Genomic DNA, 83415 nt, shown 5'->3' with positions numbered 1-83415 from the left:
GACCGCGGTGCCGTACGCGACCGCCGACTACTTCGCCGACGCCCGCTTCCGCCACAAGGACGACATCGACGAGGCCGTGCACGAGGAGGGCCTGGTCGCGATCCTCGGCGTGCCGCTGCGGCTCGGTCAGCGGGTGATCGGCGTGCTGATGGCGGCCAACCGCAGCGCGCGGCCGTTCCACCAGGAGGAGGTGTCGCTGCTGGCCAGTCTGGCCGCGCACGCCGCCGTCGCGATCGACAACGCCCGCCTGCTGCAGGAGACCAGGAACGCCCTGGAGGAGCTCTCCCACGCGCACAGGACGGTCAGGGAGCACGGCGAGGCGGTCGAGCGGGCCGCGATGGCCCACGACCGGATGACCTCGCTGGTGCTGCGCGGCGGCGGCATCGAGGACGTCGCCGCCGTGGTGACCGACGTGCTCGGCGGGTCGCTGGCCGTGCTCGACGACCTCGGCCGGGCGATCAGCGGCGACGTGGGCGAGCTCGACGCCGGGGTGTTCGAGGCGGCGCAGGCGTCACGGGCGCTGGGCCGCACGGTGCGCCGTGGCGACCTGCTGATCGCGTCCGTGGACGTCGGCGGCGAGCCGCTGTGCACGCTCATCCTGCGCAGCGACGACGCGGACGAGCGCATCCTGGAGCGGGCGGCGCTGGTGTGCGCGCTGCTGCTGCTGTTCCGCAGGAGCGTGGCCGAGGCGGAGGGCCGCGTCAGGGGCGAGCTGCTGGACGACCTGATCAGCCGGCCCGGCTCCCCCGGCCTGGCCGACCGCGCCCGCAGGTTAGGCGTCGACCTGGGCGCGCCGCACGTCGTGGTGGTGCTCAAGCACGGCGGCCAGCGGGAGCGGGCCGCGTTCTGGGCGTCGTCGCAGGCCACGATGCGGCACGGGCTGGCCGCGGGCCGGGGCGACGAGGTGGTGCTGCTGCTGCCGGGCCGGAACGCGGGCGCGGCCGCGCAGCGGGCCGCGGCCGAGCTGAGCGCGTCCCTGCACACTCCCGCCACGGCGGGCGCGTGCGACGTGCGCGGCCAGGAGGTCGCGGCGGCCTACCAGGAGGCACGGCGGTGCGCCGAGGCGCTGATCGCGCTCGGCCGGGCCGGCGACGGCGCGAGCGCGGCCGAGCTGGGCTTCCTCGGGCTGCTCGTCGGCGACGGGCGCGACGTGCGCGGTTTCGTCCGCCGGGTGCTGGGCGCGGTGGTCGACTACGACGCCCGCCGGGGCACCGCGCTGGTCGCCACGCTGGCCGCGTACTTCGGCTCGGGCGGCTCTCCCTCCCGTACGGCCGAGGCCATGCACATCCACGTCAACACCGTCACCCAGCGGCTCGACCGGATCGGCAAGCTGCTCGGCGACGGCTGGCTGGAGCCCGAGCGAGCCTTGGAAATCCAGCTCGCGCTCCGCCTGCACCGGCTCGGCCACACATCGACCACCGAGACTGTGGGTCCCGACCCCATATGAGTGACGCCGGTCACTCCTTACCGTGACCGGCATGGCCACTTCCATCAAGAAGATCGTCGCCGCGAGCCTGATCGGCACCACCATCGAGTGGTACGACTTCTTCCTGTACGGCTCGGCAGCCGCCCTCGTGTTCAACAAGCTGTTCTTCCCCGAGTCCGACCCGCTGACCGGCACGCTGCTGGCGTTCCTCACGTACGCGGTCGGCTTCGTCGCCCGCCCGCTCGGCGGCCTGATCTTCGGCCACTTCGGCGACAAGATCGGCCGCAAGACCCTCTTGGTCGTCAGCCTGCTGTTGATGGGCGCCGCCACGTTCCTGATCGGCTGCCTGCCGACGTACGAGACGCTGGGCCCGGCCGCGGCGCTGCTGCTGACGGCGCTCAGGCTCGTGCAGGGCTTCGCGCTCGGCGGCGAGTGGGGCGGCGCGGTGCTGATCGTCTCCGAGCACGGCGACAACGCGCGGCGCGGCTTCTGGGCCTCCTGGCCGCAGGCCGGCGCCCCCGGCGGCAACCTGCTGGCGACCGGCGTGCTGGCGGCGCTGGCCGCCTGGCAGTCGGAGGAGGCGTTCCTGTCGTGGGGCTGGCGGGTGCCGTTCCTGCTGTCGGGCGTGCTGGTGCTGATCGGGCTCTGGATCCGGCTGACGATCAACGAGTCGCCGGTGTTCCAGCAGGCCCCGCCCGAGGAGAGGGCCCCGATCGTCGGGGTGCTGCGGTACCACAGCAAGGACGTCGTCATCGCGATCGGCGCCCGCCTGGCGGAGAACATCTCGTTCTACCTGCTGACCGTCTTCGTCATCACGTACGCCACCACCAACGACATCCCGAACTCGACCGTGCTGAACGCGGTGCTGATCGCCTCGGCCATCCACTTCGCGACGATCCCGATGTGGGGCGCGCTGTCGGACCGGATCGGCCGCCGCCCGATCTACCTGGCGGGCGCCGCCGGCATCGGGGTGTGGATCTTCGCCTTCTTCCCGCTCGTGGACACCGGCAACTTCCTGGCCATCACCCTGGCCGTCACCGTCGGCCTGCTCTTCCACGGCATGATGTACGGCCCCCAGGCGGCCTTCTTCTCCGAGTTGTTCGGCACGAGGATGCGTTACACCGGCGTCTCCATCGGCGCCCAGCTGTCGGCGATCGTGGCGGGGGCGCTGGCCCCGGTCATCGCGGTCGCCCTCCTGCGGAGCTACGGGAGCAGCGTGCCCATCTCCATCTACCTCGGGCTGGCGGCGGTGCTCACCCTGGCCGCGGTCTACGCCGCCCGCGAGACGCAGGGCCGCGACCTCGCGGAAAGGACGCCCGCGCGATGAACGTCACCACGCCGAGACTCGTCCAGCACGTCCTTACCGTGGAAGGGCGGATGAGCGGCGAGCCGGTGCTGTTCGTGCACGGCAACGTCTCCTCCGGCGCGTTCTGGCGCGACACCATGGCGGCGCTGCCCGCCGGTTACCGGCCGCTCGCGGTGGACCTGCGCGGGTTCGGCGCGAGCGACCCCGCGCCGGTGGACGCCACGCGCGGGCTGCGCGACTACTCCGACGACGTGCTGGAGCTGCTCGACGCCCTCGGCCTGGACGGCGTCCACCTGGTCGGCTGGAGCATGGGCGGCGGGGTCGTGCTGCAGGCGCTGCGCGACCGGCCGGCCGCCGTCAGGAGCGTCACCCTGGTCAACCCCATCTCGCCGTACGGGTTCGGCGGCACCGAAGGCCCCGGCGGCCGGCTCACGCACCCCGACGGCACGGGCGCCGGCGCAGGAGCCGCCAACCCGGACTTCGTGGCGCGCCTCAAGGCAGGCGACATGTCGGACGAATCCCCCACGTCCCCGCGCAACGTCCTCCGCTCCGCCTACGTCAAGAACCCCGCCGTCCTCACCGACGAGGACTTCTACGTACGGTCGATGCTCACCACCCGCGTGGGCGACGCCCACTACCCGGGCGACGCGGCCTCCTCCGACGCCTGGCCCGGCGTCGCCCCCGGCAAGCACGGTGTGCTCAACGCCATCGCGCCCACCCACTTCCGCCTCGACGACCTGCACGAGATCGGCCCCCGGCCGCCCATCCTGTGGATCAGGGGCGCCGACGACGCGATCGTCTCGGACGCCTCGCTCTTCGACCTCGCCCACCTGGGCGCGCTCGGCGTCGTGCCCGGCTCCCCCGGCACCCCGGCCCAGCCGATGGTCACCCAGACCAGGACGGTGCTGGAGCGCTACGGCCGCTACCGCGAGGTCGTGTTCGCCGACTGCGGCCACAGCCCGCACCTCGAACATCCCGCCGAGTTCCAGCGCGTGCTGGCCGACCACCTGAAGGACGCCTAGATGTTCGTCGCACTCTCCCTGGTCGCGAGCCTGCTGACCCCCGTGCAGCCCCTCACGGTGCCGGGCGCGGAGCACCAGGTCGTCACCGCGCTGGACGACCTGACGACCGCCGGCACGGCCGAGACCGGCCACACCGACCCCGCCGACTGGGCCGGGCTGCACTCGGCCGCCACCGTCAACCCCACCGGCGTGCCGGGCGTCCAGATCGACGGCTACTTCCCCGACACCTCCACCGGCAACACCACGCACGGCTGGAACCACGACGCCCAGTTCGTCATCCGGCTCCCCGAGAAGTGGAACGGCGGCCTGGTCGTCAGCGGCACCCCGGGCAACCGCGAGCAGTACGCCAACGACTACACGATCTCCGACTGGGTGCTGGCCAAGGGCTACGCGTTCGCCGCCACCGACAAGGGCAACGTCGGCACGACGTTCCACGAGGACGGCCGCCGCCCGGGCGACGCCATCGCGGAGTGGAACGAGCGCGTCACCCAGCTCACCGTCGCCGCCAAGGCCGTGGTGCGGCAGCACTACGGCCGCAAGGCCAGCAGGACGTTCGCCGCCGGCATCTCCAACGGCGGCTACCTGGTCAGGTGGCAGCTGGAGAACCGCGGCCACCTGTACGACGGCGGCCTCGACTGGGAGGGCACCCTCTGGCGGCTCAAGGGCGACAACCTGCTGAACTACCTGCCGCAGGTGCTGAAGGCGTATCCGGACCCCGACGGGGTGCGAGCCGCCGGGTTCGCGCCCGGCTCGGAGTTCCTCTGGCCGTTCCACCGCGACTACTACTGGGAGCTGACGCAGGAGATCTACCAGAAGGAGCTCGACCCGTCGTACGCGGGCGCGCCGGAGGACTACGACTACGACGAGCGCCGGCCGTACGCGGCGATGGCGAAGATCGCGCTGACCGGCCGGATCACCAAGCCGCTGATCACCCTGCACGGCACGCTCGACACGCTGCTGCCGATCTCGCGCTCCTCCGACGTCTACGCCGAGATGGTCGGCCCGCACCGTCCGTTCCGCTACCACCGCGTCGAGGGCGGCAACCACCTCGACAGCCTCGTGGACGTCCACCCCGGCCGCCTGCAGCCGATGCTCCCGCTCTTCCGCACCGCCTTCACGGAACTGGAGAACTGGACGCTTCACTCCTTGAGGTAGCGGTGCCTGCCGGCGCGCGCCCAGCGGACGAGGTGGCGTGCGCCGGGCAGTCGCCGGCCGAGCCGGTGCAGCGCGGTGTCGCGGCCCAGCGGCGAGCGCTGCCGGAGTGCGGCGCTCGCGGGGCGCACCTCGACCCGGCCCCGGCGCACCTCCAGGGCGAAGCGCAGCCCGACCTCCTCGTCCGGGGAGCGCAACGAGCACGTCCAGCCGCCGGGGCCGAGGTCGTCGGCACCCGCGACGAGCCGCTTGACCGGCACCTTGGCGACCAGCTGGCCGGCGATCCTGCCCGGCACCCCGGCCTCGACCAGGGCGGGCGCGCTCGCCTCGCGCTCGCGCCGCCCGATCCCACGCAGCACCAGCTCCAGCGGCGGCCCGCCACTCGGCGGCACGTACGGCACCGGCAGCACGACGTACAGGTTGCCGTCGAGCTGCTTGACCGACACGCCCGGCGACACCAGCGCGATCGACTGGGTGAACGAGCGCGGCTCGATGGCCAGGCTCAGCTCGCCGCGATCGCTCCAGCACGGCACCACCAGCCGCATCCGGGGCCGCTGGGCGAGCACGCCCAGGCAGTTGAGCGGGCCCTCGGAGCTCCTGACGCGGCTTCTGGCCTGGTTGGCGCCGCTGTACATGCGCACGTGCACTTCCCACTGGCCGGGCTTGAGCGGCTCGCCCAGCGCTGCGCTGGTCACGTCGAGCCGGGCCTCGCCCCTGACGCGCACCCGGATGCGGCGGCGGCCGTCCTGGATCCGCTCGACCTGCTGGGTCAGCGGCAGGAAGTGCACGACGCCGGTCTCGACGTGGCGGACGTACAGCTCGATGCGGGCTCGCTCGACGGCGTCGGTGATGTCGGTGACCTCCTCCGCCAGGCTCCTGGTGTCCAGGGCGCGCGGCGGCACCCAGTGCACGCGCTCGCCGTCCACCCGGTAGCGGTCTGGTGTGCCGTCGCCGTCCACGACCTCCACGCTCAACCCCAGCACGAGGACGTGGGCGTCCCAGCGCGCCTCGGTCAGGTCGGCGCGCAGGCCGGCCCGCCTGACGCAGTTCGCCATGAGCACGATCTGGTCCAGGCGGCCCGCGCGCACGTACGCGGCCACCAGGCGCAGCTGCACGGGCAGATAGCGGTCGAGCTGCTCGGGGAAGCGGCGGGCGGTGAGCTCCTGCACGACCCGGAAGTGCACCCCCCGGTCCACGGACGACTCGGCGAACCTCTCGGTCAGCAACGGGCGCAGGGCGGCGTAGCGGAACCAGTGGGCGTACATGCGGTCACGCTGGCGGCCCTCGCCCACGTACGTGTCGATGTCGTCGAGCAGCGCGTGCAGCTCGCCGGCGATCGCGCGCGGCTCCTCCTCGGCGCGGGGACGCTCCCCGAGGTGGCAGCAGACGTGCTCGGCCAGCACGGCGATCACCTTGGCGTGCAGGTACGCCCGCATCACGAACGCCTGCTCGCCCATCCGGCTGCCGCTGGCCGGGAAGCCGAGCTCGTGCTCCTCCAGGAAGGCGCGGCGGTAGAGCTGTTGCGGGATGAGCAGGGTGAGCAGCCGGTCGCGCAGGACGTCCGCGCGGGCCGTGCTGCGTTCGAAGGCGGTCATCGGCGGGCCGTAGTCGCGGACCAGACGGCCGATCAGCACGTCGGCGTCGGTCTCCACGGCGCGGTCGTGCATGCGCTCCAGGGCGTCGCGCTCCAGGCGGTCGTGCTGGCCGAGGAAGTAGACGTAGTCGCCGGCGGCCGCGGCGAGGCCGACGTTGCGGCCGCGCATCGGCGAGCCGGTGTGCGGGAGGTGCAGGGCACGCACGTTCGCGCGGGTGGCGGCGATGCTGTCCAGGCGCTCGGCGATCCCGTCCGTGGACCCGTCGTCCACGAAGATCACTTCGTACGTGTCCGCGGGCATGGTCTGCTCCAGGGCGGAGCGGATGCACGCGTCGGCGGTGTCACCCGGATTGTGGACATTGACGATCACACTGACCTTCACACCCATGCGGCCAGCGTGCGCCGACATATCCGGCCGGGCTCGGCGGCTTGCCGATTAGAGGCGCAAAGTTGACCCGTTAATACCAGCCCACGGACTGTGAATGACCCCAGGCGGCACAGGGCGTGCCGTAACGGCCCTTGATGTAACCGAGTCCCCACTTGATCTGGGTGGCGGCGTTGGTCTGCCAGTCGGAGCCGGCGCTGGCCATCTTGCTGCCGGGCAGCGACTGCGGGATGCCGTACGCGCCGGAGTAGCGGTTCATCGCCCGCTCGTTCCAGCCGCTCTCCTTCGTCCAGAGCGACTCCAGGCAGCCCCACTGGTCGGCGCCGAACCCGAACGAGGCGAGCATGGACTTGGCGGTGGCCTTGTTGCTGCCCGGCGAGGGGTCGCTGCCGGGCGGGAAGTTCATCGCGGGGAAGCCGCCGCCGGAGGGCGCCTGCTTGGGCACGACCCACTTGAGGCCCTTGCCGGTGCCGCCGCGGTCCTCCTCCAGCCGCTCGGCCCGGAATGCCTGCTCGGCCGCGGCCTTGAGCGCGTCCGTCTCGGGGTCGGGCGCGGCGAGGTCACCCGCGGCGAGCTTGCCCAGCTCGTTGAGGGTGAACTGCTCCGAGGGCGGCTCGTTGGCGTTCTGGACGGCGCGGTAGGCGGTGAAGCCACCGCCGCCGAGGACGACCGCGAGCGACAGGACGGTGACGATGACGCGCTTGGGGGTGAAGGCGGAAGGCCGGCGCGCCGAGGGGAGGTCTTCCTTCGGGGGGCGCTCTCTCAGCTGCGGACGCGGGCTCACGAACCATGAGCTTGCCCTGTCATGGGGGGTGGTCCGCAACCGAAACGCGGGAATTCCTTGCCGCGAACTTTGCTAAGTGCCCTTTTAGCACGATTTTTGGCAAAATATGTGACTTCAGTCACATAGAGAACTGGCTCCCCTTCGGGCACCCGTACCGAAGGGGAGCCGCCTTCAGAGTGACGGCTCCACGTCGGCGTCTCTTCCACACCACGTCACAGTTTGGTGACTTAGTTCGGGCATTCGGAACATTCATTAATAATGTGCGCGTGGCTGGCATCCTCCTCGTCGAAGACGACCCCTCGGTCCGCACGGCCCTGGAGCTCGCGCTGACCCGTCAGGGACACTCCGTCACGTCGTACGCCACCGGCGAGGAGGCACTCGACCACATCAGGGCCCGCCGCCCGGAGATCGCCATCCTCGACGTCATGCTCCCCGGCATCGACGGGGTCGAGGTCTGCCGCCGCGTACGCAAGCTCGACCAGCTCCCCGTCATCCTCCTCACGGCCCGCGGCGACGACCTGGACGTGGTGGTCGGGCTGGAGGCGGGCGCCGACGACTACGTGGTCAAGCCGGTCGAGCCCCGCGTCCTCGACGCCCGCATCCGCGCCGTCCTGCGCCGGGCCGAGTCGGCCACCTCCGACCGGATCACCTTCGGCGACCTCGTGATCGACCGCGGCGCGCTCAAGGTCGCGCTGGCCGGCAAGGAGATCCACCTGACCCCGACCGAGCTGCGGCTGCTGCTGGAGCTCGTCCGCCACCCCGGCCAGGTGCTCAACCGCCGCTACCTGCTGCGCGTCGTCTGGGACCACACCCACATCGCCGACTCCCGGCTGGTGGACGCCTGCGTCCAGCGCATCCGCGCCAAGATCGAGCCCAGACCCGCCGAGCCCGTCTTCATCCACACCGTGCGCGGCTTCGGCTACCGGTTCAGCCCTCCGTGATCCGTAAACCGACGGGGTTGCGCGCCCGACTGGTCATCACGTTCACGCTCGTCGCCGTCACCGCCACGCTGGCCGTCGCCACGATCGGGTACGAGCTGGCCAAGTCCGCGCTGGTCACCAGGACCGAGACCACCGCGCTCGACCTGGTGACCCGGGAGCTGAGCAGCATCACGTTCCCGATCGGCACGCTGCGGCCCGGCGAGGCCGCGCCGACGCACAGGGAGCTGGAGGTCCTGGCCCACGCGCTCAGCGGGCCTGGCCGTACCGTGCTGGTCGAATACCGCGGCACGGTCGCCTCCGAGGGCCCGCTGACGCTGACCGACGTGCCCAACGAGCTGTACGGCCGGGCCAACCAGAGCCTGGTCACCCAGCGGGTGATCGTTCACGACGAGCTCTACCTGCTCGTCGGCGCCGAGGTCTACCGCGACGAGGAGGGCGTGTCCGAGGCCACGGGCCTGCGGGCGTTCGCCTTCTTCCCGCTGCGGGACGACGAGGCCCAGCTCGCCACGCTCAGGACCACGCTGGCCAGGACGGGCGTGGTCATCGTGCTCATCGCCCTGGGGGTGGCGCTGCTGTCGGCCCGGCAGGTGCTGCTGCCGGTCAGACGGCTGAGCGCGGCGGCCCAGGCGCTCGGCCAGGGGCGGCTGGACACCCGGCTGCCCGTGCACGGCAAGGACGAGCTGGCCGAGCTCACTTCGCAGTTCAACGACGCGGCGGCGGCGCTGGAGCTGAGCGTGGCGGAGCTGCGCTCGCTGGAGGCGATGTCCCGCAGGTTCGTCGCCGACGTCTCCCACGAGCTGCGCACGCCACTCACGTCCATGACGGCGGTGGCCGACATGCTCTCGGAGGAGGCGAGCCGGCTGCCGCAGGCGCCAGCGGAGGCCGTCCGGCTGGTGCTCAAGGAGATCGAACGGCTACGCGAGCTGGTCGAGCACCTCATCGAGGTCAGCCGCTTCGACGCGGGCACCGCCACGCTGAACCTGGAGCCGGTGACCGTGGCCGACGCCATCGAGGACTGCCTCAAGACGCGCGGCTGGACCGACCAGGTGACGGTGCAGGCGTCGCAGGGCCTGACGGAGAACCTCGACCCCCGCAGGTTCGACGTCATCGTGGCCAACCTGGTCGGCAACGCGCTCAAGCACGGTGCTCCCCCGATCGTGGTCAGCGCCCGGGCCACGGAGAACGGACTGGAGGTGAAAGTGCGCGACCACGGTGAGGGCATCGCGCCCGAGGCATTGCCCCACGTCTTCGACCGCTTCTACAAGGCCGGCGCCGGACGGACCCGCAGCCAGGGCAGCGGCCTCGGCCTCGCCATCGCCAAGGCCAACGTCCAGCTGCACGGCGGCACGATCTCCGTACGCCGGCAGGAACCCGGCGCCCTCTTCACGGTCTGGCTGCCGCACGCATGAGGACATTCCGCGCCGCGCTGCTGCTCGCCTGCGTCATCGCGCTGCCGGCCTGCGGCATCACACCCACCGACGTGCAGGACCAGGGCCACGCGCCCACCGTCAGGATCCCGCCGCCGTCCAAGACGATCTACCTGCTCAGGGACGGCGAGCTCGCCCTGGAGCCGGCCGACGTCGCGGACGACACCGTCAACAGCCTGCTCGGGGCCCTCTTCCGCGCCTCCACGCAGCCGCTCGGCGACCGGGACACCGCGCTGCGCGGCTTCACGTACCTGCGGACCAAGAACTCGGTCAACCCGGTCCACCGCGACGAGGTGCAGCTTCCGCGCACCTCCACGCTGACCGTCTACATCAGCGGCGAGGGCACGCTGACCAGGCTCGGCAAGGCGCAGATCGTCTGCACCGCCCAGCAGGACGCGGCGTACGAGATCGTCAGGATCGTGCGGGAGAACGGGAACCGCCCCCCCGAGTCGGAGGGGCGGTACACCTGCGGCGAGCTGAAGTGATCACATGGTGACGTCTTCGAGCATCTCGGTCACCAGCGCGGCGATCGGCGAGCGCTCCGACCTGGTCAGCGTGACGTGGGCGAAGAGCGGGTGGCCCTTGAGCTTCTCCACCACCGCGACGACGCCGTCGTGCCGGCCGACGCGCAGGTTGTCACGCTGCGCCACGTCGTGGGTGAGCACGACGCGGGAGTTGGCGCCGATCCGGCTGAGCACCGTCAGGAGCACCCCGCGCTCCAGCGACTGGGCCTCGTCCACGATCACGAACGCGTCGTGCAGCGACCGGCCGCGGATGTGGGTGAGCGGCAGCACCTCCAGCATGCCCCGGTCGAGCACCTCCTCGATCACCTCGGGCGAGGTGATCGCGCCGAGCGTGTCGTAGACCGCCTGCGCCCACGGGCCCATCTTCTCGCCCTCGGTGCCGGGCAGGTAGCCCAGCTCCTGGCCGCCCACGGCGTAGATGGGGCGGAAGACGACGACCTTGCGGTGCTGGCGGCGCTCCAGGACCGCCTCCAGGCCCGCGCAGAGCGCGAGCGCCGACTTCCCCGTGCCGGCCCGGCCGCCGAGCGAGATGATGCCGATCTCGGGGTCCATGAGCAGTTCGAGCGCGACGCGCTGCTCGGCCGAGCGGCCGTGCAGGCCGAAGACCTCGCGGTCACCGCGCACGAGACGTACGGACTTGTCGGGCTGCACCCGGCCCAGTGCCGAGCCCTTGGCCGACAGCAGCCGCAGGCCGGTGTGCGTGGGCAGGTCTCTGGCCTCGTCGAGGTCGGCGGTGCCCTGCTCGAAGAGCGTCTCCACGTCTTCGGCGGTCACCTGGATCTCGGCCATCCCCGTCCAGCCGGACTCGTGGACCAGCTCGGCGCGGTACTCCTCCGCCGCCAGGCCGATCGAGGCCGCCTTGACCCGCAGCGGCAGGTCCTTGGAGACGAGGACCACGTCGCGCCCCTCGGCGGCCAGCGAACGCGCGACCGTCAGGATGCGCGTGTCGTTGTCGCCCAGACGGAATCCGACGGGCAGAATGGACGGGTCGCTGTGGTTGAGCTCAACCCTGATCGTGCCGTCCCCCGTGGGCATCGGCTCGTCCAGCCGGCCGTACTTGATCCGCAGATCGTCGAGGTAACGCAGCGCCTTCCTGGCGAAGTAACCGAGCTCGGGGTGATGTCGCTTTCCCTCCAGCTCGGTGATGACCACGATCGGAAGGACGACGTCATGCTCGGCGAAGCGGGTCATCGCGGCGGGGTCGGCTAGCAGAACCGACGTGTCCAGGACGTACGTGCGCTTGGCCGGCTGGTGAGTAGGGTTGCTCGAGGACACTGCCACACGTTCTCCCCCGGGCGCCCATCTGGTGCGGGCACCCTGCAGACGAGGTGGGAATCGGACCGGTCCCGCGTCCCCGACCGCGAACTGCCGTCGGCGCCGGAGGCCGGCCCCCTTGGCAGTTCATGGCGCAAAGGCGGGCCCTCTCCGAAATGTCCGACCTGTGACCGGACACTTCCAACGTTACGTCCTGGATACCCGAATGTCGCGTCAGGAACCGTAACGTCGGTGTCTCGCAGCGTAGTCGCGCAGCGCCCGCAGGAAATCGACCCTGCGGAAGTCAGGCCAGTACGCTTCGTGGAAGTAGAACTCAGAATGAGCGCTCTGCCAGAGCATGAAGCCCGACAGCCGCTGCTCGCCCGAGGTCCGGATGAGGAGGTCCGGATCGGGCTGGCCGCGAGTGTAGAGATGCTTCGCGATGTGCTCGACATCGAGCACCTCGACGAGGTCCTCGATGCTCGCCCCCTTGCTCGCGTGCTCCTGGAGCAGTGAGCGCACCGCATCGGCAATCTCACGTCTTCCTCCATACCCAACTGCAACGTTCACAATCAGGCCTGGACGGTTTGATGACGCTTCTTTTGCATTTTTCAGGACATTGGCCGTGCTATCCGGAAGCAGATCGAGCGCACCCACCGGGATGATCCGCCAACCCTCGTCGACGAGTTCCTGCGTCACGTCCTCGATGATGCGCAGCAGCGGCTCCAGCTCCTCGCTCGGCCGGTTGAGGTTGTCGTTGGACAACATCCACACCGTGACGACCTCGACACCGGTCTCACGGCACCAGTGGAGCAGCTCGGAGATCTTGTCCGCGCCCTTGCGGTGGCCCGTGGACACGTCGCTCATGCCCATGGCACGCGCCCATCGGCGATTGCCGTCGATGACGACTCCGACATGTCGCGGGATGCTGTCCTTGGACAGCTCGGCCTCCAGCCGTCGTTCGTACAGCCGGTAGACCAGGTTGCGCAGGCCCACGGAGTGCCTCCCCAGCGCTGCTGTGATTAGTTGCTTCAACACGCAATTATCACCGCGAATCGCCCATGCCCGCGCCTTGTCCGGGATTCCTCGCCAGATCTCTACCTTCCAGACACCCTTCGGCCTCCCGCACGAGCTGCCCGATGAACAGCGACAACTGCGAGGACGTCAGCACCGCGCGCATGCCCGCGCCCGTGGCGCCCCAGGCCTCCACGTACGCCCGCCGCGTCAGGCGCCACTCGCCGCGCGCGGGCTGCCACACGGGGATCGTCCTGAGCTGGCAGCGCAACTCGCCGCCGCCGACCAGGCCGGCCCGGGTGCGGTAGCGGAAGGAGAACAGCTCGCTGTCGGGCTCCTCGTCGGGAAAGCGGTCGTCGGGGTCGACCCAGCGCCTGGCCGCTCCTCTGCCCCGGCGAGCCTCGTCGACGCCGCGCGCCAGGCGGGTCAGCAGCCAGCCGCAGCGCTCGCCCACGCTGCCGTACGGCGTGCCGTCGCGGTGCAGCTCCAGCGTGACCTCGTACGGCGTGCCGACGCTGTCGGTGCACGCGACCGGCGTGACGCTCAGGTACGAGCCGTCGACGCAGCGCAGTCCTCCCATGCGCCTGACCGTTTCCGGGCGAAAGTCCGCTAAACGCGGCTGCCCGGGTCCCAGACGTGCTCGCGCCAGTCCGGCGGCTGGTGCCACTCCGTCCAGCCCCATCCGGTACGCCCGTCCTCGGCCGTGAAGCGGCACATCGCCCGGGGGAATTCCGCCACCCTTCCGTCCGGGCCTGTGAGGGTGACGGGGGCGAAGGCGACCGGCCGGACCGTGGTGGCGCAACCGGGAAAGCGCAGCACGCTCTCGGACGGACGGTCGCCGTCGAACGCCGTCGCCGCCGAGAAGCCGGCCACGTGCGCCAGCTTGCCGCCGTCCGGCACCTGGAACGCCGGCCAGTCCAGCTCGACGCCGACGTTGGGACGCATGCCGTGCAGGAAGGCGCCGTCCTCCATGCGGCCGCTGCTCCACAGCCAGGAGATCGACCACCAGTCGCGCACGCCCCAGCTGTGGTCGCGCTCGCCGTACCCGTGGAACGGGGCGCCGTTGACGGTACCGGTGACCACGCAGGGGACCTCGTAGCGGGGGATGATGGCGTAGCCGTAGACGCCGCCCGCCGTACGCCATTCGAGGTCGAGCGAGAGCTCCTCGGACGCCAGCCGGACCCGTACCGAGGTGAAGGGTTCGGTGGTGCCGTGGGAGGCCGTGTAGCCGTCGCCGGCCACGGCCAGGTCCTCGGAGCCGGGCAGCGGCGCCTCGTGGTCGATCACCGCCACCAGTCCGCCGTCGCGATCGACGACGCAGGCCCAGTACCAGGCGCGCCCCCAGGTGGGATAGAGCCCGAGCCGGACGTAGCCGCCCAGGCCGCCGTCCTCGGAGACGAAGTCGTAGTACCAGGACTCGTTCCACAGCGGCTCGCCGCCGGGCTCGTGCCGCCGTTCGTCCTCGGTGTCCAGGGGCCACTCGCCCATGTTGACGATCCGCATGTCGCCTCCCAAGCGCTTGCTGTGATCATCGTAGGCGGCGAACCCCCGGCGGTCACGGGCCCGATGACAGCAGGCGGGACCACCAGCGGCGTTTGGCCGGCTCCTCGTCCGGCATCCGGCCGCGTTCGCGCAGCCAGGCGGCGAAGTCGTCGGCGTCGGCGCGGTAGCCGGGCGGCGGGGTGGCGCGGGCCCGCGCGTACGCGGCGAACTCCGCCACCAGGTCGGGCCCCGCCGCGGCGGCGGCGTCGGGACGGATCCTCGCCACGATGTCCCGCCGCTTGGCCACCAGGCTCGCCGACTGCACCCGCATCCGCTCCGGGTCGAACCCCTCGGGCACCTCGCCCCCGGCGACCAGCGCCGCCACCACCCGCCCCTGCGCCTCGGCCAGCCGCCGCCGCGCCTCACTCATCGAAGGGCACCGGCCATCGCGGCCCGGATCCTCGTCAGCTCGCCGGCCAGGACGGCGTCCGACGGGTAGGCGCCGTCCCACTCCAGCAGCACGCCCGGCGGGGTGGCGCGGGCGCACAGCTCGGCGAGCAGGTCGAGCACGGCCTGCGGGGCGACGGCCGTGTGGGTGTCGTGCCAGAGCCCGCCGTGCTCCTGCCCGCCGGCCACGTGCACGTACGCGAGGTGCTCCAGCGGCAGCGTGTCGAGCGCCGCCACCGCCGGCAGGCCCAGGTTGACCTGGTTGGTGTGGAGGTTGGCCACGTCGACCAGCAGCCCCACGCCGGTGCGCTCGACCAGTTCGGCCAGGAACTGCGCCTCGGTCAGCTCGTCGTCCGGCCAGCCGAAGAGGGCGGCGACGTTCTCCAGGACCAGCGGGACGGGCAGGGCGTCCTGGGCGCGGCGCACGTTCTCGGCGACCACCCGCAGCGACTCCCTGGTACGCGGCACCGGCAGCAGGTGCCCGGCCTCGACGCCGCCCCCGCGGACGAAGGCCAGGTGCTCGCTCACCAGCGGCGCGTCCAGGGCCTGCGCGCAGGCCGCAAGGTGGGCCAGCCGGGCCGGGGAGGGCCGCTCGGCGCCCCCGACACCGAGCGACACCCCGTGCGGGATCATCGGCAGGCCGCGTGCGCGCAGCACCTGCAGCGACTCGGGCAGCCGGCCGGGATGGACGTTCTCGGCGACCACCTCCAGGAACTCCACCCCTGCCATGCGCTCGATCGTCAGGTCGAGCTCCGTCCGCCAGCCGATGCCCACGCCCAGCCCCGCCATGTCAGCAACCTCCTCCGCCGCAACCGCCGCCGCCCCCGCAACTGCCGCCGCCGCCGGACGAGCCGCTCGAACAGCTCGATACGTACGACGCGCAGCTCCCGCCACCGCCGCCGCCCGAGCCTCCGGACGACGCGCCGCTCCTCCTGCCGCGGGGCCGGGCAGGCGAGGAGGGAACAGGTTTGGCAGGGTCGAACGCCCCGTACAGATCAGAGGTGCGGCTCAGCCGCCCCGGGCCGTGGAGCGCGACGGAGAGGTGGAGCTCCGCGCCGCCCCGTGGGAGCTCCCTCCTGGCATCTTCGAGCGCCCTGCGTCCCGCCTGGGCCGGCACGGGCGCGGCGAGCGTCCGCCTGGGCGCGCTTTTCGGCGTCAGCGTGGCGGCCGGCCGGTGGCTCGCGGCGCGGGCGCGCACGCTCAGCAGCGTCCCCGCGTAGACCATCAGGGCGATCGTGGCCAGGAAGAGCGCCGGGGCCGCCACCCTCATCGGGGTCGTGCCGGCGAACAGCAGGAGCAGGCCCGACAGTACGGCTCCGGTGAACGCCAGGGCGGTGGTCATCCGCAGCCGCACGCTCAGCCGGTCGACGTCGCAGAACAGGTCGTCCGGGCGGATCAGGCCGCGCTCCGTGAGGCGCTGCCCGAGCCGCTCCATGGCCCGGCTGCGGGCGATCTGCTCCCTGAGCGAGAGCACCGAGGCCCCGGAGGGCAGGACGGCCGACAGGACCACCTCGTCGATGGGGTCGTCCGATCGGGGGCCGCCGGCGACGGGGTACACGTTCCCGCCACGCGACGCTCGCAGGGCTCCCACCTCGGTCAGCAGCACGATGGCGGTCTCCGCCACCCGCCGGGGGCCTCCCGCGAGGTACGCCAGCTCGTAGTGGCCGAGGTCGGGAGATCTGTCACTCGTCCTGATCGCGCGCAGGGCCGTGAGTGCGCGCCGGATCGAGTGGGTGATGTGGCCGGCGACCGCCGCCAGGGCCACGGCAAGGATCAGCAGAGCCAGATCCATGGACGGCCTCCCCTCTGCGGGCCTTCCAGCCCGGCTGTCGGAAGTGACGCGTATTCCGACAGTAGGATCGGCCCCCGGTCCACCAGGGGTTTAGCGCCATTTGCTCACGGTTTCCTCTCCCGCTCATGAACGGCGAAGACTTCCTCTCCCGCTCATGAACGGCGAAGACTTCCTCTCCCGCTCATGAACGGCGAAGGCGCCGGCCGTCGCGAAGACGGCCGGCGCCGGTGAAGAGAGCCGCGGCGGTCGGCGGGGACCGCCGTCAGCCGCCTCAGCCGAGGCGGTCGAGCAGAGCGTTGTACTCGTCCCACAGCTCCTTGGGCAGGTGGGAGCCGAACTTCTCGAAGTGGCCCGGGATCAGCGCCGCCTCCTCCCGCCAGACCTCGCGGTCGACGGTCAGCAGCGCGCGCAGGTCATCCTCGGACAGGTCGAGCCCCTCGGTGTCGAGCTCGGCCGGCAGCAGGCCGATCGGCGAAGGAACGGCCTCGGCCTCGCCGTTGAGCCGCTCGACGATCCACTTGAGCACCCGGCTGTTCTCGCCGAAGCCGGGCCAGATGAACTTCCCGTCGGCGTTCTTGCGGAACCAGTTGACGTAGTAGATGCGCGGCAGCTTCGCGCCCTCGCGGCGGCCGATCTCCAGCCAGTGGCCGAAGTAGTCGCCCATGTTGTAGCCGCAGAACGGCAGCATCGCGAACGGGTCGTGGCGCAGCTCGCCGACCTTGCCCTCGGCGGCGGCGGTCTTCTCGGAGGCGACGTTGGCTCCGAGGAAGACGCCGTGCTGCCAGCTCAGCGACTCCGTCACCAGAGGAACGGCGGTGGCGCGGCGGCCGCCGAACAGGATCGCCGAGATGGGCACGCCCTTGGGGTCCTGCCACTCCGGTGCGATGGTCGGGCACTGGGCAGCCGGGACGGTGAAGCGGGCATTGGGGTGAGCGGCGGGCTCGTCGCTGTCGGGCGTCCAGGAGCGGCCCTTCCAGTCGGTCAGGTGCGCCGGGGGCTCGTCGGTGAGGCCCTCCCACCACACGTCGCCGTCGTCGGTGAGCGCGACGTTGGTGAAGATGCTGTTGCCCCAGAGCGTCCTGATCGCGTTGGCGTTGGTGACCTGTCCGGTGCCTGGGGCCACGCCGAAGAAGCCCGCCTCCGGGTTGATCGCGTACAGGCGGCCGTCGTCGCCGAAGCGCATCCAGGCAATGTCGTCGCCGATCGTCTCGACCTTCCAGCCCGGGATGGTGGGCTGCAACATCGCGAGGTTGGTCTTGCCGCAGGCGCTCGGGAAGGCGGCGGCGACGTACCGTGGCTCGCCGTCCGGCGGCGTCAGCTTGAGGATGAGCATGTGCTCGGCCATCCAGCCCTCGTCGCGGGCCATGACGCTGGCGATGCGCAGGGCGTAGCACTTCTTGCCGAGCAGCGCGTTGCCGCCGTAGCCGGAGCCGTACGACCAGATCTCGCGGGTCTCGGGGAAGTGGCTGATGTACTTGGTCGAGCTGCACGGCCAGGGCACGTCCTCCTGCCCGGGCGCCAGGGGCGCTCCGACGGAGTGGACGGCCTTGACGAAGTCTTGGCGCTCCTCGATGAGCCGCAGCGCCCGCTCACCCATCCGCGTCATGATGCGCATGGAGACGGCGACGTACGCCGAGTCGGTGATCTCGACGCCGAGCTGCGAGATCTCCCCGCCCAGCGGGCCCATGCAGAACGGGACGACGTACATGGTGCGGCCCCGCATGCAGCCCTTGAAGAGCTTGCCGAACGTGTCGCGCATCTCGCCGGGCGCGATCCAGTTGTTCGTCGGGCCCGCGTCCTCCTCGCGCTCGGAGCAGATGAAGGTGCGGTCCTCCACCCGCGCCACGTCGCTCGGGTCGGACTTGGCGTAGAAGCTGTTGGGACGGGCGGCCAGACGCGTGAGCGTGCCCTGCTCGACGAGCAGGTTGGTCAGGCGCGTCCACTCCGCCTCCGACCCGTCGCACCATTCCACGCGGTCGGGCTGGGTCAGGGCTGCGATCTCGTTCACCCACGCGACCAATTCGGCATTGCTGGTGGGTGCGGTTACTTCCACGGAAACGGACACGACTATGACTCCTCCACTCTCCCAGGGCCCAGTCATCATTAACGACGAACCGGCGAGAAAGCCAATTGGCATAGACCTGTTGGCGAGGCCGTCGCCGCAGGCAGCGGCCCTGACGATTGGGGGACCCTACCCAGCGGAAGCGGATTTAAAAGAAGAAATTCGGAGCACTGGTCCAGTCCAATCCCGATGGTCTAAACCAATTGCCCAAGTGGTTTAGTCCATTCCCCGGAAGCGGCCTCATGAATTGACGTCGGGCCCCGCGGAGCGCACCCGGTCGACATGCTGCAGCGCCTCGCGCAGATCCACCAGCCACGTGTCGGCGTTCCTCCCGACCAGGCGTACGCACCAGGCGAGGGCGTCGCTGCGGCTGCGCGCCACACCGGCGGCCACCAGCGTGTCGAGCACTTGGCGCTCCGACTGGCGCAGCCGCGTCATGACCGGCACGGAGAGTGTGGTGAACATCACAGCCTCGCCCCCGCAGACGACGCCCCACGACACCTTCTGCCGGAACCTGCGCTCGGCCTCCTTGGCGATGTCGATCCGCCGCTCCCGCGTCTCCTCCCTGAACCTCCTCACCATCCCCTCGATCAGGGCGGCGCGCTCGGCCTCGGGGACGTCGGCGGGCGGGTCGGGCAGCGGGCCGAGCACCGCGATCTCCTCGCGGTCGCGGATGATCGTCGGAGCGCCGGTGAACCACTCCTCGGGCAGCCGCCCGGTGAACCAGCCGCGGACCTCGTCCTCTGTAGTCATGTAATCATCATTACCGAGTTGCGGCAGGAACGCACGTGAGGCAACAGGACACTGTGCGCGGAGGAAAGCCTCAGCGGACCTTGGCCGCCTGCACGGGGCTGACTCTGACCACTCCGGCCAGGTTGCGGGTGGTCACCGGCACGATCTTGACCACGTCACCGGTGCGGGGCGCGTGCAACATCTTCCCCTCGCCCCAGTAGATGGCCACGTGCGAGATGTAGGCCGGGTTCGTCGGGTCGTTGCGCCAGAAGAGCAGGTCGCCCGGCTGCGCCTGCGCGTACGGCACCTGCGGCCCCGTCAGCCACTGCTGGTGCGTCACGCGCGGCATCCGCACCCCCGCCTGCGCGTAGGCCCACTGGACCAGGCCGGAGCAGTCGAACGTCTCCGGGCCCTCGGCGCCCCACACATAAGGGCGGCCCAGCTTGGAGACGGCCGCCCGCAGCGCCGCCGTGAGCTGGTCGCCCGTCATGAACGACCCGGCCGGCCACTCGCGCGGCGTCACCTGCTGCCGCTCCGGAGGGATCACCGGGTTGACCAGCGCCACCTGGGTGCCCTTGGGCAGCACCCGCAGGATGGCCGCGCGCAGGTCGTCGGAGGCGGCCTTGGGGGCGCTGACGATGAGCGCGTTGTCGTGGGGCAGGCCGAGCCTGCGGCCGACGTCCTTGGAGACCACGGCGTCCACGGCGCCGAAGCCGGTGGTGGCGTACGCGCCGATGCGCAGCTGCCCGGCCGGCCCCTGCACCCGCCGGTGCAGCGTGAGCCCGCCGTCGTTGCCCAGCACGAACGACACCGCCACGTCGCCGGCCGCCACGTTCTGCCAGAGCGCATCGGACGAAGCGGTCACCTTCGGCGTGTACGCCCGGAACGTGGACGGATCCACCCCGAGTGTCTGCACCCGCTTGTCGTCGAGCACGATCGAGGCCGCGTCCGCCAGCTCCAGCGCCCGCACACCGGGCAGCGCGGCCACCTTCCGCAGCAGCTCGTCCGTGAACGGCTTGCGGGTGAGCACGAACAGGTTGGGCTTGTGCAGCTTCTGCAGCGGCGCGACCGGCGTGACGGCCGGCGGCGACTGCTGCGACTGTTCCTGGGGCTGTTGCTGCGCCAGCAGCGTCTGCTCGGGCCGGACGTCGCGCGGGGCTTCGGATAACCCGGCGCGCTCCTGCGGCGGGTGCACGAGCAGCAGCACGTCGGCGGTCAGCACCGCCACCAGCGCCACCACGATGAACGGCACAAGCCTGTACGTGTTGCGCCGTTTACGGGATTTGACGAGAAAACTCAGGTCTTGCCGAATTCCCGAGCCATGCCCTGGGTCATGTCCCGGGACATGACCCAGAACATGGCCGGGAACATGGCCCGGGACATGCAAAAATTCCGCCGGGCCAACGGGGGCCCGGCGGTCGTCGTGCGGGGGGGTCAGTTGCCGACGTACGGCACGGCCTCCAGGATCTCGACGGTGTTCTGCCGTCCGTTGGGCAGGGCGTAGGTCGCCTTCTCACCGATCTTCTTGCCGTTGATCGCCGCACCCAGCGGGGACTTGGGCGAGTAGACGTCGATCGGCGCTCCGCTCTCCTCGCGGGAGGCGAGCAGGAAGGTGACCTCGTCGTCGTCGCCGACGAACCTGATGGTCACGGTCATGCCGGGGCCGACCACGCCCTCGGTCTTCGGGGCCTCTCCCACCTGGGCGTTGTCGAGGATCTGCCGCAGATGGAAGATCCTGGCCTCCATCTTGCCCTGCTCGTCCTTGGCGGCGTGGTAGCCGCCGTTCTCACGCAGGTCGCCCTCTTCACGGGCGGCTTCGATCTTCTTGGCGATGTCGACGCGCCCGGGGCCAGAGAGATACTCGTACTCCGCCTTCAGGCGGTCGTACGCCTCCTGCGTCAGCCATGTGACGTTCTCATCGCGAGAGTCGGCCACGGGTTCTCCTTGCTTGCCTAGGGGGCCCTGAGATCACTTCGAGGTTGCGTACGGTTGAATTGCGAAAGGGTAACAAGACAACGGCGAGAACGCTTCCCCAAATGTCTCACTATACGAGATTGCAGTACTGGATGTGGACGGAAGTGGCCTGACCACTGGTGTCCAGGCTTTCCTTGATCTGCTTACTACCCGCACCGGCCGGGATTCTTACTTCCTTGCTGCCGACTTCCGCGTGGTCGACGTCCAGCGCGCGGATGCGGCACACCGCGACCCGGTCGTCCGGCTTGTAGACCTCGAACGTGATCTCGGCCCGGCTCGGGCTCTCCACCTCGAACGTGACCACCTGTGACGGCGCCTCCGAGCCGCCCGCGGTCATCGACCACATGACGTAACCCCAGCCGCCGGCGATGATGGCCACCAGCACGCCGATCACCACGTGGACGACGAGCCTGCCCCTTCGCTCGGGACGATCGGGGAAGTCGTCGGGGGTGCCGAGAACGGGCCCGTCCTCGACATCTCTGGTGACCATGGCGGAATCTCCCTGCACTCCCTCGGCGTTATCCGAGACAATTGTCGCCCGCGAGGGGTGTGCCCTCGCGACCGCCCAGCAGAAACTAACCTCTCTGGGTGACTGCCCGGTCCTGACTGAGGAGACATCGAGCCCGTGAGTGCACCGCTGAGGCTGATGGCCGTCCACGCCCACCCCGACGACGAGTCGAGCAAGGGTGCCGCCACCATGGCGCGTTACGTGCGCGAAGGCGTGGGAGTGCTGGTCTGTACGCTCACCGGCGGCGAACGCGGATCGGTGCTCAACCCCAAGATGGACCGCCCCGAGATCGTGGCCAACATCGCCGAGGTCCGCAAGGCCGAGATGGACCGCGCGCGCGAGATCCTCGGCGTCGAGCAGCGTTTCATGGGTTTCGTCGACTCCGGCCTGCCGGAGGACGAGAACGAGCCGCTGCCCGAGGGCTGCTTCGCGCTGCAGAAGCTGGAGGACGCCGCCAGGCCCCTGGTGGCCGCCGTCCGCGAGTTCCGGCCGCACGTCATCATCACGTACGACGACGACGGCGGTTACCCGCACCCTGACCACATCATGACCAACCGGGTCTCGGTCGAGGCGTTCGAGGCGGCCGGCGACCCCGACCGCTACCCCGGCACCGGAGACCCCTGGCAGCCGCTGAAGCTCTACTACCACATGGGCTTCACCAAGGAGAGGTTCGAGGCGCTGCACGAGGCGATGGTCGCGCGCGACCTCGGGTCCCCCTACTCCGACTGGATCGCGCGCTGGGAGGACCGCCCCACCAAGTGGGGGGCCACCACGCGCGTGCCGTGCGGCGAGTACTTCAAGGTCCGCGACGAGGCGCTGCTGGCCCACGCCACCCAGATCGACCCGGACGGCTTCTGGTTCGTCTGCCCGCGCGAGGTGCAGGAGGAGATCTGGCCGACGGAGGACTACCACCTGGCGCGCTCGCTGGTCGACACCGAGCCGCCGGAGGACGACCTGTTCGCGGGCATCCACGCCGACGACGTCTCACCCGCCTGCCACTGAGGGGACCACGGCCTTCAGGTGGCAGACTGGAAGGGTGAGTGTTCTAGCAGCGGGTGATGTGAGTCCGGGTTTGCTCGGCTTCGTCGTCGTGGCCCTCATCGGGTTCGCCCTCTTTCTTCTGATCAAGTCGATGAACAAGCAGATGTCGAAGATCGAAGTGCCGCACGAGGGTGACGTGCACGACGAGAAGGTCAAAGACGACGAGAAGGCCAGGTAAATGCCGACAGAAGTGGTCGACAACCCGACGGAGAAGCGATTCGAGATCCACGTGGACGGCAAGCTCGCCGGGTTCGCCGACTACCGGCTGCTGCCCACGAAGATCATTTTCACCCACACCGAGGTCCTGCCCGAGTACGAAGGGCAGGGCCTGGCGGGCAAGCTCGTCGGCCACGCGCTTCAGGTGAGCGCCGACACCGGCCTGCGCGTCGTGCCGACCTGCCCGTACGTCGCGAAATACATCGAGCGCCACCCGGAGTTCAAGGAGCTCGTCGACTCCGCCTGAGGGATCACTCGGCCGGGGGCGACCAGGCGCGTTCCAGCGCCTTGGGCAGCCCCCACCAGCCCAGCGGGGTCAGCACGTCGTCCTCGTCCACGATGCCGAGGTAGCCCCACAGCGTCACGACCGAGGCGAAGAGGCTCTCGGTCGTGTCGAGGTCGTCGCCGGCATGCTCGTCGACGTCGACGTCCTCCGACTCGGCGATGAGGCGCGCCATCCGCTCCGGCGAGGCCAGCACCCCCGGCCCCATCCTGGCCAGCGCGGCCACCCCGGCCAGCCAGTCGGCGTGCTGGATCGCGCACAGGTTGGCCAGCACGGTGTCCTCCTGGCTCAGCTCGCCCTCCACGTCGACGAACTCCTCCAGCACGTCGCCGCCCTCCGACAGGTCGGAGATGGGCCCGGCGATGCCGGCCGCCACCGACAACCACAGCTCGGTGTCGTCGTCGGGCAGCGGCCTGTCCTCGAACCCGGCGCAGGCCCGCAGCACGTTGGACGGGTAGCCGGGCAGGGCGAGCAGCACGCGCAGCCGCGCCGCGGCGACCTCCAGCTCCTCCGCGGGCACCTCGGGCTGCTTGGGCAGCTCCGCCATGATGCGCTGCAGCTCCGACAGCGCGAACGCCTCCTCCTCGTCCCAGGCGTTGAAGAGCTCCTCGTCCTGCTCGTCGCTGACGGCGAAGCCGGGCACCCGCCCGTCGGGCAGCGGCGTGCCGAGCCACTGCTCCTGCAACTCCTCGTACGCCCTGCGGGCCTCCTGGTCGCCGGTCACCAGCGCGTCGGGGTCGATCTCCCCGGCCGCCACGCGCTCCTCCAGGTGGGCCACCAGGCGGTCGTACATCTCCGTGGCCACGGGGCCGCGTTCGTCCTCCTCGGGCCAGACGAAGTAGCTGGGCGTCATGAGGATCGGCTCGGTGCCGGTCGATTCCAGCCACCGCTGCACGTCGCCCACCGTGGCCTGGCCCGCCTCGATCGAGCTGAGAACGGCCTTGGCCGACTCCCAGAACGCCCGGGAGAGCGGGTTTCCGGCCGAGAGCATCTCCCGCCGCAGGTCGGGCAGCGCCACGAGCGCCACCCCCGACGGTACGGCGAGCAGCGCGCGTGCCACGTCCCTGCGGGTGAGCGCCGGGGCCGGGCGACCGGCGTGAGCGCAGACGAAGTCCATATCCACGCCCGTAACCTACGCCGTCACCGCCTTCCGAGTCAGCCGCAGCGCGCCGGGGCGTGACCTGGCCCACAACCGGCCGCCGGACGACGCATAGGGTGAATCGAGGAGGTCATGATGAACCGGTTGAAAGACGCCACGAGCCCTTATCTGCTGCAGCACGCGGACAACCCCGTGGACTGGCACCCATGGGGTGAGGAGGCGTTCGAGGAGGCGAGGCGCCGCGACGTGCCCCTGCTCATCAGCGTGGGTTATTCGGCCTGCCACTGGTGCCACGTCATGGCCCACGAGAGCTTCGAGGACGCCGAGACCGCGGCGCTGATGAACGAGCACTTCGTCAACATCAAGGTCGACCGCGAGGAGCGGCCCGACGTCGACGCCGTCTACATGACCGCCACCCAGGCGATGACCCAGCAGGGCGGCTGGCCGATGACGGTGTTCGCGACGCCCGACGGTCATCCGTTCTACGCCGGCACCTACTTCCCGCGGCCCCACTTCCGCCGGCTGCTCACCGAGGTGCGCAACGTGTGGACCGGCGACCGGCAGTCGGTGCTGCAGCAGGGCGCGAAGGTGGTCGAGGTGCTCAACTCGAACGCCGCGCTGCCCAACGGCCCCCTGCCGGGCGAGGAGACGCTGCAGAAGGCTCTGGCCAACCTGCGCGAGTCGTTCGACGACGTCCACGGCGGCTTCGGCGGGGCGCCGAAGTTCCCGCCGTCCATGGTGCTGGAGTTCCTGCTGCGCTCGGGCGAGCGCGAGATGAGCGGCCGCACTCTTGAGGCGATGGCCCGCGGCGGCATCTACGACCAGCTCGGTGGCGGCTTCGCCCGCTACAGCGTGGACGCCCGCTGGATCGTGCCGCACTTCGAGAAGATGCTTTACGACAACGCCCTGCTGCTGCGCGTCTACACGCACTGGTGGAAGGCGGGCGGCGGCGAGCTCGCCCGCCGCGTGGCGCTGGAGACGGCCGACTGGCTGCTGCACGAGATGCGCACGCCCGAAGGCGGGTTCGCCTCGGCGCTCGACGCCGACAGCGAGGGCGTGGAGGGCAAGTTCTACGTCTGGACGCCCGAGGAGCTGGTGGAGGTCCTCGGCGACGACGACGGCCGCCGGGCCGCGGAGCTCTTCGAGGTCACGGGGACGTTCGAGCACGGCACGTCCGTGCTGCAGCTGCTGCGCGACCCCGACGACCCGGCCCGCTACGCGGACGTGCGGGCGCGGCTGCTGGCCGCGCGGGAGCGCCGGGTGCGTCCTGGGCGCGACGACAAGGTCGTGGCCTCCTGGACGGGCCTGGCTATCGCGGCCCTGGCCGAGACGGGCGCCGTCTTCGAACGGCCGGACCTCGTGGCGGCGGCCACGGCGGCGGCGGAGCTGCTCGCCGGCACCCACATGGTCGACGGCCGGCTGCTGCGCACGTCGCGCGACGGCCGGGCGGGGGCCAACGCCGGGGTGCTGGAGGACTACGCCAACGTGGCGGAGGGCCTCATCGCCCTGTACGGCGTCACCGGCGAGGCCCGGTGGCTGCGGCTGGCGGGCTCGCTGCTCGACACCGTGCTCGACCGGTTCGCCGACGGGTCGGGCGGCTTCTACGACACCGCCGACGACGCCGAGCGGCTGTTCCAGCGCCCGCAGGACGCCACCGACAACGCCACCCCCTCCGGCCGGTACGCCGCCGCCGGTGCATTGCTGTCGTACGGCGCGCTGACCGGCTCCACACGGCACCGGGAGGCCGCCGAGGCGGCGCTCGGCACGGTGTCGGTGCTGGCGGCCGGGCACGCCCGCTTCGCGGGCTGGGGGCTGGCCGTGGCGCGTGCGGCGCTGTCGGGCCCGGTGGAGGTGGCCGTGGTGGGGCCGGCCGACGACCCGCGTACGGCGGCACTGCACCGCGAGGCGCTGCTCGCCGACGTCCCGGGGATCGTGGTGGCTCTGGGGCGGGGTGACGGTGCCGACCGCGGCACCGGCGACCCGTTGACGCCGCGCGAGGCCTTCCCCGCGCTCCTGGAGGGCCGGGGCCTCGTCGACGAGGCCCCGGCGGCGTACGTCTGCCGGGGGTTCACCTGCCGCATGCCCGTCACCACGGTGGACGCCCTCCGCAGCGAACTGCGTACCTGACCGTCCGGCAAGGGGCCCACCATCGCCGAAGCCCCGCGCTCCTCCTCAGGACCGTCCTCTGAGGGTGAGGGTGTGTGAAGCACACACCCACCCTCGCGAGGCCTCAATGGTGAGCCCCACCTGCGACCGTCCGTCTGGGGGTTGGGTGGGTGAACCACACCCCACCGCCACGAGATCTCGGTGGCGAGCCACACGGCACCCCGCAGCGGGCCTCGTAAGCCCCATCCCACTGCCGACCTCATCCGCCGAGCCACGTTCACCACCCAGCCGACCTCAGCCACGCAGGCGGCCGGTCCTCGGCCGTGAACCCAATCCCGCTACCCGGCCGGCCTCGCCCGCCGAGCCACGTCCACCACCCAGCCGACCTCGGCCACGCGGTCGCCGGTCAGCGGTCTTGGGGTTCGCGGAGGCGGGGCTCATCGGGGTTGGTGCGGTCGTCCTGGACCCAGGGGTTGTCGGGCAGGTCGAGGGACGGCGGGTCCGTCTGCTCCGGCTCCACGTCCTGGCGTGCGCGGTCGCCTGGGTTGTCCTGATCGGGCTCGTCGGTGAAGGACGGGCCGCCGTCGGGCTCGGGGACGTCCCATTCGTCCGAGTCGGTCGGAGGCGTGTAGTCGGGGTCGGGGACGTCGCTGTCGTAGTCGGGCGTCTCGTAACCCGAGGAGTAGCCGTAGTCGGACGGCTCGGGGAACTCCTCGACGGGCTTGCCCTCCATGGCCTCGGTCATGAACGCCCGCCAGATCTGCGCCGGCAGCGAACCGCCGAACTGCGTGCCGTATCCCGGGATCGTGACGGTGGCGTTGTCGTCGCGGAACATGTTGACCGCCACCGCGAGCTGCGGTGTGTAGCCGTTGAACCAGACCGACTTCGAGTCGTCGGTGGTGCCCGTCTTGCCGGCCACCGGGCGGTCGTAGAGCCGGGCGCCGGTGCCGGTGCCGTATTTGACGACCTGCTCCATCGCGTACGTGGTGTCGGCGGCGGCCTGCTCGCCCACCACCTTCGTGGCGGCCGGCTCGACGACCTGCTTGCGGCCCTGGGCGTCGGTGACCGACCGCACCACGTGGGCCTCCATGTGCACGCCCTTGTTGGCGAACGTGGCGAACCCGGAGGCGTTCTGCACGGCGCTGACCGAGGCGACGCCGAGCGGGAACGAGGCGGCCGCCTGGTGGGGCTTCAGCTGGGCGGCGGGGATGCCGGCCAGCTCGGCGGTCTTGGCCACCTTGTCGAGCCCCACCTTCTGGCCGAGGTCGACGAACGCGGTGTTGACGGAGTTCTGGGTGGCGCTGACCAGGTTGATGAGCCCGTACGAGCGGTCGCTGTCGTTGGGGATGGGCTTGGAGGCCGAGGCCACCCGCAGCGGCGAGTTGCCGTCGACGCGGGTGGACAGGTCGAACCCGTTGTCGAGGGCCGCGGCCAGGGTGTACGGCTTGAACGTCGAGCCGGCCATCACCTTGGCCGAGAACGCGTTGTCGAAGTGTTCCACCTGCGCGGGACGCCCGCCGTAGAAGGCGACGACCTCGCCGGTGGCGGGATCGACGGCGGCCAGGCCCGTACGGACCTGCTTCGGGCTGGAGTCGGGCAGCAGGTCCTCCACCGCGCGCTCGGCGGCCTGCATGAGCTTCTTGTCGAACGTGGTGACGACCTTCAGGCCGCTGCTGTTGATGTCCTCGTTGGTGTAGCCGCGGCGGTTGAGCTCGGCGGTGACCTGCTCCAGCATGTGCTGGGCCTGGCCCTTGAGCTCGAACGGCTTCTTCGGCGGCGCGAGCTCGGGGAACCGCTCGGCGGCGGCCTGCTCGGGCGTCAGCGCGCCGGTCTGCGTCATCGCGTCGATCACCGACTGCCAGCGCGCCTTGACCGCGTCCAGGTCGGCGCCCTGGGGGTCGGCGAAGCGGCTGGGCTGCTGGATGACCGCCGCGAGGTAGGCGCCCTCGGCCACGGTCAGGTCGCCGACGTCCTTGGCGAAGTAGGCGCGGGCGGCCGACTGCACGCCGTTGGCGCCGCGGCCGAAGTAGATCGTGTTGAGGTACTGCTCCAGCACCCAGTCCTTCGGCTTGGACTGGTCGACCTTCATCGCGATGAGGATCTCTTTGAACTTGCGGGTGACCGAGCGCTCCTGGCTCAGCCCGCTGTAGTAGTTGCGGACGAGCTGCTGGGTGATGGTGGAGCCGCCCTGGAGCTGCTGCCCGGTGAACGTGGACCAGACGGCGCGGGCGGTGCCCTTGATCGAGACGCCGGCGTCGTCGTAGAAGGACCGGTTCTCGGCGGCGATGACCGCGTCGCGCACGTGCTGGGGCACCTGCGCGATATCGACCCTTCTGCGGTCGACGCCCTGCCGCGCGAGCACGGTTTTACCGTCGCGGTAATAGATCACCGAACCCTGCGCGGTCGCCTGTTTCTGCGTTGTGTCCGGAATCGGAGTCATCGCCCAGGCAATGGCGAAAAGACCGGCCAGCACGAGGATTCCGGCACCGAATGAAATCAGTACAAGCCGGAGAAGCCGCCGTTTTCGCATCCCGTTTCCACCACCACTCCGCACCCCTGACTCCCCTCCGTCAAGCGTCGCCCCATCCCCGCAGCCTGGGCGAATGCCAAGGGTAAACGATCGATAATGGTGCCTCGTCCCCCGCTGATACTACGACGGCCGGCGCCCTTCCTGACGCGGAACATCGGCGACCAATGGCAACACTCGGTAGGGAACCGGAGTGTCAAGGGCGATGATCGAATTAGTCCTGAGTACGCCTTGAACATCAACGATCACATCGATAACCCGCTGCAAATCCGAGTTCGTCCGCGCCACCACCCGGCAGAGCAGATCGCTGCCGCCGGTGATGGTGTGCACCTCCAGCACCTCGGGAATGCGGGCCAGCCGGTGGGCCACCGGGTCGTGCCCGGCCACCTGCCGGATCTCCAGGCTGACGAACGCGGTGACGTGGTAGCCGAGCGCGGCGGGCGAGACGTCGGGCCCGAAGCCCGTGATGACACCCCGGTCGATGAGCCGGTCGAGGCGGGCCTGCACCGTGCCGCGGGCCACGCCGAGCCGGCGCGAACACTCCAGCATGCCCAGCCGGGGCTCCTCGGTCAGCAGGGTGATCAGGCGGGCGTCAAGCTCGTCGATTGTCATGCTGTACAGATTTACCGGAGAAATCCGCGATCAACTAGGCAGATTGTCCACTCGTAGAGGTAACTGTTGCGCAACTCGTCCAGGAAATTCGACAGTTGTGACCATGAGTGATGTCTTTCCGGTTAACGGCATGGACGCCGTGGTGTTCGCCGTGGGCAACGCCAGGCAGGCGGCCCACTACTACTCGACCGCGTTCGGCATGAAGCTGGTGGCCTACCGCGGGCCGGAGAACGGCAGCAAGGACGCGGCCGCGTACGTGCTGACCTCGGGCAGCGCCACGTTCGAGTTCCGGGCCTCGATCCGCCCGGGCACCGAACTGGCGCGCCACGTCGCCGAGCACGGCGACGGGGTGATCGACCTGGCCATCCAGGTGCCCGACGTGGAGGCCGGCTACGCCCACGCCGTGGCCAACGGGGCCAAAGGGCTGGTGGAGCCGTACACGCTGGAGGACGAGCACGGCAAGGTGACGATCGCGGCCGTCGCCGCGTACGGCGAGACCCGGCACACGCTGGTCGACAGGTCCGACTACCACGGACCCCACCTGCCGGGCTACGTGGCGGCGGAGCCCCTCGTGGCCCCGCCCGCGACCAGGACGGGGCGGCTGTTCCAGGCGATCGACCACTGCGTCGGCAACGTCGAGCTGGGCAGGATGGACGAGTGGGTGGAGTTCTACCGCAAGGTCATGGGCTTCACGAACATGGCCGAATTCATCGGCGACGACATCGCCACCGAGTACTCCGCGCTCATGTCGAAGGTCGTGGCCGACGGCACCCGCAAGGTCAAGTTCCCGCTCAACGAGCCGGCGGTCAGCCGCAAGAAGTCGCAGATCGACGAGTACCTCGAGTTCTACGGCGGGCCGGGCGTGCAGCACATCGCGCTGGCCACCAACGACATCCTGACCACGGTCGACCACATGCGGGCGGCGGGCGTGCGGTTCCTGGACACTCCCGACTCCTATTACGAGGACCCCGAGCTGCGCGAGCGCATCGGCGAGGTGCGCGTCCCGATCGAGGAGCTGAAGAAGCGCCGCATCCTGGTCGACCGCGACGAGGACGGCTACCTGCTGCAGATCTTCACCCAGCCCGTGCAGGACCGGCCCACGGTCTTCTTCGAGCTCATCGAGCGGCACGGCTCGCTCGGGTTCGGCAAGGGGAACTTCAAGGCGCTCTTCGAGGCGATCGAGCGCGAGCAGGAGCGGCGGGGCAACCTGTAGGGGGCCTGCCGGGGCGATGCGGTGACGAGTCGTCGGCAGTCCGTGACCCAGCGTAAGATTCTGGTCACGATCTGAAGGGGGCTCGTCACCTATGCGTTTCCACAGGAGCGGAGTGGTCGCGCTCGTCGTGCTCGGCAGCGTGGTCGGCTGCTCGCTCACCGACGAGCCGACACCGCCCGCGGTACACCACACCGAAGCGGCGTACCGCCCGGGCGCGCCCGGCATCGGCGACCCCGACTTCCCCGACGACGGCAACGGCGGCTACGACGTCGCCCACTACGACCTCGACGTCGACTACACGCCCGCCACCAGACGGCTCGAGGGAGTGGCCACCATCCGGGCCGCCGCCACGCAGGGCCTGTCCAGCTTCAATCTCGACCTGGCCGGGCTCGACGTGCGCAAGGTGAGCCTCGACGGCAAATCCGCGACGTTCAGCCGGCGGGGCGACGAGCTGACCGTGCGGCCCGAGCGGCCCATCGACGCCAATGACGAGTTCACCGTCGAGGTCACCTACGACGGTGTCCCCAACCCGGCGAAAGACACCGGCAACCTCGGCACCTTCGGGTTCATGCCGACCTCCGACGGCGCGTTCGTGGCCTCCGAGCCAGACGGCTCCAAGACCTGGTTCCCGAGCAACGACCACCCGGCCGACAAGGCGACCTACGCCTTCGAGATCACCGTGCCCGCCGGGCTGACGGCGCTGGCCAACGGCGAGCAGGTCGGGCAGCCCAAGACCGCCGGCGGCAAGACCACCTTCCGCTGGCGGGAGCGCCACCCGATGGCGACATACCTCGCGACGGCCACGCTCGGCAAGTTCGAGCTGCGCCAGGGCAAGACGGCCTCGGGCATCCCCACGCTGGCCGCCACCGACCCGGCCTTCAAGAGCGGGCTCGACCGGCTCTACACGTCCACCGCCGAGATCACCGACCACTGGGCCAAGGTCTTCGGCCCCTACCCGTTCTCCTCGACGGGTGGCGTGATCGACAACTACACCGCGGGCTACGCGCTGGAGAACCAGACCAAGCCCCTCTACGGCGGCTTCGACCCCGACGAGGTGATCGTCGCCCACGAGCTCGCCCACCAGTGGTTCGGCAACAGCCTGACCATCTGGCGGTGGAAGGACCTCTGGCTCAACGAGGGCTTCGCCACGTACGCCGAGTGGATGTGGTCCGAGCACAAGGGCAGGAAGACCGTGGAGGAGTTCTTCACGGAGTTCAACAACCGCCCCGACAGCGACCCGATGTGGTCCTATCCGCCCGGGCGGGCCAAGCCCGACGACCTGTTCAACCAGTCGGTCTACACCCGTGGCGGGATGGCCCTGCACGCGCTGCGCAAGGCCATCGGCGACGAGACCTTCTTCAAGCTGCTCCGCACGTGGGCCGCCGAGCACCGCTACGGTCACGTCACGACGGAGAAGTTCATCGACCTGGCCGAGCGCATGTCCGGCAAAGACCTCAACCCGCTCTTCGACGCCTGGCTCTTCCAGCCCCGCAAACCCGCCGCCTGACCCGCCGCGAACCCGCTCCGCCGGACAGTGAGCGCAGGTGCCCGGTGGCGGGATCCCGTGGCTGTACGGCCTCGCACGGCACGGTCCACGCCCAAGGCGTCTTCCGCAGGATCCGGGTTCTGGAGGGGCTGGGGCGGCGCACGGGGATCTGGAGGGGCAGCACAGGATCCGAACGGCCAGCACGGGGTCACGACGGCCAGCACGGCCAGCACGAAGGCCGGGCGGACCGTACGAGGGTTACGAGGGCCAATAGGTGTCGCCGGCGAGGAGAAGGGCGGCGGCGCCGACCAGGCCGGCCTCCTGGCCGAGTGCGGCGGGCACGACCTTGACGCGACGGGCGAACCCCATCCGGGCGTGCTCGCGTAGCGCCTCCTCCAGCGGGCCGAACAACGGCTGCCCCGCTTGGGAGAGCCCGCCGCCGATGGTCACCAGGTCGAGGTCGCACAGGTGCGTGGCGGAGGCGATCGCGATGCCGATCGCCCGACCGGCCCGGCACATCGCCCGGGACGCGATCTCGTCCCCGGCCCTCGCGTCCGCCGCCAGCTGCCGCGCCGTCACCACCCGATCCTCGCGGTACGCCTCGTCCTGTTCGTACGGCCGCGCCCCGTGGTCGTGGGTGGTGGCCGAGGTGAGGCGTGGCGCGGGGACGCCTGTGGGTGCGGTTCGGCCGGAGTGCGCCCCACCGGGGACGGTCACGGGCGCGGCCGCCGGACTCTCGGTCCTGCCGGCCCGCGTACCGGTCCCGTTGTCGGTGCGAGACGATGGGACGCGGTCGGCGCCGGTTCCCCGTGGCGTGTCGAAGGCGGAGTCGGGCGCTGAGGCCTGGGTGGGGATGGCCGCGCTGGGCACCCAGCCTTGGGCCAGGGCCCAGGTGGCGAGGGCGGGGCCGCGGGCCATGGCTTCCAGGCAGCCGTGGCCGCCGCAGCCGCAGCGGGGCCCGCCGTCCGGTTCCACCACCACGTGGCCGATGTGGCCGGCGTTGCCCGTACGGCCGTGCACCAGCCGGCCGCCCAGGATGAGCCCACCGCCCACGCCCGTCGACACCACCATGCCGAGCATGTCCTGGGTGCCCTGGCCGGCGCCCTTCCAGTGTTCGGCGACGGCCAGGCAGACGGCGTCGTTGTGCACGCGTACCGGAAGGCCGGGGAAAAGGGCCGTGAGGCGGGCGCGCAGGGGGAAGCGGCGCCAGCCGGGGATGTTCAGGGGGGAGACCTCGCCCTCGGGCCAGGTCATGGGGCCTCCGCAGCCCACGCCCACCCCTTCGACGTCGTCGGAGAGCGGGGCGATGAGGTCGGTGAGGGTGTGCCACAGGGTTTCGGCGTCGGCGCTCCGGGGGGTGGTGACGCGTCTGGAGGTGACCACGGTGCCGTCGCGGGCCACCAGCCCGGTGGCCATCTTGGTGCCGCCTATGTCGATCGCGAGGATCACGGGCGGCCCGCCGTACCGGACGGGATCATGGCTCGTCCGCAGCGCTGCAGAACACGAGCAGGGACGCGGTGAAGCCGTGCACGTGGTTGTGCCCGGCGACCGGGCCGACCTCGCCGGCGGCGAAGAAGCCGGCCACGCCGACGGGCCCCAGCGTGTCGCGCACCGCGATCGCGTCGTGGTCGGGTGTGCCGAACATGGCCGAGCCCCGCCCGTTGCAGGAGAACAGCAGCGCCCCGTCCACCTTGCCGATCTCCTCGCGGTGGGCGTCGAGCAGGTCGTACAGGTCCTCGTCGGCGGTGGCGGCGTCCCTGACCTGGAAGCGTACGGTCCTGCCGACCTCGACGATGTCGCCGATGGCCACGGCCTCGCGTTCGGGGTCGATGCCGATGACGCCCCGGATGAGGAAGTCGCCGCGTTCGTGGCGTTCGGCGTATTCGTCCATCGCCAGGCCGATCTGCAGGCCGGCGGCGACGAGGTCGCGGTCGTCCTCGTCCAGCTCGGTGACGATGTCCTCCAGGCGGGCCAGGGCCGGCTGGCCGGCCAGTTCGAGCAGCAGGTTGTCCTCCGACGCGGTGACGACCATGCTCGGCCCGATCGGGCGGCAGCCCTGGCTGACCACGGTGCTGATCTTCACCGGGCCGCTGATCAGCACGCCGATCGCGCCCTCGGTGTAGACCTCGCCGTCGGCGAACAACCGTACGGAACCGCGTCCCTGCAACCCGTTGGCGAGCCCCCCGACCAGCGGCAGGTCGCCCAGGACGTCGACCGAGCGCTCGACGAAGGCGTCGGTCGGAAAGCTGTACGGATCGGTCAGCAGAATCGCCACGTGGTCGTCCTGGCCGCGTTCCGGCAGCCCGACCACCACGAACCTGTCCTCGGCCGTCAGCGTCTCCAGCGCGAACGTCGTCAACCGGGCCCCGTCCAAGGTCGCGGCCCAGGCACTGACAGCGGGCGTCAGCTCGACCCCCTGCCCGTCGCCGATCACTCCCGTGGCGCTGCATCCGATCACGTTCGCCTCGGGCGCGAGTTTCATCGCGGCCTCTCCGGCCCGGGCGACGTCATCGGGATCGTCGCCGCAGATGAAGAAGCAGACCAAGTCGGCAGGGCCGCTGAGCCTCGACAGTGCCTGACCGACGGCGTTCTCCGCGGCCTCCACCAGGTCAGAACCCACGGCGAGGCCGTCGGCGAAGCGGCTTGTCATCAAGGCCACGCGTCTCGCCTCCTCGTCATGTCCAAGTTCCCTAGGCCCGATTCTCCCCACAAAGGGGACAAGCACGCGCACGAACCGTCACCTAATAGTCAAGATCCGAAATCTCCGCCAGGTGCGAAACTCCCTGCCACATTCTTCGTGGGGGACGTAGTCTCGGTTCCGTGCATCAGCCACGAATTCTCCGCGAGTTGCGAGAGAGCGGCCACGTTCATCGCACCGTCAAAGCCGAGGTCCGGGAAAACCTGCTGGCCAAGCTGCGGGCCGGTGAGCCACGCTTTCCCGGCATCGTGGGCTTCGACGACACCGTCCTGCCACACCTGGAGCGGGCACTGCTCGCCGGGCACGACCTCGTGCTCCTCGGCGAGCGCGGTCAGGGCAAGACCCGGCTCATCCGCACCGTGACGGGCCTGCTCGATGAATGGACGCCGATCGTCGAAGGCTGCGAGATCAACGACCACCCGTACGCACCGGTCTGCACCCGCTGCCAGGCACTCACGCGGGAGCTGGGCGACGAGCTGCCGATCGCGTGGAAGCACCGCGACGAGCGCTACGGCGAGAAGCTCGCCACGCCCGACACCTCCGTGGGCGACCTGATCGGCGACGTCGACCCGATCAAGATCGCCGAAGGGCGCACGCTCGGCGACCCTGAAACGGTCCACTACGGCCTCGTCCCGCGCACCAACCGCGGCGTCTTCTCCGTCAACGAGCTGCCCGACCTGGCCGAACGCATCCAGGTCTCGCTGCTCAACGTGCTGGAGGAGCGCGACATCCAGGTGCGCGGCTACAACCTGCGGCTGCCTCTCGACATCCTGCTCATCGCCAGCGCCAACCCCGAGGACTACACCAACCGGGGCCGGATCATCACGCCGCTGAAAGACCGGTTCGGCGCCGAGATCCGCACCCATTACCCGATGACCGTCGAGGACGAGCTGCGGCTCATCCGCCAGGAGTCCATGCCGGACATCGGAGCCGACATCCCCGAGCACCTGGTCGAGGTGATCGCCCGGTTCACCCGGCTGGTCCGCGAGTCGACGGCCGTCGACGCCCGTTCCGGCGTGTCGGCCCGCTTCTCGATCGCCGCCGCCGAGACCGCGGCCGCCTCCGCGGTGCGCCGGGCGGCCATCGCCCGCGAGGAGCAGGCCGTCGCGCGGGTGGTCGACCTCGCCTGCGTCGTCCACAGCCTGCGGGGCAAGGTGGAGTTCGAGGTCAGCGAGGAGGGCAGGGAGACCGAGATCCTGGCCCACCTGCTGCGCCGGGCCACGGCCGAGACGTTCAGGAACCGGCTGGGCGGCATGGACCTGTCGGCGGTGATCGACAAGTTCTCCGAGGGCAACCAGGTGGAGTCGGGTGAGCTCGTCCCGGCCGCCGAGCTGCTGCACCGCATGGGCCCGGTCACCGGGCTGGCCAAGGTCATGTCGCGGCTCGGCATGGGCGCGGGCGAGGAGTCGCCCGGTCACGCCGCCGCCGCCCTGGAGTTCGCGCTCGAAGGGCTCTACCTCATGCGGCGCCTGTCGAAGGAGGACGTCGACGGGGTGAGCGTTTACCGCACCTGAAAACATATGGGCGGTCTCCCGCGTCAAAAGGGATGACTGATCAGCAATTTCGGGGGAGACCGTCCATGCGTTCGTTCGTCTGCGCCGCGGCTGCCGCCGCGCTGGCCGTGAGCGGCTGCGCCGCGCCCGTCATGTCCGCGCCCACCACTGCGGAGGCTTCCGCCTCCACCCAGGTCGTGTACGGCTACGCCTGGGCCGACGGCGAGGGCCGCCTGCGGGTCGTGCCCAAGTCGGAGACCTTCGAGAAGCATGAGGGCGGCTTCTCCGGCTACCGGCTCTCGCCGGTCGCGGAGGCGAAGGAGCTGCGGCTCGACTACGGCGCGGCCACGTACGGGCGGGTCACGGTGGCGTGCGACCTGAAGGAGACCGAGGGGCAGGTCGCGCTCGACGACAAGGGCCTGGGCCGCACGGCGTGCAAGCCGTCCGATCTGGCCACCGAACTGGAGCGCGGCCCGGTGGCGCTGCGGGCCGAACACCGCGACGGCAGGGCGACCCGGATCAACGAGATCCTCGTCCCCGACTGGCCCGACCTGAAGACGGCGCAGGGCACGATCCAGCGGGTGGACGACAGCACCGTGCTGTTCTCGTCCGGGGGCAAGCAGGTCAAGCTGGGCTACACGTACGCGACGGTCTTCTTCCGCACCACGGCGAAGTGCGGCGACGGCTGGCTCACCGGCCGGCCCGTGAACGCGAACCAGGACGGCCTCGGCACGAAGCAGTGCGCCGCCGACGACCTCACCGAGGCGCTGTCGAAGCTGCGCCACCCGGTGCTGGTCAAGGTCGACTACACCCCGGAAGTCGACTCCCTGGAGCAGGTCTGGGAGGTCTTCGGGGACGCATGACCGGGCTCCGGGGGGCACATGGGAGCGTTTCTCGGGTTAGCGTGGGTTTCGTGATGGCCTTCCGCTATGGCGAGTTCCACGACGGCCCTGACCCCCTGGCCCCTCCCTACGACGTACGCGCGGCGCTCGACGAGATGGGCGACGCCATCCTGTCGGGCTCGACGCCGGTCCACGCCCTGCGCGACCTGCTCAAGCGCGGCCTGCCCGGCGTCCAGGAGCGCCGCGGCCTCGACGACATGCTCAGGGAGGTCCGGCGGCGCCGGCGCGACCTGCGCGAGAGCGGGCGGCTCGACGGCACGCTGGAGCGCGCCAGGGCGCTGCTCGACAAGGCGATCGGCCAGGAGCGGGCGGAGCTGTTCCCCGACCCGTCCGACGACGCCCGCATGCGGGAGGCGGGGCTCGACGCGCTGCCGGACGACACCGCCAGCGCCATCCAGGAGCTGAGCACGTACGACTGGCGGTCGGCCGCGGCCCGGCAGACGTTCCAGGAGCTGCGCGACCTGCTGCGCCGCGAGGTGCTCGACAGCCAGTTCAGGGGCCTGCGCGACGCCCTGGCCAACCCGGACCCCGAGGCCATGGAACGCGTCCGGCAGATGATGGCGGACCTGAACGACATGCTTGCCAAGGACGCCCAGGGCGAACACACCCAAGAAGACTTCGACGCCTTCATGGGGAAATATGGTGACCTGTTCCCCGAGAAGCCGCGCAACCTCGACGAACTCGTCGACATCCTGGCCCGCCGCGCCGCCGCCACGCAGCGCATGCTGGCCTCGATGACCCCGCGCCAGCGCGAGGAGCTGGCCGGCCTCATCAACCAGACCTTGGAGCAGACGGGTCTGTCCGACGAGATGCGCCGCCTCGGCGAGGCCCTCTACGCCCGCCGTCCCGACCTGGCCTGGAACGCGCCCGAGCGCATGACCGGCGACGAGCCGCTGTCCATGGGCGACGCGGTGACGGCGTTGGAGGAGCTGGCCGACCTCTCACAGCTGGAGTCCGCCCTGCGCCAGGACTACCCGGGCGCGCGGCTCGACGACATCGACGAGGCCGCCGTACGCCGTGCGCTCGGCCGCTCGGCGGTCGACGACCTTGAGGGGCTCAAGCGCATCGAACGCGAGCTGGAGGAGCAGGGTTACCTGCTGCGCCGCCGCGGCAAGCTGGAGCTCACCCCGAAGGCGGTGCGCCGACTGGGCGAGACGGCGCTGCGCCGGGTGTTCTCCTCGCTCGACGCCGGCCGCCGCGGCGACCACGACCAGCACGACGCGGGCTCGGCCGGCGAGCTCACGGGCTCCTCACGGCCATGGCGCTTCGGCGACGAGCAGCCCATCGACGTGGTGCGCACGCTCGTGAACGGCGTCCGCAGCGGCGGCGTCACCACCGGCGAACGCGTCGGCGTGCGGCTGTCCGTGGACGACTTCGAGGTGGCCGAGACCGAGCGCCGCAGCGCCGCGGCGGTCTGCCTGCTGGTGGACCTGTCGTACTCGATGGCGCTGCGCGGCACGTGGGCGGCGGCCAAGCAGACGGCGCTCGCCCTGCAGGCGCTGGTAGCCTCGAAGTTCCCGCAGGACGCCGTGCAGATCATCGGCTTCTCCAACTACGCCAGGGTGCTGCAGCCCGACGAGCTGGCGGGGCTCGACTGGGACATGGTGCAGGGCACCAACCTGCACCACGCGCTGCTGATCGCCGGCCGCCATCTCGACCGCCATCCCGACTTCGAACCGGTGGTGCTGGTGGTGACCGACGGCGAGCCGACCGCCCACCTCATGCGCAACGGCAGGTCGGCGTTCGAGTGGCCGCCGTCGCGGGAGACGCTGGAGCTGACGCTGGCCGAGGTCGACAAGATGTCCCGGCGGCGGGCCACCATCAACGTCTTCATGCTGGCGGCCGACGAGCGGCTGAAGGAGTTCGTGGACGAGGTGGCCCGCAGGAACGGCGGCCGCGTCTTCTCCCCCAGCGCCGAACGGCTGGGCGAGTACGTCGTCAGCGACTTCCTGCGCCTGCGCCGCGCCCGCTGACCCGAACTGTCGGTGCCGGCTGCCAGACTCGCCTGCCATGGAGGACATCGGGCTGCGTGACGTGGTGGAGGCCGACCTGGAGGTGTTCCTGGCGCAGGAGCACGACCCGGAGGCGGTGCGGCGGTCGAAGTTCCCGCCACGGGAGCGGGAGGCGTTCATCAGTCACTGGAAGGCGCGGGTCCTGGGCGACCCGACCGTGCTGGTGCAGGCCGTCCTGGTGGGCGGCGAGCTGGCGGGCAACGTCGTGGCCTGGTGGGAGGGCGAGCGGCGGTTCATCGGCTACTGGCTCGGCAGGGAGTTCTGGGGCCGCGGGGTGGGCACGCGGGCGCTGGAGCTCTTCCTGCGCAAGGAAGCCAACCGGCCGTTGCACGCCGATCCGTTCGAGGGCAACATCGCTTCGGTGCGGCTGCTGGAGCGCCACGGGTTCCGCCGCGCGGGCGTCACCGACGACGGGCACGTCCTGCTGGTGCTGGGCGGGGAGGATCAGGCGTCGACGAGGCGGGAGTAGAAGTCGAGGGCGACGTCGAAGCCGTCGCGGCAGTTGCGGTGGGAGCGGTAGCAGGGCCGCCAGGCCGAGCTCGCGCCGACGCCCGCCCGCGCGTCCTGCAGCGCCTGAGGCACGCGCTCGGGCCTGGGCAGCAGGCCGTGACCGAGGTAGCGCACCCCCGACAGCTCGGTGTGCTGCCCGGGGCCGCCGGAGACGAAGGTGCCGAGGCGCCAGCCGCTCTCTTCGTCCCACACCAGCGCGGTGCCGTCGGTGAGTTTCACGGTGGCGTCACGCGGCTCAGAAGGGCCTTCCCACCAGTCCGCGACCTCTGACCCGAGCAGGCCGATGACCCGCCGCACGTAGCAGATCGGCTGGTGCAGCCACTCATCGGTGTACGGCTCGACGTGCTTGATGGCCACGGACGGCACCCCCCTGCGCCCAAAAACGGTCGCCCAAATAGTGAGGAAACTGCGACGGGACCCAACCATACCCGCGCCTGAACTCAACCGGTCACAGAGCGTCTAGTCATAATGGACGATATTTGCGGCTGAATCGGGGAAGCAGTAGTTCCCATGATTGCCACAGTTCTCCTCATCATGTTCATGCTCTTCGCGGTGGTGAGCACGGAGCTGTGCATGCGTAGCTCCGCGGAGAGCAAAGAGAGTGTCGAGTCTCCGAAGGAGATCGTCGGCGACTAGTCTCAGCGGCATGGACCTGCTTCTCTGGCTGCACATCGGGTTCGCGATCTTCACGATCGGCCCGATCACCGCCGCGACGATGGCCGCGCCGCGCGTCATCCGCAACAAGAACGTCCCCGCGCTCCAGTTCATCCAGCGGACGACCCGGATCTACAGCATCGGCGCCCTGGGGGTCTTCGTCTTCGGCCTGGTGCTCGGCATCGTGATGGGTGGCGGGATCCTCGGCCGGTGGTACATGTCGGCCTCGATGACGCTGTTCATCGTGGCGGCCGTGCTGCTCGTCATCATCGACCGCGACCTGCGCGCCGCCGTACGCGCCCTCACGAGCGAGAGCGCCGAGGACGACGCGCAGGTGCAGAACGGCCGGATCGCCGCGATCAGCGGGCTGGTGTCGGTGATCTGGCTGGTGATCCTCTTCCTGATGGTGGTGCCGGAGTAGGCGCCTAGCCCAGCGCGCGGGTGAGGTCGGCGAGCAGGTCGTCGACAGTCTCGATGCCGACCGACAGGCGTACGAGGTCGGCGGGCACCTCCAGCGGCGACCCCGCGGCCGAGGCGTGCGTCATGCGGCCGGGGTGCTCGATCAGCGACTCCACGCCGCCGAGCGACTCGCCCAGCGTGAACAGCTCCGCCCGGTTGCACATCTCCACGGCTTCCGCCTCGCCTCCGGCGACGCGGAACGACACCATGCCCCCGAACCTCTTCATCTGCTTGGCCGCCACCTCGTGGCCAGGGTGCTCGGCGAGCCCCGGGTAGAGCACCTCCGTCACACGCGGGTGGGCCAGCAGCAGGTCGACGACGCGTTCTGCGTTGTCGCAGTGGCGGTCCATGCGGACGCCGAGGGTCTTCAGGCCGCGCAGCGTGAGCCAGGCGTCGAACGGCCCGGCCACCGCACCCATCGCGTTCTGGTGGTAGGCGAGCTGCTCGCCGAGGCCGCTGTCGGCGGCCACGAGCGCGCCGCCGACCACGTCGGAGTGGCCGCCGACGTACTTCGTGGTCGAGTGGACGACCACGTCGGCGCCCAGCGCGATGGGCTGCTGCAGGTACGGCGAGGCGAAGGTGTTGTCGACGACCAGCAGCGACCCGTTGTCGTGGGCGAGCTGCGCCAGGGCGGCGATGTCGGCGATGCCGAGCAGCGGGTTGGTGGGCGTCTCGACCCAGACGACCTTGGTCTTCTGCGTCATGGCCGCGGCCACGGCGTCGAGGTCGTGCAGCGGCACGGGGTCGTAGTGCAGGCCCCAGGCCTCGTGCACCTTGGCGAACAGGCGGTACGTGCCACCGTACGCGTCGTTGGGGATGATCACGTGGTCCTGCGGCTTGCACACCGCGCGCAGGAGGGTGTCCTCGGCGGCGAGCCCAGAGGCGAACGCCAGCCCCCTCGCCCCGCCCTCCACGGCGGCCAGCGCGGCTTCGAGCGCGGTCCTGGTGGGGTTCGCCGAACGGCTGTACTCATATCCGGAACGCAGGCCGCCCACGCCGTCCTGCTTGTACGTGGACGTGGCGTAGATCGGCGGCACGACCGCGCCGGTCAGCGGGTCGGGCTCCTGACCTGCGTGAATGGCCAAGGTCTCAAAACCGTTGCTCATACACCACACGTTAGTGGAAGCCGGCCCGCGCCTCGGTCCCCACCGAGTCGCGGGCCGCTTCAGGGCCGCCGTCCCCCGACGGCCCACCTGGGGCCCGCGCGCCCTGCGCACGCGAGCCCAAGGTCGTCAGGCGTCCGTACGGGAGAGCAGCACGGGGTCGGCCAGCGCCAGCAGCACTCCGACGACCAGCAGCACGATTCCGATGGCCAGCATGTCCATCTCCTTCCGACCTCTCCAGCATCCGCGACGCGCCCAGGCCGCCGCCTCCGCTGAAGGACGGGTTCGCGGCCGTGCTGTTCGGCCGAACGGTGGATACGAGCGGTACGACTCGCGGCCTAGGCTCGACACCGTGGCCGACTCCAAGCGCATCGTGTACTGGGTCCGGCGGCTGGGCGAGATCGCCATGCTCGGCTGCCTGGCCATGATGCTGCTGATGGACGTCCTGCTCGGCGTCGTCGTCGGGACGCTCCAGTGGGTGGTGCCGGTGTGCGGCGCGGTCGGCATGGTCGCCGTGATCCTGCGGCGCAGGTGGCGGCTGGGCGGGTTCGCCGTGATGCTGGCGCTGTCGCTCGCCACGTCGCTGCTGGTCGGCTTCACCGGTTTCAGGGGCATACCGGGGGCCGCGGAGACGGGGGCGCTGCTCATCCTGCTCATCGGGGTCCTGCGGCACGTGGAGCCGGTACGCCAGGCGGTCGTCCTGTCGATCGTGGCGCTGGTCGTGCTGATGACCGAGGCGAGCGCGCGCGACTACAACGGCTCGGGCCTGGCGTTCTCCTTCCTGCTGTTCGTGGGCTGGTCGACGGCCGCCGGGATCGGCGGCTACCTCCGCTTCCAGCAGGAACGCCGGGTGGAGGCGGTGCACGCGGTGCGCAGGGCCGAACGCCTGGAGATCGCCAGGGAGCTGCACGACCTGGTCGCCCACCACATCACCGGCATCGTGGTGCAGGCCCAGGCCGCGCGTACGGTCGCCGCGACCAAGCCCGAGGCCGTCTCGCCCGCGCTCGACGCGATCGCCACGGCCGGGTCGGAGGCGCTGACCTCGATGCGGCGCATGGTCACGGTGCTCCGCACGGAGGACGACGCGGCCCGCACGCCGGGCGTCACCATGGCCGACCTGCGGATGATGACCGACCGGTTCTCCGCCGACGGGCCGAAGGTGGCCTTCGAGATCGGCTCCGGCTTCGACGACCGCACGCTGCAGCCGGAGGTCATGACGACCGTGCACCGGGTGCTCCAGGAGGCGCTGACGAACGTGCGCAAGCACGCGCCGCGGGCCGCCTGGGTCGAGGCGTCCCTGCGCCGCCACGAGGGCAGCGCGGTGCTGCGGGTGCGGAACTTCGGGTTCGGCTCAGACCCGCGGCTGGCCGGCCTGGGCGGCGGGTTCGGTCTGGTCGGGATGGCCGAGCGGGTGGAGGCGCTGGGCGGCCGGTTGTACGCCGGGCCCTCGCCGGAGGGGGCCTGGGAGGTGTTCGCCGAGTTCCCGCTGTCCTGACGCGACGACCCGCTCGAACACCTCCTCGCCCAGCCGGTCCCGCAGCCGCGCGACGATCCGTTCCGCATCGAGCCGCTCAGCCGCGGGCAACGGCACGCCCACCTCCTGCCGGATCGCCCCCGCCACCCCGACCAGCTCAGCCGCCCTGATGACCCAGGCGTCGGACGACGTTTCCACGCCCGACAGTGACAGGGCGCCGGCCAGGCCCTCCAGGGCCAGGGCGACGGCGCGGGGGTCGGCGGTGGCGCGGGCCGCCTCGTGGCCCTCGCGGTGGCGGGCCAGCGCGAGCCGTGCGTCGCCGCGCTGCTCGGCGGCGAACCCCAGCTCGGCCATGATGAACGCGATCCCGGACGTCCCGCGCACCTGCCGCAGCCAGCCGAGCACGGGCAGCAGGTACGCCTCGGCCTCGTCGTACCGGCCCTGCCTGCGGGCGCTCATGGCCAGGCCGAGCAGCGCGTTCTCCTCGGCCGACTTGTACGACTGCGCCACCGCCAGCCGCCTGGCCCGCTCGTGCAGGTCGTCGGCGGCCGCGTAGTCGCGCTTCAGCAGCGCGATCCGCCCCAGCCCGGCCAGCTTGTACGACACCTCGAACCCGAGCGCCTCCGCCAGCCGCAGCCCTTCCCTCCGCAGCCGGGCGGCCTTCGGGTAGTCGCCGCGGATCTCGGCCGCCCGGTCCAGCACGTCCATGGCCTCGATCTGTCCCCAGCCGTCACCCAGCTCCCGGAACCGCGCGAGGCCCCGCTCCCCGTCGCGTTCCATCGCGGCCAGGTCGCCGCGGCCGACGGCGAGCTTGGCCCGCAGGCACAGCGCCGCCGCGATCCCCCACCGATCTCCCAGCGCCTCGTACGCCGCCAGCGCCCGCCCGGCCGCCGCCTCATGCGCGGCGTGATCGCCGTACGCCCAACGGACATGCGTCAGCAGCCAATCGGCCAGCGCCTCCCCCGCCAGGTCGAGCTCCTCCCGCCGTACGGACACGGCGGTCTCCCCGATCAGCGACTCCACCCCAGCCAGCCAAACCGCCGCCCGCCCCGCGTCACCACCCGCGCCGGTGACCCGTGTGGTCGCCTCGGGGGCGTTGATGGCGGTGGTCAGGGAGCGGCGGGCTTCGCGGAGGCGGCCGCGCAGGATCCAGTACCAGGCCAGCGCGTTGACCAGGCGCAGCGGGTAGGGCCCCGCGAGCGCGCGGCGGAGGTTGGCGGTTTCCGCGTCGAGCCGTTCCAGCCACTCCCGCTGCCCCGGCCCCCGGAGGTCGGCGCGCTCGGCCAGCGCCGTGTAGTAGCGCGCGTGCCGCTCCCTGACCAGGTCGTCCTCCCCCGCCTCGCGCAGCCGCTCCACGCAGTACGCGGCCACGGACTCCAGCAGGCGGAACCGTGGCCCGGGGACGCGGACGACCAGCGACCGGCCCACCAGGCGGGCCAGAGTGTCCAGCACGTCCACCCCTGGTTCCGCGGACACCTCCTCGGCGGCCTCCAGCGTGCACCCGTCGGCGTGCACGGCCAGCCGCCGCAGCACCACCCGCTCGGCCTCGCCCAGCAGCTCCCAGCTCCAGTCGATGACCGCCCGGAGCGTACGCTGCCGGGCGGGGGCGTCGCGCGTCCCGGCGCTGAGCAGCCGGAACCGGTCGTCCAGCCGGTCGGCGAGCTCGTGAACGCCCAGCGCGCGCACGCGGGTGGCGGCCAGTTCCAGGGCCAGCGGGAGGCCGTCGAGCCGCCGGCAGACGGTGGCCACGGTCTCGTCCGGCTCGACACCGGCCCGTGCCGTGAACAGGCGTACGGCCTCGGGCTCCGGAAGCGGCGGCACGACCCGTACACGCTCGCCGGTCACCCCGAGCGGCTCCCGGCTGGTCGCCAGCACCCGCAGCCCGGGAACGGCCCGCAACAGCTCCGCCACGAGCCCGGGGACCGTGCTGCCACCAGCACCATCGTGCGTGGCCCCGCTGCCGTGCGGCGGGTTCGCCTCGGCCCCGCCTCCCCTCGCGCGGGTGGCCGGGTCCAGGAGGTGTTCGCAGTTGTCGAGGATCAGGAGAACGTCTTTGCCGGTCAGTGCGCCGGCCAGGCGGGAGGCCAGCGGGAGCGTGTCGTCGTCGCGTACCCCCAGCACCGCCGCCACCGCCTCGGACGGGTCCACCGCTCCGGCGAGCTCCACCAGCCACACCCCGTCGGGCGCGGTCACACCGCGAGCGGCCTCCAGCGCGAGGCTGGTCTTCCCGACGCCGCCCGGCCCCGTGAGCGTCACCAGCCGGGCGGCGGCCAGCAGCCCGCGCACGTCGGCCACGTCGGCGTCCCGTCCGATCAGCTCCGTCAGGGGCGCGGGCAGGTTCGTCGGTCCACTCCTGACCGCCGAAGCCACCGGGCGGTGCAGGGCGGTGTCCTGGCGGAGGACGGCCTGGTGGAGCGCGGTCAGCTCGGGCGACGGGTCCACCCCCAGCTCCTCGGCCAGCCGCCCCCGCAGCTCCGCGTACGCCGCCAGCGCCTCACCCTGCCGCCCGCCCCGGTACAGCGCCCGCATGTGCGCCGCCACCAGCCGCTCCCGCAGCGGATGCCGGGCGACCAGCGAGCCGAGGTCCACGGGCTCCCCCAGGTCGAGATGGAGCTCAGCCTGCTCCTCCAGCGCCGCGAGCCGCGCCTCCTCCAGACCGGCCGCCTCGGCGCGCACGAACTCCGCGTCGGCGAACTCCGCGTACGCGGGCCCGCGCCACAACGCCAGGGCTTGCCCCAGCTCCCCCGCCCGCACCCGCGGGTCACGCGAACGACGCCCGACGAGCGCCCGGAACCGCCCGGCATCACAGTCACAGCCCGCCAGCCGATACCCCCCAGGACCGTGCAGAACGGCGCCACGGTCGCCGAGCGCACGGCGCAGCTCCGAGACACGAGCCTGAAGGGTGCCGCGCGGGTTACGACCGGCCCGCTCCCCCCACAGGTCCTCGATCAGCCGGTCCGCCGAAAGCGGCCCGCCCCCGTGGACGAGCAGGTCGGCCAGGAGCGCCCGCACCTTGGGCTCGGCCACCTCGACAGGACGGCCGTCCTCCGTACGGACCCGCAACGGCCCGAGCACTCCGAAACGCAACACACCCAACCCAACCCGTGGCGGGCCCGAAGGATTTCCGTAGCGGCCGGCCGGATGGTCGAGGGCATGAGCGAAGTGACAGTGGTGGGACTCGGCCCGATGGGGTCGGCGATGGCCGTGGCGTTCCTGGCCGCGGGCCACGAGGTGGCGGTCTGGAACCGCACGGCGAGCAAGGCGGACGCGCTGGTGGACAAGGGCGCCAGGCGGGCGGGGTCGGCGGCCGACGGCGACCTGCTGGTGGTCAGCCAGACCGACTACCCGGCGATGTACGACAGCTTCGGCGAGGCGAGGCTCGACGGGAAGGTGGTGGTCAACCTCAGCTCCGGCACCCCCGAGGAGCTGCGCGCGGCGGCCGGCTGGGTCGCCGGGCGCGGCGGCACGCTGGTCACCGGGGGCGTCATGGTGCCGCCGCCGGCGATCGGGCAGCCGGGGGCGTACACGTTCTACAGCGGCCCCGAGGACGTGCTCGACCGGCACGCCGCGACCCTGAAGGCCCTCGGCCAGGTCACCTACGTGGGGGCCGACCAGGGGCTGGCGATGACGTACTATCAGGCGCAGCTGCTGATGTTCTGGTCGAGCCTGACCAGCTTCATGCACGCCCTCGCCCTCATGCGCAGGTCGGGCGTGCCGGCGAGGGACTTCCTGCCGTTCGCGGGGGAGCTGTTCACCTCGATGGGCGGCGACGGCCCCATGGGGTACGCGAAGATTCTCGCCGAGGAGGCGGAGGCCGGCGTCTACCCGGGCGAGCTCAACTCCCTGCACATGCAGGCCGTGGGCCTCGGCCACGCCGTGGACGCGCTGGCCGAGGCCGGTCTGGAGACCACGGTGCCGCAGGCGCTGCGGCGGCTCTTCGAGCGCGCGGACGCCGAAGGCCGCGGCGATGAGGGCCTCGGCACCGTGATCGAGTCGATCATGAAGCCCTAGCGGTTGGCGAGGAAGGCGAGCAGGTCCTGCCGGGTGATCAGCCCGGCGGGCTTGCCGTCGTCCAGCACGACCGCCGCATCCGCCTTTTCCAGCGCTTCCACCGCACGAGCCACGGGTTCACCACTGCCGATCGTGGGTAGCGGGGCCGACATATGTTCGGAGATCGGGTCGTCGGACGAAAGCTTTCCGCGGTAGAGAGCGTCGAGGAGGTCGCGCTCGACGATCGAGCCGACCACCTCGGCCGCCATGACCGGCGGCTCCTCCTTCATCACGGGCAGCTGCGAGACGGAGTACTCGCGCATGATCGAGATGGCCGTGCCGACCGACTCGTGCGGGTGGGCGTGCACGAACTCCGGCAGCCCCGGACCCTTGCGCGCCAGCACGTCGCCGACCAGCCCCTCCTCCGACGACTCGGTCAGGAAGCCGTAGTCGGCCATCCAGTCGTCGTTGAAGATCTTGGACAGGTAACCTCGGCCGCCGTCGGGCAGCAGCACGACCACCATGTCGTCGGGCGAGGCCGCGGCCGCCACCCGCAGCGCCGCCACCACGGCCATGCCGCAGGAGCCGCCGACCAGCAGCCCCTCCTCGCGGGCGAGCCTGCGGGTCATGGTGAAGGAGTCCTTGTCGGACACCGCGATGATCTCGTCGCAGATGGTCGTGTCGTAGGTGGCCGGCCAGATGTCCTCGCCGACGCCCTCCACGAGGTACGGACGGCCGCTGCCGCCGGAGTAGACCGAGCCCTCCGGGTCGGCCCCGATGATCTTCACGCGACCGCCGGAGACCTCCTTGAGGTAGCGGCCGGTGCCGCTGATCGTGCCGCCGGTGCCGATGCCGGCCACGAAGTGCGTGACCCGGCCCTCGGTCTGCTCCCAGATCTCCGGCCCCGTCGAGTGGTAGTGGGAGTCGGGATTGTTGACGTTGGAGTACTGGTCGGGCTTCCAGGCGTTCGGGATCTCGCGGGCCAGCCGGTCGGAGACCGAGTAGTAGGACTCGGGGTGGTCGGGCGCGACGGCGGTCGGGCAGACGACGACCTCGGCGCCGTACGCCCGCAGGACGGAGATCTTGTCCTGGGCCACCTTGTCGGGCACGACGAACAGGCACCGGTAGCCCTTCTGCTGCGCCACGATGGCCAGCCCGACGCCGGTGTTGCCCGAGGTGGGCTCCACGATGACGCCGCCAGGGCGCAGCTCGCCGGACTTCTCCGCGGCTTCGATCATGCGCACCGCGATCCGGTCCTTGACGGAGCCGCCCGGGTTGAAGTACTCGACTTTGGCGAGCACCTGCGCAGGCACCCCCGCATTGACTTTGTGCAGCCTGACGAGTGGGGTGTTCCCCATCAGCTCGACCAGGGAATCGTAAACGCGCACCGAGGTGTTCACCTTCTTTGCCGAAGCTTGATCAGCTTGTCGTCGGCCGAGGTCCCCTGGGGGTGACAGGGCCTCGGTTACTTTCAAGCAAACGCTACCGCCGAGTTCGACCGGGGAGGGCACGTACGTGGTGTGGCCAGCAGGGATGGCGCGGGCGGCACGCAAGATCGCTACCGCGGCTGCGCTCGGAGGGGGCGGGCTCACCGCCCTCGGAGCCACGGCGTACGGCCTGCTGATCGCTGAAGGACTGCTCGCACGCAGGGTCATCGGCCAGCCGCACGGCCTGGACGGCCCGGTCTCCGACGGCGTGTACGGCGACTTCCCCGGCGAGCCGATCAGGATGGCCATGCTGGGCGACTCGACGGCCGTGGGCCTCGGCATGACCGACCCGGCCAAGACCCCGGGCGTGCTGCTGGCCAACGGCCTGGCCTCGGTGGCCGAGCGCCCGGTGCGCCTCGTCGTCGCCGCCAAGTCCGGCACGCCGTCGGCCGAGCTGGTCGAACAGGTGGACGTCGCCCTCGCCATGGAGGCCGACCTCGCGGTGATCTTCGTGGGGGCCAACGACATCATCACGCAGACGCCGCCCGCGACGGCCGTACGGCATCTGACCAAGGCGGTGCGGCGGCTGCGCGACGCGGGGGCCGAGGTGGTCGTGGGCACCTGCCCCGATCTCGGCACGGTGCGGCCGATCGCCCAGCCGCTGCGCTGGGTGACGCGGCGCTGGAGCCGCCAGCTGGCCGCGGCGCAGACGGTCGCCGTGGTCGACGCCGGAGGGCGTACGGTGGCGTTCGCCGACGTCCTAGGGCCCGAATTCGACGCAAATCCGGCAGAAATGTTCGGACCGGATCGTTTCCATCCATCTGACCGAGGTTACGCGCAGGCCGCTTACGCGGTGCTACCGTCGGTGTGCGCAGCGTTGGGGCTTTGGCCTGAACCGCACCCCCGGCGCGGCGAAGCACTGCAACCGATATACCTCGCGGCGGCGACGGCCGCGGAGGAGCCCGGCACCGAGGTCACCGCGACCCGGGTCGACGGGCGGGCGACGGGCCTGCACGGTAAGTGGGTGACGTTGTTCCGCCGGCGGCTCGGCGAGCCGCTCAACGACGCCTGACGGCTCAGCGAGACCGCGCCCGGTCACCCTCCGGGCCGGAGCCGCCACTCCCCGTTCTCATTGGAGTGGATTGCCTGTGCTCCGGTCCCTTTGGAAACCGTCCCTCGCCCTCGCCGGAACCCTCGCCGCGACGGCCTGCTCCGGCAGCGACGCGGCCACCACCGAATCCACGACCTGGCACAACACCCACGTCAACGCCGTCAGCCGGATGGCCGTGGCGGCCGGGGTCGTGGCCGCCACCTCCATGAAGCCCGACGGCACGCTCGAGACGGTCGCCCTCGGCCTGCGCGACGGCAGGCGGCTGTGGGCCCAGCCGGCCACGATGGCGGGCCGCCTGCCCGGCATGGGCGTCTCCACGCCGGCGGTCGTCGAGACGTCCCCGGGCAAGGCCGTGGTCGTCGCGCTCGACCCGGTCAAGAAGGGCCGCTGGAACGCCACCCTCACCGCCCGCGACGCACATTCGGGCGCGCGCAAGTGGAGCAGGCCGGTGCACTCGACGTTCGGGCCGCAGCGATGCGGGCCCTACGTCTGCCTGTCGGAGCACACCGCCCTGGCCAAGGCGCGCATGGTCGTGCTCGAACCGTCGACCGGCAAGGTGCTGTGGCGGCTGCCCGGCATCTCCGAGGTCGAGTGGTACGACCGCTCCCGCGTCCTGCTGCTGCGGCTGTCCGCCAGCCCCTCGGTCGAGTCGTACGAGCTCAAGACCGGCAAGCTGCAGTGGCAGCAGCCGATCGAACAGGCGCTCGGGCCGGGCATCGACGTGTCGGGCGGGTGGGCGTTCGGCGCGGCGGGCGACGACCTGGTCGGCTACGTCGCCCCCTACACCCACCCGCAGACGCGGAAGGTCTCCACGTTCGGGCTGTTCTCCGTCAGGATCTCCGACGGGACGATCAACTGGATGCGCCCCTCCGTCGTACGCGTCTATCCGAGCGGCAACCCCGGCCACGCCCCCGTCGTCCGCCCGGTCGACCCGCAGGGCTCCTACGGCGGGTTCGCCCGGCTCGACCCCCAGAGCGGGCGGGTGGTCGGCCAGATCCCGGCCGCCGACGTGCCGGGCTCCGGCTGGTGGCTGGCCTTCCCCGAGCGCATGGACAAACTGGGCTTCCTCACCCACAACGCCAAGGGCACGGCGTTCGACCTGGCCTCCGGCGGCCCCATCTCGGTGGAGGAGCAGCGCGGCTGGTCGTTCTGCGTCACCGACCCCAAGCCGCTGCCCCTGCGCGGCCAGCCGCCGGGCTTCTACTCCACGGCCGCCATCTGCGAGTACGACCTGGCCACGGGCAAGCGCGTCTCGCCGGCGGCGGCTCCGCCGCTGTGGTTCACCGGCAGCCAGGAGGGCTGGCGGCTGTGGCGCGACGAGAAGGGCGCCGTCCACGCGGTGCACGACCACACGGGGACGACGCCGGGTATGTACGGATAACGCCCGGGGCCGGCGCGGGCCCCGAGCGAAGAACTGGAATATAGTTCTACTATTAGCGCCGACAAAGGAGGGGCCATGCCCGAGGCAGTCATCGTCGCAACCGCGCGTTCCCCGATCGGGCGAGCCTTCAAGGGCTCGCTGAAGGACATCCGGCCCGACGACCTGACCGTGCAGATGATCCAGGCCGCGCTGGCGAAAGTGCCCCAGCTCGACCCGTCGTCGATCGACGACATCATGCTCGGCTGCGGCCTGCCCGGCGGCGAGCAGGGCTTCAACATGGCCCGCGTGGTGGCGGTGCTGCTCGGGCTCGACAACGTGCCCGGCACCACCGTGACGCGTTACTGCTCCTCGTCGCTGCAGACCACGCGGATGGCCTTCCACGCCATCAAGGCGGGCGAGGGCGACGTGTTCGTCTCGGCCGGCGTCGAGACCGTGTCGCGCTTCACCAAGGGCAACTCCGACTCGCTGCCCGACACGCACAACCCGGCCTTCCTGAGCGCGCTGGGCCGTACGAAGGAGTTCGGCAAGGGCGGCAAGACCTGGCACGACCCGCGTGAGGACGGCGAGGTCCCCGACGTCTACATGGCGATGGGCCAGACCGCCGAGAACGTCGCCCAGATCAAGGGCATCTCCCGCCAGGAGCAGGACGAGTTCGGCGTGCGCTCGCAGAACCTCGCCGAGAAGGCGCTGGCCGACGGGTTCTGGGAGAAGGACATCACGCCGGTGACCCTGCCCGACGGCACCGTGGTCAGCAAGGACGACGGCCCGCGGCCCGGCACCACGTACGAGAAGGTCTCCTCGCTGCAGCCCGTCTTCCGCCCCGACGGCACGGTCACGGCCGGCAACTGCTGCCCGCTGAACGACGGCGCCGCCGCGGTGGTCGTGATGAGCGACGTCAAGGCCGCCGAGCTGGGCATCACGCCGCTGGCCCGGATCGTCTCCACCGGCGTCTCCGGCCTGTCGCCCGAGATCATGGGCCTCGGGCCGGTCGAGGCGACGAAGCAGGCGCTGGCCAGGGCCGGCATGGCGATCGACGACATCGACCTGGCCGAGATCAACGAGGCGTTCGCGGCCCAGGTGATCCCGTCGTACCGCGAGCTGGGCATCGAGCTCGACCGGCTCAACGTCAACGGCGGCGCGATCGCGGTCGGGCACCCGTTCGGCATGACCGGCGCGCGGATCACCTCCACGCTGATCAACGGCCTCCAGCACCACGACAAGAGCATCGGACTGGAGACGATGTGCGTGGGCGGCGGCCAGGGCATGGCCATGATCGTCGAGCGCCTCGGCTGATCGACGCACCGCGTTCGCCCGGCGCCCGGCCTCACGGCCGGGCGCTTCGCGTGTGCCCTTCCGGTCAGCCGTGGTGGTCGGGGCCGGCGTGGGCCGGGGTGATGCTCATGATGACGCGGTGTTCGCGCTCCATCGCGGCGCGGTAGTCGTCCCAGTCGGGGTGTTCGCCGGAGATGCCGCGGTAGTAGGCGATCAGGTGCTCCATGGCGTCCGGCAGAGCGATGATCTCCGTCGTGCCGTCGAGCTGGATCCAGTCGCCGTAGAAGCGGTCGGTGAAGACGCACAGCGAGACCTGCGGGTCGCGGCGGGCGTTCTTCACCTTGATCGCGGTTTCCCTGGAGCTGATGACCACGCGGCCGTTCTCGACCCCGGCGACGACCGGGGACATCTGCGGGCGCCCGTCGCGATGCCTGGTGAGCAGGACCGCGTGGTGGTTGGCGCGAAGGAAGTCAAGTGCCTTGTCGAGATCCATTCCCTCATGATGACGCGCCCGCGCTGGCAGCGCGGGCGCGGGGGGACGGTGTGGGGTCTAGATGAAGCCCCGACGGTTACGGCGGTGCCGCTCGTGTTCGCGCACGATGGCGGCGGCATAGCCGTGAGTGAGCCCGTGCTCGTCGGCGAGCCAGTTGGCCCGCTCGTCACACCGTAGGAAAGCCGGGCCGTTGTCGATGGCTTGGAACCACTCGGGGAGTTCGCGTCCCGTTATCGATGGGACCCTTGCGATGAGCTTCGTCTGCGTCTCCGGTGAGTGGTTCAAGATCATGGGCACCTCCGCGGTTAACGCTTCTTTGCTTGACACTGCAACACAGATGTACAGATGGCAACCCCCCGTAAGGGCATCATTCCGTGACGGTCGGTAGATCTTCGATCGCACAACGAAAAGGGCCCCGCCGGATCGGCGAGGCCCTCATCACGTCGCGGACGGTCAGTCGCTGCTGTTGAAGTAGTAGACCAGCCGCAGCACCTCGAGGTAGATCCACACGAGGCTGAGCGTCAGGCCGAACGCGCACTGCCAGGCGAACTTCTCCGGAGCGCCCTGGCGGACGCCCTGCTCGATCGAGTCGAAGTCGAGCAGCAGGAAGAAGCAGCCGAGCAGGATCATCGCGGCGCTGAAGATCCAGCCGAGCGGGGAGTCGGTGCGCAGCCCCAGGCCGCCGTCGACGAAGAAGCCGGCGACCAGGTTGACCAGCACCAGGGCGAGGGCCGCGAGGCCGGCGGCGATGGTGAACTTCACCAGCTTGGGTGTGACGCGCACGATGCGCAGCGAGTAGACGGTCAGCACCGCGCCGAAGGCGAACGCCGTGCCGAGCACCGCCTGCAGCACGATGCCGCTGACCATGCCCTCGAAGAGGGAGCTGATCGTGCCGAGGAAGACGCCCTCGAACACCGCGTACGCGAGGATGAGCGCCGGGTTGGTGCTCATGGTGAACGAGGCGATCAGCCCCAGCACCAGGGCCACGACGGCGGCGCCGATGGCGATCATCGGCGGGACCTGGAGGTACCAGGCCGCGGCGGCGGCCACGACGAGCGCCCCGAGGGTCAGGAACCCTCGAACCACGACGTCGTCGAGCGTCATGGTGCGGAACGCCGGCCGGGACGGGGTGTACGACGGCGTGTCGTACATGTTCTGCAACTGGTCGGGGGACGGGGTGGGGCCGGCCCAGCCCGTCGCGGCCTGCTGCCGCGACCTGCTGAATACGGGGTTCTTGCTCTGCATCGCTGCCTCCTGTGTCGCCGACCTGCGGGGCCGGCGGCACCTTGGTCAACTGTGACGCTCAGTCAGATGTTCCTACGAAACCTACGGCTGCGTTCACAACGAACATGCCCGCCGTGGAGTTCCCATGGTCATCCCGAGACGGAGAAATCTTCGTCATGGGAGCCCCTCGGGTGACGCCCGCCGGGGGCGGCGGGCCGGACCGGGCAGGCGACTATAGGCGCCGACCGGGTTTTCACCGTCGAAAAGTCTCGCCGTGAAGCGTAGTCAACCTTTCACGGAAAGAAACGACGGGGCTCTCCCCAGAGATTGCAGATGACCGGCGCGAAGTCAATATCGAGAGGAACACGATAAGTTTTCAGCCGCGCAAACATGGACTGCCTGTCCGGCCCCGAGAGGGAGACTCCTGACCGCGTGCTCAGCCCCTACGCCACCGGGGCTGAAGCACGTCGCGCCGCCCCTACTGAGTAACAACTCGATATCGGCTGCGCGAGTCCGTCCGTCGATCGCGGTAAACCTCCAGGTCAGTGACCTAAAGGGAAGGTAAAGAGGCAGTGCCCCCGGCGGGATTCGAACCCGCACGTCAACCCTTTTAAGGGGTTTGCCTCTGCCATTGGGCTACGGGGGCGCCGCAATCATACGAAACGGACCATGCTTCCGAGGAGCACAACTTCGCATCAAGCGTCACAACTGTGAAGACTAGTGTGAAGTGATAGGACTCCGGGCACTCTGTCCAAGAAGAGTAGACCGTCCAGATGGTCCAGTTGGTGCTGAATGCAGCGGGCTTCGAAGGCATCCGCTTCGATGGTGACGGCCTCCCCCGTACCTGGCAAATGCCCATGTACGGTGATACGCGTCGCGCGGGGGACGTCCGCGCTCAGCCCCGCGACGGAGGCGCAGCCCTCGCGCCCCTCGTTCCAGTGGGCGGCGCCGGCGAGCCGTGGATTGGCCACCACGAGCTCTCCGGCCCTTGACCGGGCCTTGGGGTGGCGACCGGCGTCGAAGGCGATGAGGCGCCAGCTCAGGCCGATCTGGGGGGCCGCGAGGCCCGCCGTGGCGGGCTCGTTGCGCAGGGTCGCGAGAAGGTCGGCCGCCGCGGCCACGACTTCGGGCGCGGTCGGGTCCACCGGTTCTGCCATGGCCGACAGCACCGGGTGGGGCGCCCCGAGCACCTGCCGCGGGGTTCCCTTCACAGCAGGTCCGGTTCGACGGGGCGGAAGGTGATCTGCGAGTCGAGGCTCGCGCCGACGGCCGCGAGCCTGCGCATGAGCGCCGCCACGTCCACGTCCTTGGGCAGGTCGACGTCGGCGATCAGCACGTAGAGGCGGCCGGTCAGCCGGGTGCTCATGCCGGTGATGTTGCCGCCGTCGGCGGCGAGCACGGCGCTGATGGCGGAGATGATGCCCGGCCGGTCGGGGCCGTGGACGGTCAGCACGTAGCCGACTCCTTCGGGGCCGCCGCCGTCGTCGCAGAAGTGACGGCGCGCGTCGATGGCGGAGGCGGTCACGACCAGGTCGGGCGCGCCCAGGCGTTTCCTCAGCTCGGCGGGGTCGAGGTCGCCCGACACCAGCAGCATCATCGCCACGTGCCCGCCGAGCAACGTCATGGTCGAGTCCTGGATGTTCGCTCCGCACTCGGCCAGCGAACCGGTGACCGCGGCGATCACGCCGGGCCGGTCGACGCCGAGCACGGTCACCGCTGAGAGCCCCACCCCTTGTGCCCCTTCCCTTGCGACCAGGGGCGCCGAGACGCCCCGGCGGTGACCGCCGGGGCGTTGCCGTTCCCGGGCTAGCGGCGAGTCGTCGCCACGGCGGCCCTGAATCCCTCGCGTGGATGTTCCATCTCACCCAGCGAGATGGTCTCGCGCTTGAAGAACAGGGCCAGGGTCCAGTCGACGACGACGCGGACCTTGCGATTCAGCGTCGGCACCCGCGACAGATGGTAGGTGCGGTGCATGAACCACGCAGGGAATCCGCGAAGCTTGACGCCGTAGACGTTGGCGACGCCCTGGTGCAGGCCGAGACCTGCGACCGATCCGACGTACTTGTGGCGGTATTGCAGCAATTCCTGACCGCGCAGGTGGCGGACGATGTTGTCGGCCAGCACCTTGGCCTGGCGGACGGCGTGCTGGGCGTTGGGTGCGCAGAACTGGCCCGGGTTGGTCACGTCGGGCACCCCGGCGGCGTCGCCGGCCGCGAACGCGTCGCGCGTGCCCGCCACGGTGAGCAGGGCGGTGGTCTTGATCCGGCCGCGCTCGTCGAGCGGCAGGTCGCTGTCGTTGACGACCGGGCTCGGCTTGACGCCGGCGGTCCACACGAGGGTGTCGGCGTCGAACTCCGTGCCGTCCGAGAGCACCACGCGGCCGTCCGTGCACGACTCCAGGCGGGTCTCCAGCCGGACGTCGATGCCGCGCTCGCGCAGCTGCTCGAGGGTCCACCTGCCCATCTCGGGCCCGACCTCGGGCAGCACCCGGGTGGTGGCCTCCACCAGCACCCAGCGGATGTCGGACGGCTTGATGTTGCGGTAGTAACGGGTGGAATCCTTGGCCATGTCCTCCAGCTCGGCCAGCGCCTCGACGCCCGCGAAACCGGCGCCGACCACGACGAACGTCAGCGCCCTGCGCCGCACCTCGGGGTCGTCGGTCGACTCGGCCACGTCGAGCAGGTGGAGCACGCGGTTGCGCAGCGCGATGGCCTCACCCACGGTCTTGAAGCCGATGCCGATGTCGGTGAGACCGGGGATGGGCAGCGTACGCGAGATGGAGCCGGCCGCCATCACGAGCACGTCGTAGGAGAGCTGGCGGGCCTCGCCCTCGGCCGGTTGGAACGTGACGGTGCGCCCGGCGTGGTTCACCTTCGTCACCGTCCCGTTGAGGATGTGGGCCTTCGGCAGGATCCGCCGCAGCGGGGCCACCATGTGGCGCGGCGAGAGGTTACCCGCCGCCGCCTCCGGCAAGAAGGGCTGGTAGGTCATGTAGGACTGGGGGTCGATGATCGTGATGCGGGCTTCGCCACCGCGCAGCTCACGGTGGAGCTTGCGCTGCAGCCGCAGCGCCGTGTACAGGCCGACGTATCCGCCGCCGACGATCAAGATGTGCTTGTTCATCCTGAGGCCCCATCCCTCGTCGAATGCTTGTGAAAGCATTCACAAGCTTACGTCAAGCGCTCTCGACGAAGCCAATCCGGACGTGGTGGGACGCGTCACACAGCCAGTGACCTGGCCCTGGTGAAGACGTCATCCAGCATTTGGGCGGTGACGCGGCCGGTGAAGGTGTTCTGCTGGCTGGGGTGGTAGCAGCCGAGCAGGGTCACGGGGGCGCCGGCGTGTCGGAGCTCGACCTCGGCGCCGTGACCGAACGGCGGGCGCAGGCGCGGCAGCTCGTACCCGGCCTCCTTCAGCACCGGCCACACGGCCTGCCAGGCGTAGCCGCCGAGCGCCACGATCACCCGCACGTCCCGCGCCACGAGCGCCAGCTCCCGCGACATCCACGGCTGGCAGGCGGCCTTCTCGGCGGGCGTCGGCTTGTTCGCGGGCGGGGCGCAGCGCACCGGCGCCATCACCCTGGCGCCCAGCAGCCTCTGCCCGTCGCCCGCGTGTGTGCTGGTGGCCTGTGCGGCCAGCCCGCAGCGGTGGAGCGAGGCGAACAGCCAGTCGCCGCTGCGGTCGCCGGTGAAGATGCGCCCGGTCCTGTTGCCCCCGTGGGCGGCCGGGGCCAGGCCTACCACCAGGATCCGGGGATGCTCGTCGCCCCACCCCGGGACGGGCCGGCCCCAGTACGTCTCCTCCGCGAACGCGCGCCGCTTCACCCGGGCGACCTCCTCGCGCCATTCCACCAGGCGCGGGCAGGCACGGCAGACCGACTGCCTGGCCGTGAGCTCTGCGAGGGTGTCGCTGGCGGCGGCGAGGCGGCGCACGTCGGCGGGGTCGAGGGCGACGGGCGTGTCGGCCGTCGCCGGATCGTCGGGCCAGCCGGTGCCCGGGGGTACGAAGCTCATGACACCGATCTCATCACCTCGACCGGGCCGGCGAGGGCGCCGGGGTGTCGCTGGGCACAGGGCGTACGGTGACGGCCGGGTCAGGGGTGGCGGCCGGCGTCGCGGCAGGCCCGGGCGCCGGGCACACCGACGGGGCCGGGCTGGGCATGCCCCGGTGATCGCGCGGGACGGCTCGCTCGTCGATCAGGGGCAGCGGGTAGCGGTTGAGTATCGGCTCGCCGCACGAGCGGTCGACCGTGTGGCCGTAGCGCTCCGGGTGGGTGATGAGGGGGTTGCCGTCCTGGTCGTAGAGGTAGACGTCGGTCAGCGGGGTGCCGTCCTTGGCGTACGGCTTGATGTTGTAGACGCCGTCGGACGACGCGTTGCGCACCCACACCTCGGGACGGGCGACGGCCACCTGTGTCCTGTCGCCGGCCGAGGCCGCGAGGTCGAGGCCCGCCATCAGGGCGATCACGGCCAGCGCGTTGGCCGTGATCTCCACCACGCGACCGGCACGCCGTCCGCGACCGCTGCGCCGGCCGAACCACACCGAGGCCCAGACCGCGACCGCGACCACCACCCAGCCCACGACGTCACCGGGGACGAGCCCGCCGTTGTCGGTGACCATCAGCAGCACCATGGCCAGCAGGTAGCCGCGCAGCACCCACCATCCCGGCCGCAGCTCCGGCAGGAAGCCCGCGAACGAGCGGTAGGGCGCCTGGGCCATCAGCCGGGTGTGCGCCCCCACGGCCCACCCGCGCGGGTCCACCCGGCGCCGGCGGACCCGCTGGGGGCGCTCGCCGTACGCGGCCGCCAGCTCCTCGGCGTAGGCCTCCGGCGGGCCGAGCCTGGACTCCAGCGGCTGGTCGGTCTCGGCGGCGATCTCGGCGAGGTGCTCGTCGAGGTCCTCCAGCAGCTCGTCCCGCTCCGGGTGGTCGGCCAGGGCGGCGCGTACGGCCTGCGCGTACTGGTCGGGGGTCATTCTGCCTCCTTGAGCAGGGATGCCATGGTGGCCGAGAATTCGGCCCACGTCCGGGCCGAGGAGGCGTACATGCCGCGGCCGACGTCGTTGAGCCCGTAGTACTTGCGGTGCGGCCCCTCGTCGGAGGCCACCACGTAGGAGGTCAGCGCGCCCGCCTTGAACAGGCGGCGCAGCGTGCCGTAGACGGAGGCGTCGCCGACCCCGTCGAGCCCGGCCTCCCGCAGCCTGCGCACCACGTCGTAGCCGTAGCCGTCGCGCTCCTTGAGCACGGCCAGCACGGCGAGGTCGAGCACTCCTTTGAGCAGCTGACTGCTATCCACGCGAAGCACACTACTGCGCTTTGCGTAGTAGTGGCAACAAAAGAGAACCGGGCGGCGCCCGAAGGCACCACCCGGTTCACGTGATCAGCGTCGCGCCGTTCAGGCGGCCGGAGTGGAAGCCGAAGGCGTCGGAGTCGCCTCCACCTTCAGCGTCTCGGCCGGCTTCTCAGCCTGCGTCGTGACCCCGCAGGACCGGTAGCTCTCGCTGTCGGAGCTGCTGTTGTTCGGGCCGGTCACCGACAGGGTGACGGTGCCGCCCTTGACGGCCTCGCCGCTCACCGTGGTGGCGACCCCGGGGATGCTCTTCGTGCCGCCACCGCGGCCGAAGTAGACCTCACCGCCGCCGAGCGAGCTGCCGTTCACCCGCCAGGTGTACGACACCTTGCCCGCGCCGGTCGCCGAGACGAAGCCGCTCGCCTTGACGGCGCAGCTGTCGTCCACGCTCACCGAGGCCGAGGCGGACACCTTGGTGCCGTGACCCTCGGGCTTGTGCGGGGTGTAGTCCTTGCACCAGACCTTGTAGCCGGCCCGGTTCGAGTACGAGCCGTCAGGGCTCAGGATCTGCAACTGCGCCCAGCCACGCTGGCTGTGCCGCGGCGAGAAGGCGAAGCCCACCTTGCGGGCGTCGTGGACCTTGACCTTGCCGTAGTCGACCGCGTCACCGTTGAGCAGCCAGCGGTAACGCACCCACGTCGGGCGGTCGGCCTCGATCAGGCCGACGAAGCCGATCTTGTTGCCGGGGGTGCAGCGGCCGGCGTACGAGCTCGGGGTGGCCCAGGCACGGGCCGTGACCGACACGTCGAGGTGCGTACGGACCTCCTTCAGCGGCTCCTGGCAGGAGACGGAGAAGTAGCCCTTCTTGGACGTGACCTTCTTCGGGCCGAGGATCTGGATGGCCTCCCAGCCCTTGACGTCTTCCTCGAAGGTGACGGACTGCTTGACCGTCACCGACTTGACGCCCTTGCCCTTGAGCTTGACCGTGTAGACCTTGCTCTTGGACCCGTCACCGTGGAGCCAGCGGTAGGCCAGCTCCGTCTTGCCCTTGACCGGGACGTTGATCTTGGCCGAGAAGTCGACCTTGGCCGGACAGGACCCTTCGAACTTCCCTGGCGTGGCCTTCGGCGCGGACACCGAGACCTTCGGCGCCTTGCCGGCGGTCGCCGCCTGCGCGGGACCGGCGACCAGGCCCGCGGACAGGGTGGCGAGCACCGCGGCCGACGCGCCGAATGCGGCGGCCTTACGAGCTAACCCAACAGAAACCATGTGAGAGTGCTCCATTCCGTGAGGGAAAAGACGCGCTCGGGAACGGTCGCCACGCCGGCACCTTCCGCGCACAGCGATATGGCAAAGCCCCCGTAATGCACCTTTACCTAATCACAATACTGATTGCACACTCAACACGATCGAGACAGGAGAAATGTCCGGATTTTTCGTCATCTATCGGGCAATAGACCAGGCGATTCCGTCCAGAATGTCGTGTTCACTAACCACGACCTGGGAAAACCCGAAACGGCGTACGATGCGGTCCAAAATGAGCGACCCCACTCCGATCACGTCCACGCGTCCCGGATGCATCACGGGCAGGTCGGCGCGCTCACGGTGGGTCATCGCCAGCAGCCGCCGCGTCACGTCGTGCACCTGCTCGGCCGAGATCCGCGAGTGGTGGATGCGCGCCGGGTCGTAGGACGGCAGGTCGAGCGCGATGCCCGCGACCGTCGTGACCGAGCCCGCCAGGCCCACGAGCGTGTGCGCCCGGCGTACCGGCACCTCGGCCTCGACGCGGTCGAGCGCGGCCTCGATGTCGGCCACCACCGCCTCCAGGGCGGGCGCGGACGGCGGGTCGCCGGCCTCGCGCAGGTGACGCTCGGTCAGGCGGACGCACCCGATGTCCACCGACAGCGCCGCCTCCGCGTGCTGGGAGCCGATCACGAACTCCGTGGACCCGCCGCCGATGTCCACCACCAGGAACGGCGGCAGCGGCCCCTGCGGCACCTCCGTCTCCGGCGACAGCCGGACCAGGCCCTTGGTGGCGCCGGTGAACGACAGCTCGGCCTCCTCGGCCCCCGTCACGACCTCCGGCTCCACCCCGAAGATCTCGCGTACGCCGGCGGCGAACTCCTCGCGGTTGGCCGCGTCCCGCGTCGCGCTCGTCGCCACCACCCTGGTCGCCGTCGCGCCGTGCCGGTCGATCAGCTCCCGGTAGGAACGCATCGCCTTGAACGTGCGCTCCAGCGCGTCGGGCGCAAGCCTGCCGGTACGGTCGACGCCCTGGCCCAGGCGGACGATCTCCATCCGCCGGTCGACGTCGACGATCTCGTCATCGCGCACGTCGGCGATGAGCAGGCGTACGGAATTGGTGCCGCAGTCGATGGCGGCTACACGCATGGTCCGTCACTCCACCAGTCGGGGAGGGCGTCGAGCGCCTCCCTGCCGAACGGGTTGGCCCCGGGCGCCGCGAGCTCGTGCGCCACGAGCGCGTGCAGGCACTTGACCCGCTCCGGCATGCCCCCCGTGCTCTGCATGTCGCGCGGCAGCGGCTCCAGGCCCTGCTCCTCGGCGGCCCTGTCGCGCCGGGCGACGTAGTCGTCGTGCGCGGCCCGGTAGGCGGCCGCCAGATCGGGCTCGGTGGCCAGCCGGGCCTGCATCTCCCGCATCAGGCCCGAGCCCTCCAGCGTGCCGATGGCCGAGGCCGCCTTGGGGCACGTCAGGTAGTAGAGCGTCGGGAACGGCGAGCCGTCAGGCAGCCGCGGCGCGGTCTCCACCACGTCGGGGTTGCCGCACGGGCAGCGGTGGGCCACCCCGCGCAGCCCTCGGGGCGGACGCCCGAGCTGCTCCTGCACGATCTCGACGTCCTTAGCGTCCAACGCTCTCCTTCCCGGTGACCGCCCTGCGCCCGGTGCCCTTGTCGGCTGCCTCCACGGACTCCCAGAGCGTCTGGTACCACGGCGGCACCGCCGCCGGCTGTCTCGCGGCCGTCTGTTCCTTGCCCTGGTGGGGCTCCATCACCACGTAGCACTTCTCGCCGGGACCGCAGTAGTGGAGCCGTTCCTTGGCTGTCTTCTTGATCCAGTTGGGGTCGTCGCTCTGCCGGTCGCGGGCCAGCAGCTCCTGCCGCTCGGCCTCCACCCTGGCCTTCTCCGCCCGCAGCTCGGCGATGCTGCGGCGCAGGCTGATGTACTCGCGCACCGGATAGGCCAGGCTCATCGCGATCGCGCAGACCACGATCGCCAGGATGGCGGCCCGCCCAGTGAGCTGCGGCCTTTTCGTGCCCATCGCCCCCCTTACTTATTGGCCTCGCTCCGCGAGGCCGGCTCGGTGGCCCCCAATGCCGCCGCGTGCCCATTGGCCTCGCTCCGCGAGGCCGGCTCGGTCGCCCCCAATGCCGCCGCGTGCCCATTGGCCTCGCTCCGCGAGGCCGGCTCGATCGCCCCCAATGCCGCCGCCTTCCTCCGCTCCGGTCGCTGCGCTCCCTCCGCTCCCCCAGGCGACGGCAGCTCCCTCGCGTGCCGTCGCCCTTTTCGGGGCCTTCTTTGAAACTAGCGGCGGAAACGGGGGAACGCGGCGCGGCCCGCGTAACGGGCGGCGTCGTCGAGAAGCTCCTCGATGCGCAGCAACTGGTTGTACTTCGCCACCCGGTCGGAACGGGCAGGCGCGCCGGTCTTGATCTGGCCGCAGTTGACCGCCACCGCGAGGTCGGCGATCGTCGTGTCCTCGGTCTCGCCGGAACGGTGGCTCATCATGCACCGGTAGCCGCTGCGGTGGGCCAGGTCGACGGCGTCGAGCGTCTCCGACAGCGTGCCGATCTGGTTGACCTTGACCAGCAGCGCGTTGGCGGCGCCGTCCTTGATGCCGCGCTCCAGCCGCTCGGGGTTGGTGACGAACAGGTCGTCGCCGACGAGCTGCACCTTGGCGCCCAGCGAGGCGGTGATGGCCTTCCAGCCCTCCCAGTCCTCCTCGTCGAGCGGGTCCTCGATGGAGACCAGCGGGTAGTTGGCGACCAGGTCTTCGTAGAAGGCGATGAGCTCCTGGGCCGACAGGCCCTTGCCGTCGATGGTGTAGACGCCGTCCTGGTGGAACTCGGAGGCGGCCACGTCGAGGGCCAGCGCGACGTCCTCGCCCGGCACGTAGCCGGCCCGCTCGACGGCGACCAGGATGAGGTCGAGCGCGTCGCGGTTGGACGGCAGGTTGGGCGCGAAGCCGCCCTCGTCGCCCAGGCCCGTGGCGTACCCCTTCTCCTTGAGCACGCTCTTGAGCGCGTGGTAGACCTCGGTGCCCATGCGCACGGCCTCGCGGAACGTCTCCGCCCCGATCGGCGCGATCATGAACTCCTGGATGTCGACGTTGGTGTCGGCGTGGGCGCCGCCGTTGAGGATGTTCATCATCGGCACGGGCAGTACGTGGGCGTTGGGCCCGCCGAGGTAGCGGAAGAGGGGCAGGTCGGCGCTGTCGGCGGCGGCCTTGGCCACGGCCAGCGAGACGCCGAGGATGGCGTTGGCGCCGAGCTTCGACTTGTTGGGCGTGCGGTCGAGGTCGATCATGATCTGGTCGATGATGCGCTGGTCCTCGGCCTCGATGCCGTTGATCTCCTCGAAGATCTCGTCGGTCACGGCGAGGACGGCCTTCTCCACGCCCTTGCCGCCGTAACGCTTGCCGCCGTCACGCAGCTCGACGGCCTCGAACTGGCCGGTGGACGCACCGCTCGGCACGGCCGCCCGGCCACTGCTGCCGTCGTCGAGCACGACCTCGACCTCCACCGTGGGGTTGCCCCGGGAGTCGAGGATCTCGCGAGCGTATACGACCTCGATGGTAGCCACGGGATGCGCTCCTAATTCGATCAGGCGATATGCCCTCAGAGCCTATCGGTAGGCCCGCTCGCGGGTGCGGCGCGCCTCACCCGGCCGACGACTCCCAGGTGCGGACGCGATCCCGGTAAGCCCGCGCCGCCGCCCGCAGCTCCGCCTCGGCGTCGACCCCGGCCTCGGCGGCCCGGCGTACGAGGTCGAACAGCTCGCGTGCGACGCCCTGCCCGACGGCGGCCGCCAGCGACTCCGGCGCACCGGCCCGCTCGGCCCTGCGCAGCAGCTGGGCCGCCAGCGACAGCGCCGGTTGACCCATCGGCACGCCCTCCAGCACCGACTCGCGGCCCTTGGACGCACGCTCGGCGGCCTTGATGGCCTCCCAGTTGTCGTTGACCTCGTCGGCGCTCTCGGCCCGCACCGAGCCGAACACGTGGGGATGGCGGCGTACGAGCTTGTCGACGATGCCCGCCGCCACGTCGTCGATGTCGAAGCCCTCGGCCACCCGCGCGTGGAAGACCACCTGCAGCAGCAGGTCCCCGAGTTCTTCGCGCAGCGCCTCGTGGTCGCCCTGCTCGATCGTCTCGAGCACCTCGTACGCCTCTTCCAGCAGATACGGGACCAGCGACTCGTGGGTCTGCTTGCGATCCCACGGGCACTCGGTGCGCAGCCGGTCCATCACCGCCACGAGGCCGAGCACCCGCCCGCCCGGCAGGTCGTACGAACCCGGCACGACCTCGATCACCGGCGGCTCGTCGAGCGCGAGCGCGGCGTGCCCCACCGCCCGCATGAACGCCTCGTCGCCGGCCTCGGACTCCGACGCCAGCCACACCACGGTCTCGGCGACCGCGCGCGCGACCAGCCCTCGCGGGTCGGGCTCGACCACCTCGGCCTCGATCCCGGCCTCGGCCAGGTAGGGCAGCTGCCGCTGCGCGGCGGAGGCGGTGAGGACCGGCCCCGAGCGCAGGGCCTGCCAGGCCTGGTGGCTCAGCAGGCCCGGCGCGACCGTGGGCGAGGTGGTGACGACGATCAGCGGCACGGTCAGCCCTGCGCCTGCGCCTGCTGGGTGAGCTTGCCGAACCTGCCGGTGTCGACGAACAGCGCGGGGTTCTCCTGCGTGCGCTGCGGGTTGAGGGCGCCGTAGCGGGGGCTGAAGACCGGCTTGATCGAGATGAACTCCTGGGTCAGGCGCTGCTGCCCCGCCTGGCCGCCGAACTGCTGCTGCAGCTTCGACAGGCCGACGATCGCCCGGCCGTAGTCGCGGGCGTCGGTCGGCGTGACGCCGTTGGCCAGCAGGTTGATCTCGGGCGACTCGAACTGGCCCGGATCGCGCAGCGCGGCGTCGACCTCCGACTCGCTCACCTGCACCTTGTAGCGCGCCGCGAGCTGCCGGGACACGCTCACGTTGACCAGCCGCTGCAGCACGATCTGGCTCGCCGGGACGCCGCCGAGCGCCGACTCGTCCAGGTTGGCCCGCTTCAGCGCGGCGAGATAGGCCTGCGTGTCCTCGTTGAGCTCACTCGTCGAGATGCGTTCCTTCCCGACCACGGCCGCGGCCCCGGCCTGCATGGGAGAGGAGCAGGCGGTCAGTGCCATGGCCACCGCGGCGGCGGCCACGGCCACTCGTATCGACTTCACGTAAGTCCCTTTCCGACCCGAAAACCGCCGCTAGCTTACCCGGGCGGGCTCGAGGAACATCGCCTCGACCAGGTCGCCGCACCATTTGAGCAACTCGAGATCGCGCAGGGGCTGACCGCCCAGCGGCTTGGTCTTGGGCACCGGCACCAGCAGCGTCTCCGCCGCCTGCTTGTATATCGCCTTCTTGTACAGCCGGTCGAGCCGGACCTGCTGCGACTCCTTCAGCCTGGCCGGGCCGAACTTGATGTTCTGCCCCTGCAGCGTGACGTCGGTGAGCCCGCCGGCGCGCGCCTTGATGCGGAACCGCGCGACCTCCAGGAGGTTCTCCACCTCCGCCGGCGGCCTGCCGTAGCGGTCGGTCAGCTCGTCGCGCACCTCGTCGATGTCGGCCGTCGTGGCGATGGCCGCGATCCGCTTGTACGCCTCCAGCCGCAGCCGCTCGGAGGTGACGTAGTCGTGCGGGATGTGCGCGTTGATCGGCAGCTCCACCTTGACGTCGGGCTGCTCCTCGCGCACCTCCTCGCCGGACAGCTTGGTCCGCTGCTCCTGCACGGCCTCGGACATCAGCCGGACGTACAGGTCGAAGCCGACGCCCGCGATGAAACCGGACTGCTCGGCGCCCAGCACGTTGCCCGCGCCGCGGATCTCGAGGTCCTTCATCGCGACGTACATGCCGGCGCCCATCTCGGTGTGCTGCGAGATGGTGGCCAGCCGTTCGTGCGCGGTCTCGGTCAGCGGCTTCTCCGGCGGATACAGGAAGTACGCGTACCCGCGTTCCCTGCCTCGCCCGACCCGGCCGCGCAGCTGGTGGAGCTGCGACAGGCCGTAGTTGTCGGCGCGGTCGACGATCAGCGTGTTGGCGTTGGGCACGTCGAGACCCGACTCGACGATCGTGGTGGAGACGAGCAGGTCGTACTCGCGTTCCCAGAAGCCGACCATGATCTTTTCGAGCTGGTGCTCGTTCATCTGGCCGTGGGCCACCGCGATGCGCGCCTCGGGCACCAGCTCGCGCAGCCGCGCGGCGACCCGGTTGATCGAGGCCACCCGGTTGTGCACGAAGAAGATCTGGCCGTCGCGCATCAGCTCGCGCCGGACCGCCGCCGCGATCTGCTTCTCCTCGTACGGCCCCACGAACGTCAGGATCGGGTGGCGCTCCTCCGGAGGCGTGAGGATCGTGGACATCTCGCGGATGCCCGTCAGGCCCATCTCCAGCGTGCGCGGGATCGGCGTGGCGGACATGGCGAGCACGTCGACCTGCGTGCGCAGGTGCTTCATCGCCTCCTTGTGCTCGACGCCGAACCGCTGCTCCTCGTCGACGATGATCAGCCCGAGGTCCTTGAACCTGACTTCGGGGCTGAGCAGCCGGTGGGTGCCGATCACCACGTCGACCGCGCCCGACCTGAGCCCCTCGATGGTGCCCTTGACCTCACCGTCGGTCTGGAAGCGCGAGATCGGCTTTATCGTGATCGGGAAGCTGGAGAACCGCTCGGCGAAGGTGGACATGTGCTGCTGCACCAGCAGCGTCGTCGGCACGAGCACCGCGACCTGCTTGCCGTCCTGCACCGCCTTGAACGCCGCCCGCACCGCGATCTCGGTCTTGCCGTAGCCGACGTCACCGCAGATCAGGCGGTCCATCGGGACGCCGCGCTCCATGTCGCGCTTGACCTCGTCGATGGCCTCCAGCTGGTCGGGCGTCTCGGCGTACGGGAAGGCGTCCTCCATCTCGCGCTGCCACGGCGTGTCGGAGCCGAACGCGTGACCCGGCGAGGCCATGCGGGCGGAGTAGAGGCGGATCAGCTCGCCGGCGATCTCCTTGACCGCCTTCTTGGCCCGCGACTTGGCCTTGGCCCAGTCGGCGCCGCCCATGCGGTTGAGCGTCGGTGCCTCGCCGCCGACGTAGCGGGTGACCTCGTCGAGCTGGTCGGTCGGCACGTAGAGGCGGTCGCCCTTGGCGTACTCGATGACCAGGTATTCGCGGGTCGCGCCCTGCACCGTGCGCTGCACCATCTCGACGTAACGGCCGACGCCGTGCTGCTCGTGCACCACATGGTCGCCCACCTTGAGCTGCAGGGGGTCGACCATGTTGCGGCGGCGCGACGGCAGGCGGCGCATGTCCTTCGTGGACGCCTTCTGCCCCACCAGGTCGAGGTGGGTCAGGACGGCGAGGCCCGGCGTGACGAAGCCGTGCTCGATCAGACCGGTCGAGACGTGGACGACCTTCGGCTCGGGCGCCTTGTCCAGATGACTCTGCAGACGGGCCGGGACGTCGACGCCCTTGAGCACCTCGACCATGCGCTCGGCCGGGCCGTGGCCCTCGCTGAGCAGCACGACCGCCTTGCCCTCGGACAGCCAGCCCTTGATGTCGGCCAGCGCCCGCGCCGTCTCGCCGCGATAGGCCTCGGAGTCCTGTGCGTCGAGCTCCACCCCGCCGCCGAACGGCGCCATCGTCCACCACGGCTGGCCGAGCGCGCCCGCGTGCTCGCGGATCTCGTCGAGCGTGCGGAACGCCGCCGCTCCCAGATCGATCGGCGCCTCGCCGCCGGCCGCCGCGTTGATCCAGGACGCCTCCAGGAACTCCTGCGAGGTGCGTACGAGCTCCTCGGCCCGGCCCCGGATCCGCTCGGGGTCGCAGACGAACACCGCCGACCTGGCCGGCAGGTGGTCGATCAGCAGGTCCATCTCGCCCGCCAGCACGGGCGCGAACGCCTCCATGCCCTCGACCGGCGTGCCCTCGGCGAGCTGGTCGAGCACCTCGGCCAGCGCCGGATGTTCCTCCGCCAGTGCCCGCGCCCTCGCTCTGACCTCGCCGGTCAGCAGCAGCTCGCGGCACGGCGGCGCGAACAGGCCGTCCTCGGCCGCCTCCAGCGAACGCTGGTCGGCCACCTTGAACCAGCGGATCTCCTCGACCGTGTCGCCCCAGAACTCCAGCCGCAGCGGGTGCTCCTCGGTCGGCGGGAACACGTCGAGCAGCCCGCCCCGCACGGCCACCTCGCCGCGTTTCTCCACCATGTCGACCCGGTGGTAGCCGTTGTCGACCAGCTGGTCGACAACGTCGTCGAGGTCGGCCTCGTCGCCGGCGCGCAGCCTGATCGGCTCCAGGTCGCCGAGCCCCTTGACGATCGGCTGCAGCAGCGCCCTGACCGGCGTCACGATCACGCTGAGCGGCCCCGCGGCGGCGTCGCCCTTGACCGGGTGGGCCAGCCGCCGCAACACCGCCAGCCGCTGGCCCACGGTGTCGCTACGCGGCGAGAGCCGCTCGTGCGGCAACGTCTCCCAGGCCGGGAACACCGCGACGGAGCTGGGCTCCATCAGACTGGTCAGCGCGGCGGCGAGGTCTTCCGCCTCGCGCCCGGTCGCGGTCACCGCGAGCACGGTGCGCTGGTCGTGCGTGGCCAGCGCGGCCACGCCGAACGGCCGCAGCGCGGACGGCGCGACGAGCGCGACGTCGCCGCCCTCTTCGAGAGCGGCGGTCAGCTTCGGGTCGGCGCGAACAAGGTCAAGTAGCCCGGAAAGACTCATCAGATACGTCCACAGCCCCACGACGGCAACACGACTACCCCCGGCCGGGTCAGGTCGCGGGGGTCTGCCACCAGGGTACCCGCCCCCCACCCACCGAAGACGCCCTCCACCGAGCGCCCGGCCCCGCCCTCAACCACCCTGAACGCGGGTCCGTTCGCCGTCCGGAGCCTGAGTGCCGTCACCGTCAGGCACCCATGGGCCATCGCCCTCCGGAACCCGATAACCGGGCACGGACGGCCATCGTACGGTCAGCACGGTCGACGGCTCCTCCGCCCGCCACGAGTGGTCGACCCCCTTGCCCCAGACCACGTAGTCACCGGGCTCGGCCAGCAACACACCGCGTCCGGGCAGCTCGACCCGGAACCGGCCGCTGATCAGCACCAGCAGCGCCGTACGCTCCTCACCCCGGACCCACTCCGCGCGCTCGTCGCCCGCCGGGTGCACACCCCACTTGATCTCGACGTCGTCGCTGTGCCTGGGGTCTCCTGGAGGCTTGAAGTGACCGAGCAGCCACCCTCGATCAAGAGCCGCATCGACCCCGGCGTTCCCGACGTAGACCTCACCACTCACGCCCAGCGACGCTAGCAGCCCCCTCACTCCCCCAGCCCCACGGCGCCGCACGCGGGCCGAGGTCCCTTGGGGAGGAGATCGGAGCAGGGGTGGTGGGGTAAATGGCTCACTGATCGGGATCGGTTGATTACTGTAGGTGACATGTCTGAGGTGAAATCGGTCGCCCGGCGAGGCGACCTCTTCGATCAGCGGGTCCGTGAGCACTGCGCCGGGCAGCCGATCAGGCGACTCGACGTGCTGGTCGCCGGCTGCGCCTACGACGAGCCGCTGGTCCTCGACCACATCGAGATCAGGGCCACCGGGGTCGACGAGGACCTCCCGGCGATCAGGAAGGTGCTGGAGGAGCGGGCCGACCTGGTCGCCTGGTCCCTCGGCGACCTGCGCAGCGTGGCGCTGCCGCCGAGGTCCTTCGACGTCATCCAGCTGTCGTTCCTGCTCGAACGGGTGCACCACGCCGAGCTGGTGCTCGACCGCCTGCTGCGGGCGCTGCGCCCGGGCGGCCTCCTCCTGCTGCGCATGCGCGACCGCAAGTCGGCCTACGGCCTGCTCGACCGGCTGACGCCGCCGTTCCTGCGCCGCCTGCTGTGGCCGGCCATGGTGCCGGCCGGCACGCCGGGCCCGCTGCCGGCCGTGTACGAGCCGCTGGCCTCCGGCGACGGGATGCACGCGTTCTGCCTGAGCCGCGGGCTCATGATCACCGACGACCGGCGCACCACGAGCGGGCCGGCCAGGTCGCGCAGGCTCGGCGCGGCGGCGGTGGCGATGATGTCCAACCTGACCAGCGGCCGCTTCCCCTCCTCCCACGACGAGATCACCATGGTCATCAGGAAGCCTCAGCACCACTTCGCCCGGCTCATCTAGTGACACACTGGCATCAGCCGGTAGACTCCTTCCCTACCAATTCAATCGGAATAGTTGGGATGTAGGAACCGTGGAGTGGACCCCCGACCAGCGCGAACTGGCCGACCTCGAGCTGCTGCTCTGCGGAGCTTTCGAGCCGCTGACCGGGTTCCTCGGCCACGACGACCTCCATACGGTGCACGAGCGCGGCACCCTCGCCGACGGCACCCCGTGGCCCGCGCCCGTGACCCTCCACCTGCCCGCCGACGTCTCTCCCGGCGACGAGGTCACCCTGCTCGACCCCGAGGGGCTGCCGCTGGCCGTGCTGACCGTGACGGCTCACGAGCCCGACGGGCTGACCTCCGGGCCGATCAAGGCGCTGAGCACGCCGGAGCACGGCCCCTTCGCCCGGCTGCGGCGTACGCCCGCCGAGGTCCGGCAGGAGCTCGGCGGGCGTCCGGCGCTGGGCGTCACCATGCGCGGCCCGCTCGACGACCTGTCCGAGGTGATCGCCACCGCGAAGGAGCTCGACGCGGTGATCCTGCTGCTCCCGCTCGCGTACGGCGAGGCCGGCCCCGCGGTCGTGCGCGCCGCGCTGCGAGCGAAGGATCAGCTGCCCGAGGGGACGCTCGTCGTCCCGGTGCCGCTGGCCCCGCGCGACGAGCCCGAGATCGACCTGGAGCTGCGCGAACACGTCGCCACCCGCTACGGAGCCACGGAACACTTCGCCGGCCCCGACCCCGTGCACATCCCGGGCCCGCCCCACCGCCGCGGCCTGGTCGTCTTCTTCACCGGGCTGTCCGGCTCCGGCAAGTCCACGATCGCCCGCGGCCTGCGCGACGCGCTGCTGGAGCTCGGCTCCCGCACGGTGACCTACCTCGACGGCGACGTGGTGCGCCACCTGCTGTCCAAGGGCCTGACGTTCTCCAAGGCCGACCGCGACCTGAACATCCGCCGGATCGGCTTCGTCGCCGCCGAGGCCGCCCGCCACGGCGGCCTGGCGATCTGCGCCCCGATCGCGCCGTACGAGGCCACCCGCGCGGAGGTGCGCGAGATGGTCGAGTCCGTCGGCGCCGACTTCCTGCTGGTGCACGTCGCGACGCCGCTGGAGGAGTGCGAGCGGCGCGACCGCAAGGGCCTGTACGCCAAGGCCCGCGCCGGCCTGATCCCCGAGTTCACCGGCGTCTCCGATCCGTACGAGGAACCGGACGACGCCGATCTGGTGATCGACACCACCCACATGTCGATCGAGGCGGCCGTCTCCAGGGTGCTCGACACGCTGAAGTCCGGGAGGTGGGTCCGTTGATCGACCTCCCGCTGATCGCCGGGTCCTTCGTCGTCGCCATCGTGGTCGGGCTGACCGGCATGGGCGGCGGCGCCCTGATGACCCCGATGATGATGCTGTTCTTCAACGTGCCGCCACTGGCCGCGGTCTCCAGCGACCTGGTCGCCTCGGCGGTGATGAAGCCGGTCGGCAGCTTCGTCCACCTGCGTCACGGCACCGTCAACCTGCGCCTGGTCGGCTGGCTGTGCGCGGGGTCGGTGCCGACGGCCTTCTGCGGGGTGTTCCTGGCCAGGGCGTTCGCGGTCACCGACGCGGTGAAGTACGCCCTCGGCGTGGCGCTGCTGCTGGCCGTGGCCGGCATGGCGCTGAAGAGCTGGTTCGCCGGGCGGGGTGGAACGTCGAGCCCGCACGAGATCGTCGTGCGCCCAATGCCTACCCTACTGGTCGGTATGGTAGGCGGGTTGGTGGTCGGCGTGTCCTCCGTCGGCTCCGGATCGCTCATCATCGTGGCCCTGCTCGTGCTGTATCCGGCGCTCAAGGCCAACCAGCTCGTCGGCACGGACCTGGTGCAGGCCGTGCCGCTGGTCGCCGCCGCCGCGCTCGGCCACCTGCTGTTCGGCGACTTCCAGCTCGACCTCACCGTCTCCCTGCTGATCGGCTCGATCCCGGGCGTCTACCTCGGCGCGCGGATCTCCTCACGCGCCCCCGGCGGCCTGATCAGGGCCATGCTGGCGATCGTCCTGCTCGCCTCGGCGCTCAAGCTGCTCGACGCCGGCAACACGTTCACCGTGTGCGCCCTCGTCGTGGCCGTCGCGGTCACCGTCGCCGGCTGGCGGCTGCGACGCCGCGCGGGCGCCAGGCGCGCGGCGGCGGAAGCCGACGGCGCCCCGGCGGCCGGGCAGCCGCACGAGGTGAGCCCCTAGGCTACGGACGCGGCACCGGGGTCGAGCGGAAGTACGGATCCCGGGCCAGCTCGGCGAAGGCGCGGTCGGCGCCCTGGTCGGAGTCGAAGCTGGTGTCGCCCCGCGGCGCCTGCGGCGAGTCGAAGTAGAGCAGCGCCTTGATCTGCGGATACCGCTTGATCTGCCGGCTCACCGACTCGAAGAAGCGGCGCTTGAACGACCGGTCGTGAGGACGTTCGAACACCCCCCACTCGGCCACCATGACCGGCTTGCCGGGGAAGCGCGCCTGCATCCACCGGTAGAACCCTGGCCAGTCCGGATATTCCTTGCGGGTCTTGTTCACGAGGCCGTCGAAGTCCTGCACCCGATGGTCGGCGTACGGGTCCATGGCCACCCAGTCCACCACGTCGTCACCCGGGTAGAGATCCTCGAACCAGGGCTTGGCCGCCCAGTTGGGCGCCCCCATGTACGTCATGACCACGACCGCGTTCCTGACCCCACGCTCGCGCAGCCGCAGCACGACGTGGCGGAGCATGGCCGCGTAGTCGGTGGCCTGCATGCCCGAGCCCCGTGCGGGGTTCACGTCGTTCTCGGGCTCGTGGTGCACGGTGAGGAAGAAGCGCTCGGGGAACTTGCGCCTGAGGTGGGCGGCCAGCCGGTCGATGCGGCGGTCGAGGGCGCCGCCCGCGATGTCCGCCCACGTGTGCTCGAACGACGGCTTCCAGTTGATCATGAGCAGCCGCGGCCGCTCGGGGTCGCGGGCCAGCCTGATCTCCGCGCCGGTCGGGAACAGCTCACTGCCCCGGTGATAGACGTGCAGCACGTCGGCGGCGGTCCCCATGCGCGCCTCCGCACCGTGCAGCGCCTGCTCCACCGGGGCGCCGGTGAAGACCTCCGGCGCGATCCCCCACCAGGCGCCGCAGGACGGGATGAGTTTCGAGGTGGCCGTGCAGGTGGGCGAGCGCACAGCCGGCCGCACCGAACGGCTCTCGACCGGCGGCACACTTCCGGCGCCCTCCGCGCCGGAGCAGGCGGCCAGCACCGTGACCACGGCCATGGCGGCGCCCGTGAGCGCGGTGTGCGTAGTTTTGTGAGTTTTACCCCGTAGCTGCAAAGCCTTCCTACCCCCTTGTCGAGTGACCCCCGCCTATCACACCTGAACCTTGCCACGCCATTCTTGGAACGTCAGCCAGTGTGAGAGTCTCCCCAGTTCATGGCAGGGATCGGGCCGCCCGAATTTTTCTGATATTTCGATTTATCAGGTGCCTTCTTTCTGGCCGTACCGGAGAACATCTTGCGTATTCCACCTGGGTGATAACCGTCCGTCCTATAGTGAGCCCGCGTCCGGACAGTGACGCAGTGTCGCCGGTCCGCGACGATCCGCACACATCCCAGGAGACCTCCCATGAGCTCCGGCACCGGCCTGGACGAGCACCTCGCGCTGTTGCGCCGGCGGTGGCTGCCGTTCGTGGGCTGCGTCGTGTTCGGCGGCGTCGCGGCGCTCGCACTCCTGCTGCTCACACCGCCCGTCTACACCGCGACCACCCAGGTCCACGTCCTGCCGGTGGGCGTGCCGGAGCCGCTCAACCAGGTCACCAACCGCCAGCGTGAGGCGCTCAACCTCGACACCGAGGCCCAGGTCGCGCAGTCGGCGGCGGTCGCCGCCCGCGCGGCCAGGGTCCTCGGCGGTGAGGAGCCCGAGCCGGCCGAGGTCTTCGTGCCGCCCAACTCGGGGGTGTTGTGGATCTCGGTGACGGCGGGCGGCCCCGACAGCGCGGCCGCCCAGTCGCGCGCGTACGCCGAGGCGTACCTCGACCATCGCCGCGCGGGCGCCCTGAGCGCGCTGACCGCGCAGCAGCAGGTGATGCTGACCAAGTACAAGCAGGTCAACGCCGCACTCGACCAGGTCGTCAGGGAGCTCGTCCGGCTGCCCAGGGGCACCCCGGAGCACACGCTCGCCCAGCAGCGCCAGAGCGTGCTCAACCGCCAGTCCGCCAGTCTGGCGCTCAAGTACGACGCGCTGCGGACGGTCGCGGTGACCCCGGGCTCGATCCTCAGCCGGGCCACGCCGCCGGACGCCCCCAGCTCCCCCAGCCTGCCCCTCTATCTCGGCACCGGGCTGATGGCGGGCCTGCTGGCCGGCTCGACCGCCGCGTACGCCCGCGACCGGCTCGACAGGCGGCTGCGCACGGCCGCCGACGTGGAGCGGCTGACCGGCCTGCCCGTCCTCGGCGACCTGTCGGGGCCGCGCCCGCACGGCGTGCTGGCGGAGCTGGCCGGTGAGGTCGTCGCCGCCTGCCCGGGCAAGCGGCTCCTGATCAGGGCGCTCCCCCACGACCTGCAACCCGCCCGCCGCCGCGCCGAGCCGCTGCCGGTGAGCCTGCCGCTCGTCGTGCTGGACGGCTCCGACGCCCGCGACCTGGCCAGGGCCGAGGCCGCCCTGCTGGTCGTGGGCCTGGGCCGGGTCACCTCCACGGACGTCGCCGCCGCCGTACGGCGACTGGCCCGGCACGGCGTCCCGGTCGCCGGCGTGGTCGCGGCGGCCGAGGCGGTGCCGACGTTCGTGCCGCTGCTGGAGCCGCACCCGCACCACCACACGCTCGGCAAGCTCGTCGCGAGCGGCGAGCTCGATCTGGGCCTGCCGCCCGACACCACCCCCATCCAGCACTTCCACCACCCGCAGCGGCCGGGCATGCCGACGTGAGCAGAGCCGCCTGGCCCATCGCGGCGCTGCTGATCGGCTACCCGGTCTGGTGGGCGCTCGGGTTCGGGGGGCTGTCGGTGATCGTGGTGGCGGTGCCGATGGCGGTGGTGCTGTGGCGGCGCCGGCCGATCAGGGTGCCGCGCGGGTTCGGGCTGTGGGCGCTGCTGCTGGCCGGCTACCTCATCAGCGGGCTGATGCTGGCCGAGTCGCCCCCCGGCACGTACGGCGAGCTGAGCGCCGGCCGGGTCATCGGTTACCTCATGCGGCTGGCGCTCTACACGTCCGTCGTGGTCATGATGCTCTACCTGGGCAACCTCACCGAGCGCGAGCTGCCGCAGCTGCGGCTGGTGCGGATGCTCGGCGTGCTGTTCGTGACCACGGTCGCCGGCGGGCTGCTCGGCGTGTTCTTCCCGGCCTTCTCCTACACCGCGCCGGTGCAGCTGCTGCTGCCGGACTGGATCGGCGGCAACCCGTTCGTCCAGAACCTCATCCAGCCCACGGCGGCGCAGACCCAGAAGGTGCTCGGGTACGCCGCGCCGCGGCCCGAGGCGCCGTACGAGTGGGCCAACGCGTGGGGCAGCAACGCGTCGGTGCTGCTGGTCTGGTTCGTGATCGGCTGGTGGGTGTACGGCCGGACGCGGCACAAGGTCTTCGCGACCGTGGTGCTCGCCCTGGCCGCGATCCCCATCGTGTACTCGCTCAACCGGGGCCTGTGGATCGGCCTCGGCCTCGCGGTGCTCTACCTCATCGTCCGGGTGGGCGGGCGCACCCGGATCCTGACGTGCGGGTTAGTGGCCACGGCGGCGCTGGCGTTCGTGCTCAGCCCGCTCGCGTCGCTGGTCGCCCAGCGGCTGGACCGGCCGCACTCCAACGACATCCGGGCCTTCACCGTGAGCGCGACCCTCGCGGCGGCCACCCACTCGCCGGTCATCGGCTACGGCAACACCCGCAACGCCACCGGCAACCACCGCTCGATCACCACGGGCAAGACCCCGTGGTGCCCGACCTGCGGACACCCGCCGCTGGGCGGTGACGGGCAGCTCTGGCTGCTGATCATCACCCAGGGGTTCACCGGCGCGCTGCTGTACGCGGCGTTCTTCCTCGGCGCCATCCGGCGCCACTGGCGTGACCGCAGCCCGATCGGGCTGGCCGGGGTGCTCGTGATGGGGCTCGTGCTGCTCTACATGTTCATCTACGACGGCCTGGTCTCGCCGCTCAGCCTCTATCTGATCTCGTTCGCCCTGCTCTGGAGAAACTGATGACCGACGCCGCGACCCGTCTCGGCTACCTCGCGGAGACCGTGCGGCTGCTGTACCCGGGGACGGGCTCGCCCCGGGCGTACACCGTGCTGCCGCTTCCCGCCCTGCCCCGGCGGCTGGCGCCGCGCCGATGGTGGCATGTGGGCTCCCGGGTCATGGTCCCCGACGAAGGGTCGATTGCGACGTACCTGAGCGAGGTCTTCGAGCGGCCGGTCGAGACGGTCCTGCACGTGCGCCCGGCGCGGCGGGCCAACCGCAAGCCCGTGCTGGAGGCGCGCTCGCAAGGGCGGCGGCTGGCGTTCGTGAAGGTCGGCGACACGCCCCGCACCCGCGAGCTGCTCGCCACGGAGGCGGCGGCGCTGCGCCGGCTGGCCGGGCTGTCCCTCGACGTGGTGGCCACCCCTTACGTGCTGCACCACGGCGAGTGGCGGGGGCTGTCGGTGCTGGCCGTCTCACCGCTGCCGGTGTGCCGCCGTCGGGTGCCGCGCCCGCTGCTGCTCGACGCCGTCAGGGAGATCGCCGAGACCGGCGGCACCCGCCCGGCCTGGCACGGCGACCTCGCGCCCTGGAACATGTGCCCGTCGCCCGACGGCCGGGTGCTGGTGTGGGACTGGGAGCGTTACGAGATCGGCGTCCCGTACGGGTTCGACGCGGTCCACCACTTCTTCCAGCGGGCGCTGCGCCGGATGCGCCCGCCGGTCGCGGCGCGGGCGTGCCTGGCCCAGTCCGTACGGGTGCTCGCTCCCCTGGGGCTGTCGGCGGCGGCGGCCCGGCACACCGCGCTGCGGTACCTGATCGCGCTGGCCGACCGGCACGCCGCCGACGGTCACGAACCGCTGGGCCCGCCGGAGACCTGGCTCAACCCGGTCGTCGACCACCAGGAGTTGCTGACATGAGGACGATGAAACGCTCAGCCCTTTCCCTGTCGCGGTCGGCGGGGCGGTTCACGGCGGGGGCGCGGGTGCTGCCGTCGTTCCTCATCGTGGGGGCGCAGCGGTGCGGCACCACCTCGCTCTACCGCGCGCTCGCCCAGCACCCGCTGCTGCTCAAGCCGGTGCTGCACAAGGGCGTGCACTACTTCGACGTGGCCTACGACCGCGGCCTGCGCTGGTACCGGGCCCACTTCCCGTTACAGGCGGGCGCCGCCCTGCTCGGCCGCCGGCACGGCGGGCCTGCTCATGCGTACGAATCCTCCCCTTATTACCTGTTCCACCCGCTGGCCGGCGAGCGCATCGCCGCGACCCTGCCGGGCGTGAAGCTCGTCGTGCTCGTGCGCGACCCCGTCGAGCGGGCCTGCTCGGCGCACGCCCACGAGCTGGCCAGGGGCTTCGAGACGGAGTCGCACCTCGAGACCGCGCTCGAACTCGAGGAGCAGCGCCTGGCCGGAGCCGACGAACTGCTGCGCGCGCTCCCCTACGCGCTGCACCACTCCCACCGCCACCACGCCTACGTGACCCGGAGCCGCTACGCCGACCAGCTCGACCGGCTGGAGCCGATGTTCGGCCGCGACCGAATCCTCGTGCTGGACAGCCACCGCTTCTTCGCCCATCCCGAGGCGGTCTACGACCGGGTGCTGGAGTTCCTGGAGGTGCCGCACCTGGGGTATCCGGTGTTCGAGCGGCACAACGGCCGGGCGCTGCCGCGTCCGGTGCCGCCCGCGCTGGAGCGGTCGCTGCGCGAGCGGTTCGAGCCGTACGACGCCCGGCTGGCGCGGTGGCTGGGCGAGGAGCCGTCGTGGCGGCGTTGAGCCTGGCCGGTGCCGCCGGGGTGGTGGGGGCGGGCTGCAGCGCGCTGGCGCAGTTCGCGCTGGTGGTGGTCGTCACGCGGGCGTTCTCCGCGGAGGAGGCGGGGGCGTTCTTCACGGCGACCGCGCTGGCGCTGATGGTGGCGGGGATCGCCAAGCTCGACGCGGGGAACGGGCTGGTGTACTTCGCAGCGCGGGCGGTCGACGGTATTTCCGGATATATCCGGGCGGCGCTGGTGCCCTGTCTGATGGTCTCCGGGCTCGCGGCGGTGGTGCTGTATCCGTGGCTCGGGCCGCTCGCGCTGGTCCTGCCCGTCATGGTGGCGGGCGACGTGCTGCTGGCGGTCACCCGGGGGTTCGGCTCCATGCGGCCCACGGTGCTGCTCGACGGGGTGCTGGTGCCGTGTTGCCAGCTGGCTCTCGTGGCGGGCGCGGCCCTGGCGGGGGCGGCCGGGTGGCTGCCGGCGGCGTGGGGACTGCCGTACGTGCCGCTGCTGGTCCTGGCCGTGGTGGCGGTCAGGGGGCGGGTGACGCGGACGCCTTACCTGCCGGGGACCGTACGGGAACTGTGGCGTCACACCGCTCCCCGGTCGGTGGCGGGGGCCATCCAGGCGGTGTTCCAGCGGGCGGACATCGTGATCGTCGCCGCGCTCGCCGGCCCCGTCCAGGCCGCCGTGTACACCGCCGCCACCCGCTTCAAGGTGGTCGGTCAGCTCGCCAACCAGGGGCTGGCGCAGGCCCTCCAACCGCGGCTGGTCAGGGCGCTGGCCGACGGCGAGCACGAGCTTGCCGGGCGCCTCTACCAGAGCGCCACGGTCTGGCTGGTGCTGCTGACCTGGCCGGTGTGGCTGGCGTACGCGGCGCTGGCCCCGTGGGTGCTGCGGCTGTTCGGCCCCGGGTACGAGGCGGCGGTTCCGGTCGCGCTCGTGCTGGCCGGGACGATGATGGTCGCGACGGCCTGCGGGATGGTGGACGTCGTCCTGACCGCCGCAGGGCACACCGGGACGAGCCTGGCCAACCTGCTGGCCGCCGTCGCCTGCACCCTCGTCCTCGATGTGGCGCTGATCCCGGCCCACGGGGCGCTCGGGGCGGTCGCGGGGTGGTCGGGCGGCGTGCTCGTGAAGAACCTGCTGCCGTTGTGGCAGCTGCACCGCCGCTACGGCCTGCACCCGTTCGGCCGCCACACCCTCGCGGCGCTGCGCGTACGCGGCTGGGCCGCGGCATGAGGGGGCGCCCTGTCCTGGTGACCGGGCTGCCGCGCAGCGGGACGAGCTGGGCCGGCAAGATGCTCGCCGCCGGAGGCGACCTGGTCTACGTCAACGAGCCGCTCAACCCGCAACACCCGCCCGGCCGCTGCCCCGGCGTACTGAACGCCCGGGTGACCCACCGCTTCCAGTACATCTGCGACGACAACGCCGCCGACTGGCTGCCCGCCTTCCGCGACACCCTGGCGCTGCGTTACCGGTGGCTCGCCGAGCTGCGTGCCAACCGGTCACCGTACGATCTGGCGCGTCTCGTCCGATACGGCACCGCGTTCACGTACAGCCGGCTGACAGGGCGGCGGGCGCTGCTGGACGACCCGTTCGCGGTGCTGAGCGCGGGCTGGTTCGCCCGGCGGCTGGGATGCCGGGTGATCGCGCTGGTCCGGGACCCGGTGACGTTCGTGGCGAGCTGGCAGCGTCTGGGCTGGACGGTGCACTTCGAGGAGCTGCTGGACCAGCCGCTCCTGGTACGCGACCATCCGGAGGTTCTGCAGCTGCGGCCGCTGGTCGGCTCCGAGGACCGGATCGCCAAGGCCGCCGCCCTGTGGCGGGTGACCCGCGCGATCCTCGACCGCACCCAGGGAATCCTCGTCACCCCATACGAATCGCTGGCCGCCGACCCTCTGCCGGCCTTCCGGCGCCTCTACGACTACGCGGACCTGCCCTGGACCCCATCCGCCGAACGCCGCATCACCCGCGCCTGCCTCGCTCCCTCCCCCACCGGCCGGGGCCGCGGTTTCACCTGGACGGGCCTGTCCCGCACGGCCTACCGCCCCATGAACTCCCCCGCCTCCCTGACCACCGCTCTTCGCGGCCTCACCCCAGAAGAGGCGACCCGCATTCGCACCCTCACCCGCTCCTGACACCACGCACCCGCTCCAGCGCCACCGACCACGCACCGGGTCTGCCGAGCCGTTCCCGGTCGAGTGTCAGCGGCCGTGTCAGCATCGCAACGGCTCGGTATCAGAGCGGTCGGTGATGGTGAATCCCATGAACGGTTCGGAGATCGCGGCCTCGGGCCCGCGCGAGGCATACACAGAGCAGATCAAGCCCAGAGGACGTATGCGGGCCTTCCGGCGTGTGGGGGTCGCCACGGCGCTGGCCGCCGCGCTGCTGGGCGGGGTGGCCGCCTCCGGGGCGGCCGCCGCGGACGGCGGGCAGGATCGTCCGGAGCTGCAGAGGGCCATCCAGGCATTCGTCGATGCCGGTTTCGCCGGGGTGCAGCTGCGCGTGAACGATGAGCGAGGCGAGTGGGCCGGCAGCGCCGGGGTGCGCAAGCTGGGCACGACCGCCAAGCCACCGACGAACGGCCACTTCCGGATGGGCAGCACCACCAAGAACTTCACCGCGACCCTGGTGCTGAAACTGGTAGCCGCCGGCGAGGTCGATCTCGATGCCCCGGTCGCCGACCACCTGCCTCAATACGGGCTGGACCGGCGGATCACCGTACGGATGCTGCTGCAGCACACCAGCGGATTGATCGACTACACCTTCGACGTCCTCCCCGACGGGACGCAGGTGTCATTGATCCCATGGCAGGGCGAGGAATGGGTGGACAAGCGGTTCCACACCTACAAGGACGACGAGCTGGTACGGCTGTCGCTGTCCAGGCGGCTGAAGTTCGAGCCGGGGACGGGCTGGAGCTATTCCAACACCAATTACGTGCTGGCCAAGCTGCTGATCGAGAAGGTCACCGGCCACTCCTACGCCGTGGAGATGCAGCGGCGGATCCTGGGGCCGCTCAAACTGGAGCACACCGTGGTGCCGGGCGCCCGCTCGGACATGCCCGCGCCGTACGCTCACGCCTACTACCGCTACGAAGACGCCGGCCAGTGGAAGGTGATCGACGTCACCCGCCAGAACCCCTCTTGGATCTCCGCCGCTGGTGAGATGATCTCGACCACCGAGGATCTCCACACGTTCTTCTCCGCGCTGAACGACGGGACGCTCCTGCCGGCCAGGCTGCTGGCCGAGATGCGCGAGCCACACCCGGGCAGCGCCGGCCTCTACGGCCGCTACGGCCTCGGGGTATACGTGCAGGACACCGGCCCGGACTGCGCCAGCGTCATCCTCAACCACAACGGCAGCAACAACGGCTACGGGGCGCTGATGTACAGCACGCCCGACGGCAAGAAGACCATGACCGCCTCGATAACCAGCGGCGACGCCGCAATGGACGTGGCGACGGAGTTCCCGAAGGCGTTGAACGACCTCATCGACGTGGTGTTCTGCGACGGGGAAGCCGCGTCGGCCGACGCGGCCAAGCCGGCTCAATAGCCGGTGCCGAGCACCGGGCCTCGCGATCGGCGTGGCCCGGTTCACCGGGCGGCCGCCACCCGGGTGGCCAGGGCCGTCGTGAGCAGCCGGGCGGCGAAAGGCAGGTCGTTCGCCAGGTAGCGACGGGTCAGCCGCCGCGGCTCGCAGGCCAGCCGAAACGCCCACTCCAGCCCGGCCCAGCGCATCCACTCCGGCGCCCTGGGCAGGGTGCCCGCCGCGAAGGAGATGGCCGCCCCACATCCCAGGAACCACGCGTCCGGCAGATCCTCCCGCAGCTCGTCGGCCAGCCGATCCTGCCGCGGGAACCCGAGCCCGACGAACACGATCCGCGGCCGGGCCGCGACCACCTCCCGCCGCACGCGCGCCCGCCCCTCAGCGGTCGCGTCGAACCCGTACGGGGGCGCGCTCACGCCGCAGACCCGTAACCCCGGAAAGCGCCGGCTGAGCGTGCGAGCCGCTCCTGCCGCAGCTCCCGGCGGCCCACCAAGCAGGTAGACAGGCCAGCCCCGACGTGCGGCGAGCCCGCTCAACGACCAAAGGAGATCGGCTCCCGTGACCCGCTCCGGCACCGGCCTGCCGAGCAGCCTCGCCGCCCACACCAACGGCATCCCATCGGCAACCACGATCTCCGCCGAACACACAAGCTCCCTGAGCGTGGAATCCCGAGCAACCGCCCGACAGATATCCACATTCGGCGTAACAATCCGCCCGCC

76 protein-coding genes, 1 tRNA gene and 1 pseudogene are annotated in these 83415 nt (G+C 71.0%); 34 read left to right on the top strand and 44 right to left on the bottom strand.

Going from position 1 to position 83415, the window contains the following annotated elements:
• The 4 genes from E1286_RS08515 to E1286_RS08500 form a co-directional block, all read left to right on the top strand.
• Positions 1–1447 (top strand): helix-turn-helix domain-containing protein (locus E1286_RS08515; RefSeq protein WP_132610432.1); only part of this gene is annotated, 1447 nt, incomplete at its 5' end.
• Positions 1448–1478: 31 nt separating this feature from the next.
• Positions 1479–2753 (top strand): MFS transporter, encoded by a 1275-nt coding sequence (locus E1286_RS08510; protein ID WP_132610430.1) that lies wholly within the window; start codon positions 1479–1481, stop codon positions 2751–2753.
• Positions 2750–3754, top strand: coding sequence for an alpha/beta fold hydrolase (locus tag E1286_RS08505; RefSeq protein ID WP_132610428.1), 1005 nt, complete (start codon positions 2750–2752; stop codon positions 3752–3754). The genes E1286_RS08510 and E1286_RS08505 overlap by 4 nt, the downstream gene beginning before the upstream one ends.
• Positions 3755–4909 (top strand): alpha/beta hydrolase family protein, encoded by a 1155-nt coding sequence (locus E1286_RS08500; protein WP_132610426.1) that lies wholly within the window; start codon positions 3755–3757, stop codon positions 4907–4909. It abuts the gene before it with no gap.
• On the opposite strand, the gene E1286_RS08495 is transcribed toward E1286_RS08500, so the two are convergent.
• Together E1286_RS08495 and E1286_RS08490 are read right to left on the bottom strand one after the other, a co-directional pair.
• A complete protein-coding gene (locus E1286_RS08495) occupies positions 4894–6888 on the bottom strand; it encodes a glycosyltransferase family 2 protein (RefSeq protein ID WP_165969640.1) in 1995 nt (664 codons plus the stop codon). The genes E1286_RS08500 and E1286_RS08495 overlap by 16 nt on opposite strands.
• 70 nt (positions 6889–6958) lie before the next feature.
• Complete coding sequence (locus E1286_RS08490; protein WP_246074593.1) at positions 6959–7669, bottom strand: aggregation-promoting factor C-terminal-like domain-containing protein; 711 nt, start codon at positions 7667–7669, stop codon at positions 6959–6961.
• A 266-nt stretch (positions 7670–7935) separates the two neighbouring features.
• On the opposite strand from E1286_RS08490, the gene E1286_RS08485 reads away from it, so the two are divergent.
• The 3 genes from E1286_RS08485 to E1286_RS08475 are packed head-to-tail and all read left to right on the top strand — an operon-like array spanning position 7936 to position 10522.
• Entirely contained in the window at positions 7936–8610 is a 675-nt protein-coding gene (locus E1286_RS08485; RefSeq protein ID WP_111183395.1) for a response regulator transcription factor, read from the top strand.
• 17 nt (positions 8611–8627) lie between these two features.
• Positions 8628–10019 carry a sensor histidine kinase gene (locus E1286_RS08480; protein ID WP_246074592.1) on the top strand — a complete coding sequence of 464 codons (1392 nt, stop codon included), beginning with the start codon at positions 8628–8630 and terminating at the stop codon, positions 10017–10019.
• Positions 10016–10522, top strand: coding sequence for a hypothetical protein (locus E1286_RS08475; protein WP_132610420.1), 507 nt, complete (start codon positions 10016–10018; stop codon positions 10520–10522). The genes E1286_RS08480 and E1286_RS08475 overlap by 4 nt, the downstream gene beginning before the upstream one ends.
• Here E1286_RS08475 and phoH2 read toward each other — a convergent pair whose 3' ends face one another.
• The 12 genes from phoH2 to E1286_RS08420 form a co-directional block, all read right to left on the bottom strand.
• Positions 10523–11842, bottom strand: a complete 1320-nt coding sequence (phoH2, locus tag E1286_RS08470; protein WP_281282638.1) for an RNA 5'-3' helicase PhoH2 — start codon at positions 11840–11842, stop codon at positions 10523–10525.
• Positions 11843–12049: 207 nt separating this feature from the next.
• Positions 12050–12811, bottom strand: a complete 762-nt coding sequence (locus tag E1286_RS08465; RefSeq protein WP_132610418.1) for an isoprenyl transferase — start codon at positions 12809–12811, stop codon at positions 12050–12052.
• A 49-nt stretch (positions 12812–12860) separates the two neighbouring features.
• Positions 12861–13409, bottom strand: a complete 549-nt coding sequence (locus E1286_RS08460) for a hypothetical protein (RefSeq protein WP_132610416.1) — start codon at positions 13407–13409, stop codon at positions 12861–12863.
• Between the two features lie 29 nt (positions 13410–13438).
• Positions 13439–14332 carry a DUF7064 domain-containing protein gene (locus E1286_RS08455; RefSeq protein WP_132610414.1) on the bottom strand — a complete coding sequence of 298 codons (894 nt, stop codon included), beginning with the start codon at positions 14330–14332 and terminating at the stop codon, positions 13439–13441.
• A gap of 52 nt (positions 14333–14384) precedes the next feature.
• Entirely contained in the window at positions 14385–14741 is a 357-nt protein-coding gene (locus E1286_RS47680) for an SCO6045 C-terminal-like domain-containing protein (protein WP_165969639.1), read from the bottom strand.
• The gene (locus E1286_RS08450; protein ID WP_165969638.1) at positions 14738–15547 is read right to left on the bottom strand and encodes an MbnB/TglH/ChrH family RiPP precursor modification enzyme; all 810 of its coding nucleotides are present in this window, start codon (positions 15545–15547) and stop codon (positions 14738–14740) included. Before E1286_RS08450 ends, E1286_RS47680 begins: the two co-directional genes overlap by 4 nt.
• Position 15548: 1 nt before the next feature.
• Complete coding sequence (locus tag E1286_RS08445) at positions 15549–16550, bottom strand: TIGR04222 domain-containing membrane protein (RefSeq protein ID WP_132610412.1); 1002 nt, start codon at positions 16548–16550, stop codon at positions 15549–15551.
• A gap of 271 nt (positions 16551–16821) precedes the next feature.
• Positions 16822–18651 carry a phosphoenolpyruvate carboxykinase (GTP) gene (locus tag E1286_RS08440; protein ID WP_132610442.1) on the bottom strand — a complete coding sequence of 610 codons (1830 nt, stop codon included), beginning with the start codon at positions 18649–18651 and terminating at the stop codon, positions 16822–16824.
• A gap of 201 nt (positions 18652–18852) precedes the next feature.
• Positions 18853–19365 (bottom strand): hypothetical protein, encoded by a 513-nt coding sequence (locus E1286_RS08435; RefSeq protein WP_132610410.1) that lies wholly within the window; start codon positions 19363–19365, stop codon positions 18853–18855.
• Positions 19366–19435: 70 nt separating this feature from the next.
• Positions 19436–20596, bottom strand: a complete 1161-nt coding sequence (locus E1286_RS08430) for a C40 family peptidase (protein ID WP_246074591.1) — start codon at positions 20594–20596, stop codon at positions 19436–19438.
• Positions 20597–20778: 182 nt separating this feature from the next.
• A complete protein-coding gene (gene greA, locus E1286_RS08425; RefSeq protein WP_111184401.1) occupies positions 20779–21279 on the bottom strand; it encodes a transcription elongation factor GreA in 501 nt (166 codons plus the stop codon).
• Between the two features lie 109 nt (positions 21280–21388).
• A complete protein-coding gene (locus E1286_RS08420; RefSeq protein WP_132610406.1) occupies positions 21389–21808 on the bottom strand; it encodes a DUF4307 domain-containing protein in 420 nt (139 codons plus the stop codon).
• A gap of 135 nt (positions 21809–21943) precedes the next feature.
• Between E1286_RS08420 and mca the strand changes: the two genes are divergently transcribed.
• From mca to E1286_RS08410, 3 genes are read left to right on the top strand one after another with little or no spacing between them, the layout of a single operon-like run.
• Positions 21944–22828, top strand: a complete 885-nt coding sequence (mca, locus tag E1286_RS08415) for a mycothiol conjugate amidase Mca (RefSeq protein ID WP_132610404.1) — start codon at positions 21944–21946, stop codon at positions 22826–22828.
• 58 nt (positions 22829–22886) lie between these two features.
• The gene (locus E1286_RS47675; RefSeq protein ID WP_165969637.1) at positions 22887–23045 is read left to right on the top strand and encodes a hypothetical protein; all 159 of its coding nucleotides are present in this window, start codon (positions 22887–22889) and stop codon (positions 23043–23045) included.
• Entirely contained in the window at positions 23046–23330 is a 285-nt protein-coding gene (locus E1286_RS08410) for a GNAT family N-acetyltransferase (RefSeq protein WP_132610402.1), read from the top strand.
• Positions 23331–23334: 4 nt separating this feature from the next.
• Here the strand turns inward: E1286_RS08410 and E1286_RS08405 are convergent, their stop codons facing one another.
• Positions 23335–24483 carry a hypothetical protein gene (locus E1286_RS08405; RefSeq protein WP_132610440.1) on the bottom strand — a complete coding sequence of 383 codons (1149 nt, stop codon included), beginning with the start codon at positions 24481–24483 and terminating at the stop codon, positions 23335–23337.
• 114 nt (positions 24484–24597) lie between these two features.
• Between E1286_RS08405 and E1286_RS08400 the strand changes: the two genes are divergently transcribed.
• Complete coding sequence (locus E1286_RS08400) at positions 24598–26592, top strand: thioredoxin domain-containing protein (protein ID WP_132610400.1); 1995 nt, start codon at positions 24598–24600, stop codon at positions 26590–26592.
• A 385-nt stretch (positions 26593–26977) separates the two neighbouring features.
• Here E1286_RS08400 and E1286_RS08395 read toward each other — a convergent pair whose 3' ends face one another.
• Positions 26978–28933: a transglycosylase domain-containing protein gene (locus E1286_RS08395; RefSeq protein ID WP_246074589.1), complete on the bottom strand. Its 1956-nt coding sequence runs from the start codon at positions 28931–28933 to the stop codon at positions 26978–26980.
• Between the two features lie 288 nt (positions 28934–29221).
• Positions 29222–29710 (bottom strand): Lrp/AsnC family transcriptional regulator, encoded by a 489-nt coding sequence (locus E1286_RS08390; protein WP_132610398.1) that lies wholly within the window; start codon positions 29708–29710, stop codon positions 29222–29224.
• A gap of 103 nt (positions 29711–29813) precedes the next feature.
• Between E1286_RS08390 and hppD the strand changes: the two genes are divergently transcribed.
• Together hppD and E1286_RS08380 are read left to right on the top strand one after the other, a co-directional pair.
• Positions 29814–30923: a 4-hydroxyphenylpyruvate dioxygenase gene (gene hppD, locus E1286_RS08385; RefSeq protein WP_132610396.1), complete on the top strand. Its 1110-nt coding sequence runs from the start codon at positions 29814–29816 to the stop codon at positions 30921–30923.
• 91 nt (positions 30924–31014) lie between these two features.
• Positions 31015–32430, top strand: a complete 1416-nt coding sequence (locus E1286_RS08380) for a M1 family metallopeptidase (protein ID WP_132610394.1) — start codon at positions 31015–31017, stop codon at positions 32428–32430.
• Positions 32431–32667: 237 nt separating this feature from the next.
• On the opposite strand, the gene E1286_RS08375 is transcribed toward E1286_RS08380, so the two are convergent.
• Together E1286_RS08375 and E1286_RS08370 are read right to left on the bottom strand one after the other, a co-directional pair.
• Positions 32668–33858, bottom strand: a complete 1191-nt coding sequence (locus E1286_RS08375) for an ROK family protein (protein WP_132610392.1) — start codon at positions 33856–33858, stop codon at positions 32668–32670.
• Positions 33859–33883: 25 nt separating this feature from the next.
• On the bottom strand, positions 33884–35059 hold the full coding sequence (locus E1286_RS08370; protein ID WP_132610436.1) for an FIST signal transduction protein: 1176 nt from the start codon (positions 35057–35059) through the stop codon (positions 33884–33886).
• Positions 35060–35229: 170 nt separating this feature from the next.
• Between E1286_RS08370 and E1286_RS08365 the strand changes: the two genes are divergently transcribed.
• The 4 genes from E1286_RS08365 (at position 35230) to E1286_RS08350 (ending at position 39983) form a co-directional block, all read left to right on the top strand.
• Positions 35230–36621, top strand: coding sequence for a sigma 54-interacting transcriptional regulator (locus tag E1286_RS08365; protein WP_132610390.1), 1392 nt, complete (start codon positions 35230–35232; stop codon positions 36619–36621).
• Between the two features lie 65 nt (positions 36622–36686).
• A complete protein-coding gene (locus E1286_RS08360; RefSeq protein ID WP_132610388.1) occupies positions 36687–37463 on the top strand; it encodes a hypothetical protein in 777 nt (258 codons plus the stop codon).
• Between the two features lie 53 nt (positions 37464–37516).
• Positions 37517–39475 (top strand): vWA domain-containing protein, encoded by a 1959-nt coding sequence (locus E1286_RS08355; protein ID WP_132610386.1) that lies wholly within the window; start codon positions 37517–37519, stop codon positions 39473–39475.
• Positions 39476–39512: 37 nt separating this feature from the next.
• Positions 39513–39983, top strand: coding sequence for a GNAT family N-acetyltransferase (locus E1286_RS08350; protein ID WP_132610384.1), 471 nt, complete (start codon positions 39513–39515; stop codon positions 39981–39983).
• On the opposite strand, the gene E1286_RS08345 is transcribed toward E1286_RS08350, so the two are convergent.
• Positions 39959–40381 carry a DUF6292 family protein gene (locus tag E1286_RS08345; RefSeq protein ID WP_246074587.1) on the bottom strand — a complete coding sequence of 141 codons (423 nt, stop codon included), beginning with the start codon at positions 40379–40381 and terminating at the stop codon, positions 39959–39961. The genes E1286_RS08350 and E1286_RS08345 overlap by 25 nt on opposite strands.
• A gap of 153 nt (positions 40382–40534) precedes the next feature.
• On the opposite strand from E1286_RS08345, the gene E1286_RS51185 reads away from it, so the two are divergent.
• Positions 40535–40660: a hypothetical protein gene (locus E1286_RS51185; protein WP_281282637.1), complete on the top strand. Its 126-nt coding sequence runs from the start codon at positions 40535–40537 to the stop codon at positions 40658–40660.
• A 10-nt stretch (positions 40661–40670) separates the two neighbouring features.
• Entirely contained in the window at positions 40671–41099 is a 429-nt protein-coding gene (locus E1286_RS08340) for a hypothetical protein (protein WP_132610380.1), read from the top strand.
• Between the two features lie 4 nt (positions 41100–41103).
• Here the strand turns inward: E1286_RS08340 and E1286_RS08335 are convergent, their stop codons facing one another.
• On the bottom strand, positions 41104–42243 hold the full coding sequence (locus E1286_RS08335; RefSeq protein WP_132610378.1) for a cystathionine gamma-synthase: 1140 nt from the start codon (positions 42241–42243) through the stop codon (positions 41104–41106).
• A 202-nt stretch (positions 42244–42445) separates the two neighbouring features.
• On the opposite strand from E1286_RS08335, the pseudogene E1286_RS49105 reads away from it, so the two are divergent.
• A pseudogene (locus E1286_RS49105) lies at positions 42446–43669 on the top strand (sensor histidine kinase); the annotation flags it as partial.
• Here E1286_RS49105 and E1286_RS51690 read toward each other — a convergent pair.
• The gene (locus E1286_RS51690; RefSeq protein WP_342776172.1) at positions 43592–46804 is read right to left on the bottom strand and encodes an AfsR/SARP family transcriptional regulator; all 3213 of its coding nucleotides are present in this window, start codon (positions 46802–46804) and stop codon (positions 43592–43594) included. The pseudogene E1286_RS49105 and the gene E1286_RS51690 overlap by 78 nt on opposite strands.
• Positions 46805–46867: 63 nt before the next feature.
• Here E1286_RS51690 and E1286_RS08320 point away from each other — a divergent pair, with 63 nt between their 5' ends.
• Positions 46868–47725 carry an NAD(P)-dependent oxidoreductase gene (locus tag E1286_RS08320; protein ID WP_223189715.1) on the top strand — a complete coding sequence of 286 codons (858 nt, stop codon included), beginning with the start codon at positions 46868–46870 and terminating at the stop codon, positions 47723–47725.
• Here the strand turns inward: E1286_RS08320 and E1286_RS08315 are convergent.
• Complete coding sequence (locus tag E1286_RS08315; protein ID WP_132610372.1) at positions 47722–49092, bottom strand: cystathionine beta-synthase; 1371 nt, start codon at positions 49090–49092, stop codon at positions 47722–47724. The two genes, E1286_RS08320 and E1286_RS08315, sit on opposite strands and share 4 nt — an antisense overlap.
• Positions 49093–49219: 127 nt before the next feature.
• Here E1286_RS08315 and E1286_RS08310 point away from each other — a divergent pair, with 127 nt between their 5' ends.
• The 3 genes from E1286_RS08310 (at position 49220) to E1286_RS08300 (ending at position 52916) form a co-directional block, all read left to right on the top strand.
• Positions 49220–50203, top strand: coding sequence for an SGNH/GDSL hydrolase family protein (locus E1286_RS08310; protein ID WP_342776171.1), 984 nt, complete (start codon positions 49220–49222; stop codon positions 50201–50203).
• Positions 50204–50279: 76 nt separating this feature from the next.
• Entirely contained in the window at positions 50280–51623 is a 1344-nt protein-coding gene (locus E1286_RS08305; RefSeq protein WP_132610370.1) for an outer membrane protein assembly factor BamB family protein, read from the top strand.
• Between the two features lie 75 nt (positions 51624–51698).
• Positions 51699–52916 (top strand): acetyl-CoA C-acetyltransferase, encoded by a 1218-nt coding sequence (locus E1286_RS08300; RefSeq protein ID WP_132610368.1) that lies wholly within the window; start codon positions 51699–51701, stop codon positions 52914–52916.
• 64 nt (positions 52917–52980) lie between these two features.
• Here E1286_RS08300 and E1286_RS08295 read toward each other — a convergent pair whose 3' ends face one another.
• From E1286_RS08295 to E1286_RS08205, 19 genes are all read right to left on the bottom strand, one after another.
• Positions 52981–53388, bottom strand: a complete 408-nt coding sequence (locus tag E1286_RS08295) for a PPOX class F420-dependent oxidoreductase (RefSeq protein WP_132610366.1) — start codon at positions 53386–53388, stop codon at positions 52981–52983.
• Positions 53389–53445: 57 nt separating this feature from the next.
• On the bottom strand, positions 53446–53679 hold the full coding sequence (locus E1286_RS08290; protein WP_132610364.1) for a DUF4287 domain-containing protein: 234 nt from the start codon (positions 53677–53679) through the stop codon (positions 53446–53448).
• A 162-nt stretch (positions 53680–53841) separates the two neighbouring features.
• A complete protein-coding gene (locus tag E1286_RS08285) occupies positions 53842–54633 on the bottom strand; it encodes a Bax inhibitor-1/YccA family protein (protein ID WP_132610362.1) in 792 nt (263 codons plus the stop codon).
• A 552-nt stretch (positions 54634–55185) separates the two neighbouring features.
• Positions 55186–55258, bottom strand: a tRNA-Leu gene (locus E1286_RS08280).
• A 49-nt stretch (positions 55259–55307) separates the two neighbouring features.
• Positions 55308–55802 (bottom strand): peptide deformylase, encoded by a 495-nt coding sequence (locus E1286_RS08275; protein ID WP_281282639.1) that lies wholly within the window; start codon positions 55800–55802, stop codon positions 55308–55310.
• A gap of 17 nt (positions 55803–55819) precedes the next feature.
• Positions 55820–56341, bottom strand: a complete 522-nt coding sequence (locus E1286_RS08270; RefSeq protein ID WP_132610358.1) for a glycine cleavage system transcriptional repressor — start codon at positions 56339–56341, stop codon at positions 55820–55822.
• A 77-nt stretch (positions 56342–56418) separates the two neighbouring features.
• Positions 56419–57735 (bottom strand): NAD(P)/FAD-dependent oxidoreductase, encoded by a 1317-nt coding sequence (locus E1286_RS08265; RefSeq protein ID WP_132610356.1) that lies wholly within the window; start codon positions 57733–57735, stop codon positions 56419–56421.
• Between the two features lie 95 nt (positions 57736–57830).
• Positions 57831–58625 carry a uracil-DNA glycosylase gene (locus E1286_RS08260; RefSeq protein WP_132610354.1) on the bottom strand — a complete coding sequence of 265 codons (795 nt, stop codon included), beginning with the start codon at positions 58623–58625 and terminating at the stop codon, positions 57831–57833.
• Between the two features lie 13 nt (positions 58626–58638).
• Positions 58639–59586: an HAAS signaling domain-containing protein gene (locus tag E1286_RS08255; protein ID WP_132610352.1), complete on the bottom strand. Its 948-nt coding sequence runs from the start codon at positions 59584–59586 to the stop codon at positions 58639–58641.
• Positions 59583–59906, bottom strand: coding sequence for a PadR family transcriptional regulator (locus E1286_RS08250; RefSeq protein ID WP_132610350.1), 324 nt, complete (start codon positions 59904–59906; stop codon positions 59583–59585). The genes E1286_RS08255 and E1286_RS08250 overlap by 4 nt, the downstream gene beginning before the upstream one ends.
• A 99-nt stretch (positions 59907–60005) precedes the next feature.
• Positions 60006–61169, bottom strand: a complete 1164-nt coding sequence (locus E1286_RS08245) for a hypothetical protein (protein WP_132610348.1) — start codon at positions 61167–61169, stop codon at positions 60006–60008.
• A gap of 174 nt (positions 61170–61343) precedes the next feature.
• A complete protein-coding gene (locus E1286_RS08240; protein WP_132610346.1) occupies positions 61344–62291 on the bottom strand; it encodes a Ppx/GppA phosphatase family protein in 948 nt (315 codons plus the stop codon).
• Positions 62282–62770 (bottom strand): DUF501 domain-containing protein, encoded by a 489-nt coding sequence (locus E1286_RS08235; protein ID WP_132610344.1) that lies wholly within the window; start codon positions 62768–62770, stop codon positions 62282–62284. Before E1286_RS08235 ends, E1286_RS08240 begins: the two co-directional genes overlap by 10 nt.
• On the bottom strand, positions 62760–63179 hold the full coding sequence (locus E1286_RS08230; protein ID WP_132610342.1) for an FtsB family cell division protein: 420 nt from the start codon (positions 63177–63179) through the stop codon (positions 62760–62762). The genes E1286_RS08235 and E1286_RS08230 overlap by 11 nt, the downstream gene beginning before the upstream one ends.
• Before the next feature lie 263 nt (positions 63180–63442).
• On the bottom strand, positions 63443–64720 hold the full coding sequence (eno, locus tag E1286_RS08225; protein WP_132610340.1) for a phosphopyruvate hydratase: 1278 nt from the start codon (positions 64718–64720) through the stop codon (positions 63443–63445).
• A 76-nt stretch (positions 64721–64796) separates the two neighbouring features.
• Positions 64797–65741, bottom strand: coding sequence for a nucleoside triphosphate pyrophosphohydrolase (locus E1286_RS08220; protein ID WP_132610338.1), 945 nt, complete (start codon positions 65739–65741; stop codon positions 64797–64799).
• Between the two features lie 2 nt (positions 65742–65743).
• The gene (locus tag E1286_RS08215) at positions 65744–66340 is read right to left on the bottom strand and encodes a SurA N-terminal domain-containing protein (protein WP_132610336.1); all 597 of its coding nucleotides are present in this window, start codon (positions 66338–66340) and stop codon (positions 65744–65746) included.
• A gap of 30 nt (positions 66341–66370) precedes the next feature.
• Complete coding sequence (gene mfd, locus E1286_RS08210; RefSeq protein WP_132610334.1) at positions 66371–69859, bottom strand: transcription-repair coupling factor; 3489 nt, start codon at positions 69857–69859, stop codon at positions 66371–66373.
• A gap of 129 nt (positions 69860–69988) precedes the next feature.
• Positions 69989–70429: a cupin domain-containing protein gene (locus tag E1286_RS08205; RefSeq protein ID WP_246074585.1), complete on the bottom strand. Its 441-nt coding sequence runs from the start codon at positions 70427–70429 to the stop codon at positions 69989–69991.
• A 141-nt stretch (positions 70430–70570) separates the two neighbouring features.
• On the opposite strand from E1286_RS08205, the gene E1286_RS08200 reads away from it, so the two are divergent.
• The 3 genes from E1286_RS08200 (at position 70571) to E1286_RS08190 (ending at position 73477) form a co-directional block, all read left to right on the top strand.
• On the top strand, positions 70571–71290 hold the full coding sequence (locus tag E1286_RS08200) for a methyltransferase domain-containing protein (RefSeq protein WP_132610332.1): 720 nt from the start codon (positions 70571–70573) through the stop codon (positions 71288–71290).
• Positions 71291–71360: 70 nt separating this feature from the next.
• A complete protein-coding gene (gene cysC / locus E1286_RS08195) occupies positions 71361–72575 on the top strand; it encodes an adenylyl-sulfate kinase (protein WP_132610330.1) in 1215 nt (404 codons plus the stop codon).
• Positions 72572–73477, top strand: a complete 906-nt coding sequence (locus E1286_RS08190; RefSeq protein ID WP_132610328.1) for a sulfite exporter TauE/SafE family protein — start codon at positions 72572–72574, stop codon at positions 73475–73477. The genes cysC and E1286_RS08190 overlap by 4 nt, the downstream gene beginning before the upstream one ends.
• A 1-nt stretch (position 73478) precedes the next feature.
• Here the strand turns inward: E1286_RS08190 and E1286_RS08185 are convergent, their stop codons facing one another.
• A complete protein-coding gene (locus E1286_RS08185; protein WP_132610326.1) occupies positions 73479–74513 on the bottom strand; it encodes a glycoside hydrolase family 26 protein in 1035 nt (344 codons plus the stop codon).
• 348 nt (positions 74514–74861) lie between these two features.
• On the opposite strand from E1286_RS08185, the gene E1286_RS08180 reads away from it, so the two are divergent.
• The 7 genes from E1286_RS08180 (at position 74862) to E1286_RS08150 (ending at position 82702) form a co-directional block, all read left to right on the top strand.
• Positions 74862–76160: a Wzz/FepE/Etk N-terminal domain-containing protein gene (locus E1286_RS08180; protein ID WP_132610325.1), complete on the top strand. Its 1299-nt coding sequence runs from the start codon at positions 74862–74864 to the stop codon at positions 76158–76160.
• A complete protein-coding gene (locus tag E1286_RS08175; protein ID WP_132610324.1) occupies positions 76157–77419 on the top strand; it encodes a hypothetical protein in 1263 nt (420 codons plus the stop codon). The genes E1286_RS08180 and E1286_RS08175 overlap by 4 nt, the downstream gene beginning before the upstream one ends.
• A complete protein-coding gene (locus tag E1286_RS08170) occupies positions 77419–78315 on the top strand; it encodes a hypothetical protein (RefSeq protein ID WP_132610322.1) in 897 nt (298 codons plus the stop codon). Before E1286_RS08175 ends, E1286_RS08170 begins: the two co-directional genes overlap by 1 nt.
• Entirely contained in the window at positions 78312–79166 is an 855-nt protein-coding gene (locus E1286_RS08165; RefSeq protein ID WP_132610320.1) for a sulfotransferase family protein, read from the top strand. The genes E1286_RS08170 and E1286_RS08165 overlap by 4 nt, the downstream gene beginning before the upstream one ends.
• Positions 79154–80389, top strand: a complete 1236-nt coding sequence (locus E1286_RS08160; RefSeq protein WP_246074581.1) for a lipopolysaccharide biosynthesis protein — start codon at positions 79154–79156, stop codon at positions 80387–80389. The genes E1286_RS08165 and E1286_RS08160 overlap by 13 nt, the downstream gene beginning before the upstream one ends.
• On the top strand, positions 80386–81288 hold the full coding sequence (locus E1286_RS08155; RefSeq protein WP_132610316.1) for a sulfotransferase: 903 nt from the start codon (positions 80386–80388) through the stop codon (positions 81286–81288). Before E1286_RS08160 ends, E1286_RS08155 begins: the two co-directional genes overlap by 4 nt.
• Before the next feature lie 127 nt (positions 81289–81415).
• Entirely contained in the window at positions 81416–82702 is a 1287-nt protein-coding gene (locus tag E1286_RS08150) for a serine hydrolase domain-containing protein (RefSeq protein ID WP_132610314.1), read from the top strand.
• A gap of 41 nt (positions 82703–82743) precedes the next feature.
• On the opposite strand, the gene E1286_RS08145 is transcribed toward E1286_RS08150, so the two are convergent.
• Complete coding sequence (locus E1286_RS08145; RefSeq protein ID WP_281282635.1) at positions 82744–83343, bottom strand: WecB/TagA/CpsF family glycosyltransferase; 600 nt, start codon at positions 83341–83343, stop codon at positions 82744–82746.
• Positions 83344–83415: the final 72 nt, after the last annotated feature.

Source organism: Nonomuraea terrae, assembly GCF_004348995.1.
Taxonomy (GTDB): domain Bacteria; phylum Actinomycetota; class Actinomycetes; order Streptosporangiales; family Streptosporangiaceae; genus Nonomuraea; species Nonomuraea terrae.
This window is presented reverse-complemented; position numbering and strand designations above follow the sequence as displayed.

What these genes read in the sequence shown, in the direction of transcription:
- E1286_RS51185 (WP_281282637.1), top strand. Translation starts at nt 40,535, where the DNA reads ATGATTGCCACAGTTCTCCTCATCATGTTCATGCTCTTCGCGGTGGTG.
- E1286_RS08255 (WP_132610352.1), bottom strand. Translation starts at nt 59,586, where the DNA reads ATGACCCCCGACCAGTACGCGCAGGCCGTACGCGCCGCCCTGGCCGAC.
- E1286_RS08340 (WP_132610380.1), top strand. Translation starts at nt 40,671, where the DNA reads ATGGACCTGCTTCTCTGGCTGCACATCGGGTTCGCGATCTTCACGATC.
- E1286_RS08200 (WP_132610332.1), top strand. Translation starts at nt 70,571, where the DNA reads ATGTCTGAGGTGAAATCGGTCGCCCGGCGAGGCGACCTCTTCGATCAG.
- E1286_RS08155 (WP_132610316.1), top strand. Translation starts at nt 80,386, where the DNA reads ATGAGGGGGCGCCCTGTCCTGGTGACCGGGCTGCCGCGCAGCGGGACG.
- E1286_RS08505 (WP_132610428.1), top strand. Translation starts at nt 2,750, where the DNA reads ATGAACGTCACCACGCCGAGACTCGTCCAGCACGTCCTTACCGTGGAA.
- E1286_RS08455 (WP_132610414.1), bottom strand. Translation starts at nt 14,332, where the DNA reads ATGCGGATCGTCAACATGGGCGAGTGGCCCCTGGACACCGAGGACGAA.
- E1286_RS08440 (WP_132610442.1), bottom strand. Translation starts at nt 18,651, where the DNA reads ATGACTGGGCCCTGGGAGAGTGGAGGAGTCATAGTCGTGTCCGTTTCC.
- E1286_RS08285 (WP_132610362.1), bottom strand. Translation starts at nt 54,633, where the DNA reads ATGCAGAGCAAGAACCCCGTATTCAGCAGGTCGCGGCAGCAGGCCGCG.
- E1286_RS08355 (WP_132610386.1), top strand. Translation starts at nt 37,517, where the DNA reads ATGGCCTTCCGCTATGGCGAGTTCCACGACGGCCCTGACCCCCTGGCC.
- E1286_RS08180 (WP_132610325.1), top strand. Translation starts at nt 74,862, where the DNA reads ATGAGCTCCGGCACCGGCCTGGACGAGCACCTCGCGCTGTTGCGCCGG.
- E1286_RS08420 (WP_132610406.1), bottom strand. Translation starts at nt 21,808, where the DNA reads ATGGTCACCAGAGATGTCGAGGACGGGCCCGTTCTCGGCACCCCCGAC.
- hppD (WP_132610396.1), top strand. Translation starts at nt 29,814, where the DNA reads ATGAGTGATGTCTTTCCGGTTAACGGCATGGACGCCGTGGTGTTCGCC.
- E1286_RS08495 (WP_165969640.1), bottom strand. Translation starts at nt 6,888, where the DNA reads ATGGGTGTGAAGGTCAGTGTGATCGTCAATGTCCACAATCCGGGTGAC.
- E1286_RS08390 (WP_132610398.1), bottom strand. Translation starts at nt 29,710, where the DNA reads ATGACAATCGACGAGCTTGACGCCCGCCTGATCACCCTGCTGACCGAG.
- E1286_RS08290 (WP_132610364.1), bottom strand. Translation starts at nt 53,679, where the DNA reads ATGATCTTGAACCACTCACCGGAGACGCAGACGAAGCTCATCGCAAGG.
- E1286_RS08300 (WP_132610368.1), top strand. Translation starts at nt 51,699, where the DNA reads ATGCCCGAGGCAGTCATCGTCGCAACCGCGCGTTCCCCGATCGGGCGA.
- E1286_RS08170 (WP_132610322.1), top strand. Translation starts at nt 77,419, where the DNA reads ATGACCGACGCCGCGACCCGTCTCGGCTACCTCGCGGAGACCGTGCGG.
- E1286_RS08245 (WP_132610348.1), bottom strand. Translation starts at nt 61,169, where the DNA reads ATGGTTTCTGTTGGGTTAGCTCGTAAGGCCGCCGCATTCGGCGCGTCG.
- E1286_RS08500 (WP_132610426.1), top strand. Translation starts at nt 3,755, where the DNA reads ATGTTCGTCGCACTCTCCCTGGTCGCGAGCCTGCTGACCCCCGTGCAG.
- E1286_RS08360 (WP_132610388.1), top strand. Translation starts at nt 36,687, where the DNA reads ATGCGTTCGTTCGTCTGCGCCGCGGCTGCCGCCGCGCTGGCCGTGAGC.
- E1286_RS08510 (WP_132610430.1), top strand. Translation starts at nt 1,479, where the DNA reads ATGGCCACTTCCATCAAGAAGATCGTCGCCGCGAGCCTGATCGGCACC.
- E1286_RS08380 (WP_132610394.1), top strand. Translation starts at nt 31,015, where the DNA reads ATGCGTTTCCACAGGAGCGGAGTGGTCGCGCTCGTCGTGCTCGGCAGC.
- E1286_RS08400 (WP_132610400.1), top strand. Translation starts at nt 24,598, where the DNA reads ATGATGAACCGGTTGAAAGACGCCACGAGCCCTTATCTGCTGCAGCAC.
- E1286_RS08460 (WP_132610416.1), bottom strand. Translation starts at nt 13,409, where the DNA reads ATGGGAGGACTGCGCTGCGTCGACGGCTCGTACCTGAGCGTCACGCCG.
- E1286_RS08475 (WP_132610420.1), top strand. Translation starts at nt 10,016, where the DNA reads ATGAGGACATTCCGCGCCGCGCTGCTGCTCGCCTGCGTCATCGCGCTG.
- E1286_RS08335 (WP_132610378.1), bottom strand. Translation starts at nt 42,243, where the DNA reads ATGAGCAACGGTTTTGAGACCTTGGCCATTCACGCAGGTCAGGAGCCC.
- E1286_RS08445 (WP_132610412.1), bottom strand. Translation starts at nt 16,550, where the DNA reads ATGGATCTGGCTCTGCTGATCCTTGCCGTGGCCCTGGCGGCGGTCGCC.
- E1286_RS08240 (WP_132610346.1), bottom strand. Translation starts at nt 62,291, where the DNA reads ATGCGTGTAGCCGCCATCGACTGCGGCACCAATTCCGTACGCCTGCTC.
- E1286_RS47680 (WP_165969639.1), bottom strand. Translation starts at nt 14,741, where the DNA reads ATGAGTGAGGCGCGGCGGCGGCTGGCCGAGGCGCAGGGGCGGGTGGTG.
- E1286_RS08265 (WP_132610356.1), bottom strand. Translation starts at nt 57,735, where the DNA reads ATGAACAAGCACATCTTGATCGTCGGCGGCGGATACGTCGGCCTGTAC.
- mfd (WP_132610334.1), bottom strand. Translation starts at nt 69,859, where the DNA reads ATGAGTCTTTCCGGGCTACTTGACCTTGTTCGCGCCGACCCGAAGCTG.
- E1286_RS08230 (WP_132610342.1), bottom strand. Translation starts at nt 63,179, where the DNA reads ATGGGCACGAAAAGGCCGCAGCTCACTGGGCGGGCCGCCATCCTGGCG.
- E1286_RS08410 (WP_132610402.1), top strand. Translation starts at nt 23,046, where the DNA reads ATGCCGACAGAAGTGGTCGACAACCCGACGGAGAAGCGATTCGAGATC.
- E1286_RS08165 (WP_132610320.1), top strand. Translation starts at nt 78,312, where the DNA reads ATGAGGACGATGAAACGCTCAGCCCTTTCCCTGTCGCGGTCGGCGGGG.
- E1286_RS08450 (WP_165969638.1), bottom strand. Translation starts at nt 15,547, where the DNA reads ATGGCGGGGCTGGGCGTGGGCATCGGCTGGCGGACGGAGCTCGACCTG.
- E1286_RS08295 (WP_132610366.1), bottom strand. Translation starts at nt 53,388, where the DNA reads ATGGATCTCGACAAGGCACTTGACTTCCTTCGCGCCAACCACCACGCG.
- E1286_RS08150 (WP_132610314.1), top strand. Translation starts at nt 81,416, where the DNA reads ATGAACGGTTCGGAGATCGCGGCCTCGGGCCCGCGCGAGGCATACACA.
- E1286_RS08320 (WP_223189715.1), top strand. Translation starts at nt 46,868, where the DNA reads ATGAGCGAAGTGACAGTGGTGGGACTCGGCCCGATGGGGTCGGCGATG.
- E1286_RS08405 (WP_132610440.1), bottom strand. Translation starts at nt 24,483, where the DNA reads ATGGACTTCGTCTGCGCTCACGCCGGTCGCCCGGCCCCGGCGCTCACC.
- E1286_RS08350 (WP_132610384.1), top strand. Translation starts at nt 39,513, where the DNA reads ATGGAGGACATCGGGCTGCGTGACGTGGTGGAGGCCGACCTGGAGGTG.
- E1286_RS08185 (WP_132610326.1), bottom strand. Translation starts at nt 74,513, where the DNA reads ATGGCCGTGGTCACGGTGCTGGCCGCCTGCTCCGGCGCGGAGGGCGCC.
- E1286_RS08370 (WP_132610436.1), bottom strand. Translation starts at nt 35,059, where the DNA reads ATGACAAGCCGCTTCGCCGACGGCCTCGCCGTGGGTTCTGACCTGGTG.
- E1286_RS08435 (WP_132610410.1), bottom strand. Translation starts at nt 19,365, where the DNA reads ATGACTACAGAGGACGAGGTCCGCGGCTGGTTCACCGGGCGGCTGCCC.
- E1286_RS08260 (WP_132610354.1), bottom strand. Translation starts at nt 58,625, where the DNA reads ATGAGCTTCGTACCCCCGGGCACCGGCTGGCCCGACGATCCGGCGACG.